The sequence below is a fragment of the Kitasatospora sp. CB02891 genome (genome assembly GCF_002803145.1).
Lineage (GTDB): Bacteria > Actinomycetota > Actinomycetes > Streptomycetales > Streptomycetaceae > Kitasatospora > Kitasatospora griseola.
The window spans coordinates 1-115,343 of sequence record NZ_NNBO01000004.1; the positions used below are offsets into that span (position 1 = coordinate 1).

Genomic DNA, 115,343 nt, shown 5'->3' on the forward strand with positions numbered 1-115,343 from the left:
AGGCCGAGGGCTTGTCCTCAGACGCTCGCGTTCACTGTGTGGTTCCCGGGTAGCGAACAGCTATCGCCGGTAAGGAACCGATCCATTCGGATCCGCCAGGTAAGTAGACACATATTTCAACTGAAAAGTGTGTTCGCTGAATACCCGATAGGGTTTCGGTGGTCATAGCATGAGGGAAACGCCCGGTTACATTCCGAACCCGGAAGCTAAGCCTCATAGCGCCGATGGTACTGCAGGGGGGACCCTGTGGGAGAGTAGGACGCCGCCGAACAATTCTTCAAAAGGCCGAGGCCCCAGCGATGAGCTGGGGCCTCGGCCTTTTTTGTTGGGCTTTTTCAGCCGAACACGACAGCCGGCGGACGGCGGTCGGGCACCCGGACGCGGTGCTCGTCCGTGTGCCGGACAATGGACAAGACGGACGTACCGGGCCCCGACGGGGTCCGAGGGATCGCCCGGATCGCGCGCTGGTGTCGAGGGATCGGCAGTGGCGCCTCTCAAGCCAGCAGTGTGCAGACAGGAGTCACCAGCATGTCGAACCCGCCCCAGGACCGGCCCGAGCGCCGTAACGACGGCGGCCGGGGGTACGAGCCCAGGTCGCGCGGGGGCTGGTCGAACGACCGTGGCCCGCGTCGTGACGACCGTGGCGAAGGCGGCGGCTACCGGGGTCGTGACGACCGCGGTGACCGTGGCGGCGACCGCGGGGGTTACCGCAGCGACCGTGGCGACCGGCCGTCGTACGGCGACCGTCCGCAGGGCGGTGGCTACCGTGGCCGCGATGACCGTCCCCAGGGTGGCGACCGTGGCGGCTTCCGCCGCGACGACCGTGGCGACCGCCCGTCCTACGGCGGTGGCGGCGGCTACCGCTCGCGTGACGACCGCCCGCAGGGTGGCGACCGTGGTGGGTTCCGCCGTGATGACCGCGGTGACCGCCCGCAGGGTGGGTTCCGTCGCGACGACCGTGGCGACCGCCCGTCGTACGGCGACCGTCCGCAGCGCAGTGGCGGGTTCGAGCGTCGCGACGACCGTGGCGACCGTCCGCAGGGTGGGTTCCGTCGCGATGACCGCGGTGACCGCCCGTCGTACGGGGACCGTCCGCAGAGCGGTGGCTTCCGCCGGGACGACCGCGGTGACCGTCCGCAGAGCGGTGGGTTCCGCCGGGACGACCGTGGCGACCGTCCGTCCTACGGTGACCGTCCGCAGCGCAGCGGTGGGTTCGAGCGTCGCGACGACCGCCCGCAGGGCGGGTTCCGTGGCCGCGACGACCGTCCCCAGGGTGGCGACCGTGGCGGGTTCCGCCGGGACGACCGCGGTGACCGTCCGCAGAGCGGTGGGTTCCGTCGCGATGACCGTGGCGACCGTCCGTCGTACGGTGACCGTCCGCAGCGCAGTGGCGGGTTCGAGCGTCGTGACGACCGCCCGCAGGGCGGCGACCGTGGTGGCTTCCGCCGCGATGACCGTGGCGACCGTCCCCAGGGCGGGTTCCGTCGCGACGACCGTCCGCAGGGCGGGTACCGGGACCGTGACGACCGCGGCGACCGTCCGTCGTACGGTGACCGTCCGCAGCGCAGCGGTGGGTTCGAGCGTCGTGACGACCGCCCGCAGGGTGGCTTCCGTGGCCGCGACGACCGTGGCGACCGTCCGCAGGGCGGCGGCTTCCGTGGCCGCGACGACCGTGGTGGCGAGCGCGGTGGCTTCCGCCGTGACGACCGCGGTGACCGTGGCGGCTTCCGCGGTCGTGACGACCGTGGTGGGTACCGGGGTGGCCGGGACGACCGTGGTGGGTTCCGTCGGGAGTACGACGAGCGCCGGCCGGAGCCGGTGCGCCGGCTGCCGATCCCGGACGACGTGACCGGCTTCGAGATCGACGCGGACGTGCGTCAGGACCTGAAGAGCCTGCCGAAGACGCTCGCGGACGACGTGGCCCGCAACCTGGTGATGGTCGCGCGGCTGCTCGACACCGAGCCGGAGGAGGCCTACAACTACTCGCGCGTCGCGCTGCGGCTGGCGTCGCGAGTGGCGAGCGTCCGCGAGGCGGCCGGTTTCGCGTCGTACATGACGCAGCGGTACTCCGAGGCGCTGACCGAGTTCCGGGCCGCGAAGCGGATGACCGGCCGGGTGGACCTGTGGCCGGTGATGGCGGACTGCGAGCGCGGTCTGGGTCGTCCGGAGCGGGCGCTGGCGATGGCCGGCGAGCCCGAGGTGAAGCAGCTGGACAAGGCCGGTCAGGTCGAGATGCGGCTGGTCGCGGCGGGTGCCCGTGCGGACCTGGAGCAGTTCGACGCGGCCGTGGTGACCCTGCAGAGCCCGGAGCTGGCGTCCTCGGCGATCCACCCGTGGACGGCGCGCCTGCGCTACGCGTACGCCGACGCGCTGATCGCGGCGGGTCGGGCGGACGAGGCCCGCGAGTGGTTCGTGAAGGCCGTGGAGGCCGACGCGGACGGCTCGACCAACGCTTCCGAGCGGCTGGCGGAGATCGACGGCGTGGAGTTCACCGACGCGCTGGACGAGGACGCCGAGGACGAGGCGCAGGAGTCCGAGGAGCCGGTGCGCAAGCCGATCGCGAAGGACGAGATCGGCGACGACCGGATGATCTTCGAGGACGAGGAGGACGTCGAGGAGTTCTACGACGACGACGACCTCGAGATCGACGAGGAGTACGACGAGGACTCCTCCGAGGAGAAGAAGCCGAAGCAGGCCTGATCCCCGGCTGATGGTCGGACGGCCCCCGTTCCGGGTAGGAACGGGGGCCGTTCTGCGTCGTCGGCCGGTTGTCAGCCGAGTTCGAGGGAGCGCAGAACCAGTCCGGTGGCCGGTTTGGGGCCGAAGGAGGTCGACTTGCGGGGCATGGTGACGCCCTGTTCGGCGAGGCGGCGGACCACGCGCTCCTCGACGGGGTGGAGCAGGACGGCGGTGCCGCCGGTGCGGGCGGCCTCGCGGACGGCGGCTTCGGCGGAGTGCAGGTAGCCGATGTGCTCGGGGCTGTCAGGGACGTGCCAGGTGCGGTCGAGCAGGGTGGCGTGCAGGACGGTGGCGTCGAGGCGGCGCCACTCCTCGGGTCGGTCGGTGCGGACGGTGGCTTCGAGGGTGGCCTCGTCGGGGCCGGTGAGCAGCAGGTAGCGGTCGTCGCCGGCGGTGAGGACGAAGGCGTTGCGGGCGTCCGTGCGAGCCTCGGCGAGGGCCTTGAGGGCGTCGTCGAGGGTGCCGGGGAGTTCGGTGAGCTGCCAGATGTCGGGGTCCAGGGCGGCCACTGCGGCGTGCAGGGGCAGTCGGTGCAGGACGCGGTGGATGGCGCGGACCTTCAGCGGGTAGCGGTCGGTGTCGACGAGCAGGACCAGGCCGCGGTCCCAGGGGCTGCGGGGCAGGTGGCGGTGCTCGCGTTGGAGCCGCAGGTACATCTCCCAGCGGTGGTGGCCGTCGGCGATCAGGGCGCGGCAGGTGGCCAGGTCGCGGCTGACGGCGGCCAGGTCGGCTGGGGCGGTGACGGCCCACAGACGGTGCTGGGTGCCGTCGGAGGTGGTGACGTGGAGCAGTGGTTCGCCGCCGGCGGTGCGGTCGACGACCTCGGCGGCCCGGCCGTGGCCGCGGTAGGTGAGCAGCAGGGGTTCGAGGTTGGCGCGGGTGGTGCGCATCAGGCCGACCCGGTCGGCGACGGGTTTGGGCATGACGTCCTCGTGGGGGAGGACGACGCCGGCTTCGGCGCCGCTGACGGCGAGGGCGCCGATCAGTCCGCGTTGGAGGTCGCCGGTGGGCGAGCGTTGCTCGTAGACGTACAACGCGGGCCGGGGGTCGGCGGTGAGGACGCCCCGTTCGCGCCAGTCGCGCAGCAGCCGGGCGGCGTGCCGGTAGCGGGTGTCGCGGTCGGGGCGGAGGCCTGAGTCCTCCGGTTCGGGACGCGGCAGGATGAGTCGGACGATGTTGTGCGGGTCCGAGGTCTCCAGGTCCTGGCGCCGTCCGGGGTCCACCACGTCGTACGGGGGTGAGGTCACCGCGGCCAGGTTGCCGACCTTCTGGGGGTCGTAGCGCAGGCCGCGGAACGGGGACAGGGACAGCCCTGCGGTGGCGACGTGCCCGGGGTCTCCGGGGCCGCCCGAGGGCTCGTTGCCGATTTCGGCACGAGGGGCGCTCATCCTGGGCATGTTAGCCGGGTACTCCTTGTTGGGAGATCGCGATTCGCGCAGCCGTTCCGGTTGCGGGGCGCCGCGACGGGTGCGTAACGGCTGAGCGGGGAGTGACGGATGAGCTATGGGAGTCATGACGGCGACGGCGCGGCGGCCTCCTCGGGGAGCGCGGCGGGGACGCCGGGCGGCGGGGTGTACGACTGGTTCCGGCGCGGGGTGCGGCTGTTGGAGGAGCGGCATCCGGCGGCGGCGGTGCAGCTGCTGGCGCGGGCGGCGGAGGCGGAGCCGGGGTCGCGGTCGATCCGGGAGGCGCTGGGGCGGGCGCAGTTCGACGCGGGGCAGTACGCGGCGGCGCTGGAGAGTTTCCGGACGGTGGCGGTGGCTGACCCGTCGGACGACTACGCGCAGTTCGGGTGGGGAGTGGCGGCGGCCCGGCTGGGGGACTTCGAGTCGTCCGCGGAGCACCTGGCGCTGGCGGTGGCGATGCAGCCGGGCAACAAGCACTACCGGGCGGCGCTGCGACAGACCCGGGCGACGCTGGCGGCCCGGGCGGGGGCGTTCGGTCCGCTGCGGCCGGGGGCGCCGGGGTATTTGGCTCCGCCGGAGGAGCCGGGCGGCGGCACGGCCTAAGGTGGCGGGGTCGATCGGTTCGAGGGGACAGGGAGCGGTGTGATGGCGGAGAGCGCCGACCAGGTGCGGAGCGTGCCGCAGGGCAGTGCGGTGGCGTTGACGGAGGTGTACGACACGGCGCTGCTGGACCTGGACGGGGTGGTGTACGCCGGGCCGCACGCGATCGAGCACGCGGTGGAGTCGTTGGAGCGGGCGCGGACCGCGGGCATGCGGCTGGCGTACGTGACGAACAACGCGTCGCGGCCGCCGTGGGTGGTGGCGCAGCACCTGTCGGAGCTGGGCGTGCCGGCCGAGCCCGCCGATGTGATCAACTCGGCGCAGGCGGCGGCGCGGCTGGTGTCGGAGAAGGTGCCCGCGGGGTCCCGGGTGCTGGTGATCGGCGGGGCCGGGCTGGTGGAGGCGCTGCAGGAACGCGGGCTGGTGCCGGTGCGCTCCCTGGCGGAGGACCCGGTGGCGGTGGCGCAGGGCTACGACCCGTCGGTGGGCTGGACGGACCTCGCGGAGGCCTCGTACGCGGTGGGCCGGGGCCTGCCGTGGGTGGCGTCGAACACGGACCTGTCGATCCCGACGGCGCGCGGCATCGCGCCGGGCAACGGGACGCTGGTGGCGGCCGTGTCGGCGGCGACCGGCGTGACGCCGGAGGTAGCGGGCAAGCCGCTGCCGCCGATGCACCGGGAGACGGTGCTGCGGACGGGCGCGAAGCGTCCGCTGGTGGTGGGCGACCGTCTCGACACCGACATCGAGGGCGCGTTCAACGGCGGCGTGGACTCGCTGCTGGTGTTCACCGGCGTCACCACGCCCGAACTGTTGCTCGCCGCCCCCGTGCAGCACCGTCCGACGTACCTGTCGGACGACCTGCGCGGCCTGCTGGAGCCGCAGCCGGTGGTGTCGGCGCTCGGCGGCGGCCGGTTCGGCTGCGGCGGCTGGGAGGCCGGCGTGGACGGCGGCACGCTGACCCTGGACGGCGCGGGCGAGCGGATCGACGCCCTGCGGGCGCTGTGCGCGGCGGCCTGGACGTGGGCGGACGTGAACGGCGCGGTGCCGGAGACGGCGAAGGCGCTGGCGGCGCTGCGCTGACCGTCAGGTTACGGCCCGTCAGGGACGGTGTCCCCGGGGTGTTTCGGCCGTCCGGGGGGGGGATGGTGCAGGGGCGTCGAGGGGTCGTGCGGGCGCTCGTGCTCGCGGTGGCGGCCTGCTGCCCGGTGGGGCCGGAGCCGGACGGGGCGGGGGATTCGTCGGGCCCGGCCGCGAGGGCGGAGCGAGTGGCTGGGACCTTCGAAGCGGTGGCGCCGGGAACGTTCCGGACGGTTCGCGGGATCGGCGGCGACGGAGTGTTCCGGTGGAGCGGGGCGGACGGTTCCTGGTGCTTCGGCGTGGGCGGTGGGCCGGAGGGCAGCCGGAGCAGTGTCTGTTTCCGGCTGGAGGCCCGTCCCCCGGCGGACGGCCCGGTGACCGAACCGCTGGGGGGCTTCCCGATCGGAGCGGGCGCGGTACTCCTGCTCGCCGCGGACCGGGAGCGGGTGATCGGAGCGACCAGCCGAAGTCACGGCCCCGCAGCGGGCGCAGCGCTGGGACTGTGCGTCGGGCTCAGAGCAGGCTGCGCAGGCGCAGCAGGTCGAGGAAGCTCGCGTCCAGCTTGAGGCGGCCGGTGGCCCAGGCGGTGGGGAAGGCCAGTGTGCCGTCGACCAGGGCGACCAGGTCGTGGCCGGTGGTGGTGAGCCGGATGTCGGCCTTGGCGGTGGGGGCGCCCGGGGCGTCGGTGATGCCGGTGAGCTGCCCGTCGGTGAGCCGCCCGGTGAAGGTCAGGTCGAGGTCGGTGAGGTGGCAGCTGAGCGACCGGTCGAGGGCGGCGGCCTTGCGGACGTCGCCGTTCGCGCCGGCGAGGTTGCGGCTGAGCTGCTCCAGTGCGGTGCGGCACTCCTCGATGGTGGCCATGGTGCGGCGTACTCCTGTCTCGGCGGTCGGTGCGGCGTCCCACGCTAACGCGCCGGGCGGGTGCGGTGGCCGGGTGGGGGAATGGGGGCCGACCGTGGGGTGGGTGGGGCAGCCGGGTACGGGTGGGGGTAGGACGGGGTAGCGTCAAGGCGGGCAGTCGGTGCCCGCGGAGGAGGCGGTACGGATGCTGCGGGATGCGGTGCGGGGTGTGGTGGTGGTCGCGACGGAGCTCGCCGAGGAGGCGAGCCGCCGGGTGCTGGGCGCGGCCGAGGAGTTGCTCCAGCGGACCGGTGAACTGCCGCCCGGGGTCGAGCAGTTGCGGGTGCTGGCCGGGGAGGCCGTGACGGCCGGTCGGGCCGGGGTGGACCTGGTCGCGGGCGTCGCCAAGGGCGAGGCCGAGCGGGTGTTCGAGAAGGTCGGCGACCAGGTGGTGAAGGTCGGCGTGGTGCTGAGCTTCCTGGAGTCGAAGCTGCGTGAGGTCGACGAGCCGGCCGCCCCCGAGCCCGAGCCGGCCCCGAAGGAGCCGACGGTCCGTCCGGCCGCCCGGGCCCAGGGTCTGTTCGACGCCGGGTGGGACGCGGAGCCCGCGCCTGCCGGTGGAGCGCCGGACGAGGCGGCGCCGGCGGCGAAGCAGGCCCCCGCCCACCGCGCACCGGCCCCCGGGAAGGCGACCGCCCGCAAGGGTGCGGCGGCCAAGCAGACGGCGGCGAAGCGCTCCGTGCCGCGGAAGGCCCCCGCGGAGGGCGGGGTGACGGCGACCCCGAAGACGGTGGCGAAGAAGGCCGCGGTGAAGAGGACCGCGGCGAAGAAGGCGGCCGTCGACAGCCCGTCGGCCCCGCTGCCGGCGGCGGCGAAGAAGACCGCACCGGCCAAGCGGACCGCGACCGCGAAGAAGGCCGCCACGGCGAAGAAGACCGCGACGGCGACGAAGACCGCGACCGCGAAGAAGGCCGCACCGGCCAAGGCGGCGGCCGGACGGGCCACGGCCGCTGACGGCGCGTCGGCCGGGAAGCCGGTGAAGAAGGCCGCCGTGCGGAAGCCCGCCGCGAAGCGCGACACCGGGGGCGCCGGGGGCACCGACGGTGAGTGAGGTGCAGTGGACGGGGGAGTCGGAGGTGGACGAGGCGCTGGCCCGGCTGGGGGAGGCCGACGGGGTGGGGGCGGGGGAGCGGGTCGAGGTGTACGAAGATGTTCATGCGCGGCTCGCCGCGACCCTCGCGGCGCTGGACCGCGAGTGACGATTGCGGAATGTGGGAGCTGACGTAGCAGTGGCAGTGGCACGACGCCGTCTGGATGCGGAGCTGGTGCGGCGGAAGTTGGCCCGCTCGCGCGAGCATGCGAGCGAGCTGATCGCGGCGGGCCGGGTGACGGTGGGCGGCACGGTGGCGACGAAGCCGGCGACGCAGGTGGAGACGGCGGCGGCCGTGGTGGTCGCGAAGGACGACGCGGACCCGGACTACGTCTCGCGGGGCGGGCACAAGCTGGCGGGCGCGTTCGCCGCGTTCGTGCCGCAGGGCCTGGTCGTGGCGGGCCGCCGGGCGCTGGACGCGGGCGCGTCCACCGGCGGGTTCACCGACGTGCTGCTGCGCGCGGGCGCCGCGCACGTGCTGGCGGTGGACGTCGGCTACGGGCAGCTCGCCTGGTCGCTGCAGAGCGACGAGCGGGTGACGGTGATGGACCGCACCAACGTGCGGGAGCTGACCCCGGAGCTGATCGGCGGCACGCTCGTCGACCTGGTGGTGGGCGACCTGTCGTTCATCTCGCTGGGCCTGGTGCTGCCCGCGCTGGCCGGCTGCGCGGCGCCGGACGCCGACCTGGTGCTGATGGTCAAGCCGCAGTTCGAGATCGGCAAGGACCGGCTGGGTTCGGGCGGCGTGGTGCGCTCGCCGGAGCTGCGGGCCGAGACGATCCGCCAGGTCGCTTCGCAGGCCTGGCAGTTGGGCCTCGGCGTGCGTGCGGTGACGGCGTCGCCGCTGCCCGGGCCGTCGGGGAACGTGGAGTATTTCCTGTGGCTGCGCCGGGACGCGGGCGAGCTGGATCCGGCCGAGGCGGACCGGGCCGTGGCGGAGGGCCCCAAGTAGGGTACTTGGCAGGCGTCCGAGCGTTGCGCAGACTGGCATGCCGCGGCCGGGCCAGCAGGGTCCGGCAGGCGTAGGGAGAGGGCAGCGGGCAATGAGCGATCGTCGTACGGTCTTCCTGATCGCGCACACCGGCCGGGAGGCCGCCCTGCGCAGTGTCGAAGGGCTGGTGGACGGCCTGCTGAAGGCGGGGATCCGGATCCGGCTGCTGGAGGCGGAAGCGGTGGGCCTCGACCTGCCGGACGGGGTGGAGTTGGTGCCGGGCGGGCCGGGCGCGGCCGACGGCTGCGAACTGATCCTGGTCGCGGGCGGGGACGGCACCCTGCTGCGGGGCGCGGAGTTGGCGCGCGAGTCGGGCCTGCCGATGCTCGGCATCAACCTGGGCCGGGTCGGCTTCCTCGCGGAGGCGGAACGCGACGACCTGGCGACGGTGGTCGACCGGGTGGTGGACGCCGACTACGCCGTCGAGGAGCGGATGACCATCGACGTGCTGGTGCGCACCAACGGCGATGTGCTGCACGAGGACTGGGCGCTGAACGAGGCCTCGGTGGAGAAGGCCGCGCGCGAACGGATGCTGGAGGTCGTCACCGAGGTCGACGGCCGCCCGGTGTCGAACTTCGGCTGCGACGGCGTGGTGCTGTCCACCCCGACCGGTTCGACGGCGTACGCGTTCTCCGGCGGCGGGCCGGTGGTGTGGCCGGAGGTGGAGGCGCTGCTGATGGTGCCGATCAGTGCGCACGCGCTGTTCGCCCGGCCGCTGGTGACCTCGCCGGACTCGGTGCTGGCGGTCGAGGTGCAGCCGAAGACGCCGCACGGGGTGCTGTGGTGCGACGGGCGACGCTCGGTCGAACTCCCGGCCGGGGCGCGGGTGGAGGTGCGGCGCGGCAAGACTCCCGTCCGCCTGGCGCGGCTGCACCGGGCGCCGTTCACGGACCGGCTGGTCGCCAAGTTCGCACTGCCGGTGACGGGTTGGCGGGGGCGGTCGGGGACGTCCTGACAGCGGGCGGGCGCGAAACCGGGGCGCGTGGGGGCACCTCCCAGCCCTGGCGGGCCGGGAGGTGCCCCCACGCGCCCCTGTCTTCGCGTCCTCCACCCTCAGAGGCTGCACGGCTCCGGATCCGCCGTCGTGAACCTCTCGTTGCGGGCGAGTTCGGCGGCCTCCGTGATGCGGTGGAGGGCGTCGGGGACGTGGGCGGCGGGGAGGGTGAGGGGGAGGCGGAGGTACTCCTCGAACGCGCCGTCGATGCCGAAGCGGGCGCCGGAGGCGATGCGGACGCCGAGGCGTTCGCCGGCCCGGGCGAGGGCGGTGGCGGGGAGGCCGGGGGTGGCCACCCAGAGGGCGAGGCCGCCGGGCGGGAGGGTGAAGCGCCAGTGGGGGAAATGCCGGGGCAGGGCTTCGGCGAAGGCTTCGGCGGTGGCGCGCAGGCCGGTGTGGCGGTCGGTGCGGACGGCGGGCAGGTGATGGGTCAGCAGGCGGGCGCAGATCAGTTGGTCGAGGACCGGGGTGCCGAGGTCGTACAGGGCCCGGTCGGTGGCCAACTTCCGTACCAGGGAGGGTTGGGCGCGCAGCCAGCCGATCCGCAGGCCGGGCCAGAGCAGCTTGCCGGCCGAGCCGACGGTGATCACCCGGGCGTCGCGGTCGAGCGCGGCGAGCGGCCGGGGCAGCGCGGAGTCGTCGACGTTCCAGCCGAGTTCGGCGCAGGTCTCGTCGGCGAGGACGGCGGTGCCGGCGGCGCGGGCGTGGGCGAGCAGGTCGCGGCGCTGGTCCTCGTCGATGAGGGCGCCGGTGGGGTTCTGGAAGTCGGGGATGGCGGAGACGAGTTTCGGGGCGGCGCCGCGGAGCACCCGCTGCCACTGCGGGAGGTCCCAACCGGCCTGGCCGGTGCGGCCGGTGGTGAACGGGACGGGCACCAGGCGGGCGCCGAACCGGTCCAGGGCGCGCAGCGTGTTGGGGTAGCTGGGCGCTTCGACGGCGACCCGGTCGCCGCGGGTGAGCAGTGCGTGGTGGACCAGGTGCAGGGCGCTCATCGCGCCGGTGGTGATCAGGACCTGGTCGGGGCCGGTGGGCAGGCCGCGTTCGGTGTAGCGGTGGGCGACGGCCTCGCGCAGCACGGGCAGGCCGGTGGGGTAGGTGCCGTGGCCTGCGGCGTACGCGGGCAGCCGGTCGAGGGCGTGGGCGGCGGCCTCGGCGAGTTGCGGCGGGGCGGTGGGCGCGGCCAGGCCGAGGTCGAGTTCGGTGCCGGTCCGGTCGGGGGCGAGCGGGTGCAGGGTGTCGGCGGGCGGCCGGGTGCCGTCCGGCAGGGCCGTCCAGGAGCCGGCGCCGCGCCGTGAGCGCAGGAAGCCGTCGGCGCGCAGCGCCTCGTACGCGGCGGCGACGGTGGTGCGGCTGAGGCGGAGTTCGGCGGCGAGTTCGCGTTCGGCGGGCAGCCGGGTGCCGGCCGGGAGGCGGCCGTCGGCGACCAGCCGGGACACCCGGTCGGCGAGCGCCCGGTAGGCGGGGCGGCCGCCGTCCGCCGGGGGCAGTTGGCAGGCCAGGGCGTGCGGGGTCAGCGTGCTGTGCCACTCGGCCATCGGAAATCAGTCCACTCGGATCGGATTGGCCCTGTCGGGTGCCCTTTTGGACCGCCCATAGTGACGGTCAGTGCCGAGGATCGGCAAGCACCGCACGAAATGAGGTCCACCCGATGGCGGTCTCCCTGCCCCTGTCCGCGAACTCCGCCGACCTTCCCCGCCGCCTGCTCCGACTGGCCGCCGGCCTGGTGCTGTACGGCGTCTCGATGGCCCTGGTGCTGCGCTCCTCGCTGGGCGGCAACCCGTGGGACGTCTTCCACCAGGGCCTGGCCCGGCACGTCGGCCTGAGCGTCGGCACCTGGGTGACGCTGGTCGGCCTGCTGGTGCTGCTGCTGTGGATACCGCTGCGGCAGAAGCCCGGCATCGGCACCGTCGGCAACGTCGCCGTGCTCGGCGTCGCGATGGACGCCACGCTGGCGCTGCTGCCGCACCCGCACGCGCTGGCCGCCCGGGTCCCGCTGCTGGCGACCGGCATCGTGCTCAACGCCGTGGCGACCGGCCTGTACATCGGGGCGCGGCTCGGCCCGGGCCCGCGCGACGGCCTGATGACCGGCCTGCACCGGCGCACCGGCCGCTCCGTGCGGCTGATCCGCACCGCGATCGAGTTGACCGTGCTGGCCGCCGGCATCGCCCTCGGCGGGACGTTCGGCGTCGGCACGGTCGCCTACGCGCTGGCGATCGGCCCGCTGGTGCAGTTCTTCCTGCCGCGTCTCACGGTGCCCGACCGGACCGCCGGCGCCGCCACTGTCGGGTGAACCGGGGGGCGGTCGTCGCGAACCGACGGTGGAACCTCGTAAGGTCGTCTCCGTGTTGGACGAGATGCGGATACGAGATCTGGGTGTCATCGACGACGCGGTGGTCGAACTCGCGCCCGGTTTCACCGCCGTCACCGGTGAGACCGGCGCCGGCAAGACCATGGTGGTGACCAGCCTCGGGCTGCTGCTCGGCGGCCGGGCCGACCCGGCGCTGGTGCGCAACGGCTCCGAGCGGGCCGTCGTCGAGGGCCGGCTGACCCTCGAACCGGACTCCGCGGTGGTCGCCCGGGCGGTCGAGGCGGGCGCCGAACTCGACGACGGCGAGCTGCTGATCAGCCGCACCGTCTCCGCCGAGGGCCGCTCCCGGGCGCACGTCGGCGGCCGCTCGGTGCCGGTCGGCCTGCTCGCCGAGCTCGGCGAGGACCTGATCGCCGTGCACGGCCAGACCGACCAGCAGCGGCTGCTGCGCCCGTCCCGGCAGCGCGGCGCGCTCGACCGGTACGCGGGCGAGGCCGTCGCCGAGCCGCTGGCCCGCTACCGCGAGGTGTACCGCGCCCTGCGCGAGGTCTCCGCGACGCTGGAGGAGCTGACCACCCGGGCCCGCGAGCGCGCCCAGGAGGCCGATCTGCTGCGCTTCGGCCTGGAGGAGATCGCCGCCGCCGAACCCGTCGTGGGGGAGGACGCCGAGCTGGCCGTGGAGGCCGAGCGCCTCGGCCACGCCGACGCGCTGTCCTCCGCCGCGACGCTCGCGCACGCCGCGCTGGCCGGCGACCCCGCCGACCCGGAGGCGGTCGACGCGGGCACCCTGCTCGCCCAGGCCCGCCGCGCCGTGGACGCCGTCCGCCACCACGACGAGCGCCTCGCGCAGCTCGCCGACCGGCTCGGCGAGGTCGGCTACCTGCTCGCCGACGTGGCCGGCGACCTCGCCGGGTACGCCGACGACCTGGACGCCGACCCGGTCCGCCTGGCCGCCGTCGAGGACCGCCGTGCGATCCTCGCCCACCTGGTGCGCAAGTACTCCGGCACCGAGGGCACCCTCGCCGAGGTGATCGCCTGGGCCGAGGCCGGCTCGGTGCGGCTGCTGGAGCTCGACGGCGACGACGAGCGGATCGACGAACTCGGTGCGCAGGAGAACGAGTTGCGCGCCCGGCTGGCCGACCTGGCGGCCGAGGTGTCGCAGGCCCGGCACGCCGCCGCCGACAAGTTCGCCGCCGCGGTCTCCGACGAGCTCGCCGAACTCGCCATGCCGCACGCCCGGGTGACGTTCGCGATCAGCCAGGTCGACGACCTGTCCGGCATCGAGGTCGACGGCCGCACCGTCTCCTACGGCCCGCACGGCGTCGACGAGGTCGAGGTGCTGCTCGCCCCGCACCCCGGCGCGCAGCCCCGCCCGATCGCCAAGGGCGCCTCGGGCGGCGAGCTGTCCCGCGTCATGCTGGCCGTCGAAGTGGTGTTCGCCGGCGCCGACCCGGTGCCGACCTACCTGTTCGACGAGGTCGACGCGGGCGTCGGCGGCAAGGCCGCCGTGGAGATCGGCCGCCGCCTGGCCAAGCTCGCCCGCAGCGCCCAGGTGGTGGTGGTCACCCACCTGCCGCAGGTCGCGGCGTTCGCCGACCGGCACCTGGTGGTGGAGAAGACCAACGACGGCGTCGTCACCCGCAGCGGCGTGAAGACCCTCAGCGACGAGGAACGGGTGCGCGAGCTGTCCCGGATGCTGGCCGGCCTGGAGGATTCCGAGCTCGGCCGGGCGCACGCCGAGGAGCTGCTGGAAGCCGCCCGCACCGCCCGGGCCCGCTGACCCGCCGTTCCGCCGCGTCGCCCGGGCCCGTCCGGCCGGGCGACGCGCCCGCAGCGGTGCCGACTGTCCAAGAGGGCGACCGACCTGGCATCGTGGCGAGCGGACACCAGCTGACAACGAGTCGGAGCGAGAACGACGTGGACCATTCCGCCGCCCGGGCCACCGCGGCCCCCCAGCTGCACGTGGTGCTCGTCCTGGCCGCCGCGACGGGCGGGATCGGCGCGCACGTGCGCTCCCTGACGCAGGGTCTGGTCGCCCACGGGGTGACGGTGACGGTCTGCGCGCCCGAGGGCACCGACCGCCGGTACGGCTTCTCCGCGGCCGGCGCCCGCCTGCACACGGTCGACATCACCCCCACCTCGGGGGCCCGCTCCGACGCCGTCGCGATCGGCGAACTGCGCCGCGCGTTCACCGGCGCCGACATCGTCCACGCGCACGGCCTGCGGGCCGGCCTGCTGGCCGACCTGGCGCTGCGCACCGCGGGCCGGTTCCCCGGCATCCGCCCGGAGACCCCGCTGGTGGTCACCTCGCACCACGCGCTGCTCGCCACCGGCCTGGAGCGCCGCCTGCAGCGCCTGATGGAGCGCCGGGTGGTGCGGGCCGCCGACCTGGTCCTCGGCGCGTCCTCCGACCTGGTCGCCCGGGCCCGCGAACTGGGCGCCACCGACGCCCGGCTCGGCCCGGTCGCCGCCCCGCCGATGCCGCCCGCCGCACTGGACCGGGCGGCGGCCCGCGCCGCGCTGCCCGGCGGCGACGACGGCCGCCCCGTGGTGCTGGCGATCGGCCGCCTGGTGGCGCAGAAGTGCTTCGCGCTGCTGCTGGACGCCGTCCCGCACTTCGCCGCGCCCGGCGGGCCGATGCCGCACGTGCTGCTGGCCGGCGACGGCCCCGAGCGGCAGGCGCTGGCCGAGCGGGTGCGCGTCGAGCGGCTGCCCGTGGAGGTGCTCGGCCACCGCGACGACATCGCCGAACTGCTGGCCGCCGCCGACCTGGTGGTGCTCTCCTCCCGCTGGGAGGCCCGCTCGCTGGTCGCCCAGGAGGCGATGCGGGCCGGCGTGCCGGTGGTCGCCACCGCCGTCGGCGGCGTCCCCGAACTGGTCGGCGACGCCGCCGTGCTGGTCCCGTTCGCCGACCCGCGGGCGCTCGGCGGAGCGGTCCGCGAACTGCTCGGCGACGAGCAGCGGCGCGCCGAACTCGCCGACGCCGGCCGCGCCCAGGCCCGCACCTGGCCGGACGAGGCCGCGACCGTCGCCCAGGTGCTGTCCGTCTACGACGAACTGGTGCAGCGTCAGAACTGACGCCAGGTCAGTCCGTGTGCAGGTTCAGCCCGCCCGCGGCGGTCAGCCGCAGTGCCGTGTCGATCAGCGGAACATGGCTGAACGCCTGCGGGAAGTTGCCGACCTGACGGCGCGTCCGGGAGTCCCACTCCTCGGCGAGCAGCCCCAGGTCGTTGCGGAGCGACAGCAGCCGTTCGAACAGTTCGCGGGCCTCGCCGACCCGGCCGATCATCGCCAGGTCGTCGGCCAGCCAGAACGAGCAGGCCAGGAACGCCCCTTCGTGCCCCGACAGCCCGTCCACGTTGTTGCCTTGCTCGTCGTGGGTCGGATAGCGGAGCACGAAGCCGTCCTCGGTGGACAGTTCGCGCTGGATCGCCTCGATGGTGCCGATCACCCGCTTGTCGTCCGGCGGCAGGAAGCCGACCTGCGGGATCAGCAGCAGCGAGGCGTCCAGCTCCTTCCCGCCGTAGTACTGGGTGAAGGTGTTGCGCTCCGGGTCGTAGCCCTTGGCGCACACGTCGGCGTGGATCTCGGCGCGCAGCTTCTCCCAGCGCTCCGCCAGGCCCGGCGGCACGTTCTCCAGCTGCTCCAGCAGCTTCAGGGTGCGGTCGACGGCGACCCAGGCCATCACCTTGGAGTGCACGAAGTGCCGGCGCGGGCCGCGGACCTCCCAGATGCCCTCGTCGGGGTTGCGCCAGTGGTCCTCCAGGTACTCGATCAGGCGCAGCTGGAGCTGGTGGGCGTGGTCGTGCCGGGCCAGTCCGGACATGGTGGCCAGGTGCAGGGCCTCGACGACCTCGCCGTACACGTCGAGCTGGAGCTGCCCGGCGGCGCCGTTGCCGACCCGGACCGGGCGGGAGTCCTCGTAGCCGGGCAGCCAGTCGAGTTCGGACTCGGTGAGTTCGCGCTCCCCGGCGATGCCGTACATGATCTGCAGGTTCTCCGGGTCGCCGGCCACCGCGCGCAGCAGCCACTCGCGCCAGGCGCGGGCCTCCTCGCGGTAGCCGGTGCGCAGCAGCGACGACAGGGTGATCGCGGCGTCCCGCAGCCAGGTGTAGCGGTAGTCCCAGTTGCGTTCGCCGCCGAGGTCCTCGGGCAGCGAGGTGGTGGGGGCGGCGACGATGCCGCCGGTGGGGGCGTAGGTGAGGGCCTTCAGGGTGATCAGCGAGCGGACCACGGCCTCCCGGTAGGGGCCCTGGTGGCGGCACTGCTCGACCCACTCGCGCCAGAAGCGCTCGGTGTTCGCGAGCGCGTCCTCGGCGTCCGGCGGCGCGGGGGCCGCCTCGTGCGAGGCCTGCCAGGTCAACCCGAAGGCGATCCGCTCACCGACGGTGACGGTGAAGTCGGCGTACGTGGTCAGGTCGCGGCCGTAGGTCTCGGCCCGGCCGTCCAGCCACACCGAGTCGGGGCCGGCCACGGCGACGGTGCGGTGGCCGCCCCCGGGCTGCTCGACCCGGTGCACCCAGGGCACCACCCGGCCGTAGCTGAACCGCATCCGCACCGCCGAGCGCATCCGGACGGTGCCGGCCAGGCCTTCCACGATCCGGATCATCTGCGGCACGTCGGGGGTGCCGAGCAGGTGGCGCGGCGGCATGAAGTCGGTCACCCGGACGGTGCCGCCCTGGGTGTCCCACTCCTGTTCGAGGATCAGCGAGTCGCCCCGGTAGCGGCGCCGGTCGCAGGGCAGCGCGGGCGCGGCTGCCGTCTCCGGCGGGACGGCCGGCTCGTCCGCGTCCAGCAGGGTGCGGCGCGGCGGGGCGGCGGCGGGCGGCGGCTCGACGGGCAGCGCCGGGCCGATCCGCCAGAAGCCGTGCTCGTCGGTGCCGAGCAGCCCCGCGAACACCGCCGGCGAGTCGAACCGCGGCAGGCACAGCCAGTCGACCGCGCCGTCCCGGCGGACCAGTGCGGCCGTCTGCATGTCCCCGATGAGCGCGTAGTCCTCGATGCGACCGGCCATGGCTCTCCGTTCCCAGCGGCCCAGCGTGCCCCGGCGGCGGTGCGCGAGGGGCGGGCGAGGATGTCGACGTTTGAGCAGAATACGTGGATTCGGGTGTTTCGGGCGCAGCTACGCGCCCCGTCCGCCTGCCCACTCCCCTTGTGCCGCAAGCCCTCCGGGCCGGTTTTCGACCACCCGGCTGCGCCGTCCGGCCGACGCGCCGAAGCCCTCTCCACCCGGACGCGGGCGAGCACTCGCCGGGGCACTGATACGCTGGTATCCCGTGGAACTGGTGGGAACGAGGGCCGGGAGCCCCTCCACCGGCGTCACTCTCCGACACGACACCCACGGGAGCCCCCTCTTGGCACAGCCCCATTCCGGCAAGTCGGCCAACGGCCGCGCCGTGACGACCAAGCACCTCTTCGTCACCGGGGGTGTCGCCTCTTCGCTCGGCAAGGGCCTCACCGCCTCGAGCCTCGGCGCCCTGCTCAAGGCCCGCGGCCTGCGCGTGACCATGCAGAAGCTCGACCCGTACCTCAACGTGGACCCGGGCACCATGAACCCGTTCCAGCACGGTGAGGTCTTCGTCACCGACGACGGCGCCGAGACCGACCTCGACATCGGTCACTACGAGCGTTTCCTCGACACCAACCTGCACGGCTCGGCGAACGTCACCACCGGCCAGGTCTACTCCACCGTGATCGCCAAGGAGCGGCGCGGCGAGTACCTCGGCGACACCGTCCAGGTCATCCCGCACATCACCAACGAGATCAAGTCCCGGATCCGCCGGATGGCGACCGAGGACGTCGACGTGGTCATCACCGAGGTCGGCGGCACCGTCGGCGACATCGAGTCGCTGCCGTTCCTGGAGGCCGTCCGCCAGGTCCGCCACGAGGTCGGCCGGGACAACGTCTTCTTCGTGCACGTCTCGCTGCTGCCCTACATCGGCCCGTCCGGCGAGCTCAAGACCAAGCCCACCCAGCACTCGGTGGCCGCGCTGCGCAACATCGGCATCCAGCCCGACGCGATCGTGCTGCGCGCCGACCGCGAGGTGCCGCAGGCCATCAAGCGCAAGATCTCGCTGATGTGCGACGTCGACGAGGAGGCCGTGGTCGCCGCGATCGACGCCAAGTCGATCTACGACATCCCCAAGGTCCTGCACGCCGAGAACCTGGACGCCTACGTGGTGCGCCGCCTCGACCTGCCGTTCCGCGACGTCGACTGGACCACCTGGGACGACCTGCTGCGCCGCGTCCACGAGCCGCAGCACGTGGTCAAGGTCGCTCTGGTCGGCAAGTACATCGACCTGCCCGACGCCTACCTGTCGGTGACCGAGGCGCTGCGCGCCGGCGGCTTCGCCAACAACGCCCGGGTCGAGATCAAGTGGGTCACCTCCGACGACTGCGAGACCCCCGAGGGCGCGCAGGAGCAGCTCGGCGACGTCGACGCGATCTGCATCCCCGGCGGGTTCGGCGACCGAGGTGTGGACGGCAAGGTCGCCGCGATCACCTACGGCCGTGAGAACAAGATCCCGCTGCTCGGCCTCTGCCTGGGTCTGCAGTGCGTGGTCATCGAGGCCGCCCGCAACCTGGCCGGCCTGCCCGAGGCGAACTCCACCGAGTTCGACTCGGCCGCGAAGTACCCCGTCATCTCGACCATGGCCGAGCAGCTCGCCATCGTCGACGGCAAGGGCGACCTGGGCGGCACGATGCGCCTGGGCCTGTACCCGGCGAAGCTCGCCGAGGGCTCGATCGTGCGCGAGGTGTACGGCGGCGAGCAGTACGTCGAGGAGCGCCACCGCCACCGCTACGAGGTCAACAACGCGTACCGCGCCGACCTGGAGAAGACCGGCCTGCAGTTCTCCGGCCTCTCCCCGAAGGGCGACCTGGTCGAGTACGTCGAGTACCCGCGCGAGGTCCACCCCTACCTGGTCGCCACCCAGGCCCACCCCGAGCTGAAGTCCCGCCCGACCCGGCCGCACCCGCTGTTCGCGGGCCTGGTCGCCGCGGCGATCGACCGCAAGGTCGGCTGACGGTTCGCTGTTGCGCGTGAAGCCGCCCGTCCCGGAGTTCGCTCCGGGGCGGGCGGCTTCGGCGTGTCGGGGCGGCTCCGTCCGCTAGATTGTGTCGGACTGACGAGAAGGGGTGGTGCCCGGTGACCGGGATGCGCGACGTGGCCGAGGAATGGGACGTCCGGGACGGACGGACGCCCTTCCAGGGCAGGATGACCGGGATGCGCTCCGAGCAGGTGCGGATGCCCGACGGCAGCTGGGCCCAGCGCGACTACCAGCTCCACCCCGGTTCGGTGGGCGTCCTCGCCGTCGACGAACAGGCCCGCGTCCTCGTCCTGCGCCAGTACCGGCACCCCGTCCGGCACCGGCTCTGGGAACTGCCCGCCGGACTCCTCGACGTGCCCGGGGAGAACCCGCTGCACGCCGCCCAGCGCGAACTCTTCGAAGAGGCCTACTGCAAGGCCGGCGCCTGGCGCGTCCTGGTCGACTTCTACACCTCGCCCGGCGGCAGCAACGAGGCCCTGCGGCTCTTCCTCGCCACCGACCTGTCCGAGGCCGAGGGGGAGCGGTACGCCGCTCACGGCGAGGAACTGGAGCTGGAATCCGCCTGGGTCCCGCTCGAACAACTCCTCGACCTGGTCCTGGCCGGCGAACTCCACAACCCCACCCTGGTCACCGGCGCCCTCGCCCTCCACGCCACCCTCACCCGCGGCGGCATCGACACCCTCCGCCCGGCCGACGCGCCCTGGCCGGCCCGGCCGTTCTGAGACGTCGCTCCGCGGAGCGCTCCGCGGGCCGCTCCGCGGGGTCGACGGGGTGGTGGGCGCGCTCCGCGCGGGGATGAGGGCGAGGAGAGGACGCGCTTCGCGCGGGTGGCCCGGCTTCGCGCGGGTGGCCCGGCTTCGCGCGGTGGGCCCGGCTTCGCGCGGTGGGCCCGGCTTCGCGCGGTGGGCCCGGCTTCGCGCGGTGGGCGTGTGTCTCCTTCTTCCTGCGGGGTGATCCCGGGTGATTCGGGATTCCTTCCTCCCGTCCTGCGCGGAGCGCGTTTGCCGGGTTGGGCCGGGGGGGTGGTGTGGGGGTTGGCGGGACCGGGGTGTCTCGGCGTGGCGGGGTGGCCGAACTACGCTTCGCGGACAGGGCCCGGTGTGCGGGTCCGGGGCGCTGGGCGACGGGTCGGGAGTGGCGCGGGTGGCGAGGGATACGGCGGCGGTGGCCGAGGCGGCCCGGATCTTCGACGCGTTGCCTGCGGGCGCCCGGCCGTTCGGGGGGCGTACGGCGGAGCTGGCGGCGCTGACGGTGGCCGCGGGGCGGCCGTCGTCGGGGCGGGGGCGGCTGTCGGTGCTGGCGGGGCGACCGGGTTCGGGCCGCACCGCGTTGGCCGTGCAGTGGGCCCGCAGCGTCGCCGCGGACTACCCGGACGGGTTGCTGTACGCGCGGCTGTCGGCGCCGGACGGGACGAGGGTGGGCGCGGGGCGGGCCGCCCGGATGCTGCTGGACCAGCTCGGTGAACGGCCCGGCCTGGCGCTGCTGCCCGGCGCCGCCGAGGAGGACCCGGCGTGCGAGGCGCTGCGCGAGGCCCTGGCCTCGCGGCGGGCGCTGCTGCTGCTGGACGACGTGCGGGACACCGGCCAGGTGTGGCCGCTGCTCGCGGAGAAGACCGAGTCGCTGCTGCTGGCGACCACCTCGGGGCCGCTGACCGGCATCGACGGCATCGATCCGGTGATCCTGGGCGGGCTGGAGCACCGCGCGACCCTCGACCTGCTGTCCGCGCTGGTCGGCGGCACCCGGATCTCCTGCGATCCGGTGGGCGCGGCCGAGCTCGCGGAGGCGTGCGCCAACCGCCCGGCGGCGTTGCGGCTGGCCGCGGGCTGGTTGCGCAGCGAGCCCCGGCTGCCCGTCACCGAGGCCGCGGAGCGCCTGCGGCGTCCGCCGGAGCAGCAGGCGCGGGAGCGCTCCCGCGCGGAGGCGGCGGAGCAGCCGGACACCGTGCCGGTGGTGGAGGGCGACCCGCTGCGGGGCGCGTTCGAGCCCGCGTACCGGCGGCTGCCGGCCGCCCGGGCGCGGCTGTTGCGGCTGTGCACGCTGGCGCCCGGCCAGCTGGTCGACCTGCGCACCGCGTCGGCGCTGGTGGGCTGTCCGGCGCCGGAGGCCGGGTCGCACCTGGCGGCGCTGGCCGAGCTGGAGCTGATGGAGCGGGAGCCGGCGGCCGCCGACGGCACCGAGCGCTACCGGGTGCCGGGGCGGCTGTACGGGCGGCTGGTGGAGCTGCGCGGCGAGCTGGACCGGCCGTCCGAGCTGGAGCTGGCCCGGGCCCGGCTGCTGGAGCGGCTGGTGCGGCTGGTCGATTCGGCGCGGCTGCTGCTGGACCCGGCGGCCGGCCCGAACCCCGACCCGCTGCCGGGGCCGCTGCGGCTGCGTTCGGCGGCGCACGCCGGGCAGTGGCTGCTGGGGGAACGTGAGCAACTTCTCGCCGCCGTCGCGGACGCCGTCGGCCAGGGCGACCTGGACGGCACCGCGGGCCGTCTGGTGGCGGCGCTGCTGCGGGCCCTGCCGCTGACCGGGGAGGCCGCGCCGGCGGACCTGCACGCGCTGCACGAGTCGGTGCTCAAGGTCGCCGAGCGGCAGGGCGCCCCGCGCCGGGCCGCCGCCGCGCTGCTCAACCTCGGCGACCTGCAGGCGGACGCGGACCGCTGGGAGCAGGCCGCCGAGCGCTACCGCCGGGCGGTGGAGCTGTCCCGGGGCGCGGGCGACGAGGGCGGCTGTGCCCGGGCGCTGGAGGGGGTGGGCCACTGCCACCGGGCGCTGGGCGATCCGCTGCGGGCCGCCGACGCGTACGGGCGGGCGCTGGTGCTGCGGCAGGCGGTCGGCGACCAGGTCACGGAGGCCCGGCTGCTGGTGCGGGTGGCGGAGGCGCACACCGCGCTGCGGCGCTTCGAGGAGGCGCTGCGGGAGTACCGCTCGGCGGCGGCGGTGCTGCGCCGGATCGGCGACCGGGCGGGCGAGCAGCAGGTCGCGGGGCTGGCCGCGCGGCTGCGGCAGCATCTGGGCCGGGAGGGGTTTCGTCCACTTTCGGAGTAGTGTCTTGAGTGCGGAGTTCGCCCCGCAATGTGGCCTCAGGAAGCCTGCAAGCCTACGAACTTGCCAATGAGTCGAGCTGATTTGTTCGCTTTGGAAGGCTGACACGCTTCCTGGGCTTCATTACAATCGAACTCAGTCGCGCATGGATCCATGCACCGGTTGTCCCGTTGTGCCCCCCTCGTGCGCGTCGCCCCGCCGGTCTTCCCCCGGTAGGTTCCCCATGGCAAGAGGACGTGTTAGCCGTGAAGGTCGGCATCCCCCGCGAGGTCAAGAACCACGAGTACCGCGTGGCCATCACGCCTGCCGGTGTGCATGAGCTGGTCCGCAACGGACACGAGGTCGTCATCGAGGACAACGCCGGTGTCGGCTCCTCGATCCCCAACGAGGAGTACGTGGCCGCCGGCGCCACCATCCTCCCCACCGCCGACGAGGTGTGGGCCGCGGCCGACATGATCCTCAAGGTGAAGGAGCCCATCGCGTCGGAGTACCACCGACTGCGCAAGGGCCAGACCCTCTTCACCTACCTGCACCTGGCGGCCGACCGCCCGGGCACGGACGCGCTGCTCGCCTCCGGCACCACCGCCATCGCGTACGAGACCGTGCAGCTGGCGAACGGCGCCCTGCCGCTGCTGGCCCCGATGTCCGAGGTCGCGGGCCGCCTGGCCCCGCAGGTCGGCTCGTACCACCTGATGCGTCCGGCCGGCGGCCGCGGCACCCTGCCCGGCGGCGTGCCCGGCACCCACTCGGCCAAGGCCGTCGTCATCGGCGGTGGCGTCTCCGGCTGGCACGCGGCCACCATCGCCATCGGCATGGGCTACGACGTGACCCTGCTGGACCGCGACATCAACAAGCTGCGCGAGGCCGACAAGATCTTCGGCAACAAGATCAAGGCCATCGTCTCCAACTCCTTCGAGCTGGAGAAGGCCGTCGTCGAGGCCGACCTGGTCATCGGCGCCGTGCTGATCCCGGGCGCCAAGGCCCCGAAGCTCGTCACCAACGAGCTGGTCTCCCGCATGAAGCCGGGCTCCGTGCTCGTCGACATCGCCATCGACCAGGGCGGCTGCTTCGAGGACTCGCACGCCACCACGCACGCCGAGCCGACCTTCCAGGTCCACAACTCGGTCTTCTACTGCGTGGCGAACATGCCGGGCGCCGTCCCGAACACCTCCACCTACGCGCTCACCAACGCCACCCTGCCGTACGTGGTGGAGCTGGCGAACCGTGGCTGGAAGGACGCGCTGCGCCGCGACGCCGCGCTCGCCAAGGGCCTGAACGTGCACGAGGGCCAGATCACCTTCCCGGCCGTCGCCGAGGCCTTCGGCCTGGAGTCGGTCTCGCTGGAGAGCGTCCTCGCCTGACGCCCCGCACCCGCTGTCGCCCCCGGCCGTCCGTCCTGTTCGGTCCGGGGGCTTCGGCATGCCCGAAGCGGCCCCGGGGTTTCGCCGAGGCGCCCGGAGGCGTCCACGGCCGGTCAATTCCGGTGCGGTTTGTCACCCGCTCTGTCGACAAGGACACCTGACGCCCCCTCACGGCCCGCCGCCTGCGCGGAAACGTTAGGGTCGTCTCTTGACACGGGGTGGGTGAGTGGCCGACACAACCGGCCCACTACCGTGGATTGTGTTGCTGCGAATGCCCGAAACGGCCTAGAGTCGCAAACCGTTGGCATGCTGCCACGCTGACGAATCGACATAGAGTCCTGGATGTCCAAGGAGGTAAGACGACTTGTGAATGAGTCGACATTTGCTCCCGGGGGTGGTCAGCCAGGACTGGCGGAGCTCTCCGCCGGGCAGCCGAACGAGGAAGCCCGGCACGCCACGGTGGGTGCGCAGGAGGTCGGCTCGGTCGCGGTCCGCACCTTCGAGGCGCGTCAGAGCGCGGCGACGGCCGCCACCGACTACGACGCCGACTTCGCGGCGTACGGCCTGGCCTACAACGAGCTCGGCTACGGGCCCTACGACGACCCGGACGCCGAGTACGAGCCCGACCCCGAGTACGCCGCCACGCTGGCCCCCGACGCGGCCCGCCAGCGCCGCGAGCGGGTCGGACCGACCGGCCGTCCGCTGCCGTACTTCCCGATCCCCGCGCCGATCGCCGAGCACGGCCCCGCGCAGATCATCGCGATGTGCAACCAGAAGGGCGGAGTCGGCAAGACCACCTCCACCATCAACCTGGGCGCCGCACTCGCCGAGTACGGCCGCCGGGTCCTGCTGGTGGACTTCGACCCGCAGGGCGCGCTCTCCGTCGGCCTGGGCGTCAACCCGATGGAACTCGACGTCACGGTCTACAACCTGCTCATGGAGCGGGGCCTGACGGCCGATGAGGTCCTGCTGAAGACCGCCATCCCTGGCATGGACCTGCTGCCGTCCAACATCGACCTGTCCGCCGCCGAGGTGCAGCTGGTCAGCGAGGTCGCCCGCGAGTCCGCGCTGGCCCGCGCGCTCAAGCCGCTGCTGCCCGACTACGACTACGTCATCATCGACTGCCAGCCTTCGCTGGGCCTGCTGACGGTCAATGCCCTGACGGCCGCTCACAGCGTCATCGTGCCGCTGGAGTGCGAGTTCTTCGCGCTGCGCGGCGTCGCGCTGCTCACCGAGACCATCGAGAAGGTCTGCGAGCGGCTCAACCCCGAACTGCGCCTGGACGGCATCCTCGCCACCATGTACGACTCCCGCACCGTGCACTCGCGCGAGGTGCTGGCCCGGGTCGTCGAGGCGTTCGGCGAGCACGTCTTCCACACCGTCATCGGACGGACCGTCAGGTTCCCCGAGACCACCGTGGCCGGCGAGCCGATCACCACCTACGCCACCAACTCGGTCGGCGCGGCCGCCTACCGACAGCTCGCCAGGGAGGTGCTCGACCGGTGCCGCCCCGTCGAGTGAGCCTCCCGGGGGCCGACGAACTGTTCCGGGCAACCGGCGGAATGGCCCTGTCGCCCTCGCTCGCACGCAACGGCTCCGGCGGCGGCGCCAGTGCCTCCGGCGGCGCCGCACGGGCGCAGGAGCCCGTGAAGGACGCTCAGGGCGCTTCCGGGGCGGGCCGCACCGCGGACGTCCCGGCCGCCCGGCCGGAGCCCGCCGCGGGCCCTGCGGGGCGCGCGGAGGACCCCGCGGAGGCGGCCCGGCGGGCGGCGACCACGACGGTGCGCGGACGCGGACGGACCCGGCGCCCGTCCGGGCGGGAGCGGCACGACGAGAAGATCACCGTGTACGTGTCCGCCGAGGAGCTGATGGACCTGGAGCACGCGCGGCTGGTGCTGCGCGGCGAGCACGGGCTGGCGGTCGACCGCGGGCGGGTGGTTCGCGAGGCGATCTCGGTGGTGCTGGCGGATCTGGAGCAGCGGGGCGAGGCGTCGATTCTCGTGCGGCGGCTGCGCGGGCGGTAGCGCTCGCCCGGTTTTCGCTCCTCGTCTGCCAGAATTACCCGTTGTGTTCCAGGTCCGGTTGGAGAACTTCGAGGGGCCGTTCGACCTGCTGCTCGGGCTGATCGCGAAGCACAGGATGGATGTCACCGAGGTGGCGCTGTCGCGGGTCACGGACGAGTTCGTGGCGCACATCCGGGCGATGGGGCCGGAGTGGGACCTGGATGCGGCGACCGAGTTCCTGGTGGTGGCGGCGACGCTGCTGGACCTGAAGGCGGCGCGACTGCTCCCGGTGGCGGAGGTCGAGGACGAGGAGGACCTGGCGCTGCTGGAGGCGCGGGACCTGCTGTTCGCGCGGCTGTTGCAGTACCGGGCGTACAAGAAGGTGGCGGAGCTGTTCGCCGAGCGGTGGGCGGCGGAGTCGTTGCGGCGGCCGCGGACGGTCGGGCTGGAGCCGCACCACGCGCAGCTGCTGCCCGAGGTGGTGCTGTCGATCGGGCCGGAGCGGTTCGCGCAGCTGGCGGCGAGGGCGTTCGTGCCGAAGCCGAAGCCGGCGGTGTACGTGGACCACATCCACATGCCGCCGGTGAGCGTGCGGGAGCAGGCGGCGCTGGTGGTGGAGCGGCTGAGCGCGCTGGGGGAGGCGACGTTCGGGCGACTGGTGGCGGACGCGGACAACGCGCTGGTGGTGGTGGCGCGGTTCCTGGCGCTGCTGGAGCTGTACCGGGAGAAGGTGCTGGCGTTCGAGCAGCCGCAGGCTCTGGAGGAGCTGGTGGTGCGCTGGGTCGCCGAGGGGGACCGGACGGTCGAGGTGACCGACGAGTTCGACCGTCCCGCGGACGGCGGCGAGGAAGGCGGTGCCCGATGACGGAGCAGCGGTCGCGGCGGACGCTGGGCCTGCCCGGGCAGGCCCGGCCCGGGGAGTGGCAGGAATCGGCGTACCCCGACGGCGAGCGGGTGGAGCCGGTGGAGCGGGTCCTGGCGCTGCCCGAGGCGGAGGCCGGGGTGCCGCTGCGGGCGGCGCTGGAGGCGGTGCTGATGGTCGCCGACGAGCCGGTGGCGGAGGGCCGGCTGGCCTCGGTGCTGGCCGCGTCGGCGAGTGAAGTGGCTGCTGTGCTGCGGGAGTTGGCGGCGGAGTACGCCGCGCAGGGGCGCGGTTTCGAGCTGCGGCAGGTGGCCGGCGGGTGGCGGTTCTACAGCCGTGCGGAGTGTTCGGCGGCGGTGGAGCGGTTCGTCCTGGACGGGCAGCAGGCCCGGCTCACGCAGGCCGCGCTGGAGACTCTGGCGGTGGTGGCGTACCGGCAGCCGGTGTCGCGCGGGCGGGTTTCCGCGGTCCGTGGTGTGAACTGCGACGGCGTGATGCGTACCCTGGTACAGCGAGGACTGGTCGAAGAAGCCGGCACCGAGCCCGAGACCGGAGCGATCCTGTATCGGACGACGAACTACTTCCTGGAACGGATGGGGCTGCGCGGCCTGGACGAGCTGCCGGAGCTCGCGCCCTTCCTGCCCGAGGTCGACGACGTGGAAACGGAGTCCCTTGAGGGCACGATGATCGCGCAGGCGGTCGCCGCCGCACAGGAGGGGCCGAACCAGGCCGACCCGGACCCAGACGGAAACGACGTACGGACATTTTGATGCGTAGCAGTGGCAACGGCAGGAACAGCGGCGGCGGCGGTCAAGGCCGGGGCGGACAGGGCGGCCGGGGTGGCCAGCAGGGCGGCGGCCGCGGCGGGTCGTCCTACGGCCAGGGCGGCGGCAGCCGGGGCGGGTCGTCCTCCTACGGCCAGGGCGGCGGCGGCAGCCGGGGCGGGTCGTCCTACGGCCAGGGTGGCGGCAGCCGGGGCGGATCGTCCCGCGGCGGCTCGGGCTCGTACGGGGGCTCGCAGCGCGGTGGCAGCGGGCGCGAGGAGCGCCGCTACCCGGACCGGCCGCTGCGGCCGGAGGAGCGCAAGTACGACCGCCCCGAGTACGGCGGCGGCCCGAACGCGACGCCGGGGCGCGGCGCGTTCGGCTCCCGCAAGCCCGGTGCGGCGCCCCGGCCGCGTCGGGACGGGCAGGGCGCGCCCGGCGACCCGCGGCGTCAGCCGCAGCGCTCGCGCGAGCTGCAGGGCAAGATCGAGGACCGGGTGCTGGCCCGGCACGAGGGCCCCGGCAAGCAGGTCGGCGAAGAGGGCGAGCGCCTGCAGAAGGTGCTGGCCCGGGCCGGCATGGGCAGCCGTCGGGCCTGCGAGGAGCTGATCGCGCAGGGCCGGGTCGAGGTCAACGGCAAGCTCGTGGTCGAGCAGGGCCTGCGGGTCGACCCGATGAACGACGAGATCAAGGTCGACGGACTGACCGTCGCCACCCAGTCCTACCTGTTCTTCGCGCTGAACAAGCCGGCCGGCGTGGTCTCCACCATGGAGGACCCGGAGGGCCGCCAGTGCCTGGGCGACTACGTGACCAACCGGGAGACCCGGCTGTTCCACGTCGGCCGTCTGGACACCGAGACCGAGGGCATCATCCTGCTCACCAACCACGGCGAGCTGGCCCACCGGCTGACCCACCCCAAGTACGGCGTCACCAAGACGTACCTGGCGGCCATCCAGGGCCCGATCCCGCGCGACCTGGGCAAGCAGCTCGCCAAGGGCGTGGAGCTGGAGGACGGCTGGGCGCGCGCCGACAGCTTCAAGGTGATCTCGAACGTCGGCAAGAACTACCTGGTCGAGGTGACCCTGCACGAGGGCCGCAAGCACATCGTGCGTCGCCTGCTGGCCGAGGTCGGCTTCCCGGTGGAGAAGCTGGTCCGCACCGCGTTCGGGCCGATCTCGCTCGGCGACCAGAAGTCGGGCTGGCTGCGCCGCCTGACCAACCCCGAGGTCGGGGCGCTGATGAACGAGGTCGGGCTGTAACGGCAGCCCTTGCCGGGAGCCCGTTCGCCGTTCACGGCGAACGGGCTCCCGGCGTGTACGGAGGCTTTGCCGGGTCTTGACCGGCGAGGCGGGCCGTGCGGCCTTGCTATCGTTCGACTCGTTGGCAGAAGATTGCCACCGAAGTTCGCCCCGGCGCGTGGCGGAAGTGCGCCACCGCGTCAGGGGACGGGGCGGCGGGGGAAGGAAGTTCATGCTCGACGCATTCACCGTGCTGGGCCTCGGCCGGCCGGACGGCCAGGTGTACGCCGCGCTGGTCGTCGCGCCGCAGTCGACCGCCCAGGAGCTGGCCGAACACTGCGGCCTGACCCTGGACCAGTGCCGACAGGCGCTGGACCGCCTCGCCGAACAGGGCATGGCGACGCGCGCCCCGGTCGACCGGGAGCGCTACCTGGCGGTCGCCCCAGACGTCGCCATCGGCACCCTGATAGGCCATCGCGAGGCCGAACTGCGCTCCGCCCGCGCCGAGATGCACCGCCTGATGGACGCCTTCCGGGAGGCGTCGCGGTACACCGACCCCGCGCACTCGGTGGAGGTGCTCACCGGCGGCGAGGCGATCGCCCAGCGGCTGGAGCACCTGGTGGAGTCCGGCCAGTACCAGATCCGCGGCTTCGACTGCCCGCCGTACGTGCAGGACCCGACCGTGCAGCAGCCCCGGCAGCGGGCCAAGCTCAAGGCCGGGGTGCGGATCCGCACCGTCTTCGACAAGGAGGCGATCGCCTGGCCCGGGCGGCTGGAGCAGGAGATCCTCACCGGCGTCGAGGACGGCGAGGAGGCCCGGGTGCGGCCGGTGCTGCCGATGAAGATGATGATGGCCGACGACAAGATGGCGATCATCCCGATCAGCGTCGGCGACAGCGTCCTGGACGCCGCGTACGTCATCCACCCGTCCGCGCTGCTGCAGGCCCTGGACGCGCTGTTCGAGGCCGAGTGGGAGCGGGCCGTGCCGCTGCAGACCGTGATCGGCGGCGGCGACGGCCCCGGGCCGGACTCCGACCACCTGAAGCTGCTCGGGCTGCTCGCCGCCGGCCTCACCGACGAGTCGATCGCCCGCTCGCTCGGCTGGAGCGCCCGCACCACCCAGCGCCGCCTGCAGGGCCTGATGCGCGAACTCGGGGCCACCACCCGGTTCCAGGCCGGGATGGCGGCCCGCGAGCGCGGCTGGCTGTAGCCCGGCTAGCTCCAGGGGCGCAGCGCGGCCCAGCGCCCGTCCGGGCCGCGCTCCACCTTCTCCAGGCCCACCACGGCCGTCCGGTTCAGCCGCCCGTAGATGTGCGGGAACAGCACCCCCGGGGTGCTGCCGGGAGGCGGCCCGCCGGTGGCCGCCTCCCACTTCACCATCGGTTCGACGAGCTTCTCCTCGATCAGCAGCGCCATCAGCGGATCCGGGGAGTCCGGGAAGTACTGGTTGGCGACCGCCAGCACCGTGGTCTCGTCCGGCGAGCAGTGCAGGAAGCCCTCGGTGAGCAGCGAGGCGGCGGTGTACGGCCGGCCCGGGTCGCGCAGCCAGTCGTCCAGCGGGGCGAGATGGTAGATCATGTCTCTTTTGTACCGGAGTTGACGGCCTGTCGGGCGCGGCCGCTCACAGGCCCGCCACCTTCGCCGCCGCCGACACCTCGTACACCAGCGTGACGGTGCGCCGGCCGCCCGGCGGCAGCGGCACCTCCCAGCGGGCGACGCCGTCGGCGTCCAGCTCGTCGGGCGGCGGCGCGCAGCGGTCCTTGCGCAGCCGCACCTCCACCGCCTGCACCTCGGAGACCGGGATCCGCTCGCGGACCGTCACCACCTGCTCGGCGTCCTCGCCCGGCGCGGAGAACCGCGACAGGTGCAGGCGCACCGTACGGGTCAGCAGGGTGCGCTGGCCGCCCAGGCCGGCGCCCTCGCGGCGCTCCTCGAACTCCCGCACCACCCGCACGCCGTCCGTGGAACCGAACGCCAGCCGCACCGGCGCGCCCGCCGCGGCGAACTCCAGCGCGCCCCGGCCGGTCCAACCGGAGCCGCGCACCAGGTCCACCGGGCCGGCCAGCAGCGCGTGCCCCGAGGCGTTGCGGAACGACACCACCTCCGTCACCAGCTCCGACAGCTCCGGCGCCGCCGCGAACTCGCTGCGCGCCCCGGTCTCGAACGCGCTCACCGGCACCCGGTGCGCCCGCCCGTCCGAGGGCACCGTGACCGGCTCCGCGGCCCGCAGCACCCGCACCTCGCCGCCGTCGTCCACCCCCGGCAGGCCCGGCTCCAGCGGGCCCGCGTCGGCGATCGCCTGCTCGCGCAGCTCCACCTCGACGGTCTTCTTCTCCTGCGCCGAGCGCTCCCGCAGCACCAGCCGGTCCTCGACCAGCGCCGGCGGCTCGCCCGCCGACGCGGAACGGGCCGTGGACAGCGTCAGCGCCACGTTCGACCAGTCCTCGCCGGTGCGCTGCCACACCACCGCCTCGGTCTCCAACCGCAGTGCGTCGCCCGCCAGTTCGGCCCGGTACGCGGGCCGCCACAGCGCGCACGCCGTCAGATGCCCCACCCGGGCCAGGAACCGGCCCGGCTCGGAGCACTCCACCGACAGCTCCACGAACGCCAGCAGCTCGACCGGCTCCTCCTCGGCCCGGGACAGCGCCAGCTCGGCGTGCCCCTGGGCCGCCGTCAGCTCGGACGCGCGCATCCGCGAGGCCCGCAACTGCTCGCCGTACGACTCCCGCTCGGCGTCCACCCGGTCCAGCTCGCGCGACCAGCGGGCCTGCTCCAGCTCGCCGACGCCCGCGCCCTCGCCGATCTCCCGCAGCAGGTCCGCAGCCAGCTGGCCGAGCAGCGCCAGCCGCGCCTCCAGGCGCTCCTGGCGGCGCGACTCCGTCAGGTACTCGCGCTCCAGCCGGTGCACCCGGCGGCGCAGCGCCGAATCGTCGGCGCCCGGCGCGAGCGGCGCCGGCGGCTGCCAGGACCGCACCAGGCGGACGTCCAGCACCTTCGCCGCCTCGGTCGGCGCGCCGTCCCCGGCCAGCACCGCCGCGTGCAGCGAACGGTCCACCGCCAGCGCCGTCACCGGGCCCAGCCGCAGCCGGTGCACGCCCGGCGCCAGCTCCAGCTCCGCCGTCCGCTCCAGCTGCGCCCGGTCCTCCAGGCACGTCACCGCGGTCACCGGAAGGGCGATCGTCTCCTCGTCCACGTTCAACTCCTTCGGTTCCCGCCGACCACGGCCTTACCGGCCGGGATCCGGATCACATAACCGCCCGTCAGCTCCGTCGAACCCCCGGCCGGCACCACCACCCGCCGGATCCGCGCCGACGACGGCAGCTGCGCGGTCGGCTCCTCGGGCGGCGACCAGCCCGGCCGCTCCTCGACCCGCACCTCCGCGTCACCGCTCACCGGCACCCGCTCGCGGACCTCCACCGGCGCGTCGTGCGGCAGCCGGTTCACCAACTCGATCCGCACCTGGTGGTCCAGCACCGCCGTCGAGTTCAACACCCCCGACGTCGACTCCCGCACCTCGGTGTGCCGGGCCACCCGCACCTCCTCCGCGCGGCCCAGGCCCACCTCGCGCACCCCGCCGGGCGCCAGCGTCGGCAGCGCCGCCGTCGTCAGGAAGCCGCCGTCCACCGACACCTCCACCGGCCCCGCCAGCAGCGCGTGCGCCGTGCCGTTCGCCAGCTCCAGCACCGCGTACACCGCCTCCTCCACCGACGGCACGCACACGTAGCGCGTCGCCACCTCCACCGGTAGCTCCGCCACCGCCACCGTGTGCCACACCCCGTCCGACGGGATCTCGGCCGGCGCCGCCGCGTCGAACCGGTGGTCGAACGACCCCGCCGACTCGCGCGGCCGCACCGCGAACACCGGCAGCGGCAGCCCGCCCACCGCCTCCGCGCCCCGCAACGCGCCCGCCGCGGCCGACTCGCCCCGCGGGAACAGCCGGCCCCGGCGGAACGACTCCTCCTGCGCGCCCGCCAGCACCAGCCCCGCGTAGTCCAACTGGTCCGCGGACGGACGCGGCCCCGCCGGGACGGCGGGCTCGGCCAGGTCGGCGGCCGCATCGGCGGACGGCTCCGCCATGAACGGCGCGGGCACCGCACCGCCGTACGCCATCACCTCGGCCGGCGCTCCCGCCGGCGGCGGGCCCTGCGGGGCGGCCGGCGCCGGCATCGAGCGCGGCTGCATCGAGGGCGCCGCGCCGAAACCCGCCGGGCGGGCCTTCGCGGACGCACCACCGCCCGCCGGACGGCCCGGCTTCGGCGCCACCGGGGCCGGCGCCGCCGCAGCCACCGGCACCGCGCCGATCGCCCGCGGCCCCTCCGGCACCGGCTTCGACGCCTGCGCGCCCACCCAGTCGGCGAACAGCTCGTCCAGCCCGGCCGGCTGCGCCCGCCACCCCGACGGCGCCGGAGCCGGCTGCCGACGGCCGATCCGCAGCGAACTCAGCCGCGGCAGCCCGCTCGGCCGGGCCAGATCCGCCGTCGACAGCGCGAGCCGCACCCCCGACCAATCCTCGCCCGTGCGCTGCGCCACCGACGCCCGCAACGTCAGCCGGGCCGCACGCTCACCCCGGCGGTGCGCCAACTGGTACGTCGGCACCCACACCGCGCCCGGCACCGCGTACTCCACCTCCAACTCCACCGGCCCCGCGCCGCGGACCGTCACCACCGCCCGCGCCGACGACTCCACCCCGCCCGGCTGATCGGCGCTCGACCGCTGCCGCGCACGGACCGACGCCACGTCGAACGCGTGGTCCGCCGACGCGACCTGCTGCGCCAGCTCCACCGCCCGCTCGTGCAGCACCGCGAGACGCGCGTCCACGAACTCCGCCAGCTCCAGCACCGCGTCCGCCGGCGCCCGCCGCAAGCCCTCGTCGCGGCGGCGCTGCGGCGACACCGGGCGCAGCGCCGCCACCTCCCGGATCCGCGCGTCCAACCGCTCCTGACGCTCCACCAGGCGGTCGCGCTCCGCGCCCAGCTCCTTCAACTCCCGCTCCCAGGCGGGCGATTCGTCCTCCTCGCGGACGCTCTCGACATGCTCGACCCGGGCCTCCACGACCCGCGCCCCGCCGGACAGCACCCGCACCCGCAGCGAACCCTCCGCGGCGAGCCGCGGCAGCCCCGTCACCCGCACCCGGCCGTCCGCCGGCAGTACACCCGACGCGCGGCGACGGCACACCGCACCCACCGCGTGCACCACCACCGACTCCAGCCCCGACTCCCACACCGCCAGCTGCCCCGCCACCTCGCCCCCTTCGCCACCGGCCCGCACCCCGGACCCGGGCGCCCAGTCTGCACCCAACCGCCGTCACACCACCCGGATTTCCCCTGCGCGTCGGCCAACCGCGCCCGCCCGCCGGGCCGTGCGGGACAATGGCCCGACCAGCACCGCGACCAGTAGGACGAGGACCCGCCATGCGCACAGCCGCCGTCATCGGCACCGGACTCATCGGCACCTCCGCCGCGCTCGCCCTCACCCGCCGCGGCATAAGCGTCTACCTGGAGGACGCCGACCAGGACGCCGCCCGCACCGCCGCCTCGCTCGGCGCCGGCACCACCGAACTCCCCGACGGGCCCGTCGACCTGGCGATCATCGCGGTGCCGCCCGCCCTCGTCGGCAAGGTCCTCGCGGACTGCCAGCGGCGCGGCCTCGCCCGCTGCTACACCGACGTCGCCAGCGTCAAGGCCGGGCCGCGCGGCGAGATCACCGCACTCGGCCTCGACACCGTCCACTACATCGGCTCCCACCCGATGGCCGGCCGGGAACGCTCCGGGCCGCTCGCCGCCACCGCCGACCTCTTCGAAGGCCGGCCGTGGGTGCTCACGCCCACCGCCGACAGCGACACCGAGACACTCAATGCCGCCCTCGAACTCGTCGCACTGTGCGGGGCGATGCCGATCGTCATGGACGCCGCCGACCACGACCGGGCGGTCGCGCTGGTCTCGCACGCACCGCAACTGCTGTCCTCGCTGGTCGCGGCCCGCCTCGAACACGCCGAGGAGACCGCGGTCCGGCTCTCCGGGCAGGGCGTGCGCGACGTCACCCGGATCGCCGCGTCCAACCCCGCCATGTGGATCGACATCCTCTCCGCCAACGCGGGCGTCGTCGCCGACATCCTCGACGACCTCGCGACCGACCTCGCCGAGACCGTCACCGCGCTCCGGGCCCTCCAGGGCGCCGACGAGGCCGAACGCCGCGAAGGCGCCGCCGGCATCGAAGCCGTCATGCGCCGCGGCAACACCGGCCAGGCCCGCATCCCCGGCAAGCACGGCGCACCGCCCACCCGCTACGAGACCGTCACCGTCGTCCTCGGCGACCAGCCCGGCGAACTCGGCCGCCTCTTCGGCGAAGTCGGCGCCCTCGGCGTCAACATCGAGGACGTCACCATCGAGCACTCCACCGGCCAACAGGTCGGCCACGTCCAACTGGCCGTCGCCCCGGCGGTCGTGCGGGCTTTGGTGGCGGGGTTGCGGGAGCGTGGCTGGGGGGTCCGCGACTGATGGGGGTTGTCCGCTGCGCGGGGCGTGGGCGGGGGATTTGAGGAAGGGCGGCGGGAACCCCCCGGGCGGGTGGGGGGTCCCGCCGCGCCGGTTCGGGTGAGGGGTTCGAGAGGGCCGGCGGTTGTGCGGGCCTTGGTGGCGGGGCTGCGGCTGACGGGGATTCCCGCTGCGCGGGGCTTGGGCTGCGGATCCGAGGAAGGGCCGCGGGAGCCCATTCCGCTGCGCGGAGCTTGAGGGCTGGGTTTGAGAGGCCTTGGTGGCGGGGCTGCGGGAGCGTGGCTGGGGGTCCGCGACTGACGGAGGTTGTCCGCTGCGCGGGGCGTGGGCGGGGGATTTGAGGAAGGGCGGCGGGAGCCCCGGGTGGGTGGGGGTTCCGCCGCACGGGGTTCGAGGGAGGGGTCCGAGGGGGCTGGCGGTTGTGCGGGCCTTGGTGGCGGGGCTGCGGCTGACGGGGATTCCCGCTGCGCGGGGCTTGGGCTGCGGATCCGAGGAAGGGTCACGGGAGCCCATTCCGCTGCGCGGAGCTTGACGGCTGGGTTTGAGGGGGCCGGCGGTCGTGCGGGCCTTGGTGGCGGGGTTGCGGGAGCGCGGCTGGGGGTCCGCGACTGACGGGGTTTCCCGCTGCGCGGGGCGTGGGCGGGGGATTCGAGGAAGGGCGGCGGGAACCCCCGGGCCGGTAAGGGTCCCGCTGCGCGGGGTTCGGGGGAGGTATGAGGAGGCTTGCGGTCTTACGAGCTGCAGGAGTGCGGCTGGGGTGTCCGCGACTGGCGGGGGTTGTCCGCTGCGCGGGGCGTGGGCAGGGGATTTGAGGAGGGCGGCGAGAGCGCAGGTCGGGTAGGGGGTCCCGCTGCGCGGGGCTTGGGCTGCGGGTGCGAGGAAGGGCCGCGGGAGCCCATTCCGCTGCGCGGAGCTTGAGGGCCGGGCTGAGGGGCCAGCGGTCGTGCGAACGCCGGTGGCGAGGCTGCGTGAGCGTGGGCAGGGAGTGTCCGCAGCCGAATGGGTTCTTCGCTGTGCATCGCATGGGCGGGTGGGATTCCGCTGCGCGGGGCTTGAGGGTGAGCAGGCCGGCAGTCCTGCGGGCCCTGGTAACAGGGCTGCGCGAGCGTGTCCGGGGCCGGCGGGGTTCTCCGGTTCGTGGGGCTTGGACGTTCAGGGGTTGGCGGGAGGACTCCGCTGCGCGGGGGCTTCGGCGGAGACCTGCGGTCCGCACTCCGGTGGCGGGGCTGCGTGAGCGTGGGCAGGGGTGTCCGCGGCCGAAGGGGTTCTTTGCTGCGCATGGCCTGGGCGGGTGGGATTCCGCTGCGCGGGCCTGGGGGTGGGCAGGCCGGCGGTTGTGCGGACCCTGGTAGCGGGGCTGCGGCTGGGGTCGGCGGGGTTCTCCGCTGCGCGCGGTTTGGGCGAGGGAGTCCGGAATGGGCGGGGGGATTCCGCTGCGTGGGGCTTGGGAGTGAGCAGGCCGGCGGGGTTCTTCGGTTCGTGGGGCTTGGACGTCCCGGGGTCGGCGGGAGGGTTCCGCTGCGCGGGGGCTTCGGTGGGCGGCTGGGGCGGAGACCTGCGGTTCGCACTCCGGGGTCGGCGGGGTTCTCCGGTGTGTGGGGAGTCGGGAATTCGTTGGGTGGGGGCCGATGAGTTTCGGGGGTGGGGGTCGTCTGTACGGGTGGGCGTCGGTGGGGCGTCCTTTCGGTGGGCGGACGGAGGGCTTGTGGTGAGTGGGACTGGTGCGCGGCCGGTGGTCGTGGGCATGGCGGCGTGGGAGGCGGCTCGGCAGGAGGTGTTGGTGCGGGAGAAGGCGCACACCCGGGAGGGGGACGCGTTGGCGGCGGCTCGCAGGGCGTTGCCGATGGTGGAGGTGGACGGGGCGGCCGTCGTCATGGGGGCCGGCGGGGCGGTGGCGTTCCGGGAGTTGTTCGAGGGGCGGGACGAGCTGGTCGTGTACCAGCACATGTGGTGGGACGGGGCGCCGTTCCAGGGGCAGTGCGAGGGCTGCACGATGGTGGCGTGGCACCTGGGGGACTCCGCGTACCTGAATGCCCGGGGCGTCTCGTTCGCGGTGGTGACCAGTGGCCCGTGGGCGGAGGTCGCTCCGTACGTGGAGTTCATGGGGTACACCCAGCCCTGGTTCTCGGTGCGTGACGCGCCCGCGCCGATCGGCGGTGACATGGGTCGGCTGATGTGCTTCCTGCGGGACGGCGACCGGGTGTTCCTCACGTACAGCACCACCGGTCGCGGCACGGAGCGGATCAACAGTTCGCTGGCGCTGCTCGACATGACGCCGTACGGCCGCCGGGAGGGCTGGGAGGACGTTCCGGAGGGCTGGCCGGAGGTGCCGGACGCGGGGTCGCCGGTGGGCGGGCACGGCGCGCCGATCGGCTGGTTCTGGCGGACGGACGCCGACGGCGTGGCGACCTGGGGGCCGACCGGCCGGCCGGTGCCGCAGTGGACCCGGCCGGGGGCGTCGCCGGTGGAGACCCTCGGGAGGGGCGGCCACTGCCACTGACCACGTGCGGGGCCGGGACGGGGCACGGCGGGAGTCCATTAACCTTGAGGTGAGTTCTGGTGCCGTGAGAGAGAGGTTCGCCCCGTGGACAGTGTCGACCGAGCGTCGAACAGCCCGGTCGTCGTCGCCATCGACGGGCCTTCGGGATCCGGGAAGTCGACGGTGTCGCGGGCAGTGGCCGCGCGGCTGGGCCTGAGCTTCCTGGACACCGGCGCGATGTACCGGGCGATGACCTGGTGGATGCTCGCCAACGACGTGGACGTGGACGACGCGGAGGCGGTGGCGATCGCGTGCACCAAGCCCGTCATCGTGTCCGGCACCGACGCCGCCGGGCCGACCATAACCGTGGACGGCCAGGACGTGTCCGGCCCGATCCGCGGCCCCGAGGTGACCGCCAAGGTCAGCGCGGTGGCCGCGGTTCCCGCGGTGCGGGCCCGGCTGGTGGAGCTGCAGCGCGGCTGCGCCTCGCACGCCGCCCGCGGCATCGTCGCCGAGGGCCGTGACATGGGCAGCGTGGTGTTCCCGGACGCCACCGTGAAGGTCTTCCTGACCGCGTCCGAGCAGGCCCGTTCCGAGCGGCGGGCCGCCGAGCTGCGCGCCAAGGGCCTGGACGAGGCGACGATCACCGCGATGGCCGCCGACCTGGCCCGCCGGGACGCCGCCGACTCCTCCCGCGAGACCGCCCCGCTGACCCGGGCCGCGGACGCCGAGCTGGTCGACACCAGTGAACTCACCCTCGACCAGGTGATCGGCACGATCACCGCCCTGGTCGAGGCCCGGGCCGGCCTGACCGCCGCCTGACCCCAGAACCCCCCGAACGATCCGAACGATCCGACCGCGCGAGATCCGCGCGGTTCGCGCTGCCCGCGGGCAGGTACGCACGGTCCGCCCCTGGGAAGGGCCGGGCCGGGAAATGGAAGACAGAGCATGAGCAACGACACGACCGCCCAGCACGGCGAGCTCGGCGACGCCGAGTACGCCGAGTTCATGGCGCTGGCCGCCGAGGAGGGCTTCGACGCCTCCGAGGTCGACGCCGACCTGGACGGCCACGGCCCGATGCCGGTGCTGGCGATCGTCGGCCGCCCGAACGTCGGAAAGTCCACCCTGGTCAACCGCATCATCGGCCGCCGCGAGGCGGTCGTCGAGGACCGCCCCGGCGTGACCCGTGACCGGGTCAGCTACGAGGCGATGTGGGCCGGCCGCCGCTTCAAGGTGCTGGACACCGGCGGCTGGGAGATCGACGTCCTCGGCCTCGACGCGATGGTCGCCGCGCAGGCCGAGCTCGGCATCGAGCAGGCCGACGCGGTGCTGTTCGTGGTGGACGCCACCGTCGGCGCCACCGACACCGACGACGCGCTGGTCCGGCTGATCCGCCGGGCCGGCAAGCCGGTGGTGCTGTGCGCCAACAAGGTCGACGGCCCGTCCACCGAGGCCGAGGCCGCGTACCTGTGGTCGCTGGGCCTGGGCGAGCCGTACCCCGTCTCCGCGCTGCACGGCCGAGGCTCCGGCGACCTGCTGGACGCCGTGCTGAAGGTGCTCCCGGAGGCCCCGCCGCAGTTGTTCGGCGACGGCCTGGTCCCCGGCGGCCCGCGCCGCGTCGCGCTGATCGGCCGTCCGAACGTCGGCAAGTCCAGCCTGCTGAACAAGGTCGCCGGCGAGGACCGCGTGGTCGTCAACGAGCTGGCCGGCACCACCCGTGACCCGGTCGACGAGATGATCGAACTCGGCGGCAAGACCTGGAAGTTCATCGACACCGCCGGTATCCGCCGCCGGGTCCACCTGACCTCCGGCGCGGACTTCTACGCCTCGCTGCGGACCTCCGCCGCGCTGGACAAGGCCGAGGTCGCGGTCGTCCTGGTCGACGCCAGCGAGACCCTCGCCGAGCAGGACACCCGGATCATCTCGATGGCCGTCGAGGCCGGGCGCGCCGTCGTCATCGCCTACAACAAGTGGGACCAGCTCGACGAGGAGCGCCGGTTCTACCTGGAGCGCGAGATCGAGCGCGACCTGGTGCAGGTCCAGTGGGCGCCCCGGGTGAACGTCTCGGCGAAGACCGGACGGCACATGGAGAAGCTCGTCCCGGCGATCGAGACCGCGCTGGCCGGCTGGGAGACCCGCATCCCCACCGCCCGCCTGAACGCCTTCCTCGGCGAACTGGTCGCCGCGCACCCGCACCCGATCCGCGGCGGCAAGCAGCCGCGCGTCCTGTTCGGCACCCAGGCGGGCACCCGCCCGCCGCGGTTCGTGCTGTTCGCGTCCGGCTTCCTGGAGGCCGGCTACCGCCGCTTCATCGAGCGCCGCCTGCGCGAGGAGTTCGGCTTCGAGGGCACCCCGATCTCGATCTCGGTCCGGGTGCGCGAGAAGCGCAAGAAGAAGTAGCAGGAGACGTACCGACGGCTGTGGGCCGCGGACACCGAAGGGTGTGCGCGGCCCACAGCCGTCTGCGGACCGGTCAGGCGTCCCGGCCCGGCGGCAGCGACAGCACCGAGCGGTGCCGCCCGCCCGCCGGGCCCGCGGCGGACGGGGCGCCGGCGGCCTGCTGGGGCGGGCCGAGGTAGCCGGACGCCACCCAGCCCTGGCCGTTGGCCTGCGCGGCGGACCCCGGCGTGGGGACGAACTGCGGCCCGCCCCCGGCCTGCCCGGCGTACGCCTCGAAGGACTGGTGCTGCGGGTACCCGGGCTGCTCGCGCCGCTCGGGCGCCACCTCGCGCGGCTGCTGCTCGCGGACCGCGAAGCCGGTGAACCTCAGCCCCTCCTCGCCGGAGCGGTCGCCCGGCAGCGCCCGGAACATCCGCCGGTACTCGGAGTACAGCGAGTCGTAGATCGGGGTGGCCGACACCGGGTGCTCCGCGTCGTACGACGGGCGCATGCTCGGGATCGACCGGCCGGCGGGGGCGGAGGGACGGCCGGGGGAGGCGAGGTCGTAGCTGTACACGTAGGAGCCAACGAGCGAGACCGGCTTGGGATGCGGGGGCGCCGCCCCCAGTCCTATCGCCGGACCGCCGCGCCGGGCCCCCTCAACCTCCTTCCGGAGGGCCGTGGTTGACGAGGTGTCGGACGAGCCGGTGACGGCCGGGTCGTTCACGGGGTCGGTCATCGGCGCGCCCCCGCTCAGGTGCCGGCCAGCGGCAGCGTGCCCGCCGCCAGCACGCCGCGGGCGGCGGCCCGGTCCAGGGCCACCCGCAGCAGGTCCTCGCGGGGCTGGCGGCCGACCGCGCCGGCCGGCACCGCGAACATGATCACCTCGGACTTGCGGGCCGCCGCCGCCCGCCACGCCGGGGTGACCTGCAGCGCCTGGTGGGCCTGCCACCAGGCGGCCGAGCCGCCGGTCGCCGAGGGCTGCAGGATCGCGTGCAGCTGCCCCATCGCCATCAGCACCGACCAGCCGGCCCGCGGCCGGGCCGGCGCCCGGTTGACGTCCTGGACCAGCTGGAAGCCGTGCTCGGTCAGCAGCGACAGGAACTCGTCCTCGCCGCTCGAACTGCCCGGCCGGCCGACCGGCCCGGTCGGCTCGATCACCAGCGCGGCGTGCTGGGTGTCGCCGCACAGCACGATGCCGCAGGTCACCCCGAGCACGGCGGGCTGCGGCCGGCCCGACGGCGAGGGGTTGATCGGCTCCGGGATCGTCACCAGGGCGGCGGGGGAGACCTGGGGGGCCGGGGCGGCGGGTGCGGCCTGGACGGGGATCGCCGGCTCGGGGACGGTGGCGGCGCCGCCCTGGCTGATCGAGGCGACGGCGCCGCGCAGCTGCTGCTCGTCCACCGGCACCACCTGGGACGGGATGCAGCGGGCGTGCGCGAAGGCCAGCACCGCGGTCTCCTCACCGACGAACAGCACCGTGCTGGTGCGTTCGCGCAGCGAGTCGCCCGGTTGTCGGCACGAGGTGCAGTCGTACGAGTCCGGGGCGTGGGCTCCCGCCAGCAGGCTGTCGGCCTCGTCGTCGCCGATTTCGGCGCGTACGTCCTCGCTCACCTCAAGCATGCGCGGCACAAAGACTCCTCGTTTCGCCCTGACGATCTGGATGCGCCCGGCGGGACTCTCCGGGTGCGCGGCGCGGGGCGCGCCGACCGCCATTACCAACGGGGGGTTGTGGCTGGGGTCACGGGTCGGCGGTCGGACGACGGGATTTGCGCGGCTTCTGACTGCCCTGTGTGCGCGGGGCGTCGCTATCTGTCGACGCTGTGCCCGACCTCACACCGGCCAAACTGTGACCGGGACCATATTCACGTATGGAGCGATCTTGGGAAAAGCGGACAAAAGGGATATTTATCCTTCGCTTACTTGATCGATACCGCCGGTAACCCTTCGTTGACCTGGGAAAACCCGAAAACGTTTGGCGGCCCGCACACCGGCTTCGTAGGTTCATGGCCGGTGCAACGAGCACCTCCCGGGTTCACCCCCGACGCACGGTCCGCCCGGCTCACCCCGGATCCGGATCCTGCGCCACCGGCGCGACGGCAGCCAGCCGCCGCCGGGGATGCGGACAGGTGGCCGGGGCGGCAGCGGCACGTCCGACACGTGCACGGCCGCCCACCGGACTTGGCGAGCGAACACGGCCCTGCACAGGGCCTGGTTCCGCCTGCCCATCCCGGGGATGTCGAGAGGAATCTCATGACCTTCCGTAACGAGACCGCCGCTGCCACCACCGCCTCCAAGCGCAACCGCATCCGCGCGGCTGTCGTCGGCGGCGCCCTGCTCGCCGCCCCGGTGGCCGGCCTCGTCACGGCCAACTCGGCCTCCGCCGCCGACGTCGCGACCTGGGACAAGGTCGCGCAGTGCGAGTCCGGTGGCAACTGGTCGATCAACACCGGCAACGGCTTCTACGGTGGCCTGCAGTTCACCTCCTCCACCTGGGCCGCGTTCGGTGGCACCGCGTACGCCGCGCAGGCCAACCTGGCCACCAAGGCGCAGCAGATCGCCGTCGCCGAGAAGGTGCTCGCCTCCCAGGGCCCCGGCGCCTGGCCGGTGTGCTCCGTCAAGGCCGGTCTGACCAAGGGCGGCACCCCGGCCCAGGTCGACACCTCCGCCGGTTCCTCCTCCTCGACCTCCACCTCGAAGTCGACCTCGTCGAACTCCTCGGCGTCGTCCTCCTCGACCTCCTCGAAGTCGAACACCGCCGCCGCGGACACCTCCGCCAAGGCCTCCCGCTCCGAGACCCGCACCCAGGCCCCCAAGGCCCAGGAGAGCGCCCCCGCCAAGCAGGACGCCCCGAAGCAGGCCCCGAAGGACAAGCCGGCCGCGGCCGCCAACACCGCCAAGGGCAGCTACACCGTCAAGTCCGGCGACACCCTGTCCAAGATCGCCGCCGGCCTCGGCGTCGACTGGCACAGCCTGTACAACAACAACACCGGTGTCGTCGGCGGCAACCCGAACCTGATCTTCCCGGGCCAGGTCCTGTCCGTCTGAAACACCCCCGGAAGCTCCGCTTCCCCCGGGATCCGTTGATCCCCTCCTGTCGGCGTGAAGCCGCCACCCCGCTGCCGGGGTGGCGGCTTCCGCCGTTCTCGTGCTGCTGCGGGCACCGCCGGCGGCGGCGGCGGGCTCCAGGGCCGAGCTTCCGGGCCGGATCGCCGGGCCGGATCGCCGGGGCGGGTCGCTGGGCCGGGTCTCCGGGCCGGGTCTCCGGGCCGGATCGCCGGGGCGGGTCTCAGGGGTGGGTCTCAGGGGTGGGCGAGGGCGGCGCGGACGCTCGGGGCCACGGTGGCGGGCAGCGCGGCGGACGGGTAGCGCCGGAGCAGGGCGGCCTCGACGGCGTCCGGGGCGACCGGCTTGCCGAGCTCGGTCTCGAAGGCGCGCAGGTAGTCGCCCGTCCAGACGATCGGGTCGGGGGCGCCGTCCGGATTCGGGGACGGCTCGGTGAGGTGGCGGTGGCCCGGGACGGTGAGTTGGGCGTCGAGGGCGGCGATCTCGTCCAGCAGGTCGATCCACGCGGTGCGCTCGGCGGCGTGCGGGGAGTCGGCGAGCCGCGGGTGGACGTTCAGCCACAGCAGCGGACCGCCGAGCAGCGTCCGGCTGCGGTGCTCCCACACGTAGTGCCGGTCCGGCAGGCCGAGGGACGCGCCGCGCAGCTCCAGCCGGTGGTCCTCCAGCTCCACCGCGTCCTCGGCCAGCGGCTCCAGGTCGACCAGCCGGGTGGGGAGCTCCGTCCCCAGACCGGCCCAGGCGGCGCGGACCTCGCGGTGATCGCGCTCGATCCGCGCCAGGACCGGCGCGGGCGCGAGGAACCGGGCCTCCGGGAACGCGTCGCGGAGCACCTCCGCCGCCAGCCAGTACTCCGGCGCGAAGTCCGGTACCAGCACAGCGCTCAGCCGTCGCCCCGAGGACGCCACCTCCCGCTCCAGCCGCCGCCCGTCCGTCAGCCGCAGCCCCGTACCGACCAGCACCGCCCGGTGCTGCCCGAGCACCAGCACCGCCACCTGGTGCGACGACTCCTCGGGAAGGTTCACCACCCGGAACTCCAGCGGATGCATCGCGCCTCCTGCGCCAACCGGCAACACCCCTCCCCCCAGGGTCGGACGGGACGGGGGTCGCCGCATGCGGGGCGGCGGGTGCGGGGCGGGTTGCGGTGAAGGGGGCTCGGGGCGGGTGGGCCGGTGGGAGCATGGAGGGGTGAGCGGTGGTGGGGTGTTCGTCGGGGAGCTGTTCGGGCGCGAGCGCGAGGAACCGGCGCCCGGGGTGGTGCTGGTGCCCGGGTGGCTGGGGGCGGCCGAGCAGCGGGAGCTGGTCGAAGCGTGCCGGGAGTGGGCGCGGCCGCCGGCCGGGATGCGGACGGTGACGATGCCGAACGGCGGACAGATGTCGGTGCGGACGGTGTGCCTCGGCTGGCACTGGTACCCGTACGGGTACGCCCGCACCGTGGTGGACGGTGACGGCGCGCCGGTGAAGGCGTTCCCGCCGCAGCTCGGGGAGCTGGCCCGGCGGGCGGTCGCGGAGGCGTACGGCGACGGGATCGGCGAAGTCGAGGGCGCGGCCGACTACGCGCCGGACGTGGCGGCGGTCAACCACTACCCGCACGGCGCGAAGATGGGCCTGCACCTGGATCGCGAGGAGCGGGTGAACGCGCCCGTGGTGTCGCTGTCGCTGGGTGACAGCGCCGTGTTCCGGCTGGGCAACACCGAGACCAGGACGCGCCCGTGGACGGATCTGGAGCTGCGCAGCGGCGACCTGCTGGTGTTCGGCGGCCTGATGCGGTTCGCGTACCACGGCGTGGTGCGGACGCTGCCGGGCACCGCCGACCCGGACCTCGGCCTGGTGGGGCGGCTGAACATCACGGTGCGGCAGTCGGGTCTGGTGTAGCGGTGCGGCAGCCGGGTGTGGCGTAACGGTGCGGCAGCCCGGTCCGGTGCAGCGGGTCGCCGGTCGCGGTCCTCGGGCGGCCGTTCCCGGGTGGTGGGTGCTCGGACGGTCGCAGCCTGCGGTGCACGCTGCGTGTCCGGCGGCGGTCGGCGCGGGTCGGGCCGTGGGGCTCGCGGGCGTGCCGGAGGGCGGGAATTCCCGGCGGGCGCGGAGACTTGTGCTGGACGGAACACGGCGACCGGCGGCACACCCAGCCCCGCCCGGCCGCCGGGAGAGGGAGCGACACACATGGGAACCCCCGTCGACCAGCTCGTCGACCTGCTCGACCTGGAGCAGATCGAGCTGAACATCTTTCGCGGCCGCAGCCCCGAGGAGGCGCTGCAGCGCACCTTCGGCGGGCAGGTCGCCGGCCAGGCGCTGGTCGCGGCGGGCCGCACGGTGGACGAGGACCGGCCGGTGCACTCGCTGCACGCCTACTTCCTGCGTCCCGGAGTTCCCGGCGTCCCGATCGTCTACCAGGTGGACCGGCTCCGGGACGGACGCTCCTTCACCACCCGCCGGGTGCTGGCCATCCAGGGCGGGCGGTCGATCTTCGCGCTGACCGCCGACTTTCACAAGCCGGAACCCGGCGGCATCGAGCACCAGTTCCCGATGCCGGACGTCCCCGCCCCCGAGGACCTGCCGAGCGCGCTGGACGAGGTCGGCTCCCGGCTGGGCGAACTCCCGCCGTTCATCAGCCGTCGCCAGCCCTTCGACATCCGGTACGTGGACCGGCTCAAGTGGAGCCGCGACGAACTCGACGGCGTCGAGGCCCGCAGCGGCGTGTGGCTGAAGACCAACGGTCCGCTGCCCGACGACCCGCTGATCCACGTCTGCGCGCTCACCTACGCCAGCGACATGACCCTGCTGGACGCCGTCCGCGCCCCCGTCGAACCCCTGTGGGGCGAACGGAACTTCGACATGGCCTCGCTGGACCACGCGATGTGGTTCCACCGCCCGTTCCGGGCCGACGACTGGCTGCTGTACCGGCAGGAGTCGCCGATCGCCCACGGCGCGCGCGGGCTGGCCCGTGGCGAAATCTACGACCGGAAGGGGCAGTTGGTGGTCTCCGTGATGCAGGAGGGTCTGTTCCGCCCGCTCGCCGGGCGCTGACCCGGCCCGCAGACGCCCCGTCCGTCCTGCGATTGACGCAAGTGCCCGAACCAGAGCCCCACTTGGAGGCAGTCCGATGACCGACACCGCAGCCGAGGCGTGGCAGCACTGGACGGAGTCCCGGAGCGCCGCGGTCAGCGCCCCGCACGGCCCGCTCGCGCTGACCGGCACCCACTGGTTGGAGCCCGAACCGGCGAAACTGCCCGGCCTGCCCGGGACTTGGTGGGCCGAGAGCGGCGTCGTGTGCGCCGAGCTCGCCGCCGGCGACAGCGTCCGACTCGAAGGCGAGCAGCAGGAGGCCACCGGCCGGGTCGCGCTGCGCCCCGACACCGACCCGGGCGCGCAGATCGCGGTGCTGGACGGGCTGCGACTGGTCCCGATCGAGCGCGAGGGCGAACTCGCCCTCCGCGTCTTCGACCCCGCCGCGCCGCGCCGGGCCGCGTACGCCGGGATCTCGGTCTTCCCGTACGCGCCCGACTGGGCGGTGCCCGCCGTGTTCACCCCGTTCGAGACCGGCGCGCAGGACCTGATGGTGGAGAACGCCGACGGCCGGGCCCGCCCAATGACCGTCGCCGGTCAGGTCGCCTTCACGCTGGGCGGCGAGGAGCACACGCTGACCGTCAGCGGTTCCGGCGGCCCGCTCAGCGGCGTCATCGCGGACACCACCAGCGGCCGGGAGACCTACCGCTTCCGGTTCATCACGCTGCCCGCACCGGACGCCGACGGGAACACCGTGCTCGACTTCAACCGGGCGTTCCTGCCGCCCTGTGCCTTCGCCGACCACTTCATCTGCCCGTTCCCGCCGCCCGGCAACCGCCTCACCGTCGCCGTCGAGGCCGGCGAGCGGCAGGTGGTCACGCTCTGAGCCCTGCCACCTGAGTCTCCTGCTCCGCACTGCGCTCGGCCCCGGCTGCCTGTTGGCCGGGGCCGACGTGCGTCGTGGCGCTGCGTCGTGGTCCCGCGTTGTGGCCCTGCCTCGTGGTCCATGCGTTCGATCGATCGTTTGCTCGTCCGGACAGCTTCTTGCTCGTGCGAGCAGACAGTGCTACCTTTTTGCTCGGGTGAGCAAGGGCTGGCTCGGGCGAGCAGAGAGGGGTGCTCCGTGGGGCGCACGTTCACCGAATCGGCGCGGCGTCGGCAGATCGTCGAGGCGGCCATCGAAGTGATCGCCGACGCGGGGTACGCCAAGGCCTCGTTCGCGCGGATCGCCAAGCACGCCGGGCTGAGCAGCACCGGGATGATCTCGTACCACTTCAAGGGCAAGGACGATCTGCTGCGCGAGGTGGTCGCGGAGGTCCTGCGGGTCTCCGAGGCGTACATGCGGCCGCGGATCGAGGCTGCGGTGGGCCCGCGGGCGCGCCTCCGCGCGTACATCGAGTCCAACGTCCAGCTGGCGGCCGCGCACCCGCGGGAGCTGGCCGCGCTGGTGGAGATCCTGAACGGCCAGGGCGACGACACGGACGGCGAGTTCGCGGCCGGTCGGCGGACGGTGATGGACCTTCAGGAGTACGTGGTCCGCGCCGCCCAGGCGGAGGGCGAGTACGGCCAGTTCGACGCCAAGGTGCTGGTGACGGCGATCCGGGGCGCGATCGACGCGGTCCTGGTCCGCGTGCTGCGCGAGCCGGAGATGGATGTGGCCACCAGCGCACGGGAGTTGGCCGACCTGTTCGACCGGGCGGTGCGCCCGGCGGAGATCTGCATGGAAGTTCACCGGCTGCCGGGGGAGGACGCGTGAACGAGTGACGGTCCGGACGGGTGGGGCCGACTGTGGCGGCGCCGGATGCGGCGGCCACCGGGGTGAGGGGAGCGGACGTGGTGGGGACGGATGCGGCGGGGACGGAGACGGGCACAGTGACGGGGGCGGACATGGCGATGGGTGTGGGCGCGGGCGCGGTGGGGGCGGTCGTGGGGAGAACGGGCCCGGCAGAGGCGGGAGTTGAGGCCTCTGAGGGAGCGGCCGGTGGGAGCGTGGTCGGTCGTGGGCCGGCCGAGCTGCCGAGGACGGCGGACGGGCAGGTGGACTGGGCGGCGCTGGCGGGGGACGACTCGACGCCGAAACAGCGGCAGGCGCGCGGTCTGCGGCAGGCGGCCAAGTCGCTGGTTTTCGAGCTGGCGATCCCGCTCGCTGCGTACTACACGCTGCTCGGGTTCGGCGCCGGCCAGTGGCTGGCGATCACGCTGAGCAGTCTGGCCGCACTGCCGTGGTTGATCCTCGGGCTGCTGCGCAACCGCCGGCTGGACGCGATGCCGGTGTTCACGCTGCTGCTGATCGCGGTGGGCGCGCTGCTGTCGTCGGTGACGGGCAGCCCCAGGGTGCTGCTGGTGCGCGACAGTTGGGTGTTCGGAGTGATCGGCCTGTGGATCCTGGGCAGTCTGCTGACCCGCCGCCCCTGGGCGCTCGGCGCGGCCCGGACGGTGGTCGCCGCCAAGATCGGCCCGGTGGGCGCGGACGCCTGGATCGGCCAGTGGGACCACGACCGGACCTTCCGCCGCCACATCCGGCTGCTGACAGTGCTGTGGGGCACGGGTTTCACCCTGGACGCCCTGATCCGGGTCGCCTTCGCGATGACCCTGCCGATCGGCGCGGTGCCGCTGGTGAACGCGCTGCAGTGGCTGGTCGTGCTGGGCGCGATGATCGGCCTCCACACCTGGTACGTGAAGCGGAACGGGCTGCTGGTCTGAGGCCGGAACGCGCCGGCTCTCGTGGCGCGGTTCCGCGGTGCGGTGATTCGGCGGTGCGGTGGCCTTGGTGGTTTTGATGGTGCGGCGGCTTCGGCGGTGGATGGCCGGGGCCGCCGCACTCGTTGTCGGGTCGGTACTGTGTCGGTGGCGGCAGGCAGGATCGGCGGCATGATTCCTGTCGAGGACGTCATCGGGCGGGCCGGCCCGGACGGCGTGCTGCCGCTGCTCACCCTGGCCGAGTTCTTTGAGGGCAACGCCGTCGAGGACTCACTGGCGCCGAACCAGTGGGGCTACGGTCGCCCGCCGCTGGCCGAGTTGGCGGCCTGCCTGGCCCGGATCGCCGAGCGGCCGGACGTGGCCTGGGTGCGGGTCCAACTCCACCCGGAGACACTGGACTTGTCCGAGGTGCTGGCCGAGGCCGTCGCCGTGTGCACCAGTGCGGACGCTGCGAACTGCGAGTCCTGGACGGCCGGTTGGGAGTCCAGCGGTGTGGTGACCGGCCTGGTCGACGACTGTTTGGACGTGCCGCCGGTGCCGGCCGGAATGGCGATCCGATCGATCGTCTGGGACTGATGCCACGCCAATTCACCGTGCCAGCGGAGTCGTTGAATCGGCGAGCGAAAATACGGGTGACGGCGGAGATCGGACGCCCCTAGACTCGGCGAGCCGAAAGGCGCCCGAGCCGGATGGCCGGCCGGGTCGACCGTGATCAGGAGAGGGAGGGAACAGTCGTGCGTAGCGCCGCTGTTGTCGTTCCCCCGTCGCGGTTCGAGGTGATCCTGGTGTCCTCGGCAGGCCGGCGCCCGCTGCGCGGCCGGCGCCGGTAGAGGACCGCGAGCTCCACCCGATTCCCCTTGCTGTGAACGCCCGTTGTCGGCGTCGCACGGTCGTGCCGACGTACTGTCGGCGGGCCGCCCCACCGCCCGTGTACTGCGTCGCGCTGCGCCGCGGTGCAGGTGCGGGCCCGGGCGCAGGGGTGTTGCTCGGCTGCTCCGGTGAATCGCGCTGCCCATTTCAGGATCCACCTCCGAAAGGCATCGGGCCATGCGCACCGACCTCACCCTCTCCACCGCCACCAGCACCGTCGCCGTCCGCAACCTCGGCATCCTCGCGCACGTGGACGCCGGCAAGACCACCGTCACCGAGCGCATCCTGTTCCTGACCGGGGAGACCCACCGGCGCGGCGAGGTGCACGACGGCACCACCGTCACCGACTTCGACCCGCAGGAGCGCGACCGCGGTATCACCATCTTTGCCGCGGCGGTCAGTTGTGACTGGGACGGCCACCGGCTGAACCTGATCGACACGCCGGGGCACGTGGACTTCGCCGACGAGGTGGAGCGTTCGCTGCGGGTGCTGGACGGCGCGGTGGCGGTGTTCGACGCCGTCGCGGGCGTCGAGCCGCAGAGCGAGTCGGTGTGGCGGCAGGCCGACCGGCACGGTGTGCCGCGGATCGCGTTCGTCAACAAGATGGACCGGCCCGGTGCGGACCTGGACGAGGCGGTCGCCTCGATCCGGGACCGGCTCCACCCGGTGCCGCTGGCGGTGCAGTTGCCGATCGGCCGGGAGGGCGACTTCACCGGCGTGGTCGACCTGCTCCGGTTGCGCGCACTCACCTGGCCGGACGGTGCCGGCAGTGCCGAAGACGTACAAGTCTCCGACGTTTCCTTCGAGTTGGCGGCCGAGGCGGAACGTCGACGGCAGGCACTGGCGGAGACGGTGGCCGAACTGCACCCGGCGGCGCTGGAGGAGTACTGCGCCACCGGAACCCTCGGCGCGGACAGCCTCGCGGCCGCGCTGCGTCAACTCACGGCAGACGGACAGGCGGTGGTGGTGCTGTGCGGCTCCGCGTACCGCAACCGCGGCATCGAACCGCTGCTGGACGCGGTGACGGCGTACCTGCCGTCGCCGCTGGACGTCCCGCCGGTGCGCGGCGACTGGCAGGGCGCTGTCCAGGAACGCCCGGCCGATGCCGAACAGCCTTTGGCGGCACTGGTGTTCAAGGTGAACGCGGGCGCCACCGGTCGACTCAGCAGCCTGCGGATCTACTCCGGCACCCTACGGAAGGGGGACACCGTGCTCGACGCGCGCACCGGCCGCACCGAGCGGATCGGCCGCATCCTGCGGGTGCAGGCCGACCGGCACACCGAGACCGACACTGCGGTGGCCGGCGACATCGTGGCCGTCGTCGGGCCCAAGGCCGCCCGGGCCGGCACCACGCTGTGCGCGCCGAGCGCCCCGCTGGTGCTCGAACCGGCCGTCGCCGCCGATCCGGTGGTGACCGTCGCGGTCGAGGCCCGCCGCTCGGTGGACACCGACCGGCTGGCGGTCGCGCTGCTCCGGCTCGCCGAGGAGGACCCGTCCCTGGTGGTCGGGACCGACCCGGAGAGCGGGCAGCGGGTGCTGTCCGGTCTCGGTGAACTGCACCTGGAGGTGGCGGTGGAGAAGCTCCGCCGGCTCGGGCTGGAGGTCACCGTCGGCCGGCCGCAGGTCGCCTACCGCGAGACGCTCTCCCGCGCGGTCGCCGGACTCGTCCTGCGGCATGTCAAACAGGACGGCGGCGCAGGGCAGTTCGCGCACGTCGTGGTCGACGTCGAACCGCTCGGCGAACCGGGCACGGACGGCTTCGAGTTCCGCTCCACCGTCACCGGCGGGCGGGTCCCGCAGGAGTACGTGCAGGCCGTCGAGGCGGGCTGCCGGGACGCCCTCGCGGACGGCCCGCTCGGCCACCCCGTCACCGGGGTCCGGGTCACCCTCACCGACGGGGCGACCCACGTCAAGGACTCCTCCGACCTGGCCTTCCGCACCGCCGGCCGGCTCGCCCTGCGCGAGGCCCTGCGGCGCGGCAGCCCGGTCCTGCTGGAACCCGTGGTGGACGTCACCGCGACCGTCCCGCAGGACACCGTCGGCGGCGTCCTCGGCGACCTCTCCGCCCGCCGAGGACGCGTCCACGGCTCCGCCCCCCGCGGCGCCACCGACGCAGCCCTGACCGCCACCGTCCCCCTCGCCGAACTCTTCGGCTACGCCAGCGCCCTGCGCAGCCGCACCCAGGGCCGCGGCACCTTCACCACCCACCCGGCCGGCTACGCCCCGGCCCCGCGCGGGCAGTAACGGCCGCGCAAACGGCGGCCCCGCCCGGAAACCCCGGGCGGGGCCGCTCGGTCAGGATCACCGTCAGGTGTCAGCAGGTCGGGTCGGAGAGGGGGCGGCGTGCCGGTCTCGACGTGTCCGGTTCGGCCCGCCCAGGCCGTCGAACCGTTCGGATCTGCGGCCCGGACGCCGGAGGCTCAGAAGAATCCCGGTGAGGATCCGTCCAGCGAGCCGATCAGGGTGGCCCGGTCGAGCAGAATGTTGTTGTTCTCGCAGCTGGTCTCGGGAAGCAGCACGCACGCATGGCAGGCGGCCAGGTTGAGCCCGTCGGCGCCACTGGCCTCCGACTCCGCGCACAGCGGATCGTTGGAGCACCATCCGGCGCGGGCCAACGCCGACCGCAGTGAGCTTTCCAGCCGGTCCGGCTCGCCCTGGGCGACGATGCCTCCCAAGCTGCCGGCCGAATCGCTCGTCGCGGTGTAGATCAGGATTCCTGCCATGTCGTCGCCCGCGTACAGGCGTTCCCGCAGTGCGGCGGCCGGGTAGCCGCCGTCCAGGCTCCACTCGTTGATCAGCACGTGGGCGAGGGTGTGCAGCAGCACGTACCGCGGATCGGCGTGGGACGACGGTACCGGCCGGTCCGAACCCTTGGCGCGCTCGTGCAGCAGACGATCGTGGTTCGCACGGATTCGCCGGGCCCGGGAGAGGGGGCCGGGTAGTTGCTCCCACTGGCGCAGACGATCGGTGTCGAGCCGCAGGAACACTCCCTCGCCCCGGACCTCGATCGCGGGCAGCCATGTCTGCCTCTGGTGCCAGATCGGCGCGTGCCGGGGCATCGCCGCCAGGCCCGGTTCCTCGATCCTGGTGAACGACTGCAGGGCGCGGACCTCACGCAGACGCTTCACCAGCATGATCTGGCCGAGGCCGTGGGACTCCCGGAGCGGTCCGGTCGACCCGGCCGGCGGTTCGCAGACGAAATCCTGGGCCCCGACATCGGGATCCTCCCGATGCGTCCGGCGCAGGCTGTCGTATTCGTCGCGGTAGATCGCCGTGCGCGGTGCGTCCTGTTGCCCGGATTCGATCGGGCCCTGCTCCGTGGAGCTCCGCTCGGTCTCCCGGCGTTCGCGGATCAGCGACACGATCTCCTCGGGGTCGTAGGCAGGGTGGTGCTCGAGGATCTTTTCGACGCGCAGGTACCGGCGGACGAAGGAGTCGTCCTCGTCCTTCAACTTGCTGTACAGGCCTGCCGCGAGCTTCGCCAGGCCCTCGCTCCACGGGGGGATGGACAGCGCGGAGTGCACGACGGGGAACCAGACGGAGGAGGAACCACGCTGGAGGGTACGCGGCGCTTCCGTGCAGTGCTCGGCAGGTGCGTCCTTCAACCACGGGAGACGGCCGCCGCAGCGGATGCGCAGGTCATCGAGTGCCGCGCGACGGAACGACCCTTCCATCGACGCGGATACGCCGCAGCTGCAGCTGATCAGTACGGCGCGCAGCGAGGCGGTCGAGCCGTCCGACCTGAACGTCAGGCCGCCTCCGCAGCTCCCGGTCTCGGTTCGACCGTTGTTCCGGTGCACCCACTGCCAGTAGGGGAAGTCCTCCAGGTGGCCGTTTGCGCAGGCCATCACGAATCGGGACGGGACCAGGCCTTCCTGACAGTTCGAACACTCGGCCCGACCCGAGGGGGAGTTGAACTTCCGGTACGGCTGGAGAGCGCCGCAGCGCGGGCAGGAGTACCACTCGGGGAACCGCACGGCCCGGACGCCGTCCTTCGCCAGGTCCGGGTCGGGCGCGGGCGGCAGGCGGAACTCGTACACGTGCAGTTGGTCGGAGAGGCGGGGCTCCACGACGACCGGTGCCCGTGAGACGTCCCACGAGTCGATGCCGCGGACCAGGAACGACTCGTTGTCCACCGCGATCATCGCGCCGACGCCGTACGTGGTGATCAACTGTGCGCGCCGGATCTCTCCGAGTCGACGGGCGACACGGACCGGGCCGGAGACCAGGCTCCGACGGCGGGTGCGAGGGGGAAGAGGTGTCACAACTCAGCGCTCCTCGAAGAAGACGGACGAGGCATCGACGTCACGCAGGCTCCACAGGGTGGGCCACGACTCGGCCCCGGTGGTGAGCGCTTCGTCGTCGTAGCTGCTCAGCAAGGCAGGCGCACGCGTGCCCCGGGGCGCTTCGTAGACCAGGTCGGAGTAGTCCTCGGCCGCGTACCTCCACTCCTGGACGAAGTGGTCGAAGGCCTCGGCGGTGGTGTCGAGTTCGGCCGGGTCGACCTGGGCGACACGGTCGAGGACGATGCGACGGATGCTGCCGTTCAGATCGTCGAGGAAGTCCTCGATCCTGCCGGCGGCGGCGTTCGGGCCCGCCTCCGGCAGGGTCAGCCGAGCCAGCGCGACGATCACCGCGTGCAGTCCGCGCTCCCTGGCTCGGGAGGAGAACGGCGTCACGCTGGTGGACTCCACCTCCCGGTACAGCGCCGAGTGGAACTGTTGGAAGTCTTCGTAGTGCGAACGGTCGCGGGAACGGGCCGAGTTGAGCATGACCGCCACGAATCCGGGGTGCTGCCGGCCGACCCGGCTGGTGGCCTGAATGTACTCCGCGGTCGTCTGCGGCTGACCCATGACCGCCATCAGCCCCAGCCGGTCGATGTCCACGCCGACCGAGATCATGTTGGTGGCGAGAAGGACGTCGAGGACGTCCTTCTGCGGCAGCGACCGTTCGACCTCCTTCAACCGTCGGGAGATGTCGCTCGCATTGGCCCGACTGCTGAGCTCGGTGAGCCCGTCGACCCGGCGCGGCTCCGCACCGTCCCGGACTGCCAGATAGTCGAGACGTTCCTGCACGTCGTCCAGGACCTGGAGTTCCGCTGCGGACAGCAGGCGCAGGCTGTTGAAGTAGCCGACGAGCGTCCAGTAGGCGTCCTTCACGTGGTCCGGCGCGCCACGGGTCGCCGCCCGATGCAGCAACGCCGCGTACACCCGGATCAGCAGTGTCGCCTGACTGGTGCTGGAGGTGAGCAGACCGACGTAGCGGCGGGCGGCCTTCCGGTCCCGGGAGGTCTCGACGGCGAACCAGGAATCGCGCGAGTCGAGCCCGGCCGGCGGGAACTGGTCGACCCTACGGGCGAACAACCGGGATCCCTGCTGGTCGGCCCGCCGGATGGTCGCGGTCGAGGCGACCACCTTCGGCCGTCGGGCGAGTGCGTCCACTGCCGTCTCGTACAGACCCGTCAGGGTGCCCAAGGGGCCCGAGATCAGGTGGAGTTCGTCCTGGACGATCAGCTCCGGGGGTCGAGTGCCGGGCGAAGCGGTCAGATTGAACAGGGCGGCCGAATCGGGCCGCCACGGCAGCGAGGCGAACTTGTCGACGGTGGCGATCACCAGGGTCGGCCGAGCATCGTAGACGGCGTCGTCGACCAGGTGGACCGGCAGGCCCGTGTGGAACGCGCAGTCGACAGCGGGGCAGCTGATCACCATCCGAACGGAGGTTTCGTCCACCGCGTAGTCGTCCGGGGACAGGGGCTCGCCGCACCAAGGGCAGCCGCGCAACTGGACGGGGTTCTCCGTCTGAAGCGGCCGCAGCGGATTGTTGCGCAGTTCCCGCAGTCGCTGGGCCGCCACGGACAGTCGGTTCGGGGTGGCGGAGCGGCCCACCCACATGCCGATCGAGATCTCCTCGTCGCCCAGTGACGCCGGATCTCCGTCGCGCAGTCGTTCCATGGCACAGATCAGCGTCGTGGCCCGCTCGAACTGCTGCAGCGTCAGCAGCCGCAGGGTGTAGCGCATGAGGACGGTGACGCCGCCACCCGTCGACCCGTCGCGCAGCCGCCGCAGGAAGGTGGTGAACGCGATCAGGCCGAGGTAGGCCTCGGTCTTGCCACCACCGGTGGGGAACCACAGCAGGTCGGCCACTCCGCGGTCCTCGTGCTCGGGGTCCACGATGCCGACCAGACAGAGCAGTACGAAGGAGATCTGGAACGGGCGCCACCGGCCTGCCGAGGCATCGGGCAGACCGGATCTGCCCCCCTTGATCCACGCCGTTCGGGCACGCTGATCGGCCATTGCGAGGTTCGCCAGCCTGAACGCGCGAAGCACCTCCGGCCGGTCCGGGTCGGCCAACAGGTCCACGCCGTCGTGCATGCGCCGGAGTGCGCGGCGGCACTGGCGCACCTGCTTCACCGCGATCGGGCCGTGCTCGGTGCCGGCCAGCGCGCGGCTCTGTTCCTCCTGGCCGTCGATCCAGATCCGGTACCCGTCGAGCATCCGGCGCAGTGCCGCGACGATCTCGTCGGTCGGGGCGGTGCCGAGACCGTGCATGGTCAGTGCGCTGGTGTCGATCTCCGGGTTCGAGTCCGTCAGCAGCACCTCGTGGGACGGCACGAACTCGGTCCGGACCGACGTCACCACGGCCCGGTCGGTGCCCACCTCACCGATGGCCGGGGGAGTCCACTCCCAGTACGCCGCGCAGCCGTGCCCGGTGGCGAAGGTCGGCGCGTGCCGGTGCAGCATCCGACTCAACGCCAGCTCGGAGTCGGCCGCACCGACCGCCGCGCGCCGTTCCACGAACGGTGCGGCGGTCCCGTCCTCGGCGGTCACCTCAAGGACCGGCTGGTAGAAGCAGTGGGCGTCGCGGAGGTCGTACTGACCGACCTCCAGACCGTTCACGACCGTTGCCGTCACGGTCACCGTGCCGTGCTGCTTCGAGGGCGGACGCACCAGGACACGGAGTTCGAGACCGGGGTGCAGTGGATCCAGGTCCGGGAAACCGGGCACCGTCACGTCCACGACGACCGGGTCCGGACGCAGTTCGGCCCGACGCCAGTGTTCCTTCTGCGCCTTCGTGCTGCGAGCCTCGGTCCGCTTGGCCGCAACGGGCTTCCCGTTCTCGTCCTCGGGCCGGTAGACGGCTGCCCGGACGGAGAACTTCAGCCGCGGGGCGACGTTCGGGTCCACGGCGAACGTGAGGCCGAGCGACGAAGGCATCCGGATGCCGGCCAAGGAGACCCCGAGGTCCACGGCCTCCTCCTCGACCGCCCTCCGGGCGATCGGGGTCGTGTCAAGGCCGTCCTGTTCGTTCTCCTGCTCGGACGGTTCGCGGTGCCCGTCCTGCGAACGGGTGCGCGGGAACAGCACCCCGACCGGGTACATGGTGATCGGCGCGTCACCCGTGAGCACCTCGTCGGTGCCGCCCACGGGGCCGAGCAGGTCGTCGCGCACCGCTGTCAGCAGGGAGTCGCACATCTCGTAGTGCGCCTGGTGGATCGACTCGCTCACGCAGTGTCCCCTTCAGTGCCGATCGTCTGTTCGTTGTCCCACCGGAAACGCCCGAGTCCGCACAACCTGGGCGCCAGCCACACTCCTTGTGGACCCAGCCCTTCCCGGTCCGTCACCGTGGCGCTGCCACCGACGCTCTCCACACAGTCGACCCGCAGCCCGGTGATCGCCTGCGGCCATCTGTCCACCGGACTGTGCGCGGTGCGCTGCAGCATCCGGTACAGGTCGGTACGGAAGCGCTCGGAGACCACTGCCGTCGGCCGGCCCTCGACGACCACGGCGTACGGCGGTGACTGGTCGGCGGCCACCGGGATGCCGTGCAGCAGGACCAACTCGGCGGGATCCCCGGGAGAGACGACGGTGCGAAGATGCTCCATCGAGGCCCGGGGTTCGACCCGGAGGTCCTCGGCACCGGGCGGCAGAGCCTGCGACACGTCACCGCCGAGCAGTTCGATGCCATTGCGTGCCCAGGCGCTCCGACCACCGAGGTACCACCGGTCCAGCCGCCGGTCCTTGCGGACCAGCCAGGAACTGGGAGCGTCCAGGATGTACATGTCGTCGCGGGCCCTGGTCATCGCCACGTACAGCAGTCGGGCCTCCGCCGCCGGGTCGTAGTCACGCTTCTTCTTCTCGACCCGCCGGGGCTCCCTCAGAACCCGCGGCTCGACCACGAGGACCCGGTCGAACTGCAGGCCCTTGGCACGGTGCACCGTGGAGACGACCAGGGAGGCCGAACGGACACTGGTGAGTTCGTCGGGAAGCCGTCGTTCGGCCAGCGCCAGGTGCAGCGCGGGGACATCGATGGTGCCCCGGGCTCCTCGGGCGACCTTGCGGACAGACCGCCACAGCGTCCCGGGTGAGCTGTCGATGGGCAGTTCGATGTCGGCGAGCAACTCACGGAAACGTTCCTCGCCGAGTGTGGAGGCGGCAGTGGCACCCAGGAGTTCGGCGAGCCACGGCGGAGCCGAACGCTCCCGCGCCGAACGCTGAAGGGTGTGCGGGACGCCTGCGTCGGCGAGCAGACCGGAGACGGTCAGGGCCTGACCGTTGTCCCGGCACAGCACCGCGGTGGTGCCCGGGTAGTGGCGCAACGCGTCCTGCACGTACTCCAGATCGAGGCCGCCGAAGTTCGGAGTCGTCAGAAGCAACGACCGCAGGTCTCCGTGGATCCGTTCCGCCTCATCGGCGACCCGAGCCGGATCGCGGGGAAGGCGCTGCAGTTGGGCTCCGTACGGCAGGGCGAGCCGCGCGACGTCGGTGCGGGCCCGGAAATTGTCACCCAGGTGCAGTTCGACCAGATCCTCGCCGAAGCTGGCACGCACCCAGTCCAGGAACCGGTCGGTCTCCTCGGCCCGCTGGTCCGGGTCGGAGACCTGGAACCCGTACACGGCCTGCGCCGAGTCGCCGACCACCGTGAAGCCGGTGTTCTCCTGGAACCGGTCGAGCAACGCCTCGACCATTTCCCGACGGACGCCGACCAGATCCTGCACCTCGTCGATCACGACATGGGCGGGCACCCCCTGCTCCCCGACCTCGACCGCGCCGTGGTCGATCGCCTCGGTGGCCGCCTCGATCCGGCCGTCGAAACCGACCGTCGACCAGTCGGTGTCCGGATAGGCACGGATCAGCAGAGCGGTGGCCCAGGCGTCGAAGGTCTGCGCCCGGACCCGCTGCGCGCTGCCGGCGCGCCGTTCGATCCGCTCGGTCAGCTCGCGTACCGCGGCCCGGGAGAAGGTGAGCACCAGGATCTCCCCGGCCTCCAGCTCCTCCCGTTCCACGAGCGCGTCGAGCCGCCGCACCAGCGTGTAGGTCTTGCCGGCGCCTGCGCCGGCGGTGACCAGCACCCGGGCGTCCCACGGCTGGTCCACCACGGCCTGTTGCTCCGCGGTCAGCGGGTGATCGTCGACGATGGCGCTCACTTCGCCTCGCTCCACAGGTACTCGAAGTCGGTGAAGGCGAGCTTCTCGCCGTAGTTGGTCACGTTGTCCCGCACGTTGAGGATGAGACAGGTCTCCTTGCCTCCGTTACGGGGGCCGCGCAGGCCGCGACCGATCATCTGCTGGTAGATGTGCGCGCTGTAGGTCGGCCGGGCCACCACCACCGCCCGGGTCGCCGGGGCGTCGAAGCCCTGGGTGAGCACACCGTAGTTGGTGATCACCTGGATCTTCCCCTTGCGGAAGGCGTCGATCCGCTGCCGGCGCTCCACGGTCGGGGTGTTCGCGTCGATCGCGGCAGCGGTGACGCCGCGGTCGCCGAGCTTGGCGGCAAGGAACTTGGCGTGCGCCACCGAGGTCGCGAAGACCAGCACCGGCCAGTCCGAGGGCAGGGCGACAATCTCGTCCACGATCCGCTGGTTGCGTTCGTGGTCGTCGGCGAGCCGTTGCTCGGCGCCCTTGGGCAGGGTGGCGAACTTCTCTGACTGCTTGAGCTCGTCGGCGTTCAGAGAGATTCGACCGCCCGCCAGCTCCCGGTGCCTGACCTGGGCCAGTACCCCGAGCCCCTGCAGCTGCTTGATGGCGTGCTCCAGGTCACCCTGGAACACCTCCGTGTCGAGCCGCTCGCCGAAGCGCTGCACCAGCAGCCTGGTCAGTTCCTCGTTGTTGCGGTACGGCGTCGCGGTGAGCCCGATCAGGTGCCTGCCGGTCCGATGGTGCGTCAGGTCCAGCTGGGCGAACAGCTCGGTGAAACGCGGGGACATCGCGGTGTGGGCCTCGTCGACCACGACCAGCGAGGTGCTCTCCCGCAGCCACGCGTAGTCGCCGGTGTCCAGACAACGGGACAGCTTCGCGTCGGTGGCGACCACCAGGTGTGGGCGGCCGTCGACCGGAGTCGCCTCGTTGCTCGACCACAGCCGGCTTATCACCAGCGGCATCTCCGGGCCGACCTTCGACCAGACGAACTGCCAGCTCTGCACGGCCTGTTCGCACAGCTCCTCGGTCTGCGCGATCCACAGCACCGGGCCCGGAAGTTCCTGTCGTTCACGGATCCACCGGATCACGCCCTCGGCGGTGACCCGGGTCTTGCCGCCACCGGTCGGCATGCCGAGCATGCCGCGCCGCGGCACCGGGCTCTCCAGCAGTCCGAGCAGAGCCTTGGCGAGCTGCTCCTGGTACGGGTGCAGGGCAGGGAACTCGCTCGGCCCGTCCACCTCGAACCTGGCCTCCAGGGAGGGCACCCGGGCACCCGCGAAGGAATCCGGGAAGTTCAGGTCCGCGACGAACCTGCGGGCCTTCTCACTGCCGTTGAACGAGCTCGGCGCACGGGTCGGGAACTCCAGCGACAGGTCCCGCTCGTGCATCCGGAGGATCGACTCGCCGTGCGAGTTGAACGCCATCTCGGCAATCCGTCGCGCGCTAGGCTCCTCCCCGCCGTTCTCCTCCAACTCGCTGTCCAACAGCCCCGGCGGCAGCCCACGCTGCAGCGCCTCACGTCCGATCAGCAGCGCGATCTTGTCGATGACGCTCTCGCTCGCGCGGACCGCACGCAGCCGCTCCTGCAACTGCTGGTTCTGCTCCTGACGGTCCTGCAGCTCCAACGCCTGCTTGCAGCCGGCCGCGCCGAAACCCCACTTGAACTCCTCGTCGGCCGCGCGCAGTACCTGCAGCCGGTCGAGCGAGTCGAGTACGTACAGGGTGTTGCCCTTCTTGGCGAACCTGATCGGGGTGGGCGTGCTGGCCGTGGCGGTGCGGATGATCCGGTCCAGAGTCGAGCAGCGCTGGATCTTCAGGTTGCTCCCGATGTTGCCCAACCGGGCCCGGACCGTGGTGTACACGTCGAACAGCGGAACCGGCGCCCCGACCTTGACCGGAGCGAGCTCCTTGGTGATGACGTCGGAGACCTTCGACATCCCCCATTCCTCGATCATGGCCTTGGCCGTCGCGGCGTCGGAACGGTCGGCGACCAGCAACGCCGGCAACTGCTCGCGCACCAGCTCGTCGTACTCGGCCTGGTTGGTGGCCACCGCGATCTCGCCGTCCAGCCGCTCCTCCCAGCCGGCACCCACTCGACACCGCGTCAGTACACCGTCGGGGAACTCGAAGGCGACCCGGAACAGTTGCGCGTAGGCCCGACCGACGAAGGCGTCGTCCTCGCTCTTCAGCACCCGGTCCAGCAACTTGCTCCAACGGTCCGCCGGCACCTCGTCGGCGGTGACGGGCATGCCGAGCCGCCGGGCGAGGTCCGGGCCGATCGAGGCCACCGCGAGCACCGTGGCGTAGTCCTTCAGCTGCGGGCCGACCGCCTCAGACATCCTGGTGAGGCCGAGCGAGGTGTTCACCAGGCCGTACTTGTTGATCATCCAGCGGAACGGGGAGACGACGGGCTTGCGGGTGGCGGTCTGTGCGCCGTACTGCCCGGTCCACTGCTGGACCACACCCAGTTCGGGGAGCGCGGCGACGAAACCCGCCCGGCCCTCCTCGGACAGCTCACGCAGCAGGTGCAGCGGGCCCGCGGTGGCAGCGCCCTCGACGGTCAGACGGCTCAGACTGGGCCGGGGCGCGTTGGCCGGCAGCGTACGCAGATAGCCGTTGTGCACCAGTTCCCGGTACTCCTCGAACCACGGCTCCAGCTCGGGGCGGTGATTGGGGGTCGGCCGGTCGGACAGACCGAGCTCGCGGAACACTGCCCGGTCACCGTCGTGGAACGCCATGTCGACGGCGATCGAGCGGTCCCTGCTGCCGTCGCCGGGTACCACCGGGCCGGGCAGGAGGCAGTCGCGCATGCGTCGGAACCGGCCGTCCACGGTGCGCACGTGCAGGGTTTCCAGCGGCTTCGGCACCTTGGCCCGGATCCGCTCCACCTGCGCGTTGCCGCCGGCGCTGCGCAGCAGTACCCAGAAGTTCGTCCAGGCCTGGCTGTCGTACTGGCCGAAGCCCTGGTCGAGCACACCCTCGAAACGTCCCTGGGCGTCCGCCACCCGGATGCCGATGGCGTGCAGATGCCGGGCCATCTCCGGTTGTTCGGAGATCCGCGGGTCGACGTAGACCATGTCGTCGCGCAGCGAGTCGTCCGAGGTCCGGTGGAAGATCTCACCGGCGACCGGCGCGACCATGCCGTGCTCCTCGGTCAGCACGATCCTCGCCTGGCGGATGTCCGGGGTGAACACGAAGTCGCGCGGCAGTTGGCGGGCCTGTTCCTGCGTCACCATCGCCGAGAGGATCTTGATGGCGTGGCAGGACGCTTCGGGGGTGCCGTCCGCGACCAGCGCCTCCAGCCAGCTCCGGACACTCTCCGGCTTGCCGTCGGTGGGCTCCAGAATGTGGTTCATCTTGCCGCGCCGAGTCTTGCTGTCGGCGAAGTCGACCGACGGGTGCACCCAGTCGACGGGGCGCCCGGGGTACTCGGACCAGATCTGCAGCCATTCCTTGGCCAGGTTGGCCGGGGTGATGAACAGGTCCCGGGGGATCTGGAGCACGCCGTTCTGGTCGGGCAGGGACGGGCGCTGCGCGGCCATCGACCAGACCTGTCGGAGGAAGTACTCGTCCGCCCAGTTCACCTTCTCCTTGGCGCGACCGGGCAGCAGCGGGAGGTACGCGGCGGGGTCCTCGGCGGGCACCAGTGCCGGCAGGCTGTCGACCACCAACCGGGCTGCCACCTGGAGCAGTTCGAGGTTGAACGGGCTGCCGTCCAGAAGATGCTGCCGGTCCTCGTTCGTCTTCCACGGCGCGTTGAGGATGCCGGTCAGCGACACCTCGTACTTGGTGGGGAAGAACGCCCAGAACTCGCCCTTGCCGACGGGAACGGTGTACAGCCCGTTGCGGACGTCGTACTCGGGAACGGCCCAGGAGACGTCGATCATCGGGCGGTCGTGCAGTTCGCCGGCAGTGTCGCGGACCTCGGCGGTGGGGGAGTGGGCGACGGAGAAGACCTTCCAGGACTCCGTCGTCGACTTCGCGCCGCGGGTGATCTCCTTGAGCGTCCGGCCGATGCCCTTGTTCTCGACGGTGATGTCCCTCCGGACCGGCGGCATCTTGCGCTGGTCGAGCAGGAGCACCTCCCCGACGTGCGAGGAGAACAACTGGAAGTGGAACGGGAACGGCTTGATCTCCCGGCCGTCGCGGAACTTGTGACCGGTGATGTCGTACCCGAGCCGATCGGCGGCACCCGGCAACAGCGGCAGCCGGACCACGGTGGTGGCCCACTGCAGCAGCTTCTCCAACTCCGAGTCGTCGGCGCACTCCTGCTGCCGGTCCAGCGGACGGGCCATCCGCAGCACCGGGGTGTCCATGTCCAACTCACCGCTCACACCGAGCGCCTGGGCGATCTCCGCCGCCGACCAGTCACGGTCGAAGCCGAAGTCGCCGCTCGCGCTGAAGAACTGCGGGCTGTCGCTGACCGACAGCACCGACTTGACGCCGACGCCGAACCGTCCGATCTGTCCTCCGCGCTTGCGGGACACGCTCATCCGCAGGATCGTCTCGGCGCCCTGCGGCGTGACCGGGTTGCCCTCGTTGGCGCAGTACAGATACTTGTCCGTCAGGACGACGTGCAGCTTCCCGCCGGGTGCGGCGGCGATCTCGTCCGCCGCGTTCTGCACCAGCTCGAACAACTGCCGCTCGCCGTAACCGCCTTGGGTGATTCGGCGCTCGCCGTTCGCATGTTCCTGCACCAGCCCCGGGTCGACCCGGTAGGTCTCCAGGACGACGGCGGACTGGCGGAGCACGGTGGCGATGACGGGGAGTGCGGACTGCGGGTCGGTCATGGAGCACCTGTCTCGGGAGGGAGTCCCGGCCCTGGGAGGGGGCGAGGGGATGAGGAAGGGCCGGGTGCCGGCGCACGTGGGCCGGCACCCGGGCAGGGTGAACTCCGCGGTCAGCCTTCGACCGTGATGGTGATCGTCATGACGAACCGGCGCGGCGGGTCGGCGGGCGTCGGGACCGCCGACCCGCTCCGGTCCCGGCGGCCGGGACCTCCAGAGGGCACCGGCGTCTCGGGGCGCCGCTTGCCCCGGGCAGTGCCGGAAGTGCCGCGCCTCTGCGGGTACGGCTGCACGACGCGCCCGTGATCAGGAGACTGCGCGGGCTCCTCCTCGGCATGTGCGAGCTGCGCGGCCACCGTCGCCCGGGCATGCCGCTGGGCCGCGACCTCGGAGCGCCAGTGCTCCACCTCGTACTCCTCGACCCCCCACACCCTCGTTCGGTAGTCCTCCCTGCCCGCGGCGTCCGACAGGGCGTCGTAGCGCGCAAGACGGCGCGCCATCTCCGTCAAGAACGAATCCATGGTTCCCCTCCCAATGAAATACCGGATAACGATCTGAATTTGGACAGGGCTCCGCCCCGAATGGTCTGCGAGCCGTATCCGCACGGGAGTTGGGCTGGTCGACGATCCGACCCTATCGGCTCCCAGGGGGTCTGTCACCCCCTGGGAGCGGTGTTGGGAGAGGCGGGGAGGCGGCGAAAATCCGACATTGAGGATAATTGCTGTGAATTGAGATTTCTGTCATTCCATTGCTGGCGCACTTCGGATCACTTGCCGTCAAAGGCGGTTTGACACTCTCAATGCTGTCAACTTCCACTGCTACTCTGGTCCGGCACGACAGCGGAACGGAAGAGGAGCGATGGAGGACAGCGAACACTTCGGCGTCTGGCTTGGGCGTCAGCTCCGGCGGGTGGGTATGACACAGGCTCAGTTCGCCGAAGAACTGGACCTGACGCGGGCGGCGGTGTCGGCATGGGTGACCGGTAGGGCGCAGCCGAAGCCCACACTCATGCCGAGGATTGCCCAGCTCCTCGGCACGGACCTGGCCACCGTGGTCACCAGGGACACCGACGCGGGGTCGGCCCGCCCGGTCACCTGGCACCACCGGCTCGCGCACGCGGATGGTGGGCGCGAGTACGGCAACGCGGCGGCCTTCGCCTTCGACGCGAACCTGGCGGTGCTGGCGCGTGAGGCGACCCAGAACAGTATGGACGAACGGTACGACATCGCCCGGCCGGTGCGAGTGCGTTTCACCCTGCACGAGTTGACGGGGGAACACCTCAACAGGTTCCTCACCGCGTTGAAGTGGAACGAACTCGAACCTCACTACGACGTGGCGGCCCGGTCCCGTCAGAAGGTCGGCCGGGTGCTCGCCGAGGGCCTGCGGTTGCTGAGGGAGGAGTCCTCGCTGCTGCTGCTGCGCGTCGACGACTACAACGCGTCCGGCCTCACCGGACCCGAGTACGGTGACGGGCGGTTCGCCGCCGTGGTTCGCCGGCAGCTCGACAGTCATAAGCGCGACGACCGGGCGGGTGGATCGTACGGCCTGGGCAAGGCCACCTTGTGGGCGGCCAGCCGGCTCGGCCTGGTGCTGATCAACAGCACCCTTTCGGAGAGTCACGAAGGGCGTACGGCCCGCCGGGTGGTGGGCCGTCTCGACCTGCCATGGCGGACGGTCGACGGGGTGGCGTACGCCGGCCCGGCGTGGCTGGGCGAACCGGACACGGAGAAGGAGCACGAGGGCGTTTCGCGCTCCTGGTGGGCCGACGAACGGACGACCGCCGATCTGTGGCTGGAGCGCGACAGCGACGACCCGGGTACCTCGTTCCTGATCGTCGGCGCGCACGACGCCGCCGGGCACAGCAGCACGTTGAAGGAGACGTACGACGCGCTCGTCGAGGCGCTCGCCGACAACTTCTGGGCGGCCATGACGGCCGGCCGTTCCACTCCCGCGGTGCTGGAGGCATCGGTACGGGCGATGAAGGACGGGGTCACGGTCGTCGAGGAGCGTCGGGTCGACCCGACGGAACGCCACCCTGCGCTCACCCGTGCCCTGCGGTCCCACCTGGACGGCGAGACCGTTGCCGAACTCACCGCCGCGGACCAGGTGGTGGCGGCCGATGTGGTGCTCGACGTTCCCGCGCTGCGGGCGGCCGGGCGCGGGAGCGGGGTGCGCGAGCACCGGGCGGTGCTGCTGGTGACGCCTGCGGACGACGCGGACACCGAGCACAGCCGCATCGTGTGCATGCGCGGTACCCGCATGACGGTGACGACCAGGCGCCCGCGCAACCTCGGCCTCGGCGTCGATCCGTTCCAGGCGGTGCTGCTCGCCGGGTTCGCGACCGGGAACGACGACGAGTCGGTCCGGGCGGCCGAGGCGTTCCTGCGCGCCGCCGAGCCACCGGAGCACGACCGGTGGGGCACCACCGACGAGCTCACGGCGACGTACCTCAACGCACCGCGCCGGCTCACCGAGTTCAACGCGGCCGTCGACGCGGCCCTGCGCGCGGTGGTCGGGCGCCGCTCGACCCGGCCGACCGGTGACGGACCCGAGATTCTGCGGGGCCTGCTGCGGCTGGACCTTCCGTCCGCCGGCGGTCGACGGGTCGAGGGCTACCCGGTGGTGGACCGGGTGAGCGGCAGGGTCGATGCCTCCGGATCGTGGACCCTCGACGTGACGCTGAAGGTCCCGCAGCGGGACGATTCCTGGCAGCTCGTGCCCGTCGCCAAGTTCGACGTCCGCTCCGGGAGCAGGCCCGCTCTCAGATGGGCCGAACTCACCGCGAACGAGAACTGTCGGGTGCTCGACGGCAGGATCGTCGTGGACCCCGAGGTGCGGTCCGCAAGGTTCTCCGGGACCACCGCCGTCGACAGCCATCCCGTCCCGGCCTCGTTGGCGGGCGTGGTTGTGGACATCCGTCAGGCCCAGGAGGTTCCGGCATGAGCACCGTGTACCCGTACCCGACTCTCGCCGGACGTGTCGACATCACCGTGCGTCAGGCCGGCATCGACGGGAAGGCCCTGCCGTTCTCGCTGATCTCCCCACGTGAACAGGTTGTCGCGTTGCACCTGGCCGGACGCGACGACTGGGAGGAGGCCACCCTCGAACTCGAGGTCGGGCTGCCCAACGACGAACTGGCCGACGGCCCCTGGGCCTCGGTCGTTTGCGTGGCCGTTCTGACGGAGGGCGCCACCAACTCCCGCACGGTCGCACGACTGGAACGTCGCCGCGACGACACTCGGTGGCGAGGCGAGGTACGTCTTCGCCGCTCCATGTATGTCGCCCGTGCTGTCCTTCAGGTCAGCGTGGTCGGCTCGTACGACGGCATCGACGGGCGGGTCATCGGAACCGGTGACGTGCCGTGGGTGGTCGACCTTCTCGCGAGGACTGCGGTTCGGCAGCGCGACATCGAGATCGTGGAGGAGGACTTCCGGGACGGGCCGCAGGAATGGCTGAGGCCGTTCAAGGAAGCCCCCTGGCTGGTCGAGACCTCCGGTGAACTGCCCACCGTGCTCCTCAACACCTCGTTCGAAGGGCTGGGGACGCTGCTCAACGGAGCTCGCGGACCGTTGGAGAAAGCGGCTGCCGGACTCGTTGCCACCCAGATCGCCGGCGATGCCTGGACAGCGATGTTCCATTCTGCCGTCGGTGACCTGGAGGTCGACGACGACGGCGCCCCGCAGGTGCCGGACGGCTGGAAGGAACCCGTCCTGCGCGCCATGCTTCCGGACGTCTTCCCCGGGCTTCCCCTCGCGGACGCCCTTGCGGAGATCCACAGCCGGCGAACCGAGGGGCACGGTTGGGCCGAACTGCAGTCCAGGATCCAGTTCGCGGCTTCTCGTCGGGCCCAGGCCCCGAAGAACCTGACCACCGCTCTCCGCGCGGTGTCCCGACCCCAGGAAGGTGCAGCCCGTTGAACCGGTCCAGTGCCGATGTTCCCGATCGGCTCGCACTGCTCCCCTCGGCAGTGGCGTCCAAGTATCTGACCAACGCCGTGCGTTCGGGACACGAGCGACTTCCGCAGGTGGCGATCCTGCGGGCTGCCGGCCCGATCGAGGACGGATCGGCCAGGTGGAACACCGGGCCGCTGAAGGAGATCCTCGACGAGGCGATGTCCCGGTTCGCCGACGCCCGGACCGAAGCCGACGCCTGGTTGGCGCCGCGTCTGCACGCGACCCTCCGGATGACCCGGGCCGAGGCCGCCAGACCGGAACTGTGGAACTTCCTCGCGCTCGCGGTCGCCCCGGACTACGTCCTGTGGCGTCACCTCGCCACAGGGGAGGCCAAGGACGGTACGGCGAAGAAGGTCAACACACCGCGCTTCGCGGGTCCGCAGGACAGCCAGGCCTTCGCCCGGCTCTGGTGGGCCGCCGAGATGTTCCGGGACGGGCCCGACTACCGGCCTGTCGAGGTGGCATGCGGAAACCAGGACATGCTCAACACTGTGCTGCGTCTCGACACGATCGACCACAAGCCGACCGCCCTGGCCATGGTGAGGGTCCTGGAAGGCATGGTCAGGTCCGGCGCGACCCGGCTGGGCGACCGGGTCAATGCCCTGTGCACGGCGGTGAACTCCGCCGGCAGCACGTTGCTGTACGACGTCCTCGCCCCGGACGAGCTGCCGGACCAGGAAGCGCTGTTCGCGTGGATCGACGACGCGGAAGGCGCGCCTCCGGTGCCCTGGGACCGGTTGCCGGACGGGCCGGAGGACGGCACCGCACGGCGTGCCTCGGTGGATCGGCTCACCCTGATGTTCCAGGAGCTCGCCGACGGCGCACCGCTGCGCGATCGCAGCCGCAAGCACGCGGCGGATTCCGCCTGACCTCGCCGCGGAGACCCGATCGGTCGGGTCTCCGCGGCTCAGCTTTCGGCGTCCTCGGTCCTGGCCGGCTCGGAAGGCTGCCAGTTCTCCAGCCACTTCAGGGCCGCTGCGACATCTTCGGTCCCGAGCTCCAACGCCGCCGCGAGCACGTGCACCCCGAGCCGGGGCGGGATCGCATTGCCGATCTGCTGTGCCACCGCTCGGCCGGACCACCGATAGGCGGCGGGAAAGGTCTGCAGCCGGCCGGCTTCCTCCTCGCCGATCCGTGCGTCGGTCTTCGGGTCCGGTTCCTGGCCGGCAGGCACCACGCGATTGCGCGAGACCTTGCCGGTGACGGTGAACGCGGGTTCGTCCGAGGTGCGTTGGCCGCGGGCCTTGGGATCGCCGCCCGTGCCGTAGTTGGAGACGACCCTGAACTTGTCCTTCCGGCCGAGCGCCTCGCCCATCGTCACCCAGGGAAGAAGCTTGCCGTTCGCAACCGGCCGCTCACCCTTGTGGAAACGCTGGTGGGTCGGGACGGGCATCTCGACCTGTGGATGCAGGGCGGTGTTCGCTGTCGTGAGCCGGGCGATGAGGATGGCGCGACGGCGGGTCTGCGGCACACCGAACTCCTCGGTGTGCAGTACCTCGCACTCCGCCGAGTAGCCACGCTCCCCGAGGATGCGCCGGTACTCCTGCCACACCGGCAGGACCGCCGGGACCTGCTCCAGCACGATCACCTCGTACGGCCGGCCGGCCTTCAGGGCCTCCAGGATCCAGCGCAGCGGTTCGAGCACCAGGCCGGTGCGCGGATCCTTGTGGGAGTCGAGCTCCGCCCGGACGTTCTCGCCGCGGGCCATCCGGCGCGCGTAGGCGATCACCTGGTCCAGAGCTCGGCGCCCGGCACCGCTGCCCGCAACGGTGAAGGTCTGGCATGGCGGGCCGCCGGCCAGGATCCTGGCGTTCGGGAAGTTGCCGGGGCCGAACTTCCGGACGTCGCCCTTCCTGGTCTCCAGACCATTGGCCACCCGGGTAAGGCACGCATCCTCGTCCCACTCGACGCCGGTCACCGTGAGGCCAAGTGCCTGCGCGGCCATGTCGAGCCCGCCCGGTCCTGCGAACAGGTCGACAATCTCGGAGCGGTCCTGGTCCGGTTCCATCTCGGCCACCGGGTCGTCGGCTGCCCCGGGAGCGAGAGTGTCGAGGGGGGCTTCGGCGACGGAGTGCATGAGGGAGATCCTAACCGCCCAGCGAAGTCGCGATGGCGCGGCCCACGGCCGTGGCCAGCGGAGGCGGCATCGCGTGCCCGACCTGTCGATAGGCGGCTGTCTTCCGACCGTGGATGACCCAGTCCTCGGGGATTCCTTGAATCGTCGCCGCCTGGCGAACGTTGAGTCTGGGGACCCCGTCGAGTGGGAAGTCGGCGGCAGGATAGTCGTCGGCGATGCCCCTGCCGTCGATCCCGAGGGCAGCCCAGGCGCGCTTGCTGCCCGTCGGGCCGAGGTCCGGCCCACCGTGGCGGTCGGATCCGCCGACCAGCGCGGGCGCCGGGCGGTCGGCCTGTTCGGCCCACCGCCGCGCACCGGGCCATCCGTGGGTCGCCATCGAATCGCCGAGGGCCTCGCCGACGGTGACGGCGGACCCGGTTCCCGGCTCGGGCCAGACGAAGTCGCCGCGACAGCTGTCGGCCAGGGCGACCAGGAAGCCGCTCCGACGGTTCTGCGGAACGCCGTGGTCCGCCGCGTTCAGGACCTGCCAGTGGGGTCGGTAGCCGGCGTGTGCCAACTCGTCCTCGATCCACGACCGGTCGTCGGCGAACTCGTCCTTTTCGACCAGGTCGGGAAGGTTCTCCAGCAGCAGTGCCTGTGGCCGGACGGCAGTCAGCAGCAGGACGGCGGCCTTCAGCAACCTGCGCTCGCTCTCGTCCTCGGTCCGGCGGACCGCTGCCATCGACTTGATCCGAGGCAGGCCGCCGGTGAGCAGGTCCACGTCGTAGACCATTGGATGATCGACCGGATCGAAATCGATCACATTCTCGCAGCGCACCTGCCAGTCCGGCCGATTACGGCGGATCGTCTCGCACGCATGCGCCTTGTTGTCGATCAACATCACCGGGTCGAAGCCGGCGCGTTCCAGCCCGAGGGCCTGTGCGCCCGCGCCGGAACAGATCTCCAGGGATGTGAAGCGCCGGGGACTCAAATTTCCACCTCCGTGGCCTGGCTCGGACACCGTTGCCTCGTGCGCGTTCGCAACCGTTCGCCGCCAGACTAGATCGCTCCGGTGGAGAAGGGGTCACGTTTGCGGCGGGGACCGATGCCGAAGACTCCGGCGGGCGACGACCAGGTCGTGGACGGTGCGAGCCACCTCTTCGGGGGATTCGTGCTCCCAGAAGCGGAGGACGGTCCAGCCCTCGGCGGTGAGGTGGGCGGTGGTTTCGTGGTCGCGGGAGATGTTGCGGTCGAGCTTGGTGCGCCACCACTCGGCGTTGGCCTTGGGGCTGGTGGCGTGATCGGGGCAGCCGTGCCAGAAGCAGCCGTCCAGGAAGACCGCGACGCGTGGGCCGAGGAAGAGGATGTCCACGGTGCGGCGCGGCAGGCCGGGGACCTTGGCGTTGACCCGGTAGCGCAGGCCCGAGGCGTACAGCAGGCGCCGGACCGCGAGCTCCTGGGCGGTGTCCCGGGAGGACTGGCGGCTCATCCGGGCGGCGACGGACGGCGAGGACGCGGTGGGCGGCATGTCGCCAGTATCCGCCGGCCTGCCGACAGGCCGGGGGTGGACGGGTCAGGCGGCGTTGATCGGGTGGACGGTGGTGCCTGCGGTTCTGGTGGTGTGGGCGGTGACCAGGCGGCGGAGGGCGCGGTCGGTGGTGGCGTCGGCCGGGGTGACGGTGAAGAGCAGGTGGTCGGTGGTGGGGCCGGTGGAGAGGATGTCGTAGTGCAGTCGGAGCTCGCCGGCCTCGGGGTGGTGGACGCGTTTGCTGCCGGTGGAGCGTTCGAGGACGGTGTGGTCGGTCCACCAGGTGTCGAACTCGCTGCTGTGGGAGCGCAGTTCGGCGACCAGTGCGGCCATTCGGGGGTCGCCCGGGTGGCGGGCGTGGCCGGCCCGGAGGTGGCCGACGGTCTCCCGGGCGATCCGCTGCCAGTCGAGCTGGCCGGCGCGTGCGGCCGGGTCGAGGAAGAGCGTCCGCGCGGTGTTGTCGGCCCGGCCGGTGCCGAATCCGGCCCCGAACAGGGCGCGGGCCGCCGCATTGTGGGCCAGCACGTCGAGCCGGTGATCGGTGAGGTAGGCGGGGAACAGCGGTATGCCGTCCAGGAGTTGGCGGAGCGAGGCGCGGACCTGCCGGTCCGGTCCGGCGGCGGGCGCCGCGCGGCGGCTCTCGCTGCGGGCGAGCAGGCGCAGGTGCCGGGCCTCGTCCGGCGTCAGGCGCAGGGCGTCGGCGAGTGCGTCCAGGACAGCCGCACCCGGGGTGCCGACCCGCCCCTGTTCCAGTCGGACGTACCACTCGACGCTGACGGCGGCCAGCTGGGCGACTTCCTGGCGGCGCAGCCCCGGGGTGCGACGGCGCGGCCCACGCGGCAGGCCGACGTCCTCGGGCTGCAGGCGGGCGCGCTTGGCCCGCAGGAAGGCGGCCAGTTCGGCCCGCTGGGGTGCGGGCCGGGGCGTGGTGGTCATGGTGTCGATGATGCGTACGGGCGGCCCGGGGCGTCCAGCGCCGATCCTGGTACGCCGGATGCCACCATGCGGCGTGGCTCCCCAAGTGTCGGGACACGGACGAGGGTTGGAGCACCGAAACCGACCTGAGGAGATGCCTCGTGCCACGCCTGTCCCGCGCCACTGCTCTGCTGCTGAGCTCCGCCGCCGCCCTGACGCTGCTCGGAGCCGCCGGTTCGAGTGCCCAAGTCCGCGAGGAATTCCGGGACTTCGGCCGGGTCTCGGTGCGCTCGGGGATTCCCGTCGACGCTGCGCGGTTCACCGTCACCAGCCCCGACCTGGTGAACGGCTCGTTCCCACAAGCCAATTGGGCGAACTCGTTCGGCTGTGACGGCGGCAACCGCCCGCTGCGCCTGGCGTGGCACGGTGCACCCGCCGGCACGCGCAGTTTCGCCGTCACCATGTTCGACCAGGACGCTCCGACCGGTTCCGGCTTCTGGCACTGGCTGAGCTGGGACCTGCCCGCCACCGCGACCGCGCTGGGCGACGCCCTGCCGCCCGGTGCGGTGTCCGGAACCGAAGACGCCGGTCTGCCGGGCTACTTGGGCCCCTGCCCGCCGGTCGGCGACCGCCCGCACCGCTACCGGATCACGGTCTACGCGCTGGACACGCCCAGCCTGGCGTTGCCGGCCGCGACGCCGCCGACCGTCGTCGCGTTCACCCTGGGCGGGCACGTGCTGGCGTACGGGCAGACCACGGGAGTGGCTGCGCGATAGTCGCCGCGTACAAGGGGCCCGGCCCGCAGGCGAGTTGTCTGTCTGTAGGCTGGGCTCCGAGTGAACTTGCGTCAGGCGAAGGTCAGTTCATCGAGACCAGGTGCAGCCCGCCGTCCGACTCCAGGACGGTGCCGGTGAGGTTGCGGTTGGTCGCGGCCAGGGCGACCGTCTCCGCGACGTCGTCCGCGTCGGCGACCCGGCGGACCGGCAACTGGGCTGCCGCGTGGGCGAAGTAGGCCTCCCGGGCCTCCTGTGGCATGCCGTTCCACCAGGGGGTGGCGACCAGGCCGGGGGAGACCGCATTGACCCGGCGCGGGGCGAGCTCGACCGCGAGCGGCCGGATCATCGACTCCAACGCCCCGTTCACCGCTGCCAGTCCGGCGGTGCCCGGCAGGGCCGTCCGGGCCGAGATCGCGGTGACCAGGGTGATCGACCCGTCCTCGGTCAGATGCGGCAGCGCGGCCTGGACGGTCGTCAACTGCCCCCAGAACTTGGCCTCGAACGCGCTGCGCAGCGCGGCCAGGTCCAACTCCGCGAACGGACCCGCCCCCTCGGCGCCGCTGAGGGCGACCACCAGCCAGTCCAACGACCCGACGGTGCGCAGGACTTCGGCGATCTGCTCGCGGTCGCCGCCGTCCGCCCGGTGCCCGACCAGCTCCGGGTCGCTGACCGCGAGCGCCTCCAGGCGCTCCTTGCTGCGGCCCACCACGTGCACCGTCGCGCCCTGCGCGTGCAGCCGGCGCGCGGTGGCCAGCCCGATGCCCGAGGTGCCGCCGACCACCAGTGCAGTGCGCTCACTCATCCGTGCCATCTCCCCTGTACCGATCGACGGGAGCGGGCCGAGCCCGGCCGCTCCTGGCGAGCCGCCGGTCGCCGGTCCGCTAATTCGAACCGTGACGTCTCGTCTCGAATTACGGTAGCGTGCTGCCCGTGATCGAGCAAGCGAAATCCGCCCCCGGCGGGGCGACTGATGATTCGTCAACTTCCGTGTCGGGCAGCGGCGTACGGCCCGGCCGTCGTCGCAGTGAGGAGAGCCGGCAGGCCATCCTGGGCGCCGCGTTCGACCTGCTCGGCGAGGTCGGCTACGCCCGCCTCACCGTCGAGGGCATCGCCGCCCGCGCCGGAACCGGCAAGCAGACCGTCTACCGCTGGTGGCCCGGCAAGGCGGACGTCCTGCTCGAAGCCGTCACCGCGTACGCCCGCGAGCGCATCCCGCTGCCCGAGACCGCCGACCGCGCCGCCGACCTGCGCGCCTTCCTCGCCGCCACGTTCGCCGCCGCCACCCCGCGCACCACCGACGCGCTGCGGGCGCTGATGGCCGAGGCGCAGATCGACCCCGCCTTCGGCGAGCGCTTCCGCGAAACCCTGCTGCACCCGCGCCGCGAGGCCCTCGGCGCCGTCGTGGACCGCGCCCGCGAGGCCGGCCTGCTCGCCTCCCACCTCACCACCGACACCGCCGTCGACCTCGCCTTCGGCGCCCTCTGGTACCGCCTGCTCGCCACCGGCCGGCCCCTGGACGACGAACTCGTCGAACTCCTGACCCGGACGCTGCTGCGCTGACCAGGGCGGGTGTCGGTGCGGTCCTGCGGTCCTGCGGTCCGGGTGGCTCCGGGCGACCCCGGGCGCAGGGCCGTCGGACTGCTGGCCGAGCATGGCGGGGTGCCCACCGACTCGCCCTCCCGCCCGCCGATACCCGCCGCCACGCCCGCATCCCGGCTGCGCCGCCTCACCCGCGGCGCGTTCGCCGACCTGACGCCGCTGCGCCACAGCCCCGACTACCGCCGCCTGTGGTTCGGGCAGTCGGTCTCCGCCATCGGCCAGCAGATGACCGCCGTCGCCGTCTCCGTCCAGGTCTACGACCTCACCCACTCCACCTTCGCCACCGGCCTGGTCGGACTCTGCTCGCTGCTCCCGCTGATCGCCTTCGGCATGTACGGCGGCGCCATCGCCGACCGGGTCGACCGCCGCCGCCTCGGCCTGATCGGCTCCGGCGGACTCGCCGTCGTCTCCGCGCTGCTCGCCGTCCAGGCCCTGCTCCACCTCGGCGCCGTCGCCCTGCTCTACGCGGCCGTCGCCCTCCAGGCCGGCTTCTTCGCGGTCAGCTCGCCCGCCCGGTCCTCGATGATCCCGCGACTCGTCCCGCGCGAGCAGCTGACCGCCGCCAATGCCCTCAACACCATCGGCATGAACCTCGGCCAGACCGTCGGCCCCATGCTCGGCGGCGTCGCCATCGCCGCGTACGGGGCCCAGGCCGCGTACCTGGTCGACACCGTCGCCTTCACCGCCACCCTCTACGCGATGTGGCGGCTGCCCGCGATGCGACCGCAGACCGCGAACGGCAAACGCGCCACCGTCCTCGACGGCCTGCGCTTCCTGCGCGACCAACCCAACCTGCGGACCTCCTTCCTCGCCGACCTCGCCGCGATGATCTTCGGCCTCCCGCGCGCCCTCTTCCCCGCCATCGCCGTCGCCTTCTACGGCGGCGGACCCGGCACCGTCGGCCTGCTGGTCGCCGCCCCCGCCGTCGGCGCCCTGGCCGGCGGGCTCTTCTCCGGCTGGATCGGCCGCATCCACCGCCACGGCGTCGCCGTCCTCGCTTCCGTCGCCGCATGGGGCCTGGCCATCGCCGCGTTCGGACTCGTCCGCAACCTGCCGCTCGGCCTGCTGCTGCTCGCCGCGGCCGGCTGTGCCGACACCGTCTCGATGATCTTCCGCAACACGATGATGCAGGTCGCGGCACCCGACGACATGCGCGGCCGCCTCCAAGGCATCTTCATCGTCGTGGTGGCCGGCGGCCCCCGCCTCGGCGACTTCGAATCCGGCACCGTCGCCACCCTCACCACCCCCACCCTCTCCATCCTCACCGGCGGCCTCGCCTGCATCGCCGCCGTCCTCCTCCTCGCCGCCCGCCGCCCCGCCTTCCTCCGCTACGACGCCCGCCACCCCACCCCCTGACCCACGCCCCGCCGCACCCCCGATACCTGGCAGCGAGCACCCCCCGACGTGCTGTATTGTTTTCCACGTCGCCGGGGAACGCCGGAGACAAGGTCAGAAAGCCAAGCGGCCCGCAAGGGCAACTCGGCAGTCGACCACGGGACGTGGCGCAGCTTGGTAGCGCACTTGACTGGGGGTCAAGGGGTCGCAGGTTCAAATCCTGTCGTCCCGACTGTGAAGTCGGTTGTGGGAGCCGGTACTTGGGAAACCGAGTGCCGGCTCTTTCTGTTGTGGTGTCAGCTGGTGGTCGCATGGTGGTCGCCCGGCCACATCGGCCGGGACGTGGCCGACTCCGCTGTTCGTGTCCGCTGGTGTGCGGGCAGTTGCCGGTGCGGGCGCGGGTTCTGGTGCCAGGGGCGGCGGCCGCGGCAGGCGGCGCGGCCGAGGGTGGCGCGGTCGGCGTTGTCGAAGATCCAGGCGACGGCGTCGACGGCCGCGCGCGCGGCGCGAAACGTCAGGTCGGTGTTAGATGTTCGCGCTGGTGGACAGGGTGCGGTGGCGCAGGGTCTTGGAGACGACGGGCATGGGGACGCCGGCCGCCATGGCGAAGCCGGCCATGAGGTGGCGCAGGTCGTGGAGGGCGATGTGGGGGACGCCGACTTTGTCGCAGAGCAGGTGGAAGTGGTCGAGGACGCCCTTCGGGTGGAGCGGGCGGCTGTGGCGGTGGAAGACGTAGCCGGTGGTGTGCCGAAGGCGCGGGTGTCGGCGCGTTCGTCCAGGGCTGAGGCGGTGCGGTCGGAGGGGGCGACCCACATCCTGCTGCCCTTGGTCTTCGGGGGTTTGGTGAGGACGAGTTGGTTGTCGTCGACGGCGGAGAGCGTCGCGCGGACGAAGAAGACGCGTTCGGGCAGGTGGACGTCGTCCCAATGAAGGGCGAGTGCCTCGCCCTTGCGGATGCCGGAGCCGATCATGAGTTCGGCGAGGTCGGCGTAGAGCGGGTCCGTGACGTGGGTGAAGCGCAGGAAGCGGGCGGTCTGCTCCTCCGTCCGCAGATGCCGTGGGGCGGAGGCGGGGCGGGGCAGGATCGGTGGCTTGGCGGGTTGTTGGGCCAGGCGGCCGTCGGTGGCGGCGCTGCCGAGGGCACTGGAGAGGGCGGCCATGATCCGGTGGACGGTCACCTTGCCGCGGCCTTGTCGCGGCTGTTCGACGACGAAGGCCCGAAGGCGCTGGCGGGTGAGGTCGAGGGCGGGGATGAGGTCCTGTTCGACGTAGGTGCGGTAGCGGGCCATGGTCGTGGGTTTGAGGTGGAGCTCCCGCTCGGCGAGCCAGTCCCTCAGGTACTCGGCGGTGCGGTGCCCGGGGTCGGTGATGACGCGCAGGGCCAGGCCCCCGTCGAAGCACCGCAGTGCGATGCGGGCGTCGAGTTCGTCGGGGAAGCCGGCGCGGCGGATGGTGCGGTGGCCGACGGGCCGGCTCCACGACTCGTCCCGGTCGGCTACTGGCGGGTGCAGACCGGGTCGGTGCGGGACAGTCGTCCGTGGGCCAGGTAGGCGTTGACCGTGTCGTCCACGCACGCGTTGCCGTAGGTGCCGTACAGCCTGTGCCGGTCGGCGCCGCGCAGGGTCAGCAGCGGGGAGGAGGGCAGCGACCGGTGCAGGGCGGCGCCGCCGCGGTGGGGGGTGCGCGGGTCGCCGGTGGCGGAGAGGATCAGCACCTGGGCGTCGCGGCGCACCTCGACGACCTCCTCGCGGGTGCTCGCGTACGGCAGCCAGGCACCGGCCGTCGTACGGCACCCGGCGGCGAGGCCCCGGTGGAGGGCGACCTGGCGTTCGAAGGAGGCGCGGCCGTTCCCTGCGGAGAACAGGCCGCCGACGGGCCGGCCGCAGTCGAGGGGAGTGCTGCGGCCGGCGAAGCGCTGGTCCAGCCCGACGATGTCGAAGCGCCCGGCGGTCTCCTTGAGCGCGGCGTGCACCCGGGGCGGGGCGCCGAGCGCCGGGGCGCCGGGGCCGCCGTCGTTGAGCAGCAGCACCCCGATGCGGTGACCGGTGTCGGTGGCCGCGATCCGGGAGAGCGCCGGCGTGACGGTCCGGCCCCCGGGGGTCGCCGTAGTCCAGCGGCACCGTGACCTCCGCGCACCGCGCGCCGGCCTCGTCGAGTACGGCGCCGTCGTGGTCGTCCGGGCACAGGACGCAGCTGTGCCAGTCGAGGCGCTGTCGGTAGTAGCTAGCGGCGAGTTGCTGTGCTGCCAGTTCGGTGCCGTGGATGCGGGCGCGGATCTTGGCGAGGGCGCTTTCGTGCGAGGTGGACCGGTCGTCCGCGTCCGGGGCGAAGCCGGTGTCGTCGCAGGTGCCCAGCTGGTCGACGGGGATGAAGCGGGCCGCGCGCAGGACGCGGTCGCGGACCTGTTCGGCGGTCTCCACCTGCGGGTCGTTCGGGTCGGTGACACCGACGAACACGCGGATGCCGGGCCGCAGTTGGCCCGCGATGAGCTGCAGCACCCGCTTGGGGTCGGACTCACTGGCGAGTTGCAGGTAGAAGTTGCCGACGGTCAGCCGGAACAGTCGCGGCAGCAGATCCGCCACCCTCGTCCTGATCCGCGACCTCGACCGCCCTTTCGGCGGCATCATCGACGTCAAACCGGACGCCATCGCCGAGCTCGAGCGCCAGGCCCACCGCGACTTCCTCACCGACGTTCCCAACGGCCAACTCCCGTGCGACGAAAAGGGAAACCGCACCACCGCCTGATCCCCCGGCCCAAGGACCGGAACACCGTCGAGCGCCTGATCAACAAGCTGAAGGCCCGGCGAGGCATCGCCGCCCGCTACGACAAGAACCCCGCGAGCTACCTCCCCGGCCTCCACCTTCGCGGCGCAATGATCTGGATCAAAGACCTCACCAGAGCTGTCACTTGATCACGACCGAATACGCCCCTAGTCCTACGCGCCTACACCCTTTGCAACTTGGCCTGTCCGAGTCCTCGCCGATCTGACTATGCATTACCTTGTGTGCTCTGGTGGGCTGTTGCGCCTGCGTGGCGTCAATCGAGGGGGAGATTGCGGATGTTGGCGGAAGCCTTGATGGAACTGGCGGCGATGGGCGGAACCGCGATCGTCGGTGCTGCCGCCACGGACATGTGGCAGGGCACCAAGGGCGCGGTCGTCCGGATCCTCGGGCGTGGTGACGACCGGGTTGAGCAGCGTACGTCGGTGCAGCTCGAACGTATCCCGCTTGAACTCGAGCAAGCCTCCGGGCCCCAGCAGGACCGCGTCCGAACGGCGCTCCAGAACCGGTGGACGGAGAAGCTGGCCGAGCTCCTGGAGGACAACCCGGAGCTGGAGGGTGAACTCCGGTCGCTGGTCGAAGCTGTTCGCGCCGGAATTCCGGCCACACAGCAGACCTTCGTCCAGAACAACAACGCCACTGGCGGGGGCGTGCAGAACATCACCCAGACCGGTGACATCGTGGTCGGCGGCAATCCCCGGAACCAGTGATGAACGCCGACGATCCGCGGGCCGCCCAGTCGAACAACGCCACTGGCGGGGGCGTGCAGATCATCACCCAGGCCGGCGACATCGTGATGGAGTCGCGCGAGGAGTCGAGACCCCGAGCGAAGCACAGCCGGTTCATCGGATTCGGACTTGCTGCGGTCCTGGTCGTCGCAGCGGTGGCCGGGTGGATCGCCGCCGAGCGCGACCAAGACGCGCAGATGGCTGACATGGTGCGGGAAGGGCTGGCGCTGATGCCCAATCTCGAAGCCGCCAAGGTGTCGGCCTACATTGCCGGAGGCAGCTCGGGCGAGGTGCTCGATGGTGATTCTCCCCCGGAGAAGGTCACTGACGTGCGTAGCCCGCATGTCGATCTGAAGTTGGGCAACGTTGTCCACGGTGCCTCTCTCATCACCAAGGCCAGCATCACCTTCACCCGGTTTCAGAGCCTCGAACCGTGCAGTGCGGAAGGCGGTCGGCGCGTCTTCACCGCGGACTACCAGTTCGCCGTCCCGGACGGCCAATTGGAGGTGCCGCTGGCGAGGCCGTTCACCCTGTCGAAGGAGTTCACCCACGAGGTGGTCGCCGACAAGTACGATCGCTTCGAGCTCACTGTGGGATCGAGAAGCCGTCCCGAGGGTGCCGCGCCCTGGGTTGCGGTCATGGAGGTAGTCCTCGAACACGACGGCGGGAAGCAGTTGAAGATCGGGCCGATCGCCGTCGTCGACACTGGCAGCATCTCGACCTTCCACCCGGACGGCGATCAGTGGGTGTTCCCCGCCAGCCCTGCCCCTGGATGTATCGAGAAGAACCTCGAACTTGTCTCGGATGTTCTGCGGATCCCGAATCTCGTGGTCTCGAAGGAACTTTCCAGCCTGAACCGCACGCTTCAACAGTTCAGGAAGTGACGCCCCGGGCCTGCGGGGTGTCACCGGGGGGTGGGCGGGGCGAGGCTCGGAGGCATGTCGATCATCGTGCTGGTCGAGCGGGACACAGACCGTGAGACAGGCCCGAGCGGCGTCGAACCGGCGGTCGTGGCGGTGCACGCCTCGGGGTCCGGCCCGGACGTGCCGCTGGATCCGCTCACGGTGACGCTGTGCGGCCTCCACGCCGTGAAGATGGAACACCTCGAGTACCAGCGCACCCGCCCGGGACGGCGGTGGTACCCGCCCGAGTTCGCCGCCGTGCGCTGTTCGGAGTGTGAGCGGGTGCTGCGCGCCAGGCGCGAGACGGAGCCACTGCGTTCAGCGGCGTGCGGGGTGTCTGGGCCGGACCGGCGTGAATGGCAGGGCCGGCAACAGGTGTGTCAGGTGTCCTGGCAGGGGCAGCGTGCGATGTTGTCTGGCGTGGTGCTGAGGGTGCGGAGTCTGTAGAGGACGGTTCCGGCGAGGCAGCGGCTGTTCGTGAGGGCGACCAGCAGAGCTGCGGGGTTGATGGCGAACCCTGTCTCGGAGGTTTGAATGACCTGGTCGATCACTAGCGAGGCGTTGAGGGTGATCGGGGGGAGTCCATCCGGGGTCGGGAATCTCCACGGCTTGCCGTCCGTCGTGCCGGCATCCCAGGCTTCCTCGATCGCGTTGCGCACCTGTTCTGCGGTGACACCCTGCGCGGCCAGTTCTGCGGCGACCTGGTCGTCGGAGGCGTCAAGGATGGCGAGCGGCAGGTGCCCGGTGTCGACCTGCGTCTGTCTCTGCTCCCAAGCGTCCTTCTGGGCAGGGTTGATGACGGCCCGTCGGGCCGAAGAGCGGTTCGCCGGCATGGCAGCAGGCTCGCCGGGGACAGCGGCAGATGGGGGGCCCGGAACTTTCTGTCTGCGGTGTAAGAACCGGCGAGGTGTCGACGCGGTCATACACCCCCATTAGCCGTGCCTGATGACCCTGATCACGCGCCGTTCGATCAACTGAACTTCGGGGCGATCCAGGTTACTTGCGCTTCGTCTACCACCATGCGCATCCGGCGGACCCGTACGACGACGAGGACACCCTCGAACAGTGACAGGTCTCCCTCCTCGCACCACCCGACGACGAAGAGGTCGGCGACGACCGGGATCCGGACCTGGCGCCGGTGGTCGGCGCGGATCGAGTGCACCTCACCGGGCACTGTGCTGCCATTGGCCCGTACCGGTGACGCCCGGTCCTTGCGGCGGTGTGTGCCAGCGGTTTCTTGACGCGCTCCTCCATCGTCGCCATGGCCGGGCTCTTTCCTTGCTCGGGTCGCTGCGTGCGGCTGTCGCGTGCGTTTCGCGATCCTCCGTCGCACGTGCGCCCCAGGCGGCCTCGAGATGCCGGGGTATCGGAGTGGGACGCCGACGGGCCGAGGAACGGCTTGTCGGCGTCCGCTCCATGCCTAGTAGTACACCTGCTGTGGAAAGGCGCTCGAGGCGCAGGAAAACGCCCCTCCGTTCGCAGGCATCCGGCAGGGCCGGCAGAAACCTGCGTACCTGCGAGGTCACGAGGATGGAAGCATTCTCACTCCGGCCAACTCCCGTAGCGACTGGCGGGCACCGTCGGCGGTCGACCGGCCATCCCGGCCCACCAGCTGCGTCGGCGCCTCGCAGGGCTGCTCGCCACCGCCATGGCGAAGGCAAACGGGTCCTCAGGCTTGTCCGCCGGCCGGTTCGAATGGCCACCGACCCCGATTGTCGGGACCATGCCGGCCCCCGTTCGCGAGCCGTGATCCGCTCTCTCCAACAACCGCCCGTCCGAACAACACGCCGGCATGTTCGTCATGTGGCGTCCGTAGAACACTGAGTGTCATGGCCCCACCATCCAGGCAGAACGCTCCCAGGCAGGACCTCGTAGCCAGTCTCGTTTTTCTTGGCCATCGGCGCGGCGATCATCTTCGTCGGATTCCAGATCAGGCCCACCGACTGCGGCGGCGCGAAGATGTCGGAAGGGGACACTTGCGTCAGCCGGTCTGGTGGCCACCAGACCGGGAGCAAGGACCTGGAGGAGCAGAAGTCCAGCAATTCGACCGGCTCAACCGTGGCGTTCATCATCGGGGGACTCGTGATGCTCGGCAGCGCCTGGTCCGGCGTCGGGGCCATCGGGCGGATGAAGGGCTCGGCCCGCTGACCGACGGTCAAGGACGTCTGGACGTACCTGCTTCTCTGCCGCTGGCTGTCTGCTCCTACCCCCGAGATCGGCCGGTGCGAGGGCGAGTCGGGCGGGCCGTGGTGCTCACGAACGCGCCACGCCGGGGCCCGGGCCGGAGGCGCGCTCGACCCCAGGCTCGGCAAGGCAACTGCGCTCTGCCCGTAGTGGGGTTGGGGCGGGTGGACGAGGACCGGAAGTCGGCCGAGCGGGCGGTCGCAGGCCCCGCTGCGAACCCGTCCCGCCGGCGGGTGCGGCGCTGTCCCTCGTCGGGGGCGAGGTCGACGCAGTACGTCCACTTCCCGTGCTTCACTTCGGCGGCCAACTGCGGGCACCACGGCCCAGTTGCTTGCCGTTCCCATCGCGGCACCCGTACCGTCGGTAGACCCTTTCTCGCTGTGGACGCTGTCCCACGAACCCCTCCTTGTCGGCAGAGCGTGCGCAGAAGGGTGCGAAGCACGCCGCGGCTGCGCTGTGGCAGCACGCGCAGGACGACGCGCCGCTCGCTAGATGACGGTAAGTAATCGACGAGTAGGCGGCTCTGATCAGCCCCCGGACACCCCGCAGTAGGCGACCCTGCAGGCTGCTGTTTCGAGCCGTGTCATTGGTCTGCGGCAGTGGTGGCCGGAGCCCTGCTACTCGGCGTGTCCACGGTTGTTCCTGGGCCTTGGGACCGCTTTGGGACCGGCCGTTTTGGCCGCCGGTGGACGCGTGTGGACGGAGTTGGACATTCCTGGCCGAGGTAACACCTGGGCCTCCGTCAGCCCACACGAACCGCGCCAGCACGCACCCCTCTGTTCCCAACTCCACGTTGTAGGAAGAGGGTTGACCACCCACTTGGGATTTGTCTGGCGGGCGACCAATCTTCGTGGCAGTAGGCGTCCTTGACTGGGGTCAAGGGGCCTCAGGTTCAAATCCTGTCGTCCGACTTGCTTAACCGCAGGTCGTAGGCCGTTTGCACCGGATGTTGGGAGCAGCCTTTTTGGCGTTCTGTCAGCTGGTGGTCGCGCCGGTCACAGCGGGACGGGGCGTGAGCTGGGCGTTCACGGCGGGTCCTACGGCACCGGTGGTCGGTGAGGTGGTTGCGGAACTGGTCGATCAGGTTCCGTGGCCGGGCGGTGCGTTGGGTGGTGCGGAGGGCGAGTTCGGTGGGCAGTGGGATGCTCGCCCGCGCCTCGATCGAAGGCGCCGAAGGGCCGGCCCTTCGGAGCGGAGCACCTCGACGTGCGTGCTGAGGTTGGAAGGCGCCGGAGGGCGCATTCGGAACGTGAGACGGTCCGTCCCGTCAGCTGGCGGGTGCGTTCAGTCGGCCGGGCTCGGGGGTCGTGGCGGCGCCGTAGCGGCGGGCGAGTGCGGCGCAGGCTTCGTGGAGGGCCGGGGGGTCGATGACGTGCAGGTTTGCGTCGAATCGGCCGAGGCCGGCGGCGAGGGCGGTCCAGGACCAGGAGCCGGTGATGATGCGGCATCGGGTGGGTCCGAGTGGTTCCACGATGCCGTCGGCGGTGTGGGGCGCGACTTCTGCGGCGGGGAGGTCCAGGATGGCCTCGCCCTGGCAGGGCCAGGCGGCTTCGGTTCCGTCGGAGCCCCGGAACCGGCTGGTGACGAACGTGGAGACGTCCCCGCCGGGCAGTTGACGTGCGGTGAAGCGCGGGCCGGTCGGCGTGCGCGGGGTCATGCGGTCGGTGCGGAAGATGCGCCAGTCGTCGCGGTCGAGGTCCCAGGCCACCAGGTACCAGCGGGTGCGCCAGGCCACGAGGTGGTGGGGCTCCACGCAGCGTCGCTGCGGTGCGGCCTCCTGGTGCGGGGCGTAGTCCAGGCGCAGTACTTCGCGGCGCCGGATCGCGGTGCTCACGGCGGTGAGCAGGTCCAGGTCCTGGGCCGGTGGGGTGCTCGGGTCGGGTGGGCGCACGGTGGTGACGTGGAGCGCGTCGATGCGCTGCCGCAGGCGTGGCGGGAGGACGTTCCGGATCGTCGCGAGCGCCCGGTCGGCGTCCTCCGCGATCGCGGGATGGGCGGTGCTCTGCAGCGCGACGGCCAGCGCGATGACCTGCTCGTCGTCGAAGAGCAGCGGTGGCATCTGCGATCCGGGACGCAGCCGGTATCCGCCGCCCGGGCCCTTGTCCGTGGCGACCGGGTAGCCCAGCGTGCGAAGGCGGTCGATGTCACGGCGCACCGTGCGCACGGTGACCTCCAGGCGCTCGGCCAGGTCGTCGCCGCTCCACTCCGGTCGTGCCTGGAGCAGGGAGAGCAGGGTCAGGAGCCGCGAGGACGTCTTCTGCATGCCTCCATGATGCGGCAAGTACAGGACACAACCTGTCCTTTACGGGTGCCATGCTCCATCGCAGATTCCAGAGCGGGGCATTTCGCCCGTCACTCGCATGCGCCCCGTCCGGCGCATTTCAAGGTAGGAGCAGACCATGTCCGTCACCACCACCACGCATCTGAACTTCCGCGGCTCGGCCCGTGAGGCGCTGGACTTCTACCAGTCCGTCTTCGGCGGGCACACCGTCGCGGTGACCTACAAGGACGCCGGCAGCGTTCAGAACGAGAACGAGGCGGACTGGGTGATGTGGGGCCAGGTCATCGCCGACAACGGCTTCCACGTCATGGCCTACGACGTGCCCTCGGCGATGCCGTACGAGCAGGGCGCCAACCCGTTCTTCGTGTCCGTGCGCGGCGAGGACGCCGACGAGATCAGCGCCCTGTGGCAGCGGCTGGCCGACGGCTCGAACGTGCTGCGCCCGCTGGAGCCCGCGGCCTGGGCCCCGCTGTACGGCATGCTGACCGACCGCTTCGGCGTGACCTGGGTCCTGGACGTCACCGCCCCCTACAACGGCTGACCCACTCCGGGGCGGGCACCCGCCGTGGCGCCCGCCCCGCTCGTCCTCGCCATCAGCCCGCCGACGGCAGTCGGCCCACCTGGAAACGGACCCTGTCATGCGGATGCGTCAGCTCGGCCGGACCGGCATCGACGTCAGCGCCTACTGCCTGGGCACCATGATGTTCGGCCCGAACGGCAACCCGGACCACGACGCATGCACCCGCATCGTGCACCGGGCCCTGGACGCCGGCATCAACTTCATCGATACGGCCGACGTCTACGGATACAGCGAGACCGAGCGAATCCTCGGCCGCGCCCTCAGCGGCCGCCGTGAGGACGTGGTGCTGGCGACCAAGTTCAACGGCCCCATGGGGGAGAGCCCCCTTCACCGCGGCAGCTCACGCCGCTGGATCATGAAAGCGGTCGAGGGCTCGCTGCGCCGCCTGAACACCGACTACCTCGACCTCTACCAGATCCACCACCCCGACCCGCACACCGACATCGAGGAGACGCTGTCCGCCCTCACCGATCTGGTCCGATCCGGCAAGGTCCGTGCAATCGGCTCCTCCAACCTCCCCGCGAGCGACATCGTGCAGGCTCACTGGGTCAGTGAACGCCGGGGCCTGCACCGGCTGCGCACCGAGCAGCCCACCTACTCGATCCTCAACCGGGTGATCGAGCGCGAGATCCTCCCCGTCGCCCGCCGTTTCGGCATGGGCGTGCTCGTGTGGAGCCCGCTGGCCATGGGCCTGCTCACCGGTCGCCACCGCAAGGACGAGGCCCCGCGCAGCAACGCCCGCATGCACTGGGTGCCCGGGCACCTGACCGATCCCCGCAAGCTCGACGCCGTCGATTATCCCAGTACGCGCCCGAGGAAGCCGCGCAGGTAGCCGGCGACGACGTCCAGGTGGCTCTCCAGGAGGAAGTGGCCGCCGTCGATCAGGTGCACCTCCGCGTCCGCGGCGTCGCGGGCGAAAGCTTGTGCGCCGTCCGGGCCGAAGATCTCGTCGTTGCGACCCCACACGGCGAGCACCGGGACGCCGCTGGTGCGCAGGAACTCGTGCAGCAGTGGGTAGAGGGGCCGGTTGTTCCGGTAGTCGCGGAACAGTGCCAGCTGTATCTCGTCGTTGCCCTTGCGTGAGACGAGGGCGGCGTCGTGCTCCCAGGTGTCCGGGCTGACCAGGCTCGGGTCGGGCACGCCGTGCACGTACTGCCAGCGGATGGCGTCGATGCCGAGCGCGGCGCGGACGGCGGGTTCGGTGTCGGGGCCGGGGTTCGCCCCGTAGAGCCAGAGGTCGTTCCAGAACGAGTCGACGAAGCCGTCCTCGTAGCCGTTGCCGTTCTGGGTGACGACGGCGGTGATCCGTTCGGGATGCGCGAGTGCGAGGCGCCAGCCGATGGGGGCGCCGTAGTCCTGGACGTAGAGGGCGTAGCGGTCCACGCCCAGCTGGTCGAGCAGCCCGGAGGTGAGCGCGGCGAGGGCGTCGAAGGTGTAGGTGAACTCCTCGACGGACGGGGCGTCCGAGTGGCCGAAGCCGAGGTGGTCCGGGGCGATGACGTGGTAGCGGTCGGCCAGCAGCGGAATGAGCTCGCGGAACATGAAGGAGCTGGTCGGGTAGCCGTGCAGCAGGACGATCGCGGGGCCGTCGACGGGGCCGGCCTCGCGGTAGAAGATCTCGTGTCCGTCGACGACGGCGGTCCGGTGGTGCACCGAATGCATGACTAACCCCTTTGTGTGTTTGATCTGGTTAGGTGTTCGCCACGCAAGCACGACTTGATCTAACCTGTCAATCATCCCAATACGGTTAGAAGGGGAGTGGCATCCGATGGACGCACTGCTGGACCTGCTCAACAGCAGACCGCTGGTCGACGGCGAGGAACAGGACACCCTCGCGGACCCGGCCGCCGGCAGGCGCTGGGCGCAGGCGCACGGCGGCGACGGCAGCCTCGCGGAACTCGCGCTGCTGCGCGAGACGCGGGACGTCCTGCAGGACGTCGTGCGCGGACAGCGCCCGCCCACCGCGCTGGGCCCGCTGCTCGAAGGGGTCCACCAGACCCCGGACATCACCTCGGACGGCCTCCGGTGGACCGTCAGAACCCCCCCGCACGCCCGGCTCGCCGTCGAGACGATCCTCGCCTGGGCCGCCACCGAGGAGCAGGCGCCCGGCCGCCTGCGCCCCTGCGCGAACAGCGAGTGCCGGCTGTTCCTGCTCGACCGCAGCCGCGCCAACCGCGCCCGCTGGTGCTCGATGGCCGTCTGCGGCAACCGCGAGAAGGCGCGCCGCCACTACGAGCGCACCCGCTGACCCCCGTCGGGGTTCCGGCGGGAACCGGACGGGGCGTCGGGTTCTCGGTCAGGTCCTCCAGCGCGGGATCGGCCGCGGCCGGCATGACACGTGCCGCAAGTCCCGGCGAGGGCCGCTGGCCGACGGCCCGGGACCGGGCGGCCAGCCGCTCCACTTTGAGGCCTCGATCGGGCGTGGCCCGATGCGCGCTCCGGACAGCAGCAGGTGCAGCAGCGCGGCCGGGACGACCGCAGCGACCGGCTTGCCGTACCGGGTGATGGCGGTGGTCCGGCCGGTGTGCGCCCGAGGTGAGAGGCGGGGCGCTCAACTCACCCTCCAACGGGAGTTGTCGACCGCCTGCACCAGCAGATCCTCGGACACACTGAGATTCTGGCTGAGGACGGTGGACGCCGTGCACGAGGTTGTTCCGCACCTTGGCCAGCACGTGCCGGATGCCGAGCGAGTCTGCTGGATCCCGTGAAGCACGTCCGGCAACGGTTCGGTGGCCGCCTCGGTCCGGGCCCGGATACCGTCCGGCAGGCCTTCGGTCAACTGCCGGAGGCGCTCGTGCAGAGCCCGGTCCCCCGTCCCGGGCAGTCAGGTGTCAACCCACTCGGGGCCTCCGGTTCGACCCCGGCGGTGCCGAGCCGCTCCAGCATCTTCCGGCGCTGCTGCTCGAACACCGCCCGCGGCAGCTTCCCGTGCGTCCGCCCGTGGTGCGCCTCCAACGCTGGTCCCACGCTCATGACGCCGGCACCACGCTCATGAAGCGGGCCGTCGTGCTCTGCGCCTGCCGTGCCACGGTGACCAGGTGCTGGTGCAGTACCTCGTGCTCCTCGGCCAGGGCCCGCCACCGCTCCAACAGCCGGCCAGGTCCGCGCCATCGGGGCCGAGGCGCAGCAGCAGGGGCTGGCGGCGGTCGGTGGGCTTCTCGGCCAGGTAGGGCACCTCGCTGATGCCGACCGCGAAGAGCTGCGTCGTGAACCTCTCCCCGGCGTGCTCGGGCCGCAGCACCACCCACTCAACGCCCTGGCGGCGTCCGCCACGTCGCCGCGCCCGTTGCCGAACCGCCCCGCACCCCTGGTCGTGCAGGCGGGTGAGGCACCGCGTCCCGGGGCGGAGTGGGGGTCACACCCCCGCGATCCGAGGGCGGGGACACCCATGGCGATGTGGAAGCACTTGTCTCCGTCCTCGCCAGGGCATGGGGTGCCGACGGCAGGGCACGAGTGCAGAGGCGGCCCGGGAGGAGGGTGTGGGTCAGGGGTCCGGGTGGGGACCGGCGCTCAGGGCCACGGGATCGTGTCGGGGGCGTGGCCAGGTCGGGAGGGGTGTTTCGCCGGGCGTCGGGGCGGTTCAGAGGCCGCCGGTGTAGAGGAGGCGGTTGGGTGAGTCGGGGTCGAGTCGGGTGAGGACGTCGGTGGTGGAGTCGGTGACGAGTCGGGCGCGGATGTCCTGGGGGGCGGCCTGGGGGGTCTGCTGCTCGATCAGGGCGGCGGCTCCGGTGACGTGGGGCGCGGCCATGGAGGTGCCGTTGAGGGTGCTGGATCCGCCGCCGAGTCTGGCGGAGACGATGGCGACGCCCGGCGCGTACAGGGCCAGGCAGGGGCCGTAGTTGCTGAAGCTCGCCTGCCGGTCCTGTCTGTTGACCGCGCCGACGGCGAGGGCCTTGGGCGTGCGGGCGGGGGAGGAGCCGCAGGCGTCCTGGGCGTCGTTGCCGGCCGAGACCACGGGCAGCACGCCCCGGTCGGCCACCGCGTCCACGGCCGCGTCGAGCGCGTCGGAGGGCGGTCCGCCGAGGGAGGCGTTCAGCACTGCCGGTCGCCGGGCGTTGGCGGCGATCCAGTCCAGGCCCGCGAGGGAGGCGGCCGTGGAGCCCTCCCCCTCGCAGTCGAGCACCCGGACGGCGACCAGGGACACCGCACGGGCCACGCCGTAGGTCCGGCCGCCGACGGTCCCGGCCACATAGGTCCCGTGCGAGTGGCAGTCCTGGCCGTTGCGGCCGTCGCCGACGGCGTCGAACTCTGCGGTGGCGCGGCCTTCGAACTCCTCGTGCCCGGTCTCGATGCCGGTGTCGAGGATGTACGCCGTGACGCCCTTGCCGGTTCCCTCGACCGTGAAGAGCCCGTCGAGCGGGAGCGTGCGCTGGTCGATCCGGTCCAGGCCCCAGCTCGCCGCCTCGACGGTCACCCGGGGCGCGGCGTTTCCTGTGGTGGACGGCGCGGGCCGGTCCGGTGCGGGAGGGGGGCCGACGCTGATCCGGGCGTTCTCCTCGATCGCCTCGACGGCGGGCAGGCCCTGCGCCGTCCACAGCTGGAGCGGGGTGAGCGGGGCGGCGAAGCCGCGCAGCGCGGTGCCGTAGGTGAACAGGGGCCGGACGCCGAGTTGCTGCAGGACCGTCTCGGGGGAGAACGCGGGCCTCACCCTGACGATGTACTCGCCCGGCACCGCCGCCGGGGAGCGCATCACCGTGACCGGGGGCCGGTCGGGCCCGCCGGCGGCGCCCGCATGGTCGACGCCGCCGCCGGTCAACGGCACGGTCAGCAGGAGGACGGCGGCTGTCCGGCGGGCAGTGACGCGCATGCGTGCTCCATCGCAAGAAGGGGAACCGACGGCGGGCGGAGGGGCCCGGAGGGCGAACGAGCGGGGCCGGGGAAGCGGGGCGCGTGCGCGCGGGCGCGGCGGCGCGCGGGGTGACGTCCGCCGGAGCCCCGTGCCGCGAGCACCGGGGAGCGGGATCTGCCGAAGGGGGCGGTCCTGGGCCCGTGGGGTGCCAGGACCGCGCGTGACGCCGGCGGAGGGCACCGGGCCGGGCCCGGCCGGTCTGCTACTTCTCGGTGAGCGCCTGGGCGCGCTGCCGCAGGTCTTGGGGGACGTCGTCCCGCTGGGCGACATCGCGGGCCAGGTCCCGCAGTTCCGCCGTCGTGCCGGCGTTGTCGTCGTCGCTGTTGTCGTCGTCACCCGCGCTGTTGATGGCGAGGGGGCTCATGGCGTCCTCCTGGATCCGATGGAGCTTCGTGCAGTCAGTGCACGATCTTGCGTGTCCGGGCGGGTGCAGGAGGGGGAAGCTGCCACCGGGGTCCTCCGAAGGAGTGCAGGAGGCAGGCCTGGACGGCCCTGACGAACGGCCGGCCCGTCGCCGTCGGGGACGTGCCGCACCGGCGACGGCAGGACGGCAGGGGACGGCAGTCCGGTGCGCGGCTGCGGGCAGTTGTCGAGCATCCGGGTACGGCGCGGCCTTCGTGGTCTCGGTGCTGCTGAGGCCGTAGGCGCACGTGATGTCGGTCCAGGCGCGGGAGGGATCCGAACGCTCCGGACCCGGCTCGGAAGCCGCCCCCCTTCCTCGTGCGACCGTCGCGTGGCGCGCCCCGGTGGGGAGCGGCGCTTCGGGGGGAGGCGAGGCTGTCATACCCGGACTGGCGGCGGGGCCGTAGCGCGGCCGCCGATGACCGCCGGAACTGGCGAGCGGTCGCGGGCCGCGAGTCCGGCCGGGAGTCACCGGCGCGGCCCCATCGACACACCCATCACGGACGGTAACCTTTCCATCACTTTCATGGCGCTCGCGCCGGATGACGAGGGTGGTACGACAGTGACCGACGCGATCGGGACGCCCCGACCAGTCGCCCGGCCGGCGGCTCCGAGTGCGCTGCTTCTGCTGGCGCACGGCAGCCGCGTCCCCGAGGCAAAGGAGTACACCCGCGCGCTCGCCCGCGCGGTCGGGTCCGCCTGGGCGGGCCGGGTCGAAGTCGCGTACCTCCGGCACACCCGCCCCACGGCCCGTCAAGCACTGAGCATGCTCGCCGAAGCAGGGCACGAGCAGGTGGCCGTGGTACCGCTGCTGCTGCTGAGCTCGGCCTTCCACTCCCGGGTGGACCTGCCCAAGGCGCTGTCCAACCCGCTGGGCCGGGCGCCGCTCGTGACGCCGGTGATGGGCGGTACGACCGGCGAGCCCGACAAACGGCTGGTCGCGGCGCTGCGCCGCCGCCTCGCCGAGCTGGACGTCGAGTTCGACGCGGTGGTGCTGGTGGCCACGGGCAGCACCGACGTCGGCGCGTATGCCGAGGTGACCGCCATGGCGTCCGCGCTGGGTACGGACCTCGGCCTGCCGTGCCGGGCCGCTTTCGCGGCGACCACCACGCCGACCCCCGGCGAGGCGGCGGAAGAGCTGCGCCGTGCCGGGGCCCGCCGGATCGCGGTCGCGTCCTACTGCCTCGCATCCGGCGTGCTGTACCGCGAGACCGTCGAGGCCTCGACCGCGGCCGGCGTGGTCGGTGTCTCCCAGCCGCTGGGCGACGCGCCCGAACTGGTCGAACTGGTCCTGGAACGCCTCCACCAGGCACGTGACGCGAAGGCTTGAACGGCGACGCGTCCGCTCCCTCGGCAGGGAGTCGGATGGGCGGATCCGCCGGCCCGAGCAGTCGCGCGTCGGCTGATCGCGGGCGGGGGCGGTACCGGTTCACCGGGTTGCGGCAGCGATGAGCCGAGGGCTCGTGGTGTGAGCGGCGTCGTCCGGGCAGGGAAAGCGGAGGGACGCCGTGGTGCTGCTGAGGAGGCGTTCATACGCGGGGCGGCGGCACAGGGCGTCCTGTGCCGCCGCCCCGTGCGGGTGCGGTGGTGCCGGGCCGTCAGGCGAGGGGCAGGTCCAGGTACGACGGGTCGCTGCCGGGGGAGGAGAAGGTGAGCTTGCCGCCGGCCTCGTTGACGTCGCCGTAGAACGGGTCCTTGGTGTCGAGGACGAGCACCAGGCGGTGCCCCGCCGGCACGTCGTAGGCGGCGGCCTGGAGCGCGACGTCCGCGGCGACCGGCTCTCCCGGGGCCGTGCCCCGGACGGTGAAGGGGGCGTGGGTGATGATGGAGGCGTTTCCGTCGGGGGCGGTGTCGAAGAGGTGGGCGACGGACGCAGACCTTCCGATGCCGTGTTCCTACCGCCCCGTGATCGTCGAATACCGGGATCGCCCGCACCGTGGAACCACGAAGCGAAGCCGCGGAAGCACGGCGCGGAGCCCGGACCGGGTTCAGTAGCGGCAGGCCGAAGCACGGCATGAGCATGCGCTTCGGGATTGTCCGGAAGTGATCAAGACGGATCGGGCGGGCGAACGTTTGCGGCCCGGGCGCGTCAGGCTGCGGCCTCCTGCCCGGATTTCGGCCGCCGTGACCGACAAGCCCGCGCGAAGCTGTTCGCCAGCGTCCCTGCGCCTTCCGCACAGGACAGGCCCACCTGGTCCAGCTCGCGTCGGAGGACACCGGTGGCCGTGCGGACATGCGGCCCGTTCTCGGGTCGGCAACCACGAACAGGGCTCGGGACCCCGCGCGCCAGGGCCGGCTCGCCGTGGAACTCCGCGAGGTCATCGACGCCGCCCGCGCCGAGAACATCCCCGGGCTCGCCCCGACCCCGGTCGTCCAGCCCGGGGGCGAACTCGCCGGCCTCTTCGGCGTCGGCTGCTCCGCGGCCCGGGTCGGCCCGGGCCTGGAGCGCGCCTGTACCGCCACGGGGCTCACCGCCCTGTTCCACCTGGAGGGTGGCAGGGTGGCTCGGTGGTCTTCCTGCGCCCCACGGCCCGGGATGGCGCGACGTCTGCGGGAGTCGCTCGTCGTTCTGACGAGACGTCTGCTGGCAGCGGTCGGTCGGCTTGCGGCGACGGAAGGCGACGGGTCGTGGCGCGGTGGGCGGGCCGCGTCCGGCGTGCGGGTGTTTCGTCAGTGCGGTGGCGCGGGCGGGGGCCCGTCGGCGGCGTGTTGCAGGGCCCGTTCCAGGGCGTCGGCGAGTTTGGCCAGGGCCTGGAGTTCGTCGGTGTCGAGTGCTGCCATCAGCCGGGCTTCGCGGGCGTGTTGGCCGGCCAGGATCCGGTCGGTGAGGTCGAGGCCGCGCTCGGTGAGGCGGAGGTGGATGACGCGGCGGTCGTGTTCGTCGCGTTCGCGGACGATCAGCCCGGTCCGCTCCAGCTTGTCGGCGCGCACGGTCATTCCGGAGCAGGTGACCATGTCGATGGCGGCCAGTTGACCGGTGGTCAGCCGGTCGGCGGGGCCGGCCTTTCGCAGGACGGCGAGGATGTGGAAGGTGGGCGCGGTGAGTCCGTGTGCCTTGAGGTCGGCCGCCAGTTGCGCCGTCAACGTCGAGGCGACGTGATGGAGGACGCCGAGCGGCCGCAGGGGGCCACTGGCGGTGGCGGGGGCTTCCGGTGTGCCGCGGGAGGGGTCGCCGGGTGAGGCGGGCGTCCCTTCGAGAGTGTTCCGAGACATGGTGGGCCGGTCCCGAGGTTCGTGTCCTGATGAGGCTTTGGGCAGGGAGGAGTCCACAGCGTTCGTTGTTCTTCGCCGGGTCGGGGTGAACGGCCGCAGACGGCCCGGCTGTCGGGGCGGAGCGGTCGCGCAGCCGTCGGCCCGACGTCGGCGCGAGGCCGGCGTCGGGTCCGCAGGTACGGGTCAGCCGATCGGGGCCGGCTGCGGGGTCGGCAGCTGAGCTGCGGACCGGTGGTGGCCCTTGCGGTCGTAGAGGCGGGTGACGACGAGGCCGAGGGCGAGGGTGAGGGCGAACCCGATGCCGACCATGGTCCAGGCGCGGCCGAGTCCGGCACCGGTCCGGGCGTCGAAGTAGAGGATGGCGCGGACGCCGTCGACCACCTGGCGGAAGGGCTCGAACTCGGCGAGGAACCGGTAGAAGGAGGGCAGGGCCTGCAGCGGGACGGTGCCGCCGGCGGACGGAACGGCGAGGCCGATCAGGATCAGCATGGACACGATGGGGCCCGGCGTGCCGAATGCGGCGAGCAGGGCCAGCGCGGTGATGCCCATCGCGGCCGTGGCGCAGGTTCCGAAGAGCCACAGCATCGGCAGGTGGGAGGCGTCGATGCCGATGACGCCGACCGCCGCGGCCATGGCGAGTGCGGAGGTGAGCATCGACAGGGCGACCATGAGGACGGAGGCGACCGTGAAGTGGCCGACGCGGCTGAGGTGCTGGACGGGCCTGATGCTGCGGAACGGGCCCTTCTCGTTGGCGAGCCAGCCGAGGGCCGTGTCCAGCTGGGCGTGGATCACGTTGGCGCCGAGCATGCCGCCGAGGACGAGGACGAGGGTGTAGAAGAAGGCGCTCATCCCGAGGCCGCTGTGGTCGCCGAGCGGGTGGCCGGCCTGGACGGTGGTCCTGATCGGGTCGGTGATCATCAGCTCGGCGGCGGTGCCCGGCGCGCCCGCCTGCTGTGCGGGGTGCTGTGCGGCCTGCTGGGCCAGCTGCTGGGTGAGCCGGTCGCCGAGCTGGGTGGAGGCGGACTGGATGACCTGGCGGTTGATCTCGGAGGCCATGTTGGAACCGAAGCTTCCGGCGGCCGGGTTGGTGAGCACCGTCATGGTCGGCGGGTGTGCGCCCTGCTGGAGCGGGCCGGCCAGCGCGGCCACGGAGGCGGAGAAGTCGTCCGGGATGACGAGTGCGCCGAACACCTTGCCGTTGCCCATGAGGTCGTCGGCGGTGTGGCGGTCGACCTGCTTCCAGTCGACCTTCCCCCGCAGGTCGGCGGCGCCGGTGATCTGGGCGGTGAGCTGGGTGCCCAGGTCGATCGGCCGGCCGGCCGCCTGCGTGCCCCGGTCCTCGTTGACGATGGCGATCGGCAGGTTCTTCATCGAGCCGACCGGGTCGTTGTTGGCGCCCAGGTAGAGCAGCGACAGGACGAACGACAGCAGGCCGAGGATCACTGCGGAGGGTATCCACAGGCTCCGGCGGCGCAGCAGCCCGCGGGCGCTCGTCGTGAGGGCGTGGGTCGGCTCGGACATGGTGCTCCAGTCGCGGTGTCGCGCCCGCAGCGGCGCCGGGGTGCGAGGACGGTGGCTTCCGGCGGCGCTGCTGGTCAGCGCACCTTCTGGAAACTTTCACTTTCTAGGTAGATAGTTGCACTATCGAACAGGTGCGTCCAGCTGGGGACCTGGGAGACTGGTCACGCGCGGACGCCCGCGGAACCGTTCGAGTGAGTGAGCGCATGAGGATCTCTGACCTGAGCCGCCTGTCCGGGACACCGGTCGGGACGATCAAGTACTACCTGCGTGAGGGCCTGTTGCCGCCCGGCCGGCCCCTCGGGGCCACGCTGACCCTGTACGGCGACGAGCACGTCCAGCGCCTGCGGCTGATCCGCGCCCTGACCTCCCGGGGCGGCCTGTCGATCGCGGCCACCCGCGACATCGTCACCGCGATGGACCAGCCGCTCGAACCGCTCGACACGCTCAAGGTCGTGCACTACTCGCTGCCCACTCCCGTCGACGCCGCGGAGACGGACGCGGTGGACGAGCACATGCCGCGGGTCGACCAGCTGCTCACGGCGCTGGGCTGGGACGTCTCCGCGGACTCGCCGCACCGCCGCGCGCTCGCCGCGAGCCTGATGGACCTCAGCCGCCTCGGTCTGGAGTACAGCACCGAGGACCTGCTGCCCTACGCCGAACCGGCCGCCGCCGTCGCCAGGCTCGACCTCGACCGGCTCGAACACATCGACGACCGCCTCCGGCTCGCCGAGTACGCCGCCATCGTCGTCCTGCTGCTCGAACCGGTCCTGGCGGTCCTGCGACGCCTCGCCCAGGAGAACGAGTCCCACCACCGCGCCGCGTTCACCGGCACGACCGACGAGACCGCCCCCGAGTCCCGATCGCAGGATCGCCCGCAGGACTGACCGGCGGTGAGCGGGCGGGCGGCCAGGGCGATGGCGAGGCAGCGGATGAAGTAGAAGTACTCGGCGTGGACGACGCCGGTCGAGCCGGTGGTGGAGCGCAGGGAGCTGTGCTGGACGGCGGCGACGAGCATCATGGCGCCGCAGAAGCCGGCCACGGAGCGGCGGTCGTCGGAGTCGGTGGCGATGACGATGAGGGCGCGGATCGGCAGGTCCTCCGAGCCGTCCGGCCCCAACTCCGACATGGGGCGTGGGTGACGGTGACGGTGTCCTGACGCTCCGTCATGGAAGGATGTCGGCGCAACGGCAGCGGGCCGTTCAGTGAGGAGACGCCGTGTCCGAGACCGAGCCCAACGCCAAGGGCCCCGCCAAGATGCAGATGTCACCCGAGCAGATGGCCAACCTCGGGATCTCTGCGCCCCTCGGGGCAACGGCGCCCGAGCCGGCGTTGGTTCCGGCGAGCCAGGTCGAACCCGAGGACATCGCGGCCCTGTCGATCGAGTACCGGGACGGCCGACCCGTGGTCGTCGTGAGCGGTGGGAGGTACGTTCCGGCCGAACTGCCCGTCGTGGACAGTTCCGGCGCGGCGCGCGCGGCCCGATTCGCCTGGTCGAACGGCGTGGCGCAGCTCCACACGCCCGACCCGGCACCCGCCCCGGCGCAGTCGCCCCGACCCCCGCACGCCGGCCCTGACGTGCTGCTCGTCCTGTTCGACGACGTGCCCGACCAGATCTCCGTCCGGGAGCCCGGGGAGGGAATCCACTTCGGGCTCGGCTGAACCCCTGAGCTCCCAACCGCCGTGGCGGATCCGTGGCGGCCGCCGTTCCACCGGGGCTTGGGCGCGGCGCCGCGTGGATTCGCCGGGCGGGGAGCGGCGGCGCCTTCCGAGGTCGCTCCCGGTCCATGGTCGGGCCCGCCACCGCCCGCGCGCCCATGCGCCCGGCGATCCCCGCGCCGGCGGCGGCCGCCGGCCCGGTCGGTCAATTACGTTGGCAGGTAAGGAAGTTCCCTGTCGTCCAGGTTTCGGGCGGCGGGTTTCTGGCGAACCATGTCCACCATGGGCTTACCTCCGCTTGCTGATCACCCTGCCGTCGCTGTCTTCCGTGAACCCCGGGGCGGGCGGCCCTCTCCGGCACTGGGCCTTGCGGTCGAGGCCGAGGCGCGGCGGACCGCCCGTGTGCTGGCCGAGGTGGCGACCCATGGCAGGCCCGCCGAGCGGGCCGCCGCGCTGCGGCAGGCCGCGGCGACGGCGGGGGAGTTGGTGGGCGCGCTGTCGGCGCTGGCTCCGGCCGTGGCCGGTGAGGACGTGCCGGCGGAGTCGACCAGTCAGTCGTACTTCCGGGTCCGCGAGGTGGAGTTGTCGGACCAACAGGCTGCCCTGCACGGCGCCCTGGTCGTCCACCGCGGCCTGGAGGACCTGCGCGAAGCGCCGCTGTCGGGTGCCGACCTGGCGCTGGAGACGGCCGGGATGCGGCAGGCCGTGCTCGACCTCACCGGCACGGCGCCCGGCGCAGGCCCCGAGCCCGTCCCGCCGGCGGCCGCGCCCGAATCCGGCCCGGGCCCGTCGCTGGAGAGCGTGTGGAGCGCCCGCTGGCTCATCGGGCACCAGGTCCATGTCCTGTTCAACGTCTGCGCCGCCGTCGCCGTGGCCGACGCCACTCGCCGCCTGCGCCACGGCGATGCCGATGCCGCACTGACCCGGTTGGCGGACGCGACGGTGTACGTGCGCGGCTTCCCGGCGGCGATGAATCACGCCAGTACGATCCCCGCCGACCACTACATGGCGGAGATCCGCCGGACCATGGCGCCCCCGTCCACGGACGTCCCGCTCAGCGGGCGCCAGCACCGGGGCTACAAGCTGTTCCGCGCCGCGATGAAGGACCTGCTGACGGCACTGCCCGACTCCTACGATCAACTGGCCGCCCGATCGCCGGAGTTGGCCGACGCCTGCGGCGCCCTGCTGGAAGCCGACATCGTGGACGCCGAACGGCACGTCACCCTCGCCTACTCGATGGTCCACCTGCGCCGCTCCATCGCCCAACGGCCGGAGGGCCCCGACAACGCCGTCGCCGAACTGCGGCTCATGCGCCACCGCCGCGCCGCCCAGTACGCCCCACTGATCCGCTTCGGCGACCACTACATCGCCGACGCCGTGGCCGGCCTGCGCCACCCCTGAAACCCGCGCCCCGCAGCCCTCTTCGGCAGGAGACCGATGACCGAGACGACGCCAGGCGCCGAACGGCGCACCGCCACCGCCGCCGACCGGCAACTCGATCCCGCCGACGCCCACGCCTGCGAGCAATTGGCCCGCACCCTGTGCACCGACGGACCCGACCAGGTCGACAACCCCGCATGGGTGGACCGGGCCAGAGACGCCTGGGACGAACTCCCGCTGCCGCTGCGCCGTGCACTGCGACGGTTCCGCAGGCACTCCGGCCCGCACGGCACCCTGGTGATCGGCGGCCTGCCCGTCGGCCGGGCGACGCTGCCCCCGACACCGGCCGTACCCGGCTCGGTGCAGCGCCGGGCGACCGTCCCGGCCGCGCTGCTCGCCATGGTGGCCTGCGGTCTCGGCGAGCCGCTCGCCTACCGGGCCGAGAAGTCCGGGGCCCTCGTGCAGGACGTCGTCCCGGTGCCCGGACAGGAGTCCTTCCACGGCAACGCCGGATCGGCGCCGCTGTCCTTCCACAGCGAGAACGGCTTCCACCCCCACCCGCCCGACTACGTGGTCTTCCTGTGCCTGCGCGCCGACCACGACGGGACGGCCGGCATGCGCGTCGCCGGCATCCGCCGAGCGCTGCCGCTGCTCACCCCGGCCGGCCGCGAGGCCCTGTTCGCACCGGAGTTCATCACCGCACCACCGCCCTCGTTCGCCCCCGACGCGAGCGGGGACGCACCCGAGCCCGTGCCGGTGCTGTTCGGTGCGGCCGACGACCCGGACATCTGCATGGCCCAACTCGTCACCACGCCGCTCACCCCTCGGGCCGCCGCCGCACTCGTCGAGTTCGGCCGCGCCTGCGAGGCGACCGCCCGCACCCTGCGCCTGACCCCCGGTGACCTGGTCGTCCTCGACAACCGCGTCACCGTCCACGGCCGCACCGCCTTCCGGCCCCGCTACGACGGAGCGGACCGCTGGCTCCAGCGCACCTACGTCACCACCGACCTGCGCCGCTCCCGCGACCACCGCCCCGACGACGGCCACGTCCTCGCCCGCTGACCGGCTGCCGACACGCGGCAGCCGGCCCCGCGCCGTCAGCAGTCCTCGCGGCCCTCCGGTCGGTGAGCTGTTGTTCTCGCCGACCGGGGTACTCGCAGCACCTCGGCCGTCAACGACCTGTGCTGCGTTCGGGCAGCGGCCGGCTGTCCTCCACGAGCACCTTCAGCGACCCTTGCTGCTCCTCCGCGCGGGCCGTGGCCCGTCCGCCCGTGTTCCGCACCTGCAGTGTCGTGCGATCGAAGTAGTCCCGGGGGGTGGCGTTCAGGTCGGACAGCGGCAGATCCCCGTAGGAGGCCGTGAGTGCGTCGCCTTCGGCGCGCAGCGTGACGTCGAACGACTTTTCCTGTGTCACGCTCGCCAGCGCCGCACGGCTGCCGGGCAGCCAAGGTGTCCAGTGGCCGATGAACGGGAGAATCGGGTCGGGGCGGATCCCTCGGGCGTAGCCGACCGTCAACTCCTGGAGCCTGTCCCAGCGCGGCATCAGCAGGCGCAGCCCGTCAGTCCAGTACGCGACCTGCCGCTCGTCGGTGATGACGAGAGCGCCGCCGTCCGCTTCGTCCGGGCCGGACTCCGGTTCGAACGCGTCGTGCTCGACCTCGTCCAGCTCGATGAAGGCGTGGCAACCGACAGGGAACGGGGACAGAGCCGCCAGGGCCGCATGCTTCCTGGGCGCGGATCCGTACGCCGACCGGCCGTGGACGGCGATGGAGTGCGTGGCAGGTCGCACTCTCCTCGATGCCGTGGACGACGAAGGGCCCCTTCCGGCGGTGCACACGGTGAGCCTCGCCGCTCTGGTGACCGAAGGGCTCAGGGTGGTCCACGGAGCTGATGACTGCCCTCGGCGTCACCCCCGTCGCCGTACGGCGGGCGCTGATCGCGCGGACAGGATCGAAGGGGCCGGGAACCTTTACGGCGGACCCGTTCACCCCTGACGTTGAGGACCGGTTGACGCCCTGACCGTCTCCTGGCACCGGGAGCGCGGCCGCTTCCTGCCGAGCTGATCCTGACACCCGCTCATATCCCCGGGCCGTGGCGATCCGTCGCGGCCCGGCTGAAGGGAATCATGCTTGCGAATTCACATCTGGAGGGCTACCTCGGGAGAGGGATCAATCCTGGGCGCGGCTCAGGATCCAGACGCTGTAGGTGTCGTTGGCGGGGTGCAGTTGGTAGGTGCCTGCCCGGAGGTCGACGTGGAGGCCGGCGGCTGTCAGGTCTGCCTCGAAGTCTGCGGGGGTGTAGGCGCGGGCGTGCGGGGGTGCGTCCTGGAGGTGGAAGCCGATCAGGAGTCGGCCGGTGTCGGTGAGGACGGTGCGCATGGCGCGCAGGGCGTCGCGTTCGGTGTTCTCGGCCAGGTAGAGCATGACGTTGCCGACGCAGACGACCAGGTCGAAGGGGCCGTCGTCGGGGCCGAGGTCGAGGATGTCGCGTTCCTCGATGGGGAGCCCGGGGTAGGTTTCCCGGGCCTGCCGGACCAGTGCCTCGTCGGGCTCGATCGCGACCACGTCGTGTCCTCGCCGCAGGAGTGCCGCGGTGACCCGGCCCATGCCGGCGCCGGCGTCGAGGACCCGGGCGCCGCGTGGCAGGAGTGTGTCGGCGAGTCGGGCTTCGCCGTCGATGTCCTCACCGGAGGAGACGAGTTCGGCGAACCGCTTGCCGAAGCCCCCGCTGTTTCCCGCCTCCTGCCAGCGGGTTCGCCGCGTCGTCGAAGGTAGGGGATCCCCGGGTGCTGGCGTGGTGCTGTCCATGGTCCGCATCCTAAGGCGACGACGACGCCGGAACCGGCGCCGCGGGGTCGGGCTGCCGGTCGGGCGTCCGGTCAAGGTGTCGAGGCCGAGGCGGTCGAGGGGCGGGGCTCTCCGGTGGCGGGTGCGCTGTTCTGACAATTCCGTTCCTCCGGGCGACCGTTGGCGGCCGGTCGGTCGATCGCCGGTCCGTGGCGGGGGCCGGTCCAGGTGCAGAGGGTGGCGGCGAGGTTCATGCCGCCGCCGAAGGCGGCGAGGAGGAGGTGGTGGCCGGGGGCGAGGAGGCCAGCGCGGAAGGTGGCGTCGAGGGTGAGGGGGATGGAGGCGGCGCCGGTGTTGCCGTAGTGGGTGACGGTGCGGCGGAGGGTGTCGGGGCGCAGGCCGAGTCGGGGGGCGAGTTCGTCGAGCATGACGCCGTTGGCCTGGTGGGGGATGAAGTGGTCGAGGTCGGGGGCGGGGAGGCGGTGGGCGGCGAGGGTGTCGTGGACGAGGGCGGGCAGTTCCTCGGCGACGAAGGCGCGGACGGCGCGGCCGTCCATCCGGAAGTGGTGGGAGCCGTCGGCGACGGTGCGGGCCGAGGCGGGGAGGCGGCTGCCGCCGGCCTGCACGCCGATCAGGCGGTGCTCGGCGCCGACGCCGCGCAGGATCGCCGGGTGCAGGCCGGGCCCGTCCGGGGTGGGGCCGAGCAGGACGGCGCCGGCGCCGTCGCCGAACAGGACGGCGGTGCGGCGGTCGGTGGGGTCGAGGATCCGTGAGTACACGTCGACGCCGATGACGAGCGCGTACGGGGTGGGGCCGAGTCCGGGGAGCAGGGTGCGGGCGACCTCCAGGGCGTAGACGAATCCGCTGCACACCGCGTTCAGGTCGAACGCGGCGGCGCGGTCCGCGCCGATCAGGTGCTGGACCAGGTTGGCGGTGGCGGGCTGCGGATGGTCGGGGGTGGAGGTGGCGACCAGCACGAGGCCGACCGCGCCGGGGTCGATCCCGGCCGTGGCCAGTGCGGCGGTCGCGGCGTGCGCCGCGAGGTCGGAGGCGGCCTGGTCGGGGCGGGCGTGCCGGCGTTCCCGGATGCCGGTCTTGCGGACGATCCACTCGTCGGTGACCCCGGCGGCGGCGGCGACCGGCCCGTTCGGCACCACCACCGGCGGCAGGTACGAGCCGGTGCCGAGGATCCCGTACCCGCCGGCCGGGGCCTGCGGGGGTGCGGTCAGGCGTGGCACTGCGGGAGCCCCCCGTGGTAGGCGGCCATCTCGCGGAACGAGGCTGCCACGTCGAGCCGTTCGCCCGGGGCGAGGCCGTCGAGCTCGGCGTACGCCCGGTGCAGGTTGCCGACCAGCCGCTCGGCGTCGACCAGGGCCGCGTAGGGGCCGAGGTCGGCGGCGCGGGCGGTCTCCAGGGCGGACCGGCCGGCTTTGCGCCCGGCCCCGGCGAGGTCCCGGAGCCAGCGCAGGTACGCGGCGGTGGCGTGCAGCACCTCGGTCCCGCCGACCGGTCCGTGGCCGGGGACGACGACCTGCGGCTCCAGCGCGAGCAGCCGGTCCAGGGCGCGCAGCGAGCCCTCGATCGAGCCCATCAGCACGTACGGGGTGACGCCGGACCAGGCGACGTCGCCGGTGAACAGCACGCCGCGTTCGGGGACCCAGGCCACCACGTCGTCGGGGGTGTGGGCGGGGCCGACCTGCAGCAGTTCGACGGTCAGTCGGCCGGTCCGCAGCACCAGCCGGTCGCGGAAGGTCAGGTCGGGCAGCCGCAGGCCGGTGTCGCCCCAGTCGACGTCCGGCCAGATGCCGCGCAGGCCGAGTCCGGCCTCGGCGATGTCCGCGCGGGTGCCCTCGTGGGCTATCACGGTGGCCCGTGACGGGAACACCGCGTTGCCGAACACGTGGTCGCCGTGGAAGTGGGTGTTCACCACCAGGTCGGGGCCGTCGGGGGCGATCCGTTCGACCTCGGCGCGCAGCTGCCGCGCGCGGGCTTCGGTGGCGGCGGTGTCGATCAGCACCGAGCGGCCGTCGTCGACGATCAGCCCGGCGTTGTTCAGGCACCAGCCGCCCGGCAGCTGCTCGAAGGCGTACACGCCGGCGGCGATCTCCCGCAGGGTCGGGGGTCCGGGCGGCACGGTCATGGTTCCTCCGTAAGGGGTCGGTCGGCCCCGGACTGCCGGGGGCGGTGGGCGGGCCCGGGGTCGTCCCCGTCGGCGGGGGCGGCCAGGCCGGTGAACGAGCCGCGGTGGAAGACCAGCGGCGGCGTGCCCCGGTCGCCGAGGTGGATCGTCACCACCCGGCCGATCAGCAGGACGTGGTCGCCGGCCTCGACCTCGGCGTGCAGTTCGCATTCGAGGCCGGCCAGCGCCGAGGGCAGCACCGCGTTCCCGGTGGCGCCCTCGACGGCGGCGGTGCGCCGGACCGCGGCCTCGCCCTCGGGCCGGTCCGGCCGGGCGAAGGCCAGCGCGAGCTCGCGCTGCCGGTCGGTGAGCAGGTTCACCGCGAACGTCCCGGCCTTGGACACCAGGGGCCGCATCCGGCCTTCGCGGTTGACCGACACCAGCACCAGCAGCGGGTCCAGCGACACCGACACCAGGCTGTTCAGCGTCATCGCGGTGGTCTCGCCGCCGTATCCGCAGGTCAGCAAGGTCACCCCGGTCGGGAAGCGGCCCATGGCCTGGCGCAGCCCGGCGGCGTCCGGCTCACCCGGGTGGGGCGCCCGGCCGGCCCGCTGCGGGGAGCCGGTCCGCATCAGAGCACCTGGGCGAAGCGCGCCAGGGTCTCGCCCGGGCTGGGCCCGTCGAGGGCGGAGAAGATCCGCTCGGCGTCGGGGCCGTGCTTGTGCAGGCGGACGTGCGCGAGGGAGACCAGGGTGCCGTCGTCGGTCGGGGTGAACTCCACCTCGATCTCGCTGGCCCGCTCGTCGTCGGGGATCGACCGGAAGCGGCCGTCCACCCGCCAGGTCATCGCCAGCCGGTGCGGCGGCTCCCAGACCAGGACCACGCCCCAGTCGATCTCGTTGCCGTCGACGTCCCACTCGTAGTAGCGGCCGCCGACGCCCGGCTCGAAGGCCAGGCCGGCCCGCTCCTTCTCCAGCAGGACGTGCGACGGCGGCCACCACTCGGCGAGGCGTTCGGTGAACGCCCGGAAGCACTCCTCGGGGGTGGCGTTCACCGTCACCGACTTCCGGACGTCCGGGATCTGCTGCTGTTCGGGCACGGGCCCTCCTTCGCGGGTCGGGGCCCCTGGACCGCGGGGCCGTCGGCCACCCTGGCGCGGGCCGTTCGACGTCCGGTACAGGCCGGTTCGAGGCGGCCGGGACGGGCGCCGCCGGGGCGGGGCCTTCCAACACGGCTGGATCGGACGTCGAAGCGCTCCGGCCACCCTTCCGGTGCCGGCCGGAGCCGGATGGACCGTCCGCGGCTGCCCGGCGCAGCGCGGGGTGAGGAACCGATGACGTGACAGAGATCCTGACCGACGACCAGGCGGCCCGTGCCGCCCTCGCGGCGGAGTCGGCCGGGCGGTACGCCCGGGAGGCGGACCGCGGCGGCGCGCTCGACCCGGAGACCGTCAAGGCGCTGACCGCGGCCGGCTACCCGCGGCACTTCGTGCCGGCCCGGTGGGGCGGCGCCGAGGGCACCTTCGCGGAGCTGACCGCGGCGATGACCCGGGTCGGCCGGGCCTGCGCCTCCGCCGCCTGGTGCGGCTCGATGTTCGCCTACAGCGCCCGGTTCTCCGCGCACCTCCCGCTCGCCGGGCAGGAGGAGGCCTGGGGCGACAGCCCGGACGTGCTCTGGGTGTCCGGGCTGGTCCCCAGCGGCCGGGCGGAGGCCGTCGACGGCGGCTTCCGGCTGGACGGCCGCTGGTCGTACGTGAGCGGCGCGCTGTTCGCCGACTGGGCGCTGCTGGCCGGGCCGACCCCCGGGCCGGGCGCGCCGCCGCCGCGGTTCTTCGCCGTGCCGCGCGCCGACTTCGCGGTCGAGGAGAGCTGGGACACCGTCGGCATGCGGGCCACCGGCAGCCACACCGTGGTGCTGTCCGACGTGTGGGTGCCCGAGCACCGGACCGTGCCGCTGGCCGAGGTGGTGGGCGGGGTCAACCGGACCTCGGACCGCCCGCAGCACGCCGTCCCGCTGATGTCCCTGGGCGGGCTCACCTGCCTGGCGCCGGTGCTCGGCGCGGCGGCCGGCATGGTCGACGCCTACACGGCGCTGGTCGCCGCCCGGCGGTCCGCCCCCGGCGCCGGCCCGACCCCGCTGAACGACCAGGTCCTCGCCCGGGCCGCCGCCGAGGTCGACGCCGCCACCCTGCTCGCCGAACGGGCCGCGCTGCTGCTCGACCAGGGCCGGGCCCGCCCGTTCGCGGCCCGCAACGCCCGCGACACGGCGCACGCGGCCCGGGTCCTGGTCGACACCGCGCACGAACTGGTCCGCACCGCGGGCACCGCCGCGCAGGACGCCGCGCACCCGCTGCAGCGCCACTGGCGGGACATCACGGTCGCCGCCACGCACGCCGCGCTGCGCTTCGACCGGATCGCCACCGCGTACACCGACGCCGTGCTCGCGGCCCGCTGAGCGGGGGCGGGAGATGGAGATCGGAATCGGCCTGCCCACCATGGCGGGCGAACTGACCGGGCCCGAACTGGCCGAATGGGCCCGCCGGGCCGAGGAGTGCGGCTTCTCGACGCTGGCCGTGCTCGACCGGCTGGTCTGCGACGGCTGGGAGCCGCTGCTCGCGCTCGGCGCGGCCGCCGCGGTCACCCGCCGGATCCGGCTGGCCACCCAGGTGCTGGTCCCCGGCTACCGGGGCAACACGGCGCTGCTCGCCAAGCAGCTCGCCACCCTGCAGCAGCTGTCCGGCGGGCGGCTGGTGCTCGGCGTGGCGGCCGGGATCCGTCCCGACGACTTCGAGGCCGGCGGCACCGACTTCCGCCGCCGGGGCCGCGCGCTCGACCGGCTGCTGACCGACCTCGCCGCGTTCTGGGACGACGGCGCGATCGGCCCGCGGCCCGCGTCCGGCCCGCCCCCGGTGCTGGTCGGCGGCCGCAGCCGGGCCGCCCTGGACCGGATGGCCCGGCACGGCGAGGGCGCGGTGCTGGTCGCCTCCGCGGCGATGTTCGCCGAGCGGGCCGTCGAGGCCAGGGAGTGCTGGACGGCGCACGGCCGCCCGGGCCGCCCCCGGCTGGTCGCCCAGACCTACTACGCGCTCGGCCCGCAGGGCCCGGACGAGGCGCTGGACCACCTGCGCTCCTACTACGCCTTCGCCGGTCCGGCGGCCGACCTGATCGCCCGTACCGCGCTGACCTCCGAGGACGCCGTCCGGCAGGAGGTGGCCCGCTTCCGGCAGGCCGGCTGCGACGAACTCGTCCTCATCCCGTGCTCCACCGACGTCCGGCAGCTGGACCTGCTCGCTGCCGCAGTGAAGGAGAACGCATGACCCGCAGGGCAGTCATCACCGGCATCGGCGTCACGGCGCCGGGCGGCGTAGGACGGCAGCCGTTCTGGGAGCTGATCAGCAGCGGCACCACCGCGACCCGGGAGATCACCCGGTTCGACGCCTCCGGGCACCGCTGCCGGGTCGCCGCCGAGTGCGACTTCGACCCGCTCGCGCTCGGCCTGACCCGTCAGCAGGTGCGCCGCACCGACCGGGTGTCGCAGCTGGCCATGGTCTCGGCGCTGGAGGCGGTCCTCGACTCCGGCCTGGAGATCGACGGCCGGCTCGCGGAGCGCACCGGCGTCGCGATCGGCAGCGCCGTCGGCGGCACCACCACCATGGAGTCGGAGTACGCGGTGCTCAGCAACTCCGGTGCGGACTGGCTGGTCGACCCGGCCTTCGCGGTGCCGCACCTGTACGACTACTTCCTGCCCAGTTCGATCGCCGCCGAGGTGGCGCTGACCACCGGCGCGCTCGGCCCGGCGTCCGTGGTCTCCACCGGCTGCACCTCCGGCATCGACTCGGTGGGCTACGCCGCCGAGCTGATCCGCGACGGCGACGCCGACGTGGTGATCACCGGGGCCACCGACGCGCCGATCTCGCCGATCACCCTGACCTGCTTCGACGTCATCAAGGCGACCTCGACCCGCAACGACGACCCGGCGACCGCCTGCCGCCCCTTCGACCGCACCCGCAACGGCCTGATCCTCGGCGAGGGCGCGGCCGTCCTGGTGCTGGAGGAGTACGAGCACGCCCGGCGGCGCGGCGCCCGGATCTACGCCGAGGTGGCCGGCTACGCCAGCCGCTGCAACGCCTTCCACATGACCGGGCTGAAGCCGGACGGCCGGGAGATGGCCGACGCCATCGACGCGGCGCTGGTCGAGGCCAGGGTCGCCCCGGACGCCGTCGACTACGTCAACGCGCACGGCTCGGGCACCAGGCAGAACGACGTCCACGAGACCGCGGCGGTCAAGCGCAGCCTCGGCGAGCACGCCTACCGCACGCCGATGAGCGGCATCAAGGCGATGGTCGGGCACTCGCTGGGCGCGATCGGTTCGATCGAGATCGCGGCCTGCGCGCTCGCCATGCAGCACGGGCTGGTCCCGCCGACCGCCAACCTGCACGAGCCGGATCCGGCGTGCGACCTGGACTACGTGCCGTTGGTGGCCCGGGAGCGCCGGCTGGACACGGTGCTGACGGTCGGCAGCGGGTTCGGCGGTTTCCAGAGCGCGATGGTGCTGACCGGAACGGGGCGTGCGGCATGAGCGAGGTCGTGGTGACCGGGATCGGCGTGGCCGCCCCCAACGGGGTCGGCGCCGAGGAGTACTGGAAGGCCGTCGTGGCCGGGGAGTCGGGCATCCGCCCGATCAGCCGGTTCGACACCGCCCGCTACCCGATCAAACTCGCGGGCGAGGTGCCGGAGTTCGACGCCGAGCAGGACTTCACCCGGCGGCTGATGCCGCAGACCGACCGGCTGACCCGGCTGGCCCTGTTCGCCGCCGAGTTCGCCCTGGAGGACGCCGAGATCGTCCCCGAGGAACTGCCGTCCTACTCGATGGGCGTCGCGGTCTCCAGCTCCACCGGCGGCCTGGAGTTCGGCCAGCGCGAACTGCAGGCGCTGTGGGGCACCGGCTGGGAGTCGGTCAGCGCCTACATGTCCTTCGCCTGGTACTACGCCGTGCACACCGGCCAGATCTCCATCCGGTACGGCATGCAGGGCCCCAGCGGGGTGGTGGTCTCCGAGCAGGCCGGCGGCCTGGACGCGCTCGGCTACGCCCGGCGCCGGGTCCGCAAGGGCACCGCGGTGATGACCGCGGGCGGCCTGGACGGGCTGATCTGCCCGTACGGGGTGGCGATCCAGTCGTCCACCGGCGAGGTCGGCACCGGCACCGACCCGGAGCGCGCCTACCTGCCGTTCCACCTGGACAGCGCCGGCCATGCGATCGGCGAGGGCGGCGCGGTGCTGGTGCTGGAGAGCCGGGAGGACGCCGAGCGCCGCGGGGCGCCGCGGCTGTACGGCACGCTCGCCGGGTACGGCGCGGCCTTCGACCCCGACCCGGCGGGGCCGGGCGGCGACGGGCTGGTGCGGGCGGCCCGGCAGGCGCTCGCCGACGCCGGGCGCAGCGCGCGGGACGTGGACGTGGTGTTCGCCGACGCGGCGGGCACCTCGGCGCTCGACCGGGCCGAGGCGGACGCGCTGTGCACGCTGTTCGGCGAGCGCGGCGTGCCGGTGGCCGCCCCGAAGGCGCTGACCGGGCGGCTGCTGTCCGGCGGCGGCCCGCTGGACGTCGCCACGGCGCTGCTGGCGATCCGCGACGGGCTGGTCCCCGCGGTGGCCGCGGTGCCGCCCGGCCGGGTGGATCCGCGGCTCGACCTGGTGGCGGGCGCCCCCCGGTCGCTGGAGATCGGCACCGCGCTGGTGCTGGCCCGCGGCCGCGGCGGCTTCGCCTCCGCGCTGGTGCTGACCGGGTCCTGAACGCGGTACGGCGGCCGGGCCGGGGAGTCGTGGGCTCCCCGGCCCGGCCGCCGCACCGAGCCGGGCTACCGCTCGGTCAGCACCAGCGGACCGTGGGTGCGCCGGGAGGGCCGCTTCGGGGCGTGGCGGAGCGGGGCCGGCTCGGACCGCTGGGCGGGCAGGATCCGCGCCTCGTGCGCCTTGTTCACGGCGTCCAGCCGGGAGACCGCGCCGAGCCGGCGGAAGACGTTGCGCAGGTGGCGTTTGACCACGGCCTCGCTGACCGACAGCCGATTGGCGATCTGGCCGTTCGTCAGGGCGGCCGCCACCATGGAGAGTATTTCTATTTCCAATTGCGGGATCTGAATATTGTTCCGCTGATTGTCGATGCGCCGGAGTCCGTCCCGGGGAATCGATATGATGACCCGGTCGGAATGGGTGGCGATCGCCCGTACGGCGGATTTGAGTTCCAGTGGCGTGGCCCGTCTGGGAAGATAGGCGGCGATTCCGAGGCCGAGCGCCTCCAGGGCGCGGTGCGAGGCGTCCGAGGTGTCGGCGAAGACCGTCCTGGCCCGGCAGTCGGGGCAGCGCAGGCTGGTCGCCGCGGCCTCGGCGAGGTGGTCGAACTCTCCGCTCAGCACGACCACGTCGACGCTTTCCGGAGAGACCGGGGGAGCCTGGTCGGAGGGGTCCAGGGTGGCGACGACCCGAATGTCGTCCTCCTCGTCGAGGAGGCGGCACAGGCCGTCCAGCAGCAGGGTGTGCTTACCGGCGAGTAGCACGGTGATCAGGGGGGTGGGACCCGGTCGGCCGACCCCTGGAAAGGGCGGTTCCACCGGAATGGAATGCGAACTGTGCGACACACTTCCCCCTCATGATTCGAATCGAGGCTGACGCTCAGCGGCCAAGTCTGTCGCACGTCTGTCAATAACGCAATTGCTTTGGTGATTGACCACGGGGAAATCAAGATATTTCCGTGATTACCGCCCGACTGTCCGCCATTGTCCGCAGTCGCCGGGCTGCGGTGAAGTGCTCAGCGCCGTTTTGCGGTGGGGATCACGTAGCGGGTGTACAGCAGGTCGCGGATCACGTCGTCGCCGCCCTCCACCAGGCCGACGTAGCGCAGGTCCCGGACCAGCTTGCCGATCAGGTGGTCGTGCGTGTAGCCGAGCCCGCCGAACAGCTCCGAGCCGATCGTCGCCACCTCCCAGCCGGCCTGGCCGCAGTACATCTTCGCGGCGAGCGCCGAGCGCAGCGTGCCGGCCCGGTACAGCGCCGCCGCCGGGTCCGCCGAGGCCATCGCCCGGTCGAACTCGGCCGCGGCGGACCGGCACTGGTTGCGCATCACGTCGATCAGCATCTCCACCTGGCCGAGCTTGCCCGCGAACACCGCGTTGCCCAGCAGCGGCGCGCCCTTGACCTGCTTGGCCGCCGCGTACTCCATGGCGAGGTCCCGGATCCGCCGGCAGACGCCGATCGCGGTGGAGGCGATCAGGATCCGGCTGGCGTTCAGGCCGGCCTCCAGCAGCCGCAGCCCGTGCCCGCGCAGCAGGTTGGCCGCCGGGACCTCGCAGCCCGACAGCCGCACCCGGTAGGTGGCCGAGCCGCGCATGCCGATCATGTCCCAGCGCTTGACGATCTCGACGCCGGGGGTGTCGCGGGGCACCAGCACCACCCCGAACACCGCGTCGTCCTCCGCCGACCTGGCGGCCACCAGCAGGAAGTCCGCGGCGTCGGTGTTCGTGGCGAAGTACTTGTCGCCGTCCAGCACCAGCCGGTCGCCCTTGGCGGTGAACAGCGCGGCGGTGCGGCCGAGTTCGCTCCCGGCGTCCTCCTCGCTGACCAGGATCCCGCAGAAGCCGCCGCCGGCCGCCATCCGGCCGAGGTACTGCTCGGCCAGCGCCGGGGCGCCGTACAGCCGGAGCATCGTGGTGCCGAGTACCGAGAGGAACGAGGAGAAGGCGAATCCCGCGTCGGCGTAAGAGAGTTCGGACACGATGTCGACGCTGTCGGTCAGTGAGGCGCCGGCCGTGCCGTATTCGGCGGGCAGCCACCAGTTAGCGAGCCCGGCCGCGTGCAGGGCCGCCGACGCGGCGGTCGGGGCGGGGGGCTTGGAATCGAACCAGCGCTCCCGGCCCAGCAGCTCCCGCTCGGCGAAACCGCGGGCCCGGTCGATCAGTTCGGCATTCATCGGTGCTCCTCGAATTGGCTCTTCCCGACCCGGCGGTCGGTGATCGATGGGGTCGGCGGCCGGTGCCCGGGCCGCTCCCTCGGACCGGCGCGCCGCGTCGGGCGCCCGGCAGGATCCGAGGGAGCGGGCCCGGTGCCCGGCCGCCGGTGCTCACCCGGTGCGGAAGCCGCGTCCGTTCTTGCGGCCCAGCAGGCCCTGGGCGACCGCTTCGCGCAGCAGCCGCGGCGGCTCGAAGTCGGGCTCGCGGTACGCCTCGTGCAGCTGCTCCAGGATCGCCAGCGAGACGTCCAGACCGATGGTGTCCAGCAGCGCGAACGGCCCCAGCGGGAAGCCGAACCCGGACTCCACCGCGGCGTCCGTGCCGGCCGGGTCGGCCTCGCCGCGCTCGACCGCGCGGACCGCGCGGGCCAGGTAGGCGAACAGCAGGTAGTTGACCAGGAAGCCGGTGCGGTCCGGCGACTCCACCACGGTCTTGCCGAGCCGCCCGCACAGCGCGCGGGCGGCGGCCAGCGCCGGCCCACCGGTGGCGGGGCCGCGGACCAGTTCCACCAGCCGCATCACCGGCGCGGGGTTGAAGAAGTGCAGGCCGACCAGCCGCTCGGGCCGCCCGGCCGGCTCGGTGCAGCGCGCCACCGACAGGCTGGAGGTGGAGGTGGCCAGCACGGCGTCCGGCGCGCAGAGCGCGCCGAGCCGGGCGAACACCTCCCGCTTCACCCGCTCGTCCTCGGCGACCGCCTCCACCACCAGGTCGCAGTCGGCGAGCGGCGCCGGGTCCGCGCCGAAGCGGATCCGGGCCAGCGCGTCGGCCGCGTCCTGCCGGGTGGCCCGGCCGCGCCGCACCGCCCGGTCCAGCGAGCCGTCCACGCCGGTCCGGGCCCGCTGCGCGGACTCCGGCGCGCGCGCCACCAGCACCACCGGGACGCCCGCCCGGGCGGCGGCCTCGGCGATGCCGCCGGCCATCGTGCCCGAGCCCAGCACGCCCAGCCGGGCCGGCGCCGCGGCGCCGACCGGGTCTGCGGCGGAGGCCGGCCCGGCGTCCGGCCGGGCGGCGAGCAGGCCGGCGGCCGGCGCGAACGCCGGGTCGCCGGTGCGGGCCAGCAGGGCGACCAGCCTCCGGTGCACCCGGTCGGGGCCGAGCCGGTCGACGGCGCCGAACGGCCCCTCCGGCAGGCCGCAGCCCAGCCGCATCGCGGTGTCCAGGTCGGCCCGGGAGGCGGCGCCCTCGTCGTGCAGCGCCACCGCCCGGTTGAGGTGGCCGAGCACCAGCGCCTCGGCGACGGCGTCGCACTGCTCGGCGAGCACCGTCCCCTCCGCTCTCCGGCCGGGCGTCACGCCGAGGTCGCGAGGACGCCGTTGACCAGGTCGAGCAGGCCGCGCGGGGTGGTCGCCTCGGCGGTGCTCTCCTCCGGCAGCTTGATGCCGAAGTGCTGCTCCAGCTTGCTGGTCACGTCGATCACCGCCAGGGAGTCGAAGCCGAGGGCGGACAGCTCGGCGTCCAGGTCGTCGGCGGACAGGTCCGTCGAGTCCTCCTCGCCCACCGCGCGCAGCAGGAAGCCCCTCAGCTGGTCGAACGTCAACTCGGACACGGCAGTACCGCCTTCGCTCTCATGGGTGGTCGGGTCACGGTGCAGGTTCTCGGTGTACTGGCGGGCCACCGCGATGGTGGCCCGGCTGTTCGCGCCGAGCGCGGCGCGGACCGCGGCCCGGGCGTCGGCGAGGGTGCCGGGCGGCTGCGGCAGCGAGGCGAGCTTGCCGGGGTCGATCACCACCCGGTGGCGGGAGGTCACGGTGACCAGGCCGTCGCCGGCCGCCTCGAAGGCCCACTCGCCGGTGTGCGCGGCCAGCACGCCGGGCAGCCGGGTCTGCTTGTAGGCGATCAGCGTCGGCGCGAGGCAGACCCGGCCGGAGCGGGTGGTGTGCACCGAGCCGTCCGGGGACCTGGTGTCCATCTCCATCGACTGCAGGCCCGGCACCTCCTCGCGGACCTCCATCCGCAGCACGTGCGGGATCCGCTCCGGCCACTTCGCCAGGTCGCGGACGAACTCGTAGGCGTCCTCGACGGAGCCGGCGAAGGTGTCGGAGTCCTCGAACGCGACCAGCAGCTCCGGCTCCTCGGCGGTGCGCTCCACGGCGGCCTTCAGGGCGGCCAGTTCGGAGGTGCTGTTGGCGTCCACGGCGGAGGCGATCCGGGCCCGGTTCTCCGGGGTGTCGCCGACCGCCCGGTAGTGGTGGTCCAGCTCCACCGTGCAGGTCCCGTCCGGGCGGCCGGTGATCCGCCACGCGCCGCCCATCGCCGCCACCGGGTCGCGCGGGGTGGTCTGCTCGAACTCGACGGTCAGGGCGGCCTCGTCCAGCGTGCGGGCGGAGGTCCAGGTCCGGAGCTCGCCGTTGGCGAGCGCCCAGATCCGGATCACCTGTGTGCGGTCGTCGCCCGACACCAGTTCGGCGCGGACGGTCGGCGGGAAGTACAGCGGCCAGGAGGTGACGTCGGCGACGACGCGGTACACGGCCGCGGCGGGGGCCGACACCTCGATCCGGTGGGTCGTCCGGATGGTGGTCACGATTGCGGGTGCCTTCCTGTTGCGAGGGTCCGAAGGACGGGGTGTGCGGGCGGGTCAGAAGTTGCCGAGGCCGCCGCAGACGTTCAGGGCCTGCGCGGTGATCGCGTCGGCGGTCGGGGTCACCAGGTAGCCGACCAGGCCGGCCACCTCCTCCGGGGTGCTGTACCGGCCGAGCGGGATCTTGGCGGTGAACTTCGCCAGCACCTCGTCCTCGGTGACCTCCCAGTGCTGCGCGTACCCGGCCCGGATCCGCTGGGCCATCGGCGTCTCCACGTAGCCCGGGCAGACCGCGTTCACGGTGATCCCGCTGCCGGCCAGCTCCAGGCCGAGGGCCTTGGTGAACCCGACCACGCCGTGCTTGGACGCCGAGTACGGCGCCCCGTACACCACGCCCTGCTTGCCGGCGGTCGAGGCGATGTTCACCACCCGGCCCCAGCCGCGGCCGCCCAGGCCCGCGCCGAGCACCTCCCGGGTCATCCGGAAGACGCTGGTCAGGTTGGTGTCCAGGACGTCCTGCCACAGCTCGTCCGGGACCTCCGCGGTGATCCCGCCGCCGCTGCGGCCGGCGTTGTTGACCAGCACGTCCAGCGGGCCGAACGCGTTGGCCTCGGCGACGGTGCGGCGGATGTCGGCGACGTCGCGGACGTCGCAGGCGGTCCCTGCCGCGCGCACGCCCTCGGCGCGCAGCTTCGCCACCGTCCCGGCGACCGCGTCGCCGTCCCGCGCGCACAGGAAGACCGCGGCGCCGCGCCCGCCGAGCTCCCGGGCGACGGCCAGTCCGATGCCGCTGGTCGCGCCGGTGACCAGGGCCGTACCGCCTTCTCGAAGTTCCATCGGACGCCTCTCATTCACGATGTCGTCGGTCGCGCCCGAGCCTGGCAGGGGCGTTTGGAGAACGGATCCAGAGCGCTTCTCGCGCTCCGGCGGGCCGGCCCCGCGGCGGCGCCGCGGGGCCGGCCGGGCCGGTCAGCCCTCGGCGAGCCGGGCCCGGATGAACGCGACCAGCAGGTCCGGGGTCGGGTTCTCGATCACCACCTCGGCGGGCAGCCGCAGGCCGGTCACCGCGTTCAGCCGGTTGCGCAGGTCCACCCCCAGCAGCGAGTCGAAGCCGAGCTCCTTGAACGGCGTCCCCGGCTGGATGTCCTCGGCGCCGCCGTAGCCCAGCACCTCGGCCGCCTGGCCCCGCACCAGCTCCAGCAGGTCCGCGCCGTCGGGCCCGGCGCCGCTGTGCTGCGCCGGCTCGGGCCGGGCGGCCGCCACTACGGGCGCGGCCGCCGCCGGCCGCAGGTCGCCGAGCAGCCCGCCCAGCCGGCCGCCGCGCGCCGCCGCCGCGTCCAGCGCGATCGGCACGGCCAGCGCCCCGCCGCCCGCCAGCGCCCGGTCGAACAGCTCCAGCGCCCGGCCGGTCGGCATCGGCAGGATCCCGGAGCGGCCCAGTCGGGCCACGTCCTGCTCCGACAGGTGCGCGGTCATCCCGCTGCGCTGCTCCCAGAAGCCCCAGGCCAGGCTGGTGGCCTCCAGGCCGAGCGCCCGGCGGTGCTGGGCCAGCGCGTCCAGGAAGGTGTTGGCCGCCGCGTAGCTGCCCTGCCCGGGGTCGCCGAGCACGCCCGCCGCGGAGGAGAACAGGACGAACGCCGACAGGTCGAGGTGCGCCGTCAGCTCGTGCAGCGCCCA

At 72.8% G+C, this 115,343-nt stretch carries 97 protein-coding genes, 1 tRNA gene, 1 rRNA gene and 4 pseudogenes (1 of these 103 running past the window's edge); 59 read left to right on the forward strand and 44 right to left on the reverse strand.

Going from position 1 to position 115,343, the window contains the following annotated elements; translation table 11 throughout:
* Positions 1-154 precede the first annotated feature (154 nt).
* From rrf to CG736_RS11170, 3 genes and pseudogenes are all read left to right on the forward strand, one after another.
* A 5S ribosomal RNA gene (rrf, locus tag CG736_RS11160) occupies positions 155-271 on the forward strand.
* A gap of 356 nt (positions 272-627) precedes the next feature.
* A pseudogene (locus CG736_RS36090) lies at positions 628-1,644 on the forward strand (hypothetical protein); the annotation flags it as partial.
* 174 nt (positions 1,645-1,818) lie between these two features.
* Positions 1,819-2,700, forward strand: a complete 882-nt coding sequence (locus CG736_RS11170; RefSeq protein WP_198520446.1) for a tetratricopeptide repeat protein — start codon at positions 1,819-1,821, stop codon at positions 2,698-2,700.
* 71 nt (positions 2,701-2,771) lie between these two features.
* Here the strand turns inward: CG736_RS11170 and CG736_RS11175 are convergent, their stop codons facing one another.
* The gene (locus tag CG736_RS11175; protein WP_100586035.1) at positions 2,772-4,127 is read right to left on the reverse strand and encodes a DUF1015 family protein; all 1,356 of its coding nucleotides are present in this window, start codon (positions 4,125-4,127) and stop codon (positions 2,772-2,774) included.
* A 108-nt stretch (positions 4,128-4,235) separates the two neighbouring features.
* On the opposite strand from CG736_RS11175, the gene CG736_RS11180 reads away from it, so the two are divergent.
* Together CG736_RS11180 and CG736_RS11185 are read left to right on the forward strand one after the other, a co-directional pair.
* The gene (locus CG736_RS11180; protein ID WP_100586036.1) at positions 4,236-4,748 is read left to right on the forward strand and encodes a M48 family metallopeptidase; all 513 of its coding nucleotides are present in this window, start codon (positions 4,236-4,238) and stop codon (positions 4,746-4,748) included.
* 42 nt (positions 4,749-4,790) lie between these two features.
* Positions 4,791-5,825 carry an HAD-IIA family hydrolase gene (locus CG736_RS11185; protein ID WP_100586037.1) on the forward strand — a complete coding sequence of 345 codons (1,035 nt, stop codon included), beginning with the start codon at positions 4,791-4,793 and terminating at the stop codon, positions 5,823-5,825.
* Positions 5,826-6,335: 510 nt separating this feature from the next.
* Here CG736_RS11185 and CG736_RS11190 read toward each other — a convergent pair.
* Complete coding sequence (locus CG736_RS11190; protein WP_100586038.1) at positions 6,336-6,683, reverse strand: SCP2 sterol-binding domain-containing protein; 348 nt, start codon at positions 6,681-6,683, stop codon at positions 6,336-6,338.
* A 184-nt stretch (positions 6,684-6,867) separates the two neighbouring features.
* Here CG736_RS11190 and CG736_RS11195 point away from each other — a divergent pair, with 184 nt between their 5' ends.
* The 4 genes from CG736_RS11195 (at position 6,868) to CG736_RS11205 (ending at position 9,758) form a co-directional block, all read left to right on the forward strand.
* On the forward strand, positions 6,868-7,773 hold the full coding sequence (locus CG736_RS11195; protein ID WP_100586039.1) for a hypothetical protein: 906 nt from the start codon (positions 6,868-6,870) through the stop codon (positions 7,771-7,773).
* Positions 7,766-7,921 (forward strand): hypothetical protein, encoded by a 156-nt coding sequence (locus tag CG736_RS36095; RefSeq protein ID WP_157815517.1) that lies wholly within the window; start codon positions 7,766-7,768, stop codon positions 7,919-7,921. The genes CG736_RS11195 and CG736_RS36095 overlap by 8 nt, the downstream gene beginning before the upstream one ends.
* A gap of 36 nt (positions 7,922-7,957) precedes the next feature.
* Positions 7,958-8,764: a TlyA family RNA methyltransferase gene (locus tag CG736_RS11200; protein WP_043910232.1), complete on the forward strand. Its 807-nt coding sequence runs from the start codon at positions 7,958-7,960 to the stop codon at positions 8,762-8,764.
* 91 nt (positions 8,765-8,855) lie between these two features.
* Entirely contained in the window at positions 8,856-9,758 is a 903-nt protein-coding gene (locus CG736_RS11205) for an NAD kinase (RefSeq protein WP_100586040.1), read from the forward strand.
* A gap of 98 nt (positions 9,759-9,856) precedes the next feature.
* On the opposite strand, the gene CG736_RS11210 is transcribed toward CG736_RS11205, so the two are convergent.
* Complete coding sequence (locus CG736_RS11210) at positions 9,857-11,332, reverse strand: PLP-dependent aminotransferase family protein (protein WP_100586041.1); 1,476 nt, start codon at positions 11,330-11,332, stop codon at positions 9,857-9,859.
* 113 nt (positions 11,333-11,445) lie between these two features.
* Between CG736_RS11210 and CG736_RS11215 the strand changes: the two genes are divergently transcribed.
* The 3 genes from CG736_RS11215 (at position 11,446) to CG736_RS11225 (ending at position 15,183) form a co-directional block, all read left to right on the forward strand.
* Positions 11,446-12,087, forward strand: coding sequence for a YitT family protein (locus CG736_RS11215; protein ID WP_100586042.1), 642 nt, complete (start codon positions 11,446-11,448; stop codon positions 12,085-12,087).
* A gap of 64 nt (positions 12,088-12,151) precedes the next feature.
* The gene (gene recN / locus CG736_RS11220; protein ID WP_100586380.1) at positions 12,152-13,885 is read left to right on the forward strand and encodes a DNA repair protein RecN; all 1,734 of its coding nucleotides are present in this window, start codon (positions 12,152-12,154) and stop codon (positions 13,883-13,885) included.
* A 137-nt stretch (positions 13,886-14,022) separates the two neighbouring features.
* A complete protein-coding gene (locus tag CG736_RS11225; RefSeq protein ID WP_100586043.1) occupies positions 14,023-15,183 on the forward strand; it encodes a glycosyltransferase family 4 protein in 1,161 nt (386 codons plus the stop codon).
* Positions 15,184-15,190: 7 nt separating this feature from the next.
* On the opposite strand, the gene CG736_RS11230 is transcribed toward CG736_RS11225, so the two are convergent.
* Positions 15,191-17,143 carry a glycoside hydrolase family 15 protein gene (locus CG736_RS11230; protein ID WP_255419001.1) on the reverse strand — a complete coding sequence of 651 codons (1,953 nt, stop codon included), beginning with the start codon at positions 17,141-17,143 and terminating at the stop codon, positions 15,191-15,193.
* Between the two features lie 316 nt (positions 17,144-17,459).
* Between CG736_RS11230 and CG736_RS11235 the strand changes: the two genes are divergently transcribed.
* From CG736_RS11235 to CG736_RS11280, 10 genes are all read left to right on the forward strand, one after another.
* On the forward strand, positions 17,460-19,130 hold the full coding sequence (locus CG736_RS11235) for a CTP synthase (protein ID WP_304528206.1): 1,671 nt from the start codon (positions 17,460-17,462) through the stop codon (positions 19,128-19,130).
* A 131-nt stretch (positions 19,131-19,261) separates the two neighbouring features.
* Entirely contained in the window at positions 19,262-19,876 is a 615-nt protein-coding gene (locus CG736_RS11240) for an NUDIX hydrolase (protein WP_100586045.1), read from the forward strand.
* Positions 19,877-20,297: 421 nt separating this feature from the next.
* A complete protein-coding gene (locus tag CG736_RS11245; RefSeq protein WP_198520448.1) occupies positions 20,298-22,187 on the forward strand; it encodes a tetratricopeptide repeat protein in 1,890 nt (629 codons plus the stop codon).
* A gap of 242 nt (positions 22,188-22,429) precedes the next feature.
* Positions 22,430-23,545 carry an alanine dehydrogenase gene (gene ald, locus CG736_RS11250; protein ID WP_100586047.1) on the forward strand — a complete coding sequence of 372 codons (1,116 nt, stop codon included), beginning with the start codon at positions 22,430-22,432 and terminating at the stop codon, positions 23,543-23,545.
* Positions 23,546-24,004: 459 nt separating this feature from the next.
* Positions 24,005-25,066, forward strand: coding sequence for a ParA family protein (locus CG736_RS11255; protein ID WP_035867306.1), 1,062 nt, complete (start codon positions 24,005-24,007; stop codon positions 25,064-25,066).
* A gap of 41 nt (positions 25,067-25,107) precedes the next feature.
* The gene (locus CG736_RS11260; protein ID WP_100586381.1) at positions 25,108-25,569 is read left to right on the forward strand and encodes a hypothetical protein; all 462 of its coding nucleotides are present in this window, start codon (positions 25,108-25,110) and stop codon (positions 25,567-25,569) included.
* Between the two features lie 43 nt (positions 25,570-25,612).
* Entirely contained in the window at positions 25,613-26,413 is an 801-nt protein-coding gene (locus CG736_RS11265) for a ScpA family protein (protein ID WP_308431095.1), read from the forward strand.
* Positions 26,414-26,583: 170 nt separating this feature from the next.
* Positions 26,584-27,180: an SMC-Scp complex subunit ScpB gene (scpB, locus tag CG736_RS11270; RefSeq protein WP_232733963.1), complete on the forward strand. Its 597-nt coding sequence runs from the start codon at positions 26,584-26,586 to the stop codon at positions 27,178-27,180.
* A complete protein-coding gene (locus CG736_RS11275) occupies positions 27,180-28,433 on the forward strand; it encodes a pseudouridine synthase (RefSeq protein WP_100586050.1) in 1,254 nt (417 codons plus the stop codon). Before scpB ends, CG736_RS11275 begins: the two co-directional genes overlap by 1 nt.
* Positions 28,434-28,644: 211 nt before the next feature.
* Complete coding sequence (locus CG736_RS11280; protein ID WP_043910246.1) at positions 28,645-29,622, forward strand: helix-turn-helix domain-containing protein; 978 nt, start codon at positions 28,645-28,647, stop codon at positions 29,620-29,622.
* A 5-nt stretch (positions 29,623-29,627) separates the two neighbouring features.
* On the opposite strand, the gene CG736_RS11285 is transcribed toward CG736_RS11280, so the two are convergent.
* From CG736_RS11285 to CG736_RS11295, 3 genes are read right to left on the reverse strand one after another with little or no spacing between them, the layout of a single operon-like run.
* Positions 29,628-29,990 (reverse strand): DUF952 domain-containing protein, encoded by a 363-nt coding sequence (locus CG736_RS11285; protein WP_043910248.1) that lies wholly within the window; start codon positions 29,988-29,990, stop codon positions 29,628-29,630.
* A 43-nt stretch (positions 29,991-30,033) separates the two neighbouring features.
* Positions 30,034-31,611, reverse strand: a complete 1,578-nt coding sequence (locus tag CG736_RS11290; protein ID WP_100586051.1) for a mucoidy inhibitor MuiA family protein — start codon at positions 31,609-31,611, stop codon at positions 30,034-30,036.
* The gene (locus CG736_RS11295; RefSeq protein ID WP_232733928.1) at positions 31,608-33,653 is read right to left on the reverse strand and encodes a DUF4139 domain-containing protein; all 2,046 of its coding nucleotides are present in this window, start codon (positions 33,651-33,653) and stop codon (positions 31,608-31,610) included. The genes CG736_RS11290 and CG736_RS11295 overlap by 4 nt, the downstream gene beginning before the upstream one ends.
* Before the next feature lie 170 nt (positions 33,654-33,823).
* Between CG736_RS11295 and CG736_RS11300 the strand changes: the two genes are divergently transcribed.
* The 4 genes from CG736_RS11300 (at position 33,824) to der (ending at position 39,785) form a co-directional block, all read left to right on the forward strand.
* A complete protein-coding gene (locus CG736_RS11300) occupies positions 33,824-34,909 on the forward strand; it encodes a prephenate dehydrogenase (RefSeq protein WP_100586052.1) in 1,086 nt (361 codons plus the stop codon).
* A gap of 1,705 nt (positions 34,910-36,614) precedes the next feature.
* Entirely contained in the window at positions 36,615-37,406 is a 792-nt protein-coding gene (locus CG736_RS11305; protein ID WP_304528207.1) for a DUF899 family protein, read from the forward strand.
* A gap of 84 nt (positions 37,407-37,490) precedes the next feature.
* Entirely contained in the window at positions 37,491-38,207 is a 717-nt protein-coding gene (gene cmk, locus CG736_RS11310; RefSeq protein ID WP_100586053.1) for a (d)CMP kinase, read from the forward strand.
* 126 nt (positions 38,208-38,333) lie between these two features.
* The gene (der, locus tag CG736_RS11315; RefSeq protein ID WP_100586054.1) at positions 38,334-39,785 is read left to right on the forward strand and encodes a ribosome biogenesis GTPase Der; all 1,452 of its coding nucleotides are present in this window, start codon (positions 38,334-38,336) and stop codon (positions 39,783-39,785) included.
* Between the two features lie 73 nt (positions 39,786-39,858).
* Here der and CG736_RS11320 read toward each other — a convergent pair whose 3' ends face one another.
* Positions 39,859-40,503, reverse strand: coding sequence for a hypothetical protein (locus CG736_RS11320; RefSeq protein ID WP_100586055.1), 645 nt, complete (start codon positions 40,501-40,503; stop codon positions 39,859-39,861).
* A gap of 14 nt (positions 40,504-40,517) precedes the next feature.
* Positions 40,518-41,396: a hypothetical protein gene (locus tag CG736_RS11325; protein WP_100586056.1), complete on the reverse strand. Its 879-nt coding sequence runs from the start codon at positions 41,394-41,396 to the stop codon at positions 40,518-40,520.
* 621 nt (positions 41,397-42,017) lie between these two features.
* Here CG736_RS11325 and CG736_RS11330 point away from each other — a divergent pair.
* The gene (locus CG736_RS11330) at positions 42,018-42,812 is read left to right on the forward strand and encodes a transglycosylase family protein (RefSeq protein ID WP_100586057.1); all 795 of its coding nucleotides are present in this window, start codon (positions 42,018-42,020) and stop codon (positions 42,810-42,812) included.
* Between the two features lie 254 nt (positions 42,813-43,066).
* On the opposite strand, the gene CG736_RS11335 is transcribed toward CG736_RS11330, so the two are convergent.
* On the reverse strand, positions 43,067-43,876 hold the full coding sequence (locus CG736_RS11335; RefSeq protein WP_100586058.1) for an MBL fold metallo-hydrolase: 810 nt from the start codon (positions 43,874-43,876) through the stop codon (positions 43,067-43,069).
* Positions 43,877-44,015: 139 nt separating this feature from the next.
* Between CG736_RS11335 and CG736_RS11340 the strand changes: the two genes are divergently transcribed.
* From CG736_RS11340 to fusA, 7 genes are all read left to right on the forward strand, one after another.
* Entirely contained in the window at positions 44,016-44,702 is a 687-nt protein-coding gene (locus CG736_RS11340; RefSeq protein ID WP_232733929.1) for an alpha-ketoglutarate-dependent dioxygenase AlkB, read from the forward strand.
* A gap of 288 nt (positions 44,703-44,990) precedes the next feature.
* Positions 44,991-45,854, forward strand: a complete 864-nt coding sequence (locus CG736_RS11345; RefSeq protein ID WP_100586060.1) for an acyl-CoA thioesterase II — start codon at positions 44,991-44,993, stop codon at positions 45,852-45,854.
* Between the two features lie 76 nt (positions 45,855-45,930).
* On the forward strand, positions 45,931-46,719 hold the full coding sequence (locus CG736_RS11350) for a DUF1684 domain-containing protein (RefSeq protein WP_100586061.1): 789 nt from the start codon (positions 45,931-45,933) through the stop codon (positions 46,717-46,719).
* A gap of 237 nt (positions 46,720-46,956) precedes the next feature.
* Positions 46,957-47,589 (forward strand): TetR/AcrR family transcriptional regulator, encoded by a 633-nt coding sequence (locus CG736_RS11355; RefSeq protein ID WP_232733930.1) that lies wholly within the window; start codon positions 46,957-46,959, stop codon positions 47,587-47,589.
* 233 nt (positions 47,590-47,822) lie between these two features.
* Positions 47,823-48,536, forward strand: a complete 714-nt coding sequence (locus CG736_RS11360; RefSeq protein WP_157815519.1) for a VC0807 family protein — start codon at positions 47,823-47,825, stop codon at positions 48,534-48,536.
* A gap of 168 nt (positions 48,537-48,704) precedes the next feature.
* Entirely contained in the window at positions 48,705-49,109 is a 405-nt protein-coding gene (locus CG736_RS11365) for a hypothetical protein (protein ID WP_100586064.1), read from the forward strand.
* Between the two features lie 471 nt (positions 49,110-49,580).
* Positions 49,581-51,647 carry an elongation factor G gene (gene fusA / locus CG736_RS11370; RefSeq protein ID WP_100586065.1) on the forward strand — a complete coding sequence of 689 codons (2,067 nt, stop codon included), beginning with the start codon at positions 49,581-49,583 and terminating at the stop codon, positions 51,645-51,647.
* Positions 51,648-51,823: 176 nt separating this feature from the next.
* Here fusA and drmB read toward each other — a convergent pair whose 3' ends face one another.
* From drmB to CG736_RS11395, 5 genes are all read right to left on the reverse strand, one after another.
* Positions 51,824-53,668 carry a DUF1998 domain-containing protein gene (gene drmB / locus CG736_RS11375; RefSeq protein WP_100586066.1) on the reverse strand — a complete coding sequence of 615 codons (1,845 nt, stop codon included), beginning with the start codon at positions 53,666-53,668 and terminating at the stop codon, positions 51,824-51,826.
* Positions 53,669-53,671: 3 nt separating this feature from the next.
* Positions 53,672-56,875 (reverse strand): helicase-related protein, encoded by a 3,204-nt coding sequence (locus CG736_RS11380; protein ID WP_198520476.1) that lies wholly within the window; start codon positions 56,873-56,875, stop codon positions 53,672-53,674.
* Positions 56,876-56,904: 29 nt separating this feature from the next.
* Complete coding sequence (locus CG736_RS11385) at positions 56,905-58,827, reverse strand: UvrD-helicase domain-containing protein (protein WP_198520449.1); 1,923 nt, start codon at positions 58,825-58,827, stop codon at positions 56,905-56,907.
* On the reverse strand, positions 58,824-63,608 hold the full coding sequence (locus CG736_RS11390; protein ID WP_100586069.1) for a DEAD/DEAH box helicase: 4,785 nt from the start codon (positions 63,606-63,608) through the stop codon (positions 58,824-58,826). Before CG736_RS11390 ends, CG736_RS11385 begins: the two co-directional genes overlap by 4 nt.
* Positions 63,609-63,718: 110 nt before the next feature.
* A complete protein-coding gene (locus tag CG736_RS11395) occupies positions 63,719-64,126 on the reverse strand; it encodes a hypothetical protein (RefSeq protein ID WP_100586070.1) in 408 nt (135 codons plus the stop codon).
* Between the two features lie 337 nt (positions 64,127-64,463).
* On the opposite strand from CG736_RS11395, the gene CG736_RS11400 reads away from it, so the two are divergent.
* The 3 genes from CG736_RS11400 to CG736_RS11410 all read left to right on the forward strand — a co-directional run bounded on the left by CG736_RS11400 (position 64,464) and on the right by CG736_RS11410 (position 68,427).
* The gene (locus CG736_RS11400; RefSeq protein ID WP_100586071.1) at positions 64,464-66,548 is read left to right on the forward strand and encodes a helix-turn-helix transcriptional regulator; all 2,085 of its coding nucleotides are present in this window, start codon (positions 64,464-64,466) and stop codon (positions 66,546-66,548) included.
* On the forward strand, positions 66,545-67,522 hold the full coding sequence (locus CG736_RS11405) for a hypothetical protein (RefSeq protein WP_100586072.1): 978 nt from the start codon (positions 66,545-66,547) through the stop codon (positions 67,520-67,522). Before CG736_RS11400 ends, CG736_RS11405 begins: the two co-directional genes overlap by 4 nt.
* Positions 67,523-67,716: 194 nt before the next feature.
* Positions 67,717-68,427, forward strand: coding sequence for a DUF6339 family protein (locus tag CG736_RS11410; RefSeq protein ID WP_232733931.1), 711 nt, complete (start codon positions 67,717-67,719; stop codon positions 68,425-68,427).
* 38 nt (positions 68,428-68,465) lie between these two features.
* Here the strand turns inward: CG736_RS11410 and CG736_RS11415 are convergent, their stop codons facing one another.
* From CG736_RS11415 to CG736_RS11430, 4 genes are all read right to left on the reverse strand, one after another.
* Positions 68,466-69,635 carry a DNA cytosine methyltransferase gene (locus CG736_RS11415; protein ID WP_232733932.1) on the reverse strand — a complete coding sequence of 390 codons (1,170 nt, stop codon included), beginning with the start codon at positions 69,633-69,635 and terminating at the stop codon, positions 68,466-68,468.
* Positions 69,636-69,645: 10 nt separating this feature from the next.
* On the reverse strand, positions 69,646-70,605 hold the full coding sequence (locus CG736_RS11420) for a DNA cytosine methyltransferase (protein WP_100586074.1): 960 nt from the start codon (positions 70,603-70,605) through the stop codon (positions 69,646-69,648).
* A 93-nt stretch (positions 70,606-70,698) separates the two neighbouring features.
* Positions 70,699-71,142, reverse strand: a complete 444-nt coding sequence (locus CG736_RS11425; protein WP_232733933.1) for a very short patch repair endonuclease — start codon at positions 71,140-71,142, stop codon at positions 70,699-70,701.
* 45 nt (positions 71,143-71,187) lie between these two features.
* The gene (locus CG736_RS11430; protein ID WP_100586075.1) at positions 71,188-72,078 is read right to left on the reverse strand and encodes a helix-turn-helix domain-containing protein; all 891 of its coding nucleotides are present in this window, start codon (positions 72,076-72,078) and stop codon (positions 71,188-71,190) included.
* 140 nt (positions 72,079-72,218) lie between these two features.
* On the opposite strand from CG736_RS11430, the gene CG736_RS11435 reads away from it, so the two are divergent.
* Positions 72,219-72,833 carry a YbhB/YbcL family Raf kinase inhibitor-like protein gene (locus CG736_RS11435; RefSeq protein ID WP_232733934.1) on the forward strand — a complete coding sequence of 205 codons (615 nt, stop codon included), beginning with the start codon at positions 72,219-72,221 and terminating at the stop codon, positions 72,831-72,833.
* Positions 72,834-72,915: 82 nt separating this feature from the next.
* Here CG736_RS11435 and CG736_RS11440 read toward each other — a convergent pair whose 3' ends face one another.
* A complete protein-coding gene (locus tag CG736_RS11440) occupies positions 72,916-73,635 on the reverse strand; it encodes an SDR family oxidoreductase (protein ID WP_100586076.1) in 720 nt (239 codons plus the stop codon).
* Between the two features lie 128 nt (positions 73,636-73,763).
* Here CG736_RS11440 and CG736_RS11445 point away from each other — a divergent pair, with 128 nt between their 5' ends.
* The 3 genes from CG736_RS11445 (at position 73,764) to CG736_RS11455 (ending at position 75,999) form a co-directional block, all read left to right on the forward strand.
* Entirely contained in the window at positions 73,764-74,393 is a 630-nt protein-coding gene (locus CG736_RS11445; RefSeq protein WP_232733935.1) for a TetR/AcrR family transcriptional regulator, read from the forward strand.
* Between the two features lie 99 nt (positions 74,394-74,492).
* Entirely contained in the window at positions 74,493-75,788 is a 1,296-nt protein-coding gene (locus CG736_RS11450) for an MFS transporter (RefSeq protein ID WP_100586078.1), read from the forward strand.
* Positions 75,789-75,925: 137 nt separating this feature from the next.
* A tRNA-Pro gene (locus CG736_RS11455) sits at positions 75,926-75,999 on the forward strand.
* A gap of 293 nt (positions 76,000-76,292) precedes the next feature.
* Here the strand turns inward: CG736_RS11455 and CG736_RS38555 are convergent.
* Positions 76,293-76,580, reverse strand: a complete 288-nt coding sequence (locus CG736_RS38555) for a hypothetical protein (protein ID WP_304528208.1) — start codon at positions 76,578-76,580, stop codon at positions 76,293-76,295.
* A gap of 41 nt (positions 76,581-76,621) precedes the next feature.
* Between CG736_RS38555 and CG736_RS38560 the strand changes: the two genes are divergently transcribed.
* Positions 76,622-77,317 carry a hypothetical protein gene (locus tag CG736_RS38560; protein WP_304528209.1) on the forward strand — a complete coding sequence of 232 codons (696 nt, stop codon included), beginning with the start codon at positions 76,622-76,624 and terminating at the stop codon, positions 77,315-77,317.
* Here the strand turns inward: CG736_RS38560 and CG736_RS37590 are convergent.
* Positions 77,263-77,796 (reverse strand): alpha/beta hydrolase, encoded by a 534-nt coding sequence (locus CG736_RS37590; protein WP_232733936.1) that lies wholly within the window; start codon positions 77,794-77,796, stop codon positions 77,263-77,265. The two genes, CG736_RS38560 and CG736_RS37590, sit on opposite strands and share 55 nt — an antisense overlap.
* A 202-nt stretch (positions 77,797-77,998) precedes the next feature.
* Positions 77,999-78,346, reverse strand: a pseudogene (locus tag CG736_RS38565) (5-methyltetrahydropteroyltriglutamate--homocysteine methyltransferase); the annotation flags it as partial.
* Here CG736_RS38565 and CG736_RS37595 point away from each other — a divergent pair.
* The 4 genes and pseudogenes from CG736_RS37595 to CG736_RS11480 all read left to right on the forward strand — a co-directional run bounded on the left by CG736_RS37595 (position 78,306) and on the right by CG736_RS11480 (position 80,160).
* On the forward strand, positions 78,306-78,512 hold the full coding sequence (locus tag CG736_RS37595; protein ID WP_232733937.1) for a hypothetical protein: 207 nt from the start codon (positions 78,306-78,308) through the stop codon (positions 78,510-78,512). The pseudogene CG736_RS38565 and the gene CG736_RS37595 sit on opposite strands and share 41 nt — an antisense overlap.
* Positions 78,513-78,523: 11 nt before the next feature.
* Positions 78,524-78,679, forward strand: a pseudogene (locus tag CG736_RS38880) (IS5/IS1182 family transposase); the annotation flags it as partial.
* 147 nt (positions 78,680-78,826) lie between these two features.
* Positions 78,827-79,258, forward strand: coding sequence for a hypothetical protein (locus tag CG736_RS11475; RefSeq protein ID WP_100586081.1), 432 nt, complete (start codon positions 78,827-78,829; stop codon positions 79,256-79,258).
* Positions 79,258-80,160, forward strand: a complete 903-nt coding sequence (locus tag CG736_RS11480) for a hypothetical protein (protein ID WP_100586082.1) — start codon at positions 79,258-79,260, stop codon at positions 80,158-80,160. The genes CG736_RS11475 and CG736_RS11480 overlap by 1 nt, the downstream gene beginning before the upstream one ends.
* 398 nt (positions 80,161-80,558) lie before the next feature.
* Here the strand turns inward: CG736_RS11480 and CG736_RS11490 are convergent, their stop codons facing one another.
* Positions 80,559-81,011 carry a Clp protease N-terminal domain-containing protein gene (locus CG736_RS11490; RefSeq protein ID WP_157815522.1) on the reverse strand — a complete coding sequence of 151 codons (453 nt, stop codon included), beginning with the start codon at positions 81,009-81,011 and terminating at the stop codon, positions 80,559-80,561.
* A 137-nt stretch (positions 81,012-81,148) separates the two neighbouring features.
* A complete protein-coding gene (locus CG736_RS11495) occupies positions 81,149-81,340 on the reverse strand; it encodes a hypothetical protein (protein WP_157815523.1) in 192 nt (63 codons plus the stop codon).
* 728 nt (positions 81,341-82,068) lie between these two features.
* Here CG736_RS11495 and CG736_RS11500 point away from each other — a divergent pair.
* On the forward strand, positions 82,069-82,326 hold the full coding sequence (locus CG736_RS11500; RefSeq protein WP_100586086.1) for a hypothetical protein: 258 nt from the start codon (positions 82,069-82,071) through the stop codon (positions 82,324-82,326).
* Positions 82,327-83,629: 1,303 nt separating this feature from the next.
* Here the strand turns inward: CG736_RS11500 and CG736_RS11505 are convergent.
* A complete protein-coding gene (locus tag CG736_RS11505) occupies positions 83,630-84,625 on the reverse strand; it encodes a YafY family protein (RefSeq protein ID WP_100586087.1) in 996 nt (331 codons plus the stop codon).
* Positions 84,626-84,761: 136 nt separating this feature from the next.
* Between CG736_RS11505 and CG736_RS11510 the strand changes: the two genes are divergently transcribed.
* Positions 84,762-85,184, forward strand: a complete 423-nt coding sequence (locus tag CG736_RS11510; protein ID WP_100586088.1) for a VOC family protein — start codon at positions 84,762-84,764, stop codon at positions 85,182-85,184.
* 97 nt (positions 85,185-85,281) lie between these two features.
* Positions 85,282-86,019: pseudogene (locus tag CG736_RS11515) on the forward strand (aldo/keto reductase); the annotation flags it as partial.
* Here the strand turns inward: CG736_RS11515 and CG736_RS11520 are convergent.
* The gene (locus CG736_RS11520) at positions 86,019-86,885 is read right to left on the reverse strand and encodes an alpha/beta fold hydrolase (protein WP_100586090.1); all 867 of its coding nucleotides are present in this window, start codon (positions 86,883-86,885) and stop codon (positions 86,019-86,021) included. The pseudogene CG736_RS11515 and the gene CG736_RS11520 sit on opposite strands and share 1 nt — an antisense overlap.
* A gap of 106 nt (positions 86,886-86,991) precedes the next feature.
* Here CG736_RS11520 and CG736_RS11525 point away from each other — a divergent pair, with 106 nt between their 5' ends.
* Positions 86,992-87,471, forward strand: a complete 480-nt coding sequence (locus tag CG736_RS11525) for a CGNR zinc finger domain-containing protein (protein WP_100586091.1) — start codon at positions 86,992-86,994, stop codon at positions 87,469-87,471.
* 1,332 nt (positions 87,472-88,803) lie between these two features.
* Here the strand turns inward: CG736_RS11525 and CG736_RS11540 are convergent.
* Together CG736_RS11540 and CG736_RS36110 are read right to left on the reverse strand one after the other, a co-directional pair.
* Positions 88,804-90,030 carry a S8 family peptidase gene (locus CG736_RS11540; RefSeq protein WP_100586094.1) on the reverse strand — a complete coding sequence of 409 codons (1,227 nt, stop codon included), beginning with the start codon at positions 90,028-90,030 and terminating at the stop codon, positions 88,804-88,806.
* Positions 90,031-90,274: 244 nt separating this feature from the next.
* A complete protein-coding gene (locus CG736_RS36110; protein WP_157815524.1) occupies positions 90,275-90,436 on the reverse strand; it encodes a hypothetical protein in 162 nt (53 codons plus the stop codon).
* Between the two features lie 600 nt (positions 90,437-91,036).
* Here CG736_RS36110 and CG736_RS11545 point away from each other — a divergent pair.
* Positions 91,037-91,804, forward strand: coding sequence for a sirohydrochlorin chelatase (locus tag CG736_RS11545; protein ID WP_198520450.1), 768 nt, complete (start codon positions 91,037-91,039; stop codon positions 91,802-91,804).
* 268 nt (positions 91,805-92,072) lie between these two features.
* Here CG736_RS11545 and CG736_RS11550 read toward each other — a convergent pair whose 3' ends face one another.
* The 3 genes from CG736_RS11550 to CG736_RS11560 form a co-directional block, all read right to left on the reverse strand.
* Positions 92,073-92,360: a CocE/NonD family hydrolase C-terminal non-catalytic domain-containing protein gene (locus CG736_RS11550; RefSeq protein ID WP_100586096.1), complete on the reverse strand. Its 288-nt coding sequence runs from the start codon at positions 92,358-92,360 to the stop codon at positions 92,073-92,075.
* A gap of 784 nt (positions 92,361-93,144) precedes the next feature.
* Complete coding sequence (locus CG736_RS11555; protein ID WP_100586097.1) at positions 93,145-93,687, reverse strand: MarR family winged helix-turn-helix transcriptional regulator; 543 nt, start codon at positions 93,685-93,687, stop codon at positions 93,145-93,147.
* Between the two features lie 183 nt (positions 93,688-93,870).
* Entirely contained in the window at positions 93,871-95,208 is a 1,338-nt protein-coding gene (locus CG736_RS11560) for a YhgE/Pip domain-containing protein (protein ID WP_100586098.1), read from the reverse strand.
* 203 nt (positions 95,209-95,411) lie between these two features.
* Between CG736_RS11560 and CG736_RS11565 the strand changes: the two genes are divergently transcribed.
* From CG736_RS11565 to CG736_RS11580, 4 genes are all read left to right on the forward strand, one after another.
* Positions 95,412-96,092, forward strand: coding sequence for a MerR family transcriptional regulator (locus tag CG736_RS11565; protein ID WP_100586099.1), 681 nt, complete (start codon positions 95,412-95,414; stop codon positions 96,090-96,092).
* 331 nt (positions 96,093-96,423) lie between these two features.
* Positions 96,424-96,867, forward strand: a complete 444-nt coding sequence (locus tag CG736_RS11570) for a hypothetical protein (RefSeq protein ID WP_100586100.1) — start codon at positions 96,424-96,426, stop codon at positions 96,865-96,867.
* Positions 96,868-97,278: 411 nt separating this feature from the next.
* A complete protein-coding gene (locus tag CG736_RS11575) occupies positions 97,279-98,265 on the forward strand; it encodes a hypothetical protein (protein WP_232733938.1) in 987 nt (328 codons plus the stop codon).
* Between the two features lie 36 nt (positions 98,266-98,301).
* A complete protein-coding gene (locus tag CG736_RS11580) occupies positions 98,302-99,306 on the forward strand; it encodes a clavaminate synthase family protein (protein WP_100586101.1) in 1,005 nt (334 codons plus the stop codon).
* A gap of 109 nt (positions 99,307-99,415) precedes the next feature.
* On the opposite strand, the gene CG736_RS11585 is transcribed toward CG736_RS11580, so the two are convergent.
* From CG736_RS11585 to CG736_RS11610, 6 genes are all read right to left on the reverse strand, one after another.
* The gene (locus tag CG736_RS11585) at positions 99,416-100,033 is read right to left on the reverse strand and encodes a hypothetical protein (RefSeq protein ID WP_100586102.1); all 618 of its coding nucleotides are present in this window, start codon (positions 100,031-100,033) and stop codon (positions 99,416-99,418) included.
* A gap of 379 nt (positions 100,034-100,412) precedes the next feature.
* The gene (locus CG736_RS11590; protein ID WP_198520451.1) at positions 100,413-101,051 is read right to left on the reverse strand and encodes a bifunctional 2-polyprenyl-6-hydroxyphenol methylase/3-demethylubiquinol 3-O-methyltransferase UbiG; all 639 of its coding nucleotides are present in this window, start codon (positions 101,049-101,051) and stop codon (positions 100,413-100,415) included.
* Positions 101,052-101,122: 71 nt separating this feature from the next.
* Positions 101,123-102,268, reverse strand: coding sequence for a 3-oxoacyl-ACP synthase III family protein (locus tag CG736_RS11595; RefSeq protein ID WP_232733939.1), 1,146 nt, complete (start codon positions 102,266-102,268; stop codon positions 101,123-101,125).
* Positions 102,256-103,170, reverse strand: coding sequence for an MBL fold metallo-hydrolase (locus CG736_RS11600; protein WP_100586104.1), 915 nt, complete (start codon positions 103,168-103,170; stop codon positions 102,256-102,258). The genes CG736_RS11595 and CG736_RS11600 overlap by 13 nt, the downstream gene beginning before the upstream one ends.
* Positions 103,167-103,781 carry a flavin reductase family protein gene (locus CG736_RS11605; protein ID WP_100586105.1) on the reverse strand — a complete coding sequence of 205 codons (615 nt, stop codon included), beginning with the start codon at positions 103,779-103,781 and terminating at the stop codon, positions 103,167-103,169. Before CG736_RS11605 ends, CG736_RS11600 begins: the two co-directional genes overlap by 4 nt.
* Positions 103,781-104,248, reverse strand: coding sequence for an SRPBCC domain-containing protein (locus tag CG736_RS11610; protein WP_157815525.1), 468 nt, complete (start codon positions 104,246-104,248; stop codon positions 103,781-103,783). Before CG736_RS11610 ends, CG736_RS11605 begins: the two co-directional genes overlap by 1 nt.
* A 239-nt stretch (positions 104,249-104,487) precedes the next feature.
* Here CG736_RS11610 and CG736_RS11615 point away from each other — a divergent pair, with 239 nt between their 5' ends.
* Genes CG736_RS11615 through CG736_RS11630 form a run of 4 tightly spaced genes read left to right on the forward strand, consistent with a single transcriptional unit; the run spans position 104,488 to position 108,938 of the window.
* Positions 104,488-105,603 (forward strand): acyl-CoA dehydrogenase family protein, encoded by a 1,116-nt coding sequence (locus CG736_RS11615; RefSeq protein ID WP_100586107.1) that lies wholly within the window; start codon positions 104,488-104,490, stop codon positions 105,601-105,603.
* A gap of 13 nt (positions 105,604-105,616) precedes the next feature.
* Complete coding sequence (locus CG736_RS11620) at positions 105,617-106,465, forward strand: LLM class flavin-dependent oxidoreductase (protein WP_043910448.1); 849 nt, start codon at positions 105,617-105,619, stop codon at positions 106,463-106,465.
* Positions 106,462-107,727 carry a beta-ketoacyl synthase gene (locus CG736_RS11625; protein WP_100586108.1) on the forward strand — a complete coding sequence of 422 codons (1,266 nt, stop codon included), beginning with the start codon at positions 106,462-106,464 and terminating at the stop codon, positions 107,725-107,727. Before CG736_RS11620 ends, CG736_RS11625 begins: the two co-directional genes overlap by 4 nt.
* Entirely contained in the window at positions 107,724-108,938 is a 1,215-nt protein-coding gene (locus CG736_RS11630; protein WP_100586109.1) for a ketosynthase chain-length factor, read from the forward strand. The genes CG736_RS11625 and CG736_RS11630 overlap by 4 nt, the downstream gene beginning before the upstream one ends.
* 65 nt (positions 108,939-109,003) lie before the next feature.
* Here the strand turns inward: CG736_RS11630 and CG736_RS11635 are convergent, their stop codons facing one another.
* From CG736_RS11635 to CG736_RS11660, 6 genes are all read right to left on the reverse strand, one after another.
* Positions 109,004-109,699, reverse strand: coding sequence for a LuxR C-terminal-related transcriptional regulator (locus CG736_RS11635; protein ID WP_100586110.1), 696 nt, complete (start codon positions 109,697-109,699; stop codon positions 109,004-109,006).
* Positions 109,700-109,950: 251 nt separating this feature from the next.
* Positions 109,951-111,108: an acyl-CoA dehydrogenase family protein gene (locus CG736_RS11640; RefSeq protein ID WP_100586111.1), complete on the reverse strand. Its 1,158-nt coding sequence runs from the start codon at positions 111,106-111,108 to the stop codon at positions 109,951-109,953.
* 150 nt (positions 111,109-111,258) lie between these two features.
* Positions 111,259-112,410, reverse strand: a complete 1,152-nt coding sequence (locus CG736_RS11645) for a 3-hydroxyacyl-CoA dehydrogenase family protein (RefSeq protein ID WP_198520452.1) — start codon at positions 112,408-112,410, stop codon at positions 111,259-111,261.
* A 26-nt stretch (positions 112,411-112,436) separates the two neighbouring features.
* The gene (locus CG736_RS11650; RefSeq protein ID WP_100586113.1) at positions 112,437-113,669 is read right to left on the reverse strand and encodes an SRPBCC family protein; all 1,233 of its coding nucleotides are present in this window, start codon (positions 113,667-113,669) and stop codon (positions 112,437-112,439) included.
* Between the two features lie 54 nt (positions 113,670-113,723).
* Entirely contained in the window at positions 113,724-114,503 is a 780-nt protein-coding gene (locus CG736_RS11655; protein WP_100586114.1) for an SDR family NAD(P)-dependent oxidoreductase, read from the reverse strand.
* Between the two features lie 132 nt (positions 114,504-114,635).
* Positions 114,636-115,343, reverse strand: the final stretch of a protein-coding gene (locus CG736_RS11660) for a type I polyketide synthase (RefSeq protein WP_157815526.1). It continues 5,340 nt past the right edge of the window; the window shows 708 of its 6,048 coding nt (coding positions 5,341-6,048); the start codon falls outside the window, past its right edge; it ends in the stop codon at positions 114,636-114,638.

Excerpts from the sequence above, each read along its gene's own strand:
- CG736_RS11175 (WP_100586035.1), bottom strand. The coding sequence starts at position 4,127 with ATGAGCGCCCCTCGTGCCGAAATCGGCAACGAGCCCTCGGGCGGCCCC.
- CG736_RS11180 (WP_100586036.1), top strand. The coding sequence starts at position 4,236 with ATGAGCTATGGGAGTCATGACGGCGACGGCGCGGCGGCCTCCTCGGGG.
- CG736_RS11185 (WP_100586037.1), top strand. The coding sequence starts at position 4,791 with ATGGCGGAGAGCGCCGACCAGGTGCGGAGCGTGCCGCAGGGCAGTGCG.
- CG736_RS11190 (WP_100586038.1), bottom strand. The coding sequence starts at position 6,683 with ATGGCCACCATCGAGGAGTGCCGCACCGCACTGGAGCAGCTCAGCCGC.
- CG736_RS11195 (WP_100586039.1), top strand. The coding sequence starts at position 6,868 with ATGCTGCGGGATGCGGTGCGGGGTGTGGTGGTGGTCGCGACGGAGCTC.
- CG736_RS11205 (WP_100586040.1), top strand. The coding sequence starts at position 8,856 with ATGAGCGATCGTCGTACGGTCTTCCTGATCGCGCACACCGGCCGGGAG.
- CG736_RS11210 (WP_100586041.1), bottom strand. The coding sequence starts at position 11,332 with ATGGCCGAGTGGCACAGCACGCTGACCCCGCACGCCCTGGCCTGCCAA.
- CG736_RS11215 (WP_100586042.1), top strand. The coding sequence starts at position 11,446 with ATGGCGGTCTCCCTGCCCCTGTCCGCGAACTCCGCCGACCTTCCCCGC.
- recN (WP_100586380.1), top strand. The coding sequence starts at position 12,152 with ATGCGGATACGAGATCTGGGTGTCATCGACGACGCGGTGGTCGAACTC.
- CG736_RS11240 (WP_100586045.1), top strand. The coding sequence starts at position 19,262 with ATGCGCGACGTGGCCGAGGAATGGGACGTCCGGGACGGACGGACGCCC.
- CG736_RS11260 (WP_100586381.1), top strand. The coding sequence starts at position 25,108 with ATGGCCCTGTCGCCCTCGCTCGCACGCAACGGCTCCGGCGGCGGCGCC.
- scpB (WP_232733963.1), top strand. The coding sequence starts at position 26,584 with ATGGTCGCCGACGAGCCGGTGGCGGAGGGCCGGCTGGCCTCGGTGCTG.
- CG736_RS11275 (WP_100586050.1), top strand. The coding sequence starts at position 27,180 with ATGCGTAGCAGTGGCAACGGCAGGAACAGCGGCGGCGGCGGTCAAGGC.
- CG736_RS11280 (WP_043910246.1), top strand. The coding sequence starts at position 28,645 with ATGCTCGACGCATTCACCGTGCTGGGCCTCGGCCGGCCGGACGGCCAG.
- CG736_RS11285 (WP_043910248.1), bottom strand. The coding sequence starts at position 29,990 with ATGATCTACCATCTCGCCCCGCTGGACGACTGGCTGCGCGACCCGGGC.
- CG736_RS11300 (WP_100586052.1), top strand. The coding sequence starts at position 33,824 with ATGCGCACAGCCGCCGTCATCGGCACCGGACTCATCGGCACCTCCGCC.
- der (WP_100586054.1), top strand. The coding sequence starts at position 38,334 with ATGAGCAACGACACGACCGCCCAGCACGGCGAGCTCGGCGACGCCGAG.
- CG736_RS11320 (WP_100586055.1), bottom strand. The coding sequence starts at position 40,503 with ATGACCGACCCCGTGAACGACCCGGCCGTCACCGGCTCGTCCGACACC.
- CG736_RS11330 (WP_100586057.1), top strand. The coding sequence starts at position 42,018 with ATGACCTTCCGTAACGAGACCGCCGCTGCCACCACCGCCTCCAAGCGC.
- CG736_RS11335 (WP_100586058.1), bottom strand. The coding sequence starts at position 43,876 with ATGCATCCGCTGGAGTTCCGGGTGGTGAACCTTCCCGAGGAGTCGTCG.
- CG736_RS11345 (WP_100586060.1), top strand. The coding sequence starts at position 44,991 with ATGGGAACCCCCGTCGACCAGCTCGTCGACCTGCTCGACCTGGAGCAG.
- CG736_RS11350 (WP_100586061.1), top strand. The coding sequence starts at position 45,931 with ATGACCGACACCGCAGCCGAGGCGTGGCAGCACTGGACGGAGTCCCGG.
- CG736_RS11365 (WP_100586064.1), top strand. The coding sequence starts at position 48,705 with ATGATTCCTGTCGAGGACGTCATCGGGCGGGCCGGCCCGGACGGCGTG.
- fusA (WP_100586065.1), top strand. The coding sequence starts at position 49,581 with ATGCGCACCGACCTCACCCTCTCCACCGCCACCAGCACCGTCGCCGTC.
- CG736_RS11380 (WP_198520476.1), bottom strand. The coding sequence starts at position 56,875 with ATGTGCGACTCCCTGCTGACAGCGGTGCGCGACGACCTGCTCGGCCCC.
- CG736_RS11390 (WP_100586069.1), bottom strand. The coding sequence starts at position 63,608 with ATGACCGACCCGCAGTCCGCACTCCCCGTCATCGCCACCGTGCTCCGC.
- CG736_RS11395 (WP_100586070.1), bottom strand. The coding sequence starts at position 64,126 with ATGGATTCGTTCTTGACGGAGATGGCGCGCCGTCTTGCGCGCTACGAC.
- CG736_RS11400 (WP_100586071.1), top strand. The coding sequence starts at position 64,464 with ATGGAGGACAGCGAACACTTCGGCGTCTGGCTTGGGCGTCAGCTCCGG.
- CG736_RS11405 (WP_100586072.1), top strand. The coding sequence starts at position 66,545 with ATGAGCACCGTGTACCCGTACCCGACTCTCGCCGGACGTGTCGACATC.
- CG736_RS11410 (WP_232733931.1), top strand. The coding sequence starts at position 67,717 with ATGTCCCGGTTCGCCGACGCCCGGACCGAAGCCGACGCCTGGTTGGCG.
- CG736_RS11415 (WP_232733932.1), bottom strand. The coding sequence starts at position 69,635 with ATGCACTCCGTCGCCGAAGCCCCCCTCGACACTCTCGCTCCCGGGGCA.
- CG736_RS11425 (WP_232733933.1), bottom strand. The coding sequence starts at position 71,142 with ATGCCGCCCACCGCGTCCTCGCCGTCCGTCGCCGCCCGGATGAGCCGC.
- CG736_RS11430 (WP_100586075.1), bottom strand. The coding sequence starts at position 72,078 with ATGACCACCACGCCCCGGCCCGCACCCCAGCGGGCCGAACTGGCCGCC.
- CG736_RS11440 (WP_100586076.1), bottom strand. The coding sequence starts at position 73,635 with ATGAGTGAGCGCACTGCACTGGTGGTCGGCGGCACCTCGGGCATCGGG.
- CG736_RS11475 (WP_100586081.1), top strand. The coding sequence starts at position 78,827 with ATGTTGGCGGAAGCCTTGATGGAACTGGCGGCGATGGGCGGAACCGCG.
- CG736_RS11480 (WP_100586082.1), top strand. The coding sequence starts at position 79,258 with ATGAACGCCGACGATCCGCGGGCCGCCCAGTCGAACAACGCCACTGGC.
- CG736_RS11490 (WP_157815522.1), bottom strand. The coding sequence starts at position 81,011 with ATGCCGGCGAACCGCTCTTCGGCCCGACGGGCCGTCATCAACCCTGCC.
- CG736_RS11505 (WP_100586087.1), bottom strand. The coding sequence starts at position 84,625 with ATGCAGAAGACGTCCTCGCGGCTCCTGACCCTGCTCTCCCTGCTCCAG.
- CG736_RS11510 (WP_100586088.1), top strand. The coding sequence starts at position 84,762 with ATGTCCGTCACCACCACCACGCATCTGAACTTCCGCGGCTCGGCCCGT.
- CG736_RS11520 (WP_100586090.1), bottom strand. The coding sequence starts at position 86,885 with ATGCATTCGGTGCACCACCGGACCGCCGTCGTCGACGGACACGAGATC.
- CG736_RS11525 (WP_100586091.1), top strand. The coding sequence starts at position 86,992 with ATGGACGCACTGCTGGACCTGCTCAACAGCAGACCGCTGGTCGACGGC.
- CG736_RS11540 (WP_100586094.1), bottom strand. The coding sequence starts at position 90,030 with ATGCGCGTCACTGCCCGCCGGACAGCCGCCGTCCTCCTGCTGACCGTG.
- CG736_RS36110 (WP_157815524.1), bottom strand. The coding sequence starts at position 90,436 with ATGAGCCCCCTCGCCATCAACAGCGCGGGTGACGACGACAACAGCGAC.
- CG736_RS11555 (WP_100586097.1), bottom strand. The coding sequence starts at position 93,687 with ATGTCTCGGAACACTCTCGAAGGGACGCCCGCCTCACCCGGCGACCCC.
- CG736_RS11560 (WP_100586098.1), bottom strand. The coding sequence starts at position 95,208 with ATGTCCGAGCCGACCCACGCCCTCACGACGAGCGCCCGCGGGCTGCTG.
- CG736_RS11565 (WP_100586099.1), top strand. The coding sequence starts at position 95,412 with ATGAGGATCTCTGACCTGAGCCGCCTGTCCGGGACACCGGTCGGGACG.
- CG736_RS11580 (WP_100586101.1), top strand. The coding sequence starts at position 98,302 with ATGACCGAGACGACGCCAGGCGCCGAACGGCGCACCGCCACCGCCGCC.
- CG736_RS11590 (WP_198520451.1), bottom strand. The coding sequence starts at position 101,051 with ATGGACAGCACCACGCCAGCACCCGGGGATCCCCTACCTTCGACGACG.
- CG736_RS11600 (WP_100586104.1), bottom strand. The coding sequence starts at position 103,170 with ATGACCGTGCCGCCCGGACCCCCGACCCTGCGGGAGATCGCCGCCGGC.
- CG736_RS11605 (WP_100586105.1), bottom strand. The coding sequence starts at position 103,781 with ATGCGGACCGGCTCCCCGCAGCGGGCCGGCCGGGCGCCCCACCCGGGT.
- CG736_RS11620 (WP_043910448.1), top strand. The coding sequence starts at position 105,617 with ATGGAGATCGGAATCGGCCTGCCCACCATGGCGGGCGAACTGACCGGG.
- CG736_RS11625 (WP_100586108.1), top strand. The coding sequence starts at position 106,462 with ATGACCCGCAGGGCAGTCATCACCGGCATCGGCGTCACGGCGCCGGGC.
- CG736_RS11630 (WP_100586109.1), top strand. The coding sequence starts at position 107,724 with ATGAGCGAGGTCGTGGTGACCGGGATCGGCGTGGCCGCCCCCAACGGG.
- CG736_RS11640 (WP_100586111.1), bottom strand. The coding sequence starts at position 111,108 with ATGAATGCCGAACTGATCGACCGGGCCCGCGGTTTCGCCGAGCGGGAG.
- CG736_RS11655 (WP_100586114.1), bottom strand. The coding sequence starts at position 114,503 with ATGGAACTTCGAGAAGGCGGTACGGCCCTGGTCACCGGCGCGACCAGC.